Source organism: Paraburkholderia sp. 22098, assembly GCF_052045935.1.
Lineage (GTDB): Bacteria > Pseudomonadota > Gammaproteobacteria > Burkholderiales > Burkholderiaceae > Paraburkholderia > Paraburkholderia caledonica.
In genome coordinates, this window is the sequence record NZ_JBQEPV010000002.1 from 170538 (window position 1) to 285880 (window position 115343).

General features: G+C 63.6%; 88 protein-coding genes (2 of these 88 cut by a window edge). 71 read left to right on the forward strand and 17 right to left on the reverse strand.

Features of this window, described 5'->3' with window-relative positions:
* From ACTJLB_RS04270 to fhuB, 4 genes are all read left to right on the forward strand, one after another.
* On the forward strand, nucleotides 1-1035 hold the end of the coding sequence (locus ACTJLB_RS04270; RefSeq protein ID WP_440782586.1) for an amino acid adenylation domain-containing protein. Its footprint begins 4677 nt before the window's first position; the window shows 1035 of its 5712 coding nt (coding positions 4678-5712); the start codon falls outside the window, past its left edge; it ends in the stop codon at nucleotides 1033-1035.
* Nucleotides 1036-1243: 208 nt separating this feature from the next.
* A complete protein-coding gene (locus tag ACTJLB_RS04275) occupies nucleotides 1244-3436 on the forward strand; it encodes a TonB-dependent siderophore receptor (RefSeq protein WP_204521098.1) in 2193 nt (730 codons plus the stop codon).
* A 46-nt stretch (nucleotides 3437-3482) separates the two neighbouring features.
* The gene (locus ACTJLB_RS04280) at nucleotides 3483-4442 is read left to right on the forward strand and encodes an ABC transporter substrate-binding protein (protein ID WP_440782587.1); all 960 of its coding nucleotides are present in this window, start codon (nucleotides 3483-3485) and stop codon (nucleotides 4440-4442) included.
* On the forward strand, nucleotides 4439-6430 hold the full coding sequence (gene fhuB / locus ACTJLB_RS04285; protein WP_440782588.1) for a Fe(3+)-hydroxamate ABC transporter permease FhuB: 1992 nt from the start codon (nucleotides 4439-4441) through the stop codon (nucleotides 6428-6430). The genes ACTJLB_RS04280 and fhuB overlap by 4 nt, the downstream gene beginning before the upstream one ends.
* Before the next feature lie 128 nt (nucleotides 6431-6558).
* Here the strand turns inward: fhuB and ACTJLB_RS04290 are convergent, their stop codons facing one another.
* Nucleotides 6559-8619 (reverse strand): TonB-dependent siderophore receptor, encoded by a 2061-nt coding sequence (locus ACTJLB_RS04290; protein WP_440782832.1) that lies wholly within the window; start codon nucleotides 8617-8619, stop codon nucleotides 6559-6561.
* A gap of 374 nt (nucleotides 8620-8993) precedes the next feature.
* Here ACTJLB_RS04290 and ACTJLB_RS04295 point away from each other — a divergent pair, with 374 nt between their 5' ends.
* From ACTJLB_RS04295 to ACTJLB_RS04320, 6 genes are all read left to right on the forward strand, one after another.
* Nucleotides 8994-10274: an MFS transporter gene (locus ACTJLB_RS04295; RefSeq protein ID WP_088175089.1), complete on the forward strand. Its 1281-nt coding sequence runs from the start codon at nucleotides 8994-8996 to the stop codon at nucleotides 10272-10274.
* A gap of 120 nt (nucleotides 10275-10394) precedes the next feature.
* Nucleotides 10395-11039: a pyridoxamine 5'-phosphate oxidase family protein gene (locus ACTJLB_RS04300; protein ID WP_408199652.1), complete on the forward strand. Its 645-nt coding sequence runs from the start codon at nucleotides 10395-10397 to the stop codon at nucleotides 11037-11039.
* 77 nt (nucleotides 11040-11116) lie between these two features.
* Complete coding sequence (locus ACTJLB_RS04305) at nucleotides 11117-12034, forward strand: LysR substrate-binding domain-containing protein (RefSeq protein ID WP_020069930.1); 918 nt, start codon at nucleotides 11117-11119, stop codon at nucleotides 12032-12034.
* A 163-nt stretch (nucleotides 12035-12197) separates the two neighbouring features.
* The gene (locus ACTJLB_RS04310) at nucleotides 12198-13499 is read left to right on the forward strand and encodes an MFS transporter (RefSeq protein ID WP_425181972.1); all 1302 of its coding nucleotides are present in this window, start codon (nucleotides 12198-12200) and stop codon (nucleotides 13497-13499) included.
* A 79-nt stretch (nucleotides 13500-13578) separates the two neighbouring features.
* Complete coding sequence (locus tag ACTJLB_RS04315; RefSeq protein WP_087753175.1) at nucleotides 13579-14826, forward strand: metal-dependent hydrolase family protein; 1248 nt, start codon at nucleotides 13579-13581, stop codon at nucleotides 14824-14826.
* Nucleotides 14827-14948: 122 nt separating this feature from the next.
* The gene (locus ACTJLB_RS04320; protein WP_440782589.1) at nucleotides 14949-16073 is read left to right on the forward strand and encodes an asparaginase; all 1125 of its coding nucleotides are present in this window, start codon (nucleotides 14949-14951) and stop codon (nucleotides 16071-16073) included.
* Nucleotides 16074-16112: 39 nt separating this feature from the next.
* Here ACTJLB_RS04320 and ACTJLB_RS04325 read toward each other — a convergent pair whose 3' ends face one another.
* Nucleotides 16113-17087, reverse strand: coding sequence for a chemotaxis protein CheV (locus ACTJLB_RS04325; RefSeq protein ID WP_020069926.1), 975 nt, complete (start codon nucleotides 17085-17087; stop codon nucleotides 16113-16115).
* Between the two features lie 314 nt (nucleotides 17088-17401).
* Here ACTJLB_RS04325 and ACTJLB_RS04330 point away from each other — a divergent pair, with 314 nt between their 5' ends.
* The 3 genes from ACTJLB_RS04330 (at nucleotide 17402) to ACTJLB_RS04340 (ending at nucleotide 20820) form a co-directional block, all read left to right on the forward strand.
* Nucleotides 17402-17962 (forward strand): DUF4142 domain-containing protein, encoded by a 561-nt coding sequence (locus ACTJLB_RS04330; protein WP_440782590.1) that lies wholly within the window; start codon nucleotides 17402-17404, stop codon nucleotides 17960-17962.
* A gap of 67 nt (nucleotides 17963-18029) precedes the next feature.
* A complete protein-coding gene (locus ACTJLB_RS04335; RefSeq protein ID WP_440782591.1) occupies nucleotides 18030-19754 on the forward strand; it encodes a tetratricopeptide repeat protein in 1725 nt (574 codons plus the stop codon).
* Between the two features lie 40 nt (nucleotides 19755-19794).
* The gene (locus ACTJLB_RS04340; RefSeq protein WP_204521088.1) at nucleotides 19795-20820 is read left to right on the forward strand and encodes an aldo/keto reductase; all 1026 of its coding nucleotides are present in this window, start codon (nucleotides 19795-19797) and stop codon (nucleotides 20818-20820) included.
* A gap of 135 nt (nucleotides 20821-20955) precedes the next feature.
* Here the strand turns inward: ACTJLB_RS04340 and ACTJLB_RS04345 are convergent, their stop codons facing one another.
* Nucleotides 20956-21699 carry an SDR family oxidoreductase gene (locus ACTJLB_RS04345; RefSeq protein ID WP_204521087.1) on the reverse strand — a complete coding sequence of 248 codons (744 nt, stop codon included), beginning with the start codon at nucleotides 21697-21699 and terminating at the stop codon, nucleotides 20956-20958.
* A 115-nt stretch (nucleotides 21700-21814) separates the two neighbouring features.
* Here ACTJLB_RS04345 and ACTJLB_RS04350 point away from each other — a divergent pair, with 115 nt between their 5' ends.
* From ACTJLB_RS04350 to rfbC, 15 genes are all read left to right on the forward strand, one after another.
* A complete protein-coding gene (locus tag ACTJLB_RS04350) occupies nucleotides 21815-22711 on the forward strand; it encodes a LysR family transcriptional regulator (protein ID WP_088175096.1) in 897 nt (298 codons plus the stop codon).
* A 76-nt stretch (nucleotides 22712-22787) separates the two neighbouring features.
* Nucleotides 22788-23105 (forward strand): single-stranded DNA-binding protein, encoded by a 318-nt coding sequence (locus tag ACTJLB_RS04355; protein WP_020069920.1) that lies wholly within the window; start codon nucleotides 22788-22790, stop codon nucleotides 23103-23105.
* Between the two features lie 226 nt (nucleotides 23106-23331).
* Nucleotides 23332-29247: an excinuclease ABC subunit UvrA gene (gene uvrA, locus ACTJLB_RS04360; RefSeq protein ID WP_440782833.1), complete on the forward strand. Its 5916-nt coding sequence runs from the start codon at nucleotides 23332-23334 to the stop codon at nucleotides 29245-29247.
* Between the two features lie 1055 nt (nucleotides 29248-30302).
* Nucleotides 30303-33005, forward strand: coding sequence for a TonB-dependent receptor plug domain-containing protein (locus ACTJLB_RS04365; RefSeq protein WP_088175097.1), 2703 nt, complete (start codon nucleotides 30303-30305; stop codon nucleotides 33003-33005).
* Between the two features lie 112 nt (nucleotides 33006-33117).
* Nucleotides 33118-33729, forward strand: a complete 612-nt coding sequence (locus ACTJLB_RS04370; protein ID WP_020069917.1) for a MotA/TolQ/ExbB proton channel family protein — start codon at nucleotides 33118-33120, stop codon at nucleotides 33727-33729.
* 25 nt (nucleotides 33730-33754) lie between these two features.
* Nucleotides 33755-34174, forward strand: coding sequence for an ExbD/TolR family protein (locus tag ACTJLB_RS04375; RefSeq protein WP_006051605.1), 420 nt, complete (start codon nucleotides 33755-33757; stop codon nucleotides 34172-34174).
* Nucleotides 34171-34944: an energy transducer TonB gene (locus ACTJLB_RS04380; protein ID WP_408486958.1), complete on the forward strand. Its 774-nt coding sequence runs from the start codon at nucleotides 34171-34173 to the stop codon at nucleotides 34942-34944. The genes ACTJLB_RS04375 and ACTJLB_RS04380 overlap by 4 nt, the downstream gene beginning before the upstream one ends.
* A 116-nt stretch (nucleotides 34945-35060) precedes the next feature.
* Nucleotides 35061-36962 carry an extracellular solute-binding protein gene (locus tag ACTJLB_RS04385; protein ID WP_440782592.1) on the forward strand — a complete coding sequence of 634 codons (1902 nt, stop codon included), beginning with the start codon at nucleotides 35061-35063 and terminating at the stop codon, nucleotides 36960-36962.
* A 17-nt stretch (nucleotides 36963-36979) separates the two neighbouring features.
* Nucleotides 36980-38032 carry a microcin C ABC transporter permease YejB gene (locus ACTJLB_RS04390; protein ID WP_440782593.1) on the forward strand — a complete coding sequence of 351 codons (1053 nt, stop codon included), beginning with the start codon at nucleotides 36980-36982 and terminating at the stop codon, nucleotides 38030-38032.
* A complete protein-coding gene (locus ACTJLB_RS04395; RefSeq protein ID WP_027804933.1) occupies nucleotides 37986-39101 on the forward strand; it encodes an ABC transporter permease in 1116 nt (371 codons plus the stop codon). Before ACTJLB_RS04390 ends, ACTJLB_RS04395 begins: the two co-directional genes overlap by 47 nt.
* Nucleotides 39098-40756, forward strand: coding sequence for an ABC transporter ATP-binding protein (locus ACTJLB_RS04400; RefSeq protein WP_440782594.1), 1659 nt, complete (start codon nucleotides 39098-39100; stop codon nucleotides 40754-40756). Before ACTJLB_RS04395 ends, ACTJLB_RS04400 begins: the two co-directional genes overlap by 4 nt.
* Entirely contained in the window at nucleotides 40749-42185 is a 1437-nt protein-coding gene (locus ACTJLB_RS04405; RefSeq protein ID WP_408410937.1) for a TldD/PmbA family protein, read from the forward strand. The genes ACTJLB_RS04400 and ACTJLB_RS04405 overlap by 8 nt, the downstream gene beginning before the upstream one ends.
* Entirely contained in the window at nucleotides 42185-43546 is a 1362-nt protein-coding gene (locus ACTJLB_RS04410; RefSeq protein ID WP_088175103.1) for a metallopeptidase TldD-related protein, read from the forward strand. The genes ACTJLB_RS04405 and ACTJLB_RS04410 overlap by 1 nt, the downstream gene beginning before the upstream one ends.
* 709 nt (nucleotides 43547-44255) lie before the next feature.
* Nucleotides 44256-45251 (forward strand): GlxA family transcriptional regulator, encoded by a 996-nt coding sequence (locus ACTJLB_RS04415; RefSeq protein WP_027804932.1) that lies wholly within the window; start codon nucleotides 44256-44258, stop codon nucleotides 45249-45251.
* Nucleotides 45252-45353: 102 nt separating this feature from the next.
* The gene (gene rfbC / locus ACTJLB_RS04420; RefSeq protein ID WP_020069906.1) at nucleotides 45354-45905 is read left to right on the forward strand and encodes a dTDP-4-dehydrorhamnose 3,5-epimerase; all 552 of its coding nucleotides are present in this window, start codon (nucleotides 45354-45356) and stop codon (nucleotides 45903-45905) included.
* Nucleotides 45906-45979: 74 nt separating this feature from the next.
* On the opposite strand, the gene ACTJLB_RS04425 is transcribed toward rfbC, so the two are convergent.
* Nucleotides 45980-46870: an EamA family transporter gene (locus ACTJLB_RS04425; RefSeq protein ID WP_020069905.1), complete on the reverse strand. Its 891-nt coding sequence runs from the start codon at nucleotides 46868-46870 to the stop codon at nucleotides 45980-45982.
* 77 nt (nucleotides 46871-46947) lie between these two features.
* On the opposite strand from ACTJLB_RS04425, the gene ACTJLB_RS04430 reads away from it, so the two are divergent.
* Entirely contained in the window at nucleotides 46948-47871 is a 924-nt protein-coding gene (locus ACTJLB_RS04430) for a LysR substrate-binding domain-containing protein (protein WP_020069904.1), read from the forward strand.
* 204 nt (nucleotides 47872-48075) lie between these two features.
* Here the strand turns inward: ACTJLB_RS04430 and ACTJLB_RS04435 are convergent, their stop codons facing one another.
* Nucleotides 48076-48237, reverse strand: coding sequence for a DUF1328 domain-containing protein (locus ACTJLB_RS04435; protein ID WP_006051149.1), 162 nt, complete (start codon nucleotides 48235-48237; stop codon nucleotides 48076-48078).
* A 1230-nt stretch (nucleotides 48238-49467) separates the two neighbouring features.
* On the opposite strand from ACTJLB_RS04435, the gene ACTJLB_RS04440 reads away from it, so the two are divergent.
* The 8 genes from ACTJLB_RS04440 to ACTJLB_RS04475 all read left to right on the forward strand — a co-directional run bounded on the left by ACTJLB_RS04440 (nucleotide 49468) and on the right by ACTJLB_RS04475 (nucleotide 63314).
* Complete coding sequence (locus ACTJLB_RS04440; protein WP_440782834.1) at nucleotides 49468-52326, forward strand: sugar ABC transporter; 2859 nt, start codon at nucleotides 49468-49470, stop codon at nucleotides 52324-52326.
* Between the two features lie 37 nt (nucleotides 52327-52363).
* Nucleotides 52364-56257, forward strand: a complete 3894-nt coding sequence (locus tag ACTJLB_RS04445) for a tetratricopeptide repeat protein (protein WP_440782835.1) — start codon at nucleotides 52364-52366, stop codon at nucleotides 56255-56257.
* Between the two features lie 76 nt (nucleotides 56258-56333).
* On the forward strand, nucleotides 56334-56885 hold the full coding sequence (locus tag ACTJLB_RS04450) for a penicillin-binding protein activator LpoB (RefSeq protein WP_214878887.1): 552 nt from the start codon (nucleotides 56334-56336) through the stop codon (nucleotides 56883-56885).
* 59 nt (nucleotides 56886-56944) lie between these two features.
* Nucleotides 56945-58348 carry a PelD GGDEF domain-containing protein gene (locus ACTJLB_RS04455; protein WP_440782595.1) on the forward strand — a complete coding sequence of 468 codons (1404 nt, stop codon included), beginning with the start codon at nucleotides 56945-56947 and terminating at the stop codon, nucleotides 58346-58348.
* Nucleotides 58341-59390 (forward strand): tetratricopeptide repeat protein, encoded by a 1050-nt coding sequence (locus ACTJLB_RS04460; RefSeq protein ID WP_440782596.1) that lies wholly within the window; start codon nucleotides 58341-58343, stop codon nucleotides 59388-59390. Before ACTJLB_RS04455 ends, ACTJLB_RS04460 begins: the two co-directional genes overlap by 8 nt.
* Nucleotides 59387-61024 carry a GT4 family glycosyltransferase PelF gene (gene pelF, locus ACTJLB_RS04465; RefSeq protein ID WP_214878892.1) on the forward strand — a complete coding sequence of 546 codons (1638 nt, stop codon included), beginning with the start codon at nucleotides 59387-59389 and terminating at the stop codon, nucleotides 61022-61024. The genes ACTJLB_RS04460 and pelF overlap by 4 nt, the downstream gene beginning before the upstream one ends.
* The gene (gene pelG / locus ACTJLB_RS04470) at nucleotides 61024-62397 is read left to right on the forward strand and encodes an exopolysaccharide Pel transporter PelG (protein WP_087753155.1); all 1374 of its coding nucleotides are present in this window, start codon (nucleotides 61024-61026) and stop codon (nucleotides 62395-62397) included. Before pelF ends, pelG begins: the two co-directional genes overlap by 1 nt.
* 14 nt (nucleotides 62398-62411) lie before the next feature.
* The gene (locus tag ACTJLB_RS04475) at nucleotides 62412-63314 is read left to right on the forward strand and encodes an endo alpha-1,4 polygalactosaminidase (protein ID WP_440782597.1); all 903 of its coding nucleotides are present in this window, start codon (nucleotides 62412-62414) and stop codon (nucleotides 63312-63314) included.
* A gap of 37 nt (nucleotides 63315-63351) precedes the next feature.
* On the opposite strand, the gene ACTJLB_RS04480 is transcribed toward ACTJLB_RS04475, so the two are convergent.
* Nucleotides 63352-63972: a LysE/ArgO family amino acid transporter gene (locus tag ACTJLB_RS04480; RefSeq protein WP_088175111.1), complete on the reverse strand. Its 621-nt coding sequence runs from the start codon at nucleotides 63970-63972 to the stop codon at nucleotides 63352-63354.
* 97 nt (nucleotides 63973-64069) lie between these two features.
* Between ACTJLB_RS04480 and ACTJLB_RS04485 the strand changes: the two genes are divergently transcribed.
* The gene (locus tag ACTJLB_RS04485; RefSeq protein WP_440782598.1) at nucleotides 64070-64963 is read left to right on the forward strand and encodes a LysR family transcriptional regulator ArgP; all 894 of its coding nucleotides are present in this window, start codon (nucleotides 64070-64072) and stop codon (nucleotides 64961-64963) included.
* A 110-nt stretch (nucleotides 64964-65073) separates the two neighbouring features.
* Here the strand turns inward: ACTJLB_RS04485 and ACTJLB_RS04490 are convergent, their stop codons facing one another.
* Nucleotides 65074-66330 (reverse strand): MFS transporter, encoded by a 1257-nt coding sequence (locus ACTJLB_RS04490; protein WP_020069893.1) that lies wholly within the window; start codon nucleotides 66328-66330, stop codon nucleotides 65074-65076.
* Nucleotides 66327-67310 carry a PRC-barrel domain-containing protein gene (locus tag ACTJLB_RS04495; protein WP_087753151.1) on the reverse strand — a complete coding sequence of 328 codons (984 nt, stop codon included), beginning with the start codon at nucleotides 67308-67310 and terminating at the stop codon, nucleotides 66327-66329. Before ACTJLB_RS04495 ends, ACTJLB_RS04490 begins: the two co-directional genes overlap by 4 nt.
* A gap of 464 nt (nucleotides 67311-67774) precedes the next feature.
* Between ACTJLB_RS04495 and ACTJLB_RS04500 the strand changes: the two genes are divergently transcribed.
* The 3 genes from ACTJLB_RS04500 (at nucleotide 67775) to ACTJLB_RS04510 (ending at nucleotide 70699) form a co-directional block, all read left to right on the forward strand.
* Entirely contained in the window at nucleotides 67775-69157 is a 1383-nt protein-coding gene (locus tag ACTJLB_RS04500; protein WP_204521072.1) for an NCS2 family permease, read from the forward strand.
* A gap of 251 nt (nucleotides 69158-69408) precedes the next feature.
* Nucleotides 69409-69834: an ArsR/SmtB family transcription factor gene (locus ACTJLB_RS04505; protein WP_020069890.1), complete on the forward strand. Its 426-nt coding sequence runs from the start codon at nucleotides 69409-69411 to the stop codon at nucleotides 69832-69834.
* A 91-nt stretch (nucleotides 69835-69925) separates the two neighbouring features.
* Nucleotides 69926-70699 (forward strand): DUF899 domain-containing protein, encoded by a 774-nt coding sequence (locus tag ACTJLB_RS04510; RefSeq protein ID WP_440782599.1) that lies wholly within the window; start codon nucleotides 69926-69928, stop codon nucleotides 70697-70699.
* Between the two features lie 34 nt (nucleotides 70700-70733).
* Here the strand turns inward: ACTJLB_RS04510 and ACTJLB_RS04515 are convergent, their stop codons facing one another.
* Together ACTJLB_RS04515 and ACTJLB_RS04520 are read right to left on the reverse strand one after the other, a co-directional pair.
* Nucleotides 70734-70916: a hypothetical protein gene (locus tag ACTJLB_RS04515; protein WP_020069888.1), complete on the reverse strand. Its 183-nt coding sequence runs from the start codon at nucleotides 70914-70916 to the stop codon at nucleotides 70734-70736.
* 129 nt (nucleotides 70917-71045) lie between these two features.
* Nucleotides 71046-71957, reverse strand: a complete 912-nt coding sequence (locus ACTJLB_RS04520; RefSeq protein WP_440782600.1) for an NAD-dependent epimerase/dehydratase family protein — start codon at nucleotides 71955-71957, stop codon at nucleotides 71046-71048.
* A 117-nt stretch (nucleotides 71958-72074) separates the two neighbouring features.
* Between ACTJLB_RS04520 and ACTJLB_RS04525 the strand changes: the two genes are divergently transcribed.
* The 10 genes from ACTJLB_RS04525 (at nucleotide 72075) to ACTJLB_RS04570 (ending at nucleotide 85095) form a co-directional block, all read left to right on the forward strand.
* Nucleotides 72075-72995, forward strand: coding sequence for a LysR family transcriptional regulator (locus tag ACTJLB_RS04525; protein ID WP_088175116.1), 921 nt, complete (start codon nucleotides 72075-72077; stop codon nucleotides 72993-72995).
* A 343-nt stretch (nucleotides 72996-73338) separates the two neighbouring features.
* Nucleotides 73339-74862: a histidine ammonia-lyase gene (hutH, locus tag ACTJLB_RS04530; RefSeq protein ID WP_020069885.1), complete on the forward strand. Its 1524-nt coding sequence runs from the start codon at nucleotides 73339-73341 to the stop codon at nucleotides 74860-74862.
* Nucleotides 74863-74965: 103 nt separating this feature from the next.
* Entirely contained in the window at nucleotides 74966-75661 is a 696-nt protein-coding gene (hutC, locus tag ACTJLB_RS04535; protein ID WP_087753145.1) for a histidine utilization repressor, read from the forward strand.
* Nucleotides 75662-75725: 64 nt separating this feature from the next.
* Nucleotides 75726-77414 carry a urocanate hydratase gene (gene hutU / locus ACTJLB_RS04540; RefSeq protein WP_087753144.1) on the forward strand — a complete coding sequence of 563 codons (1689 nt, stop codon included), beginning with the start codon at nucleotides 75726-75728 and terminating at the stop codon, nucleotides 77412-77414.
* Between the two features lie 2 nt (nucleotides 77415-77416).
* On the forward strand, nucleotides 77417-78097 hold the full coding sequence (locus tag ACTJLB_RS04545) for a HutD/Ves family protein (RefSeq protein ID WP_440782601.1): 681 nt from the start codon (nucleotides 77417-77419) through the stop codon (nucleotides 78095-78097).
* Nucleotides 78098-78181: 84 nt separating this feature from the next.
* Nucleotides 78182-79411 carry an imidazolonepropionase gene (gene hutI / locus ACTJLB_RS04550; RefSeq protein ID WP_440782602.1) on the forward strand — a complete coding sequence of 410 codons (1230 nt, stop codon included), beginning with the start codon at nucleotides 78182-78184 and terminating at the stop codon, nucleotides 79409-79411.
* Between the two features lie 15 nt (nucleotides 79412-79426).
* The gene (locus ACTJLB_RS04555; RefSeq protein WP_440782603.1) at nucleotides 79427-80824 is read left to right on the forward strand and encodes a formimidoylglutamate deiminase; all 1398 of its coding nucleotides are present in this window, start codon (nucleotides 79427-79429) and stop codon (nucleotides 80822-80824) included.
* A 66-nt stretch (nucleotides 80825-80890) separates the two neighbouring features.
* Nucleotides 80891-81703: an N-formylglutamate deformylase gene (gene hutG, locus ACTJLB_RS04560; protein ID WP_440782604.1), complete on the forward strand. Its 813-nt coding sequence runs from the start codon at nucleotides 80891-80893 to the stop codon at nucleotides 81701-81703.
* Nucleotides 81704-82478: 775 nt separating this feature from the next.
* A complete protein-coding gene (locus ACTJLB_RS04565) occupies nucleotides 82479-83144 on the forward strand; it encodes a hypothetical protein (protein ID WP_020069878.1) in 666 nt (221 codons plus the stop codon).
* A 31-nt stretch (nucleotides 83145-83175) separates the two neighbouring features.
* Nucleotides 83176-85095, forward strand: a complete 1920-nt coding sequence (locus ACTJLB_RS04570) for a DUF3857 domain-containing transglutaminase family protein (protein WP_440782605.1) — start codon at nucleotides 83176-83178, stop codon at nucleotides 85093-85095.
* Between the two features lie 8 nt (nucleotides 85096-85103).
* Here ACTJLB_RS04570 and ACTJLB_RS04575 read toward each other — a convergent pair whose 3' ends face one another.
* The 5 genes from ACTJLB_RS04575 to glgC all read right to left on the reverse strand — a co-directional run bounded on the left by ACTJLB_RS04575 (nucleotide 85104) and on the right by glgC (nucleotide 91245).
* Nucleotides 85104-86255: a branched-chain amino acid ABC transporter substrate-binding protein gene (locus tag ACTJLB_RS04575; protein ID WP_408416987.1), complete on the reverse strand. Its 1152-nt coding sequence runs from the start codon at nucleotides 86253-86255 to the stop codon at nucleotides 85104-85106.
* A gap of 412 nt (nucleotides 86256-86667) precedes the next feature.
* Complete coding sequence (locus ACTJLB_RS04580) at nucleotides 86668-87129, reverse strand: hypothetical protein (RefSeq protein WP_020069875.1); 462 nt, start codon at nucleotides 87127-87129, stop codon at nucleotides 86668-86670.
* Between the two features lie 157 nt (nucleotides 87130-87286).
* Nucleotides 87287-88153: a pyridoxal kinase PdxY gene (gene pdxY, locus ACTJLB_RS04585; protein WP_020069874.1), complete on the reverse strand. Its 867-nt coding sequence runs from the start codon at nucleotides 88151-88153 to the stop codon at nucleotides 87287-87289.
* A 262-nt stretch (nucleotides 88154-88415) separates the two neighbouring features.
* Nucleotides 88416-89876 carry a glycogen synthase GlgA gene (gene glgA / locus ACTJLB_RS04590; protein WP_288827578.1) on the reverse strand — a complete coding sequence of 487 codons (1461 nt, stop codon included), beginning with the start codon at nucleotides 89874-89876 and terminating at the stop codon, nucleotides 88416-88418.
* A 103-nt stretch (nucleotides 89877-89979) separates the two neighbouring features.
* Entirely contained in the window at nucleotides 89980-91245 is a 1266-nt protein-coding gene (gene glgC, locus ACTJLB_RS04595) for a glucose-1-phosphate adenylyltransferase (RefSeq protein ID WP_020069872.1), read from the reverse strand.
* A 641-nt stretch (nucleotides 91246-91886) separates the two neighbouring features.
* Here glgC and ACTJLB_RS04600 point away from each other — a divergent pair.
* Entirely contained in the window at nucleotides 91887-93023 is a 1137-nt protein-coding gene (locus tag ACTJLB_RS04600; protein ID WP_440782606.1) for an alpha/beta fold hydrolase, read from the forward strand.
* Between the two features lie 100 nt (nucleotides 93024-93123).
* Here ACTJLB_RS04600 and ACTJLB_RS04605 read toward each other — a convergent pair whose 3' ends face one another.
* On the reverse strand, nucleotides 93124-94119 hold the full coding sequence (locus ACTJLB_RS04605; protein ID WP_027805161.1) for an LLM class flavin-dependent oxidoreductase: 996 nt from the start codon (nucleotides 94117-94119) through the stop codon (nucleotides 93124-93126).
* Nucleotides 94120-94408: 289 nt separating this feature from the next.
* Here ACTJLB_RS04605 and ACTJLB_RS04610 point away from each other — a divergent pair, with 289 nt between their 5' ends.
* The 18 genes from ACTJLB_RS04610 to ACTJLB_RS04695 all read left to right on the forward strand — a co-directional run bounded on the left by ACTJLB_RS04610 (nucleotide 94409) and on the right by ACTJLB_RS04695 (nucleotide 114550).
* The gene (locus ACTJLB_RS04610; protein ID WP_087750346.1) at nucleotides 94409-95524 is read left to right on the forward strand and encodes an LLM class flavin-dependent oxidoreductase; all 1116 of its coding nucleotides are present in this window, start codon (nucleotides 94409-94411) and stop codon (nucleotides 95522-95524) included.
* 11 nt (nucleotides 95525-95535) lie between these two features.
* Complete coding sequence (locus tag ACTJLB_RS04615; protein WP_088175127.1) at nucleotides 95536-96381, forward strand: class II aldolase/adducin family protein; 846 nt, start codon at nucleotides 95536-95538, stop codon at nucleotides 96379-96381.
* 259 nt (nucleotides 96382-96640) lie between these two features.
* Nucleotides 96641-97249 (forward strand): cysteine dioxygenase, encoded by a 609-nt coding sequence (locus ACTJLB_RS04620; RefSeq protein WP_087750353.1) that lies wholly within the window; start codon nucleotides 96641-96643, stop codon nucleotides 97247-97249.
* The gene (locus ACTJLB_RS04625) at nucleotides 97246-98847 is read left to right on the forward strand and encodes a rhodanese-related sulfurtransferase (RefSeq protein ID WP_440782607.1); all 1602 of its coding nucleotides are present in this window, start codon (nucleotides 97246-97248) and stop codon (nucleotides 98845-98847) included. The genes ACTJLB_RS04620 and ACTJLB_RS04625 overlap by 4 nt, the downstream gene beginning before the upstream one ends.
* A gap of 372 nt (nucleotides 98848-99219) precedes the next feature.
* Nucleotides 99220-100206, forward strand: a complete 987-nt coding sequence (locus ACTJLB_RS04630; RefSeq protein WP_440782608.1) for an ABC transporter substrate-binding protein — start codon at nucleotides 99220-99222, stop codon at nucleotides 100204-100206.
* A gap of 586 nt (nucleotides 100207-100792) precedes the next feature.
* Nucleotides 100793-101344, forward strand: coding sequence for an outer membrane protein assembly factor BamE domain-containing protein (gene bamE, locus ACTJLB_RS04635; protein WP_020071449.1), 552 nt, complete (start codon nucleotides 100793-100795; stop codon nucleotides 101342-101344).
* A gap of 38 nt (nucleotides 101345-101382) precedes the next feature.
* On the forward strand, nucleotides 101383-102336 hold the full coding sequence (locus tag ACTJLB_RS04640) for a patatin-like phospholipase family protein (RefSeq protein WP_440782609.1): 954 nt from the start codon (nucleotides 101383-101385) through the stop codon (nucleotides 102334-102336).
* A 332-nt stretch (nucleotides 102337-102668) separates the two neighbouring features.
* Nucleotides 102669-103358, forward strand: a complete 690-nt coding sequence (locus ACTJLB_RS04645; RefSeq protein ID WP_027805164.1) for an ABC transporter permease — start codon at nucleotides 102669-102671, stop codon at nucleotides 103356-103358.
* Nucleotides 103359-103362: 4 nt separating this feature from the next.
* Nucleotides 103363-104076 carry an ABC transporter permease gene (locus tag ACTJLB_RS04650; protein ID WP_020071452.1) on the forward strand — a complete coding sequence of 238 codons (714 nt, stop codon included), beginning with the start codon at nucleotides 103363-103365 and terminating at the stop codon, nucleotides 104074-104076.
* Nucleotides 104077-104153: 77 nt separating this feature from the next.
* Nucleotides 104154-104945, forward strand: coding sequence for an ABC transporter ATP-binding protein (locus ACTJLB_RS04655; protein ID WP_131321428.1), 792 nt, complete (start codon nucleotides 104154-104156; stop codon nucleotides 104943-104945).
* A 24-nt stretch (nucleotides 104946-104969) separates the two neighbouring features.
* On the forward strand, nucleotides 104970-106019 hold the full coding sequence (locus tag ACTJLB_RS04660) for a GlxA family transcriptional regulator (RefSeq protein ID WP_440782610.1): 1050 nt from the start codon (nucleotides 104970-104972) through the stop codon (nucleotides 106017-106019).
* Nucleotides 106020-106216: 197 nt separating this feature from the next.
* Complete coding sequence (locus tag ACTJLB_RS04665; RefSeq protein WP_027777327.1) at nucleotides 106217-107452, forward strand: aspartate aminotransferase family protein; 1236 nt, start codon at nucleotides 106217-106219, stop codon at nucleotides 107450-107452.
* A gap of 73 nt (nucleotides 107453-107525) precedes the next feature.
* A complete protein-coding gene (gene aruF, locus ACTJLB_RS04670; protein WP_020071456.1) occupies nucleotides 107526-108584 on the forward strand; it encodes an arginine/ornithine succinyltransferase subunit alpha in 1059 nt (352 codons plus the stop codon).
* Complete coding sequence (gene astA, locus ACTJLB_RS04675) at nucleotides 108581-109618, forward strand: arginine N-succinyltransferase (RefSeq protein WP_440782611.1); 1038 nt, start codon at nucleotides 108581-108583, stop codon at nucleotides 109616-109618. Before aruF ends, astA begins: the two co-directional genes overlap by 4 nt.
* A gap of 2 nt (nucleotides 109619-109620) precedes the next feature.
* On the forward strand, nucleotides 109621-111084 hold the full coding sequence (gene astD / locus ACTJLB_RS04680) for a succinylglutamate-semialdehyde dehydrogenase (protein WP_204521054.1): 1464 nt from the start codon (nucleotides 109621-109623) through the stop codon (nucleotides 111082-111084).
* 9 nt (nucleotides 111085-111093) lie between these two features.
* Nucleotides 111094-112434 (forward strand): N-succinylarginine dihydrolase, encoded by a 1341-nt coding sequence (gene astB, locus ACTJLB_RS04685; protein ID WP_020071459.1) that lies wholly within the window; start codon nucleotides 111094-111096, stop codon nucleotides 112432-112434.
* Entirely contained in the window at nucleotides 112418-113470 is a 1053-nt protein-coding gene (gene astE, locus ACTJLB_RS04690) for a succinylglutamate desuccinylase (protein ID WP_440782612.1), read from the forward strand. Before astB ends, astE begins: the two co-directional genes overlap by 17 nt.
* Nucleotides 113471-113749: 279 nt before the next feature.
* Nucleotides 113750-114550: an ABC transporter substrate-binding protein gene (locus ACTJLB_RS04695; protein WP_088175212.1), complete on the forward strand. Its 801-nt coding sequence runs from the start codon at nucleotides 113750-113752 to the stop codon at nucleotides 114548-114550.
* A gap of 51 nt (nucleotides 114551-114601) precedes the next feature.
* On the opposite strand, the gene ACTJLB_RS04700 is transcribed toward ACTJLB_RS04695, so the two are convergent.
* Nucleotides 114602-114907, reverse strand: coding sequence for a hypothetical protein (locus tag ACTJLB_RS04700; protein ID WP_440782613.1), 306 nt, complete (start codon nucleotides 114905-114907; stop codon nucleotides 114602-114604).
* Between ACTJLB_RS04700 and ACTJLB_RS04705 the strand changes: the two genes are divergently transcribed.
* Nucleotides 114875-115343 carry the start of an EAL and HDOD domain-containing protein gene (locus ACTJLB_RS04705; protein WP_440782614.1) on the forward strand. It continues 917 nt past the right edge of the window, so the window shows 469 of its 1386 coding nt (coding positions 1-469); it begins with the start codon at nucleotides 114875-114877; its stop codon lies off the right edge, out of view. The two genes, ACTJLB_RS04700 and ACTJLB_RS04705, sit on opposite strands and share 33 nt — an antisense overlap.

Here is a 115343-nt window from a genome sequence, read left to right on the forward strand (position 1 = left end):
AACTGGGGCTACGCGCCGCAGTTCTTGTCCGATGAGCTTGCGGAGAAACTCTTCGCGTCGTTCGAGTCCGCTCTCGGCGAACTGCTGGCTCATTTACGCACGGCCACGTCGCAGCCGCAGATGTCCGCTTCCCTAAAAGCAGTTCCGGAGTCGATCGAGGCGCTTGCAAGGCGCGACGCCGTCGCTGCAAGCTGGGCTGCGCGTGCGGTCTATGAGGCCAGTCTGCCGGTGCCGTCCGACGACGCGCTCGCTGGCTGGTTCGCGCGACGTCGGCCGCAAGACGCGAATGCGCGGGCGCGCGCCGTGTCATCGCCGGCCGTGCCGTTGAACGCGCTCGGTGCGCCCGCCACGCTGTTCTGTCTGCATCCGGGCTACGGCATGGTCGGCGAATATCGCACGCTTGCGCAAGCGCTCAATGGCCGCGTGACCCTGATCGCGATGCAGGCGCCGGCGCTGCGTGGCGAGCCATGGGAAGGCGACACCTTCGAAGCCCTCGCCGCGCACTACGCACAGCGCATCGAAACGCTGCAGCCGCACGGCGACTACGCGTTGCTCGGATGGTCGTTCGGCGGGCGGCTTGCGATCGCCATTGCGGATCATTTCGAGCGGCGCGGCGCGCGCGCGTCGTTCGTCGGTATCGTCGATACGGCGACGCATCGCGTAGACGGCACTGCTCCCATAGTCGACGAAGGCTCCGCGGCTGCGCCCGAACTCGCGTTGCTCGACGGGGCGGAGCCGTCGCTGCTCGGCAAAGCGCTTGCCGTCGATTCCACGCACGCGGACTTGATGTCCCGGCATGAACTGCCGCGCGTCGCTTGCGATCTGCACGTGTGGCGCGCTCGGCGCGTAGCCGACCCGCGACGCCGGATGGCATGGGCGGACCGCACGCGCGGCCGGCTGCACGAGTTCGACATTGACGCGACTCATTCCAGCATTGTCCACCATCCGCTTCTCGCGGCGCAGCTTGCGCAGTGGTTCGGACAGCCGCTTCCACGAAACGACCACCCATCAGCGTCCTTACACGGCGGCTCCTGAGCAGTCCGCGTTTCTGCAAGGTCCGCCGCACGACCTGCAGGACTCTCCGACGAGCGCCGTTGTCGCTTCGCCGCGACGATTTATTCGCATTGAATGCGAACGATTATTGTTTACATTAACATCTTGTCTTGAGAGAATCGTCAGGCACCAGGAGCGGCGCGGGACGCCGCCCCTGACTCGGGGATACAAGAATGGGGAAACAAGAAGAATGAAGGTAGAGCAGGCAGGGAAAAGCGGTTCTAAACGGGAGCGCGGCTTGCCGCACCTGCGACCGATATACGTCGCGCTGATGCTGGGCGTTGCCGGGTTCGGCGCGCACGCGCAAGGGTCGCCGGCCGCGGCCTCGGGCACGGAGGCCTCGAAGGAATTGCCCGCGGTTCAGGTGCGCAGTTCTGCTGAGGATCCGCTTGGGCCAGGCGTCGGCTACGTGGCCAAACGTTCCATGACAGGGACCAAGACGGATTCGGCGTTGCTCACGAATCCGCAGAGCGTGTCGGTCGTAACGCGTCAGCAGATGGACGATCAGGGCGCGCAGACCGTCGATCAGGCGTTGCGCTATACACCGGGCGTGTATTCGCAGGACGGCACCGACATTCGTGCCGATCAGCTTTACGGCCGGGGTTTTGCGCTCGACTCGTATCTGGACGGCTTGCATCTGTACCAGTCGCCGCGCTTCGCGACGCCGCGCATCGACCCATATTTCATGGAGCGCATCGACGTGCTCCATGGTCCGGCCTCAGTGCTCTATGGGCAGGGCAGCCCGGGCGGTCTCGTCAACTACGTGAGCAAGTTGCCGACGGAGCAGCCGTATCACGAACTCATGATGCAGATCGGCAACCACAACAACTATCAGTTGGGTTTCGATTTTAGCGGTCCCGTCGACAAGAATGGCACCGTGCTGTACCGGCTGACAGGCGTCGCCCGCACCGCCGAGACGCAAGTCAGCGCGATCAAGGACCAGCGGCTTGCCATCGCGCCGTCGGTCACGATCCGCCCGAACCGCGACACCACGTTCACGCTGCAGGGCAGTTTTCAGCGCGACCCGAACGGTGGACTGTTCAATCCGGTTCCGGCAGGCGCGACATTGTTCAGTAATCCAAACGGTCAACTTGGACCGGACAAATATTTCGGCGATCCGGATCGCGACGGCATGCACCGCACGCAGTACTGGTTCGGTTATCAGTTCGACCATGCGATCAACGACAAGCTCAGCGTGTCGCAGAATCTGCGCTATCTGCACATCGACCAGCATTATTACCAGACGTCGGTGACGAGCGCGCTCGGAAGCAATCAGCGTACGGTGTCGATGTGGGGCAACGTCGATAACGAGCACTACACGCAGTTCGAGGTCGACACGCACGCGCAGGCCAAGGTGACGACGGGCGCCGTCCAGCACACGTTGCTGTTCGGTCTCGACTATCAGCGCTCGATGCTGGGCGACACCGAGGGTAATTCCGTCCTCGGCACGGTCGATCTGTATAACCCGAACTTCTCGTCGCTGCCGACACAGCAAGCGAATACGCGCCTCGACTATTCGTTGAGCACGGTCGGCGTCTATGCGCAGGACGAGGCGCGCTGGCGCAACTGGGTACTGACGTTCGGCGTTCGTGAGGACTGGACAGGAGGCAACCAGCAGACCACGTTGCTCACCACCGGAACCGGCACGACCTACCACACGAACGATCACGCGTTCACCTGGCGCGCCGGTCTCGCGTACGAGTTCGAAAACGGCATTGCGCCGTACATCAGCTATTCGCGTTCGTTCCAGCCGGTGCTCGGCGCGACCTACTCGGGCGCGCCGTTCGCGCCGACCAAGGGCCGGCAGGTCGAAGCCGGCGTGCGTTATCAGCCGAAGTGGTTCGACGGCTATTTCTCGGTCGCCGCGTTCACTCTCACGCAGGACAACGTGTCGGTAAGCGATCCGAACCATCTGGGCAGCGCGATACAGACCGGTCAGATCCGCTCGCGCGGCGTCGAACTGGAAGCGCACGCGAACGTCACCGCAGACGTGAAGGTGATCGCGTCGTACACGTACCTGAATCAGGAAGTGACGAATACCACGACGGCTAGCAGCCTGAACAAGCGCCCGACGATCGCGCCTCGTAACACCGCTTCGCTGTGGGCGGATTACACGTTCCACCGTGGACCGCTGCGCAACTTCGGCCTCGGCTCGGGCGTGCGCTATATGAGCAGTTCGGCGGGCGACGCAGCCAACACGTTCACGGTGCCGGGGCGCGTACTCGTCGACCTGGGTGCGCATTACGACATCCAGAACTGGCGTCTGTCGCTGAACCTGAACAACGTGTTCGACCGCGAGTACATCTCGTACTGCACGACCGCGTCGGTTTGCTACTGGGGCGCGAGCCGTACCGTGCTCGGAACGGCGCGCTATCAATGGTGATCGCCATGACGAAGGGTGGCGCCGACGGCTCACTGCATGCGTTGTCATGACGGAACGTCTGCGCTTTAGCGGCAGGCGGCGCCTCGCGCTCGCGGGTTTGGGCGCGGCGGCGCTCGCGGCATCGGGCGCTCCGTTCGCCCGCGAGGCGGCCGCGCGTCCGGATGCGAGTTCAGGTGCGCGAGCGGTCGCAGGTGCCGCTGTCGCTTCGAGCCCGCGCGTCGTGGTGCTCGACTGGCCGCTGACGGAAGTCGTGCTCTCGCTCGGCGTGGTGCCGGCCGGCGTTTCGCGTCCCACGTGGTATGCAAAGCTCGACGGCGTTCCACCGTTGCCGTCTTCCGTCGTCGACACGGGCTTGCTGTATCAGCCCAATTTCGAGGTGCTGGAGTCGCTGAAACCGGAGCATATCGTCATCACGCCATGGCATGCGCCGCTGCGTGCGTTGCTCGAACGGATCGCGCCGACGTTGACGGCGCAATTGTTCGGACCCGGCATCGACGTGTATCCGGCGGTTCATGCCGCGACCCGCAAGCTGGCCGGCGCGCTAGGACGCGAGGCCGCGGCCAATGCGCTGTTCGCACGCGCCGACGCCGCGCTTGCCGACGCGTCCGCGCGTCTCGCGGCCTTCCGCGCGACCGGACGCCCGCTCTATCTACTACGCCCAATTGACGACCGGCATATCACCGTGTTCGGCAAGAACAGTCTGTTCGGCGGTGTGCTCGGCGCGCTCGGAATCGACAATGCGTGGCAGGGCATGGCCGATCCGCAAGGCATGACCGAAGCGGACCTCGGCGCGCTTGCGACGCGCACCGATGCGCAAGTCGTCACGATCGGCGTGCCGCCCGGCGTCGCCGCGCAGCTTGCGCGAAGCCCGCTATGGGGCGCGTTGCCGTTCGTGAGGCAAAACCGCGTGCGGCACATTGGACCGTTGCCCGCGCTCGGCGGCGTCGTTGCATCGATGCGTTTTGCCGATAGCCTCGCAAACGCGCTGCAAGGAGTCACTACATGAATCGCCCGACGGCGACCGTCGCCTTCGCCGCCCCTCGCGCATGGCGGCTGCCTGCGTTGCTGCTGATGCTGGCCGCGTGGCTCGTTTATCACACGCTATCGGCGCGGCTGCCGGTCGCGCAATGGCCAGGCGTCGTGCTGTCCGGCGCCGACGCAACGCTGCCGCAACTCGTCGTGCGTTATGGCTGGTTGCCGCGCGTCGCCATTGCGTTGATCGCCGGTGCGGCGTTGTCGCTCGCCGGTGTGGTGTTCCAGCAGGTATTGCGCAATCCGCTTGCCGAACCGCTTACGCTCGGCGTGTCGGCGGGCGCCTATCTCGCCTTGACGATCGCCGCGGTTGTCGCGCCCGCGCTCGTCGCCGACATGCGTTTCACGGTTGCGCTGACCGGCGCCGCACTCGCAATGCTGGCAACCATGGCGATGACCTGGCGCAAAGGCTTCGCCGCCGTGTCGATCGTGCTGGCCGGAATGATCGTGAACCTGTATTGCGGTGCGCTATCCGTCCTCCTAACTATCGTGTTCGAGCGTTCGCTCACATCCGTTTTCATCTGGGGCGGCGGCTCGCTCGTGCAGAACGGCTGGGCGGGTGTCGTCTGGCTACTGCCGCGCGTGCTCGCCTGCGGTGCGGCTGCGGCGCTACTGGTGCGGCCGCTCACGCTGTTTTCTCTCGACGACGGCAGCGCGAGCCAGCTCGGTATGTCGCTCGCATGGACGCGGCCCGTCGCGCTCGCCATCGCGGTGATCCTGAGCGCGTTCGTCGCGAGCGCGGTCGGCGTGATCGGCTTCATTGGGCTCGGCGGTCCGGTGCTCGCGCGACTGATGGGCGCGCGCCGGCTGCGCGACCAGTTGCTGTGGGCGCCGCTCGTGGGCGCGCTGTTGCTCGCAATTGCCGACCAGGCCGTGCAGAGCTTGCCAGGCGTGCTTGGCGAATTGCTGCCGACTGGCGCCGCGGTGGCCCTCTGCGGCGGCCCGCTGCTGCTGTGGATGCTGCGGCGTCTGCACGTCGAGGCGCCGCGTCCAGCATCGGCGGAACGCGCAGCCCCGCGCCGCGCGTTGCGTGTGCCCGTGCTGCTGCTTGGCGGGCTGCTCGTTGCCACCGTTGTCATCTCGCTGTGTTTTTCGGTGACGCTGCACGGCTGGCAGTGGACGGACGCGCAACATTGGAGCGATGTCTGGTTCTGGCGCGTGCCGCGGCTGACCGCTTCGCTCGGGGCCGGCGTGATGGTCGCACTCGCGGGCACGATCCTGCAGCGCGTAACCGGCAATCCTATGGCGAGCCCCGACTTGCTCGGCGTCAGCGGTGGCGCGATGCTCGGCATGCTGGTGGCCGCGGTCGTCGCGACGGAGCCGTCGACGCCCGTGCTGCTCGCGGGATCGGCGGCCGGTGCACTTATTTGCCTGCTGACGATCGTCACGCTTGGGCGCCGCAGCGGTTTCGCGCCCGAGCACGTGTTACTCGCGGGCATCGCGATCAGCGCGTTCGCGCAAGCAGTCATCATGCTCGCGACGGCGAGCGGCGGCGCTTATGCGAACCTGCTGCGTCCGCTGCAGTACGGTTCGACCTATCTCATCGTGCCCGCGACGGCCATCGCCGTTGGCGTGTGTACGGTCGCCGCCGTACTCGTCGCGTATCTCGGCGCGCGTTGGCTGGAAATCCTGCCGCTCGGCGCCAATGTGGCTGATGCACTGGGCGTCGGCGCACAGCGTGCGCGGCTGCTGCTGCTCGCGGTCGCCGCGATCCTCACGGCGGGAGCAACGGTCGTGATCGGCCCGATGTCGTTCGTCGGCCTGATGGCGCCGCATCTCGCGCGGCTGCTCGGCTTTCCGCGCGCGCGTTCGCAAATGCTCGTCGCGGCGCTCATTGGCGGCTTGCTGATGGTGCTGTCGGACTGGCTCGGGCGCAACATGATCTTCCCGCAACAGATGCCGGCGGGCGTGATTGCGACGCTTCTGGGCGGTCCTTATCTGATGTGGCTGTTGCGACGTTGAAGCATTGATCCAGTTAGGCCGATCCTGCTGCAAGCGGGGACGAAGTCAGGGAGCCGATGGCTCCCTGACTTTTTGTGCGACGTCCGCGCGCGATCTGCGCGACCTCGCGAATCGCGTCGAATGCCGCCTTAGAACGAAAACGTCGTATTGAGCATCACCAGCCGCGACTCGCCGACGGCGATGATCAGATTGCTGTTGCTCGACGGATAGTACGTTTTGTCGAACACGTTCTTCACGTTCAGTTGCACATGCGTGGGAATCTTGCCGATCTTCGTGTCGTACGCGGCGAACAGGTCGGCGACCACATAGCCCGGCAGCGTGAAGCTATTTGCCGTATCGCCCGGCCGCTTGCTTACGAGCCGCGCACCGCCGCCAAAGCGCCATTGTCCCGGCAGGTAGGGCAGCATCGTGTCGTAGACGGCGAAGAGACTGCCCGTATGACGCGCCGCGTTCACGAGACGCGTGCCGTCGTCGCGGTCCGTCGCGTTCGTATATGCATAGCTGCCGATCACGCTGACGTGCTGCGTGAGCCGTCCGGCAACGTCCAGTTCGACACCGCGCGACCTCGCGCTGCCCACTGTCTCGGTCGTATCGCCGACGGTTACCGCGACGTTCTGCTTGTCGATCTGATACACCGCGAGCGTGCCGGTGATACCGTGCGAGTCGAACTTCAGCCCGGTTTCGAACACGCGTCCATGCTCCGGCGCGAGCGGCTCGTTCACTTGTGTGGCGACGTTCGGCACGAACGACTTGCTGAAGTTCGCATACGCGGAAAGTGCCGGCGTCAGCCGGTACACGAGGCCGAATTGCGGCAGCCAAACCTGTCCATGCGAGTGATCGGCGATCACGAACGGACGGCCCACGCCCGATAGTTGCTGCCAGTTCTCCCAGCGCACGCCGCCTACAGCGATCAGCCTGTCGGTCAGATGAACGGTGTCCTGCGTGACGACCGAGTAGGTGTGCACTTTCGACAGGCTATCGCTTTGCGCCGCGCTCGGCGTGCCGCCCGCAGCGAGCATTCCATAGACAGGCTCGTACAGATCGAAGCCGGACACTGCCTTGCCGCGAATCGTGTCGCCGCGAAAGCTGCGCTGCCGTTCGTATTCGCCGCCCACATAGACCTCGTGACGCATGCCAGCGAGATTCAGATTGCCGATCGCGCCCACGGTGGCGATCTCGTCAGAGTCGTTGCGCTGCAGATTCGCATCCGACGTGCGGCTCATGATGCCGGTCCTGCTGTTGAACGCCGTCGCGCGGGTGATGTACTGGTCGTAGCGGTCGCGGCTCCATCCGTAAGTCGCGCGCACGCGCCATTCGTCCGAGAAGCGATGTTCGATCTTCGCCCGCAGCGTTTCCTGCTCGCCCGAGCTTTGCGCCCAGGGTTCCTCGTAGCGCGTATAGCGCAGTGCATCGTCGAGATGGCCGTTGACGAGCACCGTGCCCCGGTCGAAGGGCGTCGTGTAATCGACGTACTGGTAGCTCACGTCGATCGATGTATTGGCGTCGTGCCATGACAGCGACGGTGCGATCAACGAATCGCGCTGACGTCCGAAGCTGCGCCAGTAGCGCGCCGTGTTGTATTCGCCGGTCAGGCGAAAGGCGAGCGTGCCGCCCGCGACCTGTCCCGGCTGGCCGATGGGCCCGGTCAGGTCGAAGCCCGTACCGCTGCCGCGATGGCTCGTGTAATTCGCCGAGACGGAGCCGTGGAAGGTGTCCTCCGGTTTGCGCGTGATCAGGTTGATGACGCCGCCCGGCTCCTGAATGCCGTAGAGCAGCGAGGCGGGGCCTTTGAGAACTTCGACACGGTCGATCGTCGCCAGATAGTTGTGCAAGCTCGGCGAGCGGATGCCGTCGACGAGGATCGAGCCGTCGTCGTTCGAACCGAAGCCGCGTTTGATGAACGCGTCGCGCGTGCCGCCAAGCGTGTTGGTCTGCGTGATCCCGCTTACGTTACTCAGTACGTCGTCGAGTGTGCGCGCCTGCTGGTCCTGCATCACGCTCGAACTCACTACCGCGACGGATTGCGGAATGTCGCTGATCTTCGTCGCGACGCCGCTCGCCGTTTCGCTCGTGCGCGGACGATAGCCGACGGTCGGGTCGGCGAGCGCTGTGCCTTGCACGGCGACCGCCGGCAATTCCGTCGAAGCGGCGGGCTGAGCGCTCGCGGCGTCGGAGGAAGCGGCGGCCATCGCGGCTGGCGCGGTCACCATGTACATCATCATCGAAAGCGGCAAGCCGATGCCGGACCGGCGATAGCGGCCGGGTACTGCAGAAGTTTTTACGAAGCGCATGGATGGTTCGGACGACGCGGCACGCCCGCACCAAAGCGGTCGGGAGTGTCCGGCGGCGTCAGTTTTTATTAATGATGCGAGAGAATAATGTAAATGAGAATTGTTATCAAATGAAAACATTGAAAATCTTAGGTAGGCGGAGAGCGGTGAGGCGGCCGCATTGGCTCGGCCTCGCTAGCGTTGCGCCGGTAACCGCCGCGTCAGCAGAACCCGCATGCTTGCTCTAAACTAGCTGCCGCCCGCGCCCAGCCCAACCAAACACGACCACCTCGATGCCTCCCGTTCCCGCCGATTCCAACGATCGCAACGACTCCACCGATACCTCGAGTGTCAGCCTGCCGAAGCAACCGGCGTTTCAACGCTTCTGGTGCACGCGGATTCTTTCGTCGCTGTCGTTCCAGATGCTCGCGGTCGCGATGGGGTGGCACATCTATGCGCTGACGCACAGCGCGTTCGCGCTCGGCCTCGTCGGTCTCGCGCAATTCCTGCCAATGTTCCTGCTCACGCTCGTGGTCGGCCATTTTGCGGACCGCTACGATCGTCGGCGGATCGCGGCGATTTGTCAGAGTCTCGAAAGCGTCGCCGCATTGCTGTTCGCGTGCGGCACCTTTGGCGGGTGGATCAGCGCGCCGGTCATCTATGCGCTGGCCGCATGCGTGGGCGCGGCGCGCGCGTTCGAGTCGCCGGCGGTCGCTTCGCTGCTGCCGGGCGTCGTGCCGCGCCCGCAGTTGCCGAAAGCGACGGCATGGGCCACTTCGGCGAACCAGACCGCGCAGATCGCCGGTCCCGCGCTCGGCGGTCTGCTTTACGGCATCGGGCCGGGCGCCGCTTATCTCGCGTGCATGCTGTCGTTCGCTGCCGCCGCGACGGCCGTGTGGGGCATTCCGCTACGCGCGAAGCCGGCAAGCCGCGCGCCTGTCACGCTCGAATCGGTGTTCTCCGGTATCGCGTTCATTCGCAAGGAGCCGGTCATATTGGGCGCGCTGTCGCTCGATCTGTTCGCGGTACTGTTCGGCGGTGCCACGGCGTTGCTGCCGGTGTTCGCGCGGGACTTCCTGCATACGGGGCCGCTCGGGCTCGGACTGTTGCGCTCGGGCACGGCCATCGGCGCGCTCGCCGGGACCATCTGGCTTGCACATTTCCCGCTGCGTAACCGGCCCGGCGCGGCCATGTTCGGCGGCGTGGTCGTGTTCGGCATCGCGACACTCGTGTTCGGCCTGTCGCATCAGTTCATTGTTTCGCTGCTTGCGTTGATGGCGCTCGGCGCGTCGGACACCATCAGCGTGGTCGTGCGGCTGTCGCTCGTGCAGCTTCGCACGCCGGATGAAATGCTCGGACGCGTGAGCGCCGTCAACTCGCTTTTCATTGGGACGTCGAATCAATTGGGCGAATTCGAGTCCGGCGTGACGGCCGGCTGGTGGGGCGCACGAACGGCCGTACTGGTAGGCGGCATCGCCACCATCACGGTCGCCTTGCTGTGGATGAAGCTCTTCCCCGAGCTCAGGAACACGCGTTCGCTCGAACGCGAAGAAGAACTGGTGCCGAGCAACTGAGCGGCGCGCTATTCTCAATTGATGGAAACCCGGTTCTCGATCCGGCCGGGTTCTCCAGAAAAGCTTTAACGGTTAAGGTTGACGTGTTACTTGCGGAACGACCCGCAAAGGAGCCGCTTCATGACACGCCTCGACTCGCAACCGAACAGTTATCCGAGCGACATTGCTTTCACGCCCACCGTCAAGGCATTGCAAAGCCGCAACGGATCGCGCGACGCGTATGCCCGGATGGAAGAAGAGCACGGCTGGCAAACCCGGCTGACGCCTGACGTCGCGCGTTTCATCGAGCAGCAGACCAGCGTGTTCTTCGCGACTGCAAGCGCAGAAGGGCAACCTTATATCCAGCATCGCGGCGGCCCTGCGGGTTTCCTGCACGTGCTCGACGACCACACCATTGCGTTCGCCGACTTCGCCGGCAATCGTCAGTACATTACGTCCGGCAATCTGACCGACAACCCGAAAGTGCATCTCTTTCTCGTGGACTATGCGCATCGCCGGCGCATCAAGATATGGGGCGAAGCGCGTGTGATCGACGACGACCCCGCGCTGCTCGCGAAGCTCATGCCGCAAGGTTACAAGGCACGCGGAGAACGCGTGATCGTGATGAGCGTGCATGCGTGGGACGTCAATTGCCCTCAGCACATTCCACAGCGTTTCGAGGCTGCGGACGTCGCCGCCGCATTGCAGGAGCGTGACGAGCGCATCAAGGATCTCGAAGCGCAAGTAGCGGAACTCAAGCGCCTTTCAGCTGCTTCTGGCGCTTGATAGACGGTGCCCGACGCTGATCTGAGCCTGAGCCGCACCCGCTATCATGGTGCGATCGCGACTCGGCTCCTTTCATCATGCGCATTGCTCCCTTACCACCGCTCCAATGTCTGGTCGCGTTCGAATCGGCCGTGCGGCACGCAAGCTTCACCAAGGCCGCCGCGGAGTTGCATCTGACGCAAAGCGCGGTCAGCCGGCAAATCCAGCAACTCGAGGAATTTCTCGGCCGGTCGCTGTTCGTCCGTGAGCATCGCGCATTGCGTCTGACCATCGCCGGCGAGGGTTACGCAAAGCGCGTGCAATGGTTGCTTGCGAACTGTTCCGAAGCGACGCTCGACGTGATGAAGCGTTACGGCGACCAGGAACTGACCATCGCGTGTTCGTCGGGCGTCGCCGTGTTGTGGCTGACGCCGCGGCTCGGTGCGTTTCGTGCCGCTTACCCGAACGTGAAAATCAGAATGATCGTGCGCGACGGACTCGCGTCGATGTCGCCCGCCGAATTCGATGTGGGTCTCTACTACATCCGCCAGCATGCCGAGCCGCATTACACCGCCCGCCGCATTTTCGACGAGGAGGTGTACCCGGTCTGTTCGCCCGCCTATCTCGCAGGCCGCGTGCTCGAGCCCGCCGATCTTGCTCAGGAAACGCTGCTGATTCAGGAAGACGGTCAGCGCCAATGGATGTCGTGGCCGGAATGGTTTCGCATCAACGGCGTGCAAATGCCTGTTGCGCCGCAGGCTGTCATGGTGAATCACTATCCGCAACTCGTGCAAATGGCGATTCTCGGTCAGGGCGTGGTGCTCGGCTGGCGGCACATGATCGACCGATGTCTCGAAGAAGGGCTGCTGGTGCGCGCCACCCACGCATCCGCGAGTCACGGCGGCGGCTACTATGTGGTGTCGCCGAACGACCGCTCACAGAACCAGGCCGCGCGCGTGTTCACGCGGTGGCTCTTCGAGCAGGCCGAAGCGCAGACGGGCAGGGCGGCGGCCTGAACGGCTTCGCATGCGCTGCACGCATGCGTGCATGCGAATCTTTCGTTTCGAAAACAATTCAGGTCTCTCTACGATCGGCGTTATGCATGCAAAAGCGCCGCGACGACGGCGTGGCGCGTTGCCGACACTTTGCCTGACAGGCAGCCAGATGAGGAAAGAGACCATGCAAGGAACGCTTTCATCCAACGTACCGCTCTCGGTGGACACGCTCGCGCGTCAGCGGCGGCACGCCATTATCGCGACCGTGCTCGGCAACGGGCTCGAATGGTTCGACTTCACCGTCTACAGCTTTTTCGCGGTCATTATCGCGAAGCTGTTCTTTCCGACCGGCAATGACCTGACCTCGCTTCTGCTTGCCGTCGCCACGTTCGGCGTGGGCTTTTTCATGCGTCCGGTGGGCGGCATCGTGCTCGGCGTGTATGCGGACAAGGTCGGGCGCAAGGCTGCGCTGTCGCTGACCATTCTGCTGATGGCGGGCGGCACGGCGCTCATCGGCATTGCGCCGACTTATCAGCAGATCGGCGTGTGGGCACCCGTACTGATCGTGATCGCGCGATTGCTGCAAGGGTTTTCGGCGGGCGGCGAGATGGGCAGCGCGACGGCGTTTCTCACCGAGTACGCGCCCGCTAACAAGCGCGCGTACTATTCGAGCTGGATTCAGTCGAGCATCGGCTTTGCGGTGTTGTTGGGCGCAGCGGTCGGCACCTTCGTGACCAGCAGTCTGAGCACCGAAGCGCTTCATTCGTGGGGTTGGAGAATGCCGTTCCTGATCGGCATGCTGATTGGACCCGTCGGCTATTTCATTCGCAGCCGCATGGACGAAACGCCCGCCTTCAGCGCAGTGGCGGAAGAAGCGAAAGACGATTCGCCGCTCGCCGAAGTGTTCCGGCGCTTCCCGCGAGAAACCTTCGCGAGCTTTTCGATGGTGATTCTGTGGACCGTTTGTACTTACGTTCTGCTGTTCTACATGCCGACGTATTCGGTCCGCACGTTGCATCTGCCGCAATCCACGGGATTTCTCGCGGGCATGTTCGGCGGCTCGATGATCATGTGTTTTGCTCCGGTGGTGGGCAAACTCGCTGACCGCTACGGGCGCCGCCGTTTCCTGTCGGGGGCCGCCGTGCTGATTCTCGTGCTGGCCTGGCCGATGTTCGCCTACATCAACCGGGCGCCGGGCCTCGCTTCGCTGATGGTTTTTCAAGGCGTGTTCGGTCTGCTGATCGCTGCATACACCGGACCCATTCTCGCGGCGTTCTCCGAACTGTTTCCGACCAAGGTGCTCTCCACGGGACTGTCGGTCGCCTACAACTTCGCTGTGACGATCTTCGGCGGCTTCGCACCGTTCTTCATTACGTGGCTGATTGCGTCGACAGGCAGCAACATGGCACCCGCGTTCTACGTGATGATCGCCGCCGCGATCAGCCTGACGGGCACGTTCTTCGTGCGCGATCCGCAGCGGCACTGAATCGGGCAGCGCGTGCGGTGCGCTTCCGGCCGCACGGATTCTCATCAAGTCATCAAGTCAGCAAGTCAGGACAATTCCCATGAGCATTACGGTAATCAATGGCGGCAATGTACTCGATCTCAAGCAGGGCATTCTGCTCGAACATCATCATGTCGTGATCGAGAACGGCCATATCGTCGAAGTCACCGATCGTCCCGTCGATCTGCCGAACGCACGCGTGATCGACGCGCGCGGCAAGACGGTGATGCCCGGTCTGATCGATTGTCACGTACATGTGCTCGCTTCGCGTGCGAACCTCGGTGCGAACGCAACGCAGCCCAACATCCTGACGGCGATCCGCGCGCTGCCGATCCTGAAGGCGATGCTCGGCCGCGGCTTCACGACCGTGCGCGATGCGGGCGGCGCGGATTGGGGTTTGACGCAGGCGCTCGAAAACGGCTTGGTTCCGGGGCCGCGCATTTTCCCATCCGGCAAGGCGCTTTCGCAGACGGGCGGCCACGGCGATTTCCGTCCGCGCGGCGATATGCTGGAGCCGTGTTCGTGCTGTTTTCGGGCTGGCGCGATTGCGCGCGTAGTGGACGGCGTGGATGCCGTGCGTCTCGCCGTCCGCGAAGAAATCCAGAAGGGCGCGACGCAGATCAAGATCATGGCATCGGGCGGCGTGGCATCGCCAACCGATCCGATCGGCAACACGCAGTATTCCGAGGACGAAATCCGCGCGATCGTCGCCGAAGCGCAAGCTGCAAACACCTATGTGATGGCACATGCATACACCGGCCGCGCGATTTCGCGCGCGATTCGCTGCGGCGTGCGCACTATCGAGCACGGCAATCTGGTGGACGAAGCCGCCGCGAAACTGATGCGCGAACATGGCGCGTTTGTCGTGCCGACGCTCGTCACCTACGACGCGCTTGCGAAGCACGGCGCCGACTACGGGTTGCCGCCCGATTCGATCGCGAAGGTCGAAACCGTGCGGCAAGCAGGACGCGATTCGCTGCAGATCTACGCGAACGCGGGCGTGCCGATGGGTTTCGGCTCCGACCTGCTCGGCGAAATGCACACGTTCCAGAGCGACGAACTGCGCATTCGCGCAGAAGTGCTCGGCAATCTCGAAGCGCTGCGCTCAGCAACGACGATCGCCGCTGAGATCGTTGCGCAAGAAGGCAAGCTGGGCGCAATCGAAGCGGGCGCGGTGGCGGATGTGCTGGTGGTCGACGGCAATCCGCTCGACGATATCGGCACGCTGACCGGGCAGGGCGAGCGTCTCGCGTATGTGTTTCAGCGCGGCGAAGTCGTGAGCGAGCGCGGCGCGGTCGTCTCGCGCTGAGACAGCGTGTCATGCCGGACTGATCGCGTGCAATTGATGCCCGTGCGCCCGTTACGTAGAATCGTGGCGCACAACGCTTGATTGCCAGCGCAACGATTTGCGCGATCACGAGGAGAACGGGCATGACTTTGCACACGGCCGGGCCGATTGCGGCGACCGTCTATCGCGGCGATTCGGTAGAGAACACGCACCGCGCGCATGTTGCGGTCGTCGATTCGAATGGCCGCCTGCTGTATTCGTTCGGCGACCCGTCGCGCGTGACGTTGGCCCGCTCCGCCGCCAAGCCCGCGCAAGCACTGGCGGTGCTGGAAACGGGCGCGCTCGAGCGCTTCGGTTTCGACGATGCGGACCTCGCGCTGATGTGCGCCTCGCACAGCAGCGAGCCGCGTCATATTGAACGTGCGCGGCAGATGCTCGCCAAAGCGCAGGCGAGCGAAACCGATCTGCGCTGCGGCAGTCATCCGCCGCTGTCGGATGCGGTATATGTCGACTGGATCAAGCGCGATTTCAAACCGGGTGCCGTGTGCAGCAATTGTTCGGGCAAGCATGCGGGCATGCTGGCCGGCGCGCGTTCGATCGGCGCGGCGCTGAACGGTTACGAACAGCCAGAGCATCCGTTGCAGGTCCGCGTGAAGCACACGGTGGCCGACGTTTGCGACTTGCCGGACGACGGCGTGCAATGGGCCACTGACGGTTGCAATCTGCCCACGCCGGCCTTTCCGCTCGATCGTCTCGCACGGCTCTTTGCAAAACTGGCCGCGGCGCAGGACGAGGTTTCGTCGTCCGGTGCAGCGCCCAATACGCGGACAGCGGCGCTCGCGCGCATCTATCGCGCGATGACGGCTTATCCGGAACTGGTGGGGGGCGAGGGCCGCTTCTGCACGATATTGATGAACGCGTTTGGCGGCGCGCTCGTCGGCAAGCTCGGTGCAGACGGCAGTTATGGGATCGGCGTGCGCGCATCGAGTCAGACTGCCGCGCACACGTCGAAAGCGGGCGCACAAGGTGCACAAGGCACACAAGGCACACAAGGCACACAAGGCGCACTCGGCATCGCCGTAAAAATCGAGGACGGCAATGTCGGCGTGCTGTACGCGGTGGTTGCCGAAGTGCTGGCGCAACTCGACATCGGGACTGCCGAACAGCGCGCGAAGCTCGACTCTTTCCATACGCCCAGGATGCTCAACACCATGGGCGTCGCCACTGGCCGGCGGGTCTTCTCGGTTGCGCTCGAAGCGTCCCGATAGGACGTGTGCCGGGCAACGCCCGGCACTCAAGCGATTTCGTCAGGCCGCGGCTTCTGTGGCAGACATCAGTGCACTGCGTATCGCGCTCGCGAGTTCACTGGCCTGAAACTTCGCGACATAGCCGTTCGCGCCGGCGTTCTTCACATGCGCTTCGTTGGCCGCGCCGGTCAACGACGAATGGATGATCACAGGAATGTCGCGGGTGCGCTCGTCGGCCTTGATCTGGCGAGTCAGCATGAAGCCGTCCATCTCGGGCATTTCGAGGTCGGTCAGAACGAGCGCGATGCTGTCCTTGACGCGCGCGCCGTTGCTCTGTGCTTCGTCGGCGACTTGTTGCAAGGTCTGCCACGCCTCTTCGCCGGTCTTGGTCATCACGTATTCGGCGCCAATCGCGGTCAATGCCTGCTCGATCAGCTTGCGGGCGAAGCCGGAGTCGTCGGCGGCAAGAATCTTCGCGCCCGGGCGAATGCCGAGTGCATCGCCCACGGACGTCGGGTCGACGCTCGGGTGCTGCGAGGGGAACACGTCGCGCAACACCTGCTCGACGTCGATCACCTGCGCGAGCCGCGAATCGCCCGTATTGCCGTCGATCCGCGCAATGCTCGTCACCAGGTTGCCGCCCGCCGCGCCTTCCGCGGAGAGCACCTGATTCCACTCGAGTCGCACGATGTCGTCCACTTCCTCGACCGCGAACGCCTGGGTGGAGCGCGCGAATTCCGTGACGAGCAGGATATTCAGGCCGCGCGTGGGCTCGCAGCCCATGAGCCGCGGCAAGTCGATCACGGGAATGATCTGCCCGCGAATGTCGACGGCGCCCATCACGAACGGCGACGAACCGGCGATCGGCGTGACCGGCGGCATCGTCGAAATTTCGCGGACCTTGAACACGTTGATGCCGTAAAGCTCATGCGCGTCACTGCCGGGGACGGAGCCCAGCCGATACAGCAGCAGTTCGAATTTGTTGGAACTCGTCAGGTTGCTGCGTTCGTCGTGCGCGCGGTTATCTGCTGCCATCGAATCTCTCCAGGATTGCGGTGCGTGGCGCGCTTGCATGGATTGATGCCGTCGCGCCTCTTACTTTTTGTTATCGGCGCGCTTGCCGAAAAATTCAGCGCTTTGCCGGATTTCTGCTGGCAATCCCTGGGTGAGCCACCTGATCTCATTCACGAGATGGCGTCATTCGTGTGAAGGTTACCTGCCGTTACACAAGCCACAGCGTCGTATCACACCGCGCCGGGGCGCGCTTCTAGAATCTCCCGCGATGGACGGCGGTGCCGCGCGGCGCCCCGTGCTCCGTTGCCGTTTCGCTTTCAATCCAAGGAGAACGTATGATCCGCTTGCCTCTCGCCACTATCGTCAGCGCCACTATGGCGAGCCTGCTGACCGTCGCCACGGCCGCCAGCGCCCAGACGGCGCCGGCCCCCGTCGCGCCGGACGCGGGCCGTCTGCATGCTGCCGACCAGACGTTCATTGCCGACGGCACCAGGGCCGTCGCCACTCAACGCGATGCCGCGCGCATCGCCAACTCGCGTTCCACGGACCGCGACGTCAAGGCATTCGCCGAGCGCGTCTCGACCGATAACGCTAAGATCTCGGACGCGCTTCGCGCGGCGAGCCCGCGCGGCGTCGACGTGCCGAAGAACGACCCTGACACTGCCGTGCTCGCGAGCATCAACAATCTGCGTGGCGCCGAGTTCGACAAGGCTTATATCGAGCAGGTTGCGCTCGCCGGCGAGCAGAAGGCATTGTCGGCGTTCCAGGCCGAAATCGCTTCGGGCCGCGATCCGCAGTTGAAGGATGCGGCGAAAAAGGCGCTGCCGACCATTCAGGAGCATTACGCGATGGCGCAGGAACTGGCCAAACGCAAGCATCTGACGGCGGCGCAGTAAAGCACTGCACGCGTGCCGCCTCGCTGGGACAAAGCGGCGCGGCGCGCGTTTTTTCCGGATTCATCGCATGAAGAAGCCTGCCAATCTGGCGCAACAGTTGGACCATATGCTTAGGCAAGCGGTCGCGCTTCAACAGAACGGCGCGTTGGCCGAGGCGCAGGAACTTTATCGCGAGATTCTCGAGCTCAAGCCTCGCCATTTCGACGCGCTGCAACTGCTGGGCGCATTGGCGTTGCAAAGCGGCCGCATCGAAGAGGGCGTCGATCTGCTCGCGAGGGCGCTCGCGGTCAACCCGAAACAGGCCGCGGTTCATTCCAACCTGGCGTATGCGTTAAACGCGCTGCATCGTTTCGATCAGGCGTTGGCCAGTGCGAACCGCGCGCTCGCCTTGCAGCCGCAGTTTCCCGACGCGCTCAATAATCGCGGCAACGCGCAGGCGGGCCTCGATCGTCCGCTCGACGCGCTGGCGAGCTTCGACCGGGCGATCGCGCTCGCCCCCGATTTCGCGCAGGCCTGGAACAACCGCGCGTGCGTGCTGCGCGATCTGGGCCGTCCCGCCGACGCATTGGCCAGCTGCGACCGCGCGCTCGCGTTGCAACCGGGTTACGCCGAAGCATGGAGCAATCGCGGCAATGCGCTCTCCGATATGAACGAGCCGCATGAAGCCGAGCGCAGCTACCAGCGCGCGCTCGAACTGGCGCCGGGCTTCGTCGACGCATGGAATAACCTCGGCCTTACGCAGATCGATCAGGGCCGGCATGAGCAGGCGCTTGCCAGCTATAAGCGCGCGCTCGCGCTCAATCCCGAAGCCGCCGAGACCCACTGGAACGAAGCGCTGTGTCTGCTGCAATTGGGGCAGCTCGAAGCGGGCTGGCGGAAGTATGAATGGCGCTGGGAGCGTAGCCGCATCAAGGCGAGCCGGCGCGTCATCGCGCAACCGCTTTGGCTCGGCGACTTCTCGCTCGACGGCAAGACGATTCTGTTGCACGCCGATCAAGGGCTGGGCGACACGCTGCAGTTCTGCCGCTATGCGGCAATGGTGTCGAAGCTCGGCGCGAAGGTCATACTCGAAGTGCAGCCTGAATTGCGGCGGCTGATGTCCACGCTCGACGGCGCAGATCAGATCGTCGAAGCGGGCGAACCGCTGCCGCCGTTCGATTGCCACTGTCCGCTGTTGAGCTTGCCGCTCGCGCTCGGCACGTCGCCCGGCAGCATTCCGTCGTCCACGCCTTATCTTTCTGCCGAGCCCGCTGCGGCGCGCGCATGGGGCGAGCGTATCGACGCCGACGCACGAGGCCGCCTCAAGGTCGGCCTCGTCTGGGCCGGTGGGAACCGTCCGCACGTGGCGGAGCTTCGCAAGAACGACGCGCGCCGTTCGCTCACATTCGCGCGCTTCGCGCCACTTCTCGATGTGCCCAACGTGCAGTTCTTCAGTCTGCAGAAGGGACCGGCGGCGCAACAATTGACTGCCGGCGAATGCGCCGCGCATATCGTTGACCACACCGGCGAACTGCACGATTTCGCCGACACCGCAGCGCTCGTCGGGAACCTGGATCTGGTGATTTCCGTCGACACATCCACCGCGCATCTCGCCGGCGCACTGAACAGGCCGGTGTGGATTCTCAACCGCTTCGACACCTGCTGGCGCTGGATGCTGGAGCGCAGCGACACGCCCTGGTATCCACGCGCAAGGCTCTTCAGGCAACCGTCGCTGGGCGATTGGAACAGCGTGATGGAAACCGTGCGCGCAGCGCTCGCCGACCACGCGCTCGCGTGGACCGGCGTAGACTGAACGTCCGTTTAAATGACGGCTATGCCACGGAGATTCATCAATGGAATACAGACATCTGGGTGCATCCGGTTTCAAGGTGCCGGTGCTGAGTTTCGGCACGGGCACGTTCGGCGGCAAGGGTGATTTTTTTCAGGCGTGGGGCTCGACGGACGTGGATGAAGCACGGCGTCTGATCGACATTTGCCTCGATGCGGGCGTGACGATGTTCGACACCGCAGACATCTATTCGCGCGGCGCTTCGGAGTCGGTGCTCGGCGAAGCGCTGAAGGGCAAGCGCGATAAGGTGATCATCTCGACCAAGGCGACCTTCCGTTTCGACGACGGTCCGAACAACGTCGGCTCATCGCGCTTTCATCTGATTCAGGCAGTAGACGCAGCGCTCAAGCGCTTGCAAACCGATTACATCGACCTTTTTCAGTTGCATGGTTTCGACGCCAGAACGCCGGTCACGGAAGTGCTGTCTACATTGGACGACCTGGTGCGCGCAGGCAAGATCCGCTACACGGGTGTGTCGAACTTTTCCGGCTGGCATCTGATGAAGTCGCTGGACACGGCGGACCGCTACGGCTACCCGCGTTATGTCGCGAACCAGACTTACTACTCGCTCGTCGGGCGCGATTACGAGTGGGAACTGATGCCGCTCGGCGTCGATCAGGGCGTGGGCGCCGTGGTGTGGAGCCCGCTCGGCTGGGGACGTCTGACCGGCAAGATCAAGCGGGGCCAGCCGTTGCCCGATACGAGCCGTTTGCACAAGACCGCCGACATGGGGCCGCCGGTGCCGGACGAGTATTTGTACCGCGTGCTCGATACGATCGACGAGATCGCCGTGGAAACCGGCAAGACCGTGCCGCAGATCGCGCTGAACTGGCTGTTGCAACGTCCGACAGTGTCGACCGTGCTGATCGGCGCACGCAATGAAGAGCAGTTGCGGCAGAACCTGGGCGCGGTCGGCTGGAACCTGACGCCGGAGCAGGTCGCGCGGCTCGATGCGGCAAGCGCCGTGCGGCCGGCTTATCCGTACTGGCATCAGGAAGGATTCGCCGAGCGCAATCCCAAAGCGGTATAGGCGGGCGGTTCGGTGCGAGTTCTAACGCGTGAGTCCGGCGGCTCGTCAGGAGTGCCCGGACTCACGCGCGCTGCAAGTTCGATTAGCCCACTGCGTTGACCCGCTTCAGGTTGCTGGAGCGGCGCCCGACACGCCTCAAGCCAATCCGCCGTTTGCCCGCAGCACTTGGCCGTTGACCCACGCGGCTGCCGGGCTCGCGAGAAACGCCACCACCGACGCAATATCTTCCGGTTGCCCGAGGCGCTCCAGCGGCGGCATCTTTGCAAAGTGTTGAATCTGCTCGTCGGTCTTGCCGTCGAAGAACAGCGCCGTCGCGACCGGGCCCGGCGCCACCGCGTTCACCGTAATGTTGCGCCCGCGCAGTTCCTTCGCGAACACGTGCGTGAACGTTTCCACCGCGGCCTTGGTCGCGCTGTAGATCGCGTAGCCAGGCATGTTCAGCGCGACGGTCGTGCTCGAAAAGTTGATGATGCGTCCGCCGTCGTTCATGCGGCCCGCCGCTTCGCGCAACGTATTGAAGGTGCCGCGCACGTTGATGTCGAATGTGCGGTCGTACAACTCGTCGCTCGTGTCGGCGAGTGGCGTCGGCTTGATCACGCCTGCGTTGTTGATCAGCACGTCAACTTTGCCCAGTTGCTGCTCGGCGGTTTCGAACATGCGGCGCACGTCGGCAGCCTTCGACACATCGGCCTTCACCGCCACCGCCCGGCCACCCGCGCCGTTGAGTTCGGCGACGAGCGCGTCGGCCTCGCTGGAACTGGACGCATAGTTGACGACGACAGCAAAGCCGTCGCTCGAAAGGCGCCGCGCAATGGCGGCGCCGATGCCTCGCGATGCGCCGGTAACGATAGCGACTTGTGCGTTTCTGATCGTGTTCATGGTGCGTTTCCTTTTCGGTATTGAGTTGGTGAGTGAATGATGAACGCTTTGTGCTTCGAGATAATCGGGTTAGACTGGCCATCATCATTCGATCCTCTTTAACAATAGCGCCCATATGGACCGTTTCGAAGAAATGCGTGTGTTCGTGCGGGTCGCCGAGCGGCAAAGCTTCACGCGTGCGTCCGACGACTTGCAGATACCGCGTGCCACGGTCACGAACCTCATCAAACGTCTGGAGGAGCGGCTCGGCGCGCGGCTGCTGGAGCGCACCACGCGAACGGTTCGCCTGACGCCCGACGGGCAGGCGTATTACGGACGCTGCGTGCGGTTGATCGCCGATATGGAAGAGGCGGAGGGCTCGTTCTCTAACCTGGCGCCGAAAGGTTTGTTACGTGTGAATCTGCAAGGCACGCTCGCCCGGCACTTCGTCGTGCCGACGCTGCCGGCGTTCCTCGCACGCTACCCCGATATCGAACTGACAATCGGCGAAGACGACCGTCTGGTCGACCTGGTGCGCGAGGGCATCGACTGCGTGCTGCGGGCCGGCACGCTGCAGGATTCGTCGATGGTCGGGCGCCGCGTCGCGCAACTGCAGCAAGTGACGGTGGCGAGCCCGGCTTATCTGGAGAAATATGGCGAGCCCGCCGATCCGTCGGCGCTCGAATCGCACCGCGCGGTCAACTATGTGTCTAGCGCAACGGGCAAGCCGGTGCCGCTCGAATTCGACATCGAAGGCCGCATTACGCCGATGCTGTTGCCCGGCGCGGTGTCCGTGACGGGCGTCGAGCTCTATACGGGCTCGGCGGTGGCCGGGCTGGGCATGGTCCAGGTGCCGCGCTATCGCGTGTCGGATGAACTGGCAAGCGGGCGCCTTAAGATCATTCTCGCGAATTTTCCGCCGCCGCCGATGCCGGTGTCCGTGCTGTATCCGCAGAATCGGCAACTGTCGTCGCGGGTGCGCGTGTTTGCAACGTGGCTGCGCGATATCTTCGAGGCGGCGGGCACTGCGTAAGCGCCGCCGTGTAAGGTCTCGTGGGATGATGTGCGCCGCACATCGGGTGCGGAACCTGCAACAAGGGAGCAGCAAGATGATCGATGGACTGGTGAGCGGGCGCCTGTATGGCGAGGCGCAGCTTCGCACGGGGCAAAACGGTACGCGCTTCGTGACCTGCAAGGTGCGCGCGGTCACCAATGACGGCGACACGATTTTCGTCAACGTGATTGCGTTCGATAACGGCGTGCAAACCGCGCTGCTTGCGTTGAGCGACGCGGACAGCGTTGCGCTGAGCGGGGCAATCACGCCCAAGGTGTGGACCGACAAGAACGGCCTGGTCAAACCGGCCGTCGACATGGTCGCTCACAAGCTCCTGACAGCCTACGAAGGGCGCAAGGACGGCGACGCGTGACGGCTGACACTGCGCGCGGCATGACGCCGGCCGTGTAGCGGGGCGTTATGACACGAAGTGCGCCAAACTTGGCCGGTGCGCGTCGTGGAAAACTGTATAAATATACAGTATAGTGTTCAACTGCAAGCGGGGCGCGGCTTCAGCGCCTCGGCGCCCGTTTGCACTGAACTTGCGCGGTCGCGAGGCGTCCGTGAGAGGTGGCCCACTCATTCAGACGGTCGAAAAATTGTCATCCAACGGCATCATCAAGATTCGCGGCGCGCGCCAGCACAACCTCAAAAACGTCGATCTCGACGTGAAAACCGGCGAAATGACGGTCGTTACCGGGCCGTCCGGGTCCGGCAAGTCGAGCCTCGTGTTCGACACGCTTTACGCGGAAGGGCAGCGGCGCTACGTCGAAACGTTTAGCGCGTACGCGCGGCAGTTCCTTGATCGCATGGACCGGCCGCAAGTCGACCGGGTCGACGGCGTGCCGCCCGCCATCGCGATCGACCAGACCAATCCGGTGCGTAGTTCGCGCTCCACCGTCGGCACCATGACGGAGCTCAACGACCACCTGAAGCTGCTCTACGCGCGCGCGGCCGAACTGTTCGACCGCAAGACGGCGCATCAGGTGCGTCACGACACGCCTGAAACGATCTACGCCGAGCTGCTCGAACGCACGGAAAAGGACGACCCGCGACTGGTCGTCACATTCCCGGTCGAGTTGCCGGAGTCGGCGTCCGAGCAGGAAGTGGAGCAATGGCTGTCGGCGAGCGGCTACACGCGCGTGCAGGCGCAGCGCGAGGTCGAGTCGCCTACCGGCAGACGCAAACTGCTGGACGTCGTCGCCGACCGCTTCCGCCTGCGCCAGGCGGACAAGCAGCGCGTTGTCGAGGCGATCGAAGCGTCGCTCAAGCGCGGCGGCGGGCGCGTGAATATCTACGTGCTGCCGCCGGCTTCCGAGGTCCAGCAGCCGCCTGAGGCACAGCAAGCCGAGCCGCAAATCTGGCGTTTCTCCACAGGACTGCACAGCCCGGAGAGCGATCTGCGCTACGCCGATCCGCAACCGGCGCTGTTCTCGTTCAACTCGGCCTACGGCGCGTGCGAGGTCTGTCGCGGGTTCGGCCGCGTGATCGGCGTCGACCTGGGTCTCGTGATTCCAGACGCGCGCAAGACGCTGCGCGACGGCGCGATCAAGCCCATGCAAACGCCGGCGTGGAAGGAGTGTCAGGACGATCTGATGCGCTACGCGGCGAAGGCCGACATACGCCGCGGCACGCCGTGGGGCGAACTCACGGACGCCGAGCGCGACTGGGTGATCAACGGCTCGCCTGACTGGAATGGCAAGTGGCAAAGCCATTGGTACGGCGTCAAACGCTTCTTCGAATATCTCGAATCGAAAGCGTACAAGATGCATATCCGCGTGCTGCTGTCGAAATACCGCAGCTACACGCCATGCGAAACCTGCGGCGGCGCGCGCCTGAAAACGGAATCGCTGCTTTGGCGCCTCGGCAGCAAGAAGAACGCCGACGACGTGCTGACGCCCGCACAGCGCTTCATGCCGCGCGGCGTCGAATGGAACCGCGCTCAACTCGAAGCGTTGCCTGGTCTCACCGTGCACGACCTGATGCTGATGCCGATCGAGCGCATCCGCCGCTTCTTCGACGAAATCAGTTTGCCGAGCGCTTTGCTCGACGACGCGCTCAAGCTGCTGCTCGCGGAAGTGCGCACACGCCTCAAATACCTGTGCGACGTCGGGCTCGGCTATCTGACGCTTGACCGCCAAAGCCGCACGCTGTCGGGCGGCGAAGTGCAGCGGATCAATCTCACCACGGCGCTCGGCACGTCGCTCACTAAAACGCTGTTCGTGCTCGACGAACCAAGTATCGGCCTGCATCCGCGCGATCTGAACCGTATCGTCGAAGCCATGCATCGCCTGCGTGACGCGGGCAATACGCTGGTGGTGGTCGAACACGATCCGTCGGTCATGCTGGCGGCCGATCGCCTGATCGACATGGGTCCGGGGCCGGGCGAGCGGGGCGGCTCGATCATTTACGACGGCGTGCCCGAGGCCATCCGCTCGTCGGGCACGCTCACCGGCGAATATCTCGGCGGCCGCCGGCACGTGGCGGACGCGGCGCACTGGTCGCAGCGCCCGGTCGACGCGAGCACGCCTCGCATCGTGCTCGAAGGCGCGACCGAACATAATTTGCGCGACGTGACGGTGGAGATTCCGCTGCAGCGGCTCGTCTGCGTAACAGGTGTGTCGGGCTCCGGCAAATCCACGTTGCTGCAAGACGTGCTGTACCCAGCCATGGCGCGGCACTTCGGTCTCGCCACCGAGTCACCCGGTGCATTTCGCAGCCTGACCGGCGCGGATCAGGTCACCGACGTCGTGTTCGTCGACCAGTCGCCGATCGGCAAGACCGCGCGCTCCAACCCGGCGAGCTATGTCGGCGCGTTCGACGAAATCCGCAAGCTGTTCGCGAAGGCGCCGCTTGCGCAACAACGCGGCTATGGCCCAGGCATGTTCAGCTTCAATTCCGGCGACGGGCGCTGCCCGACATGCGGCGGTTCGGGCTTCGAACATATCGAAATGCAGTTCTTGAGCGACGTGTATTTGCGCTGTCCGGACTGCGACGGCCGCCGTTATCGCGCCGAACTGCTCGAAGTGAAGATCGAGCGCGGCGAACCCGCGCGTGCGTTGAGCATCGCAGACGTGCTCGAACTGACCGTCAGCGAAGCCGCCGCCTATTTTTCGAAGGATGCCGAAGTATTACGCGTGCTGCAGCCTATCGTCGACGTGGGTCTCGAATACGTGAAGCTCGGTCAGCCGGTGCCCACGTTGTCGGGCGGCGAGGCGCAGCGGCTCAAACTCGCGGGCTTTCTCGCTGAATCCGCGCAGGCGCGCACCGCGCGCGGCGCGAAGCAGGCAGTCGCCAAACGCCTTTTCATGTTCGACGAGCCGACCACCGGCCTGCATTTCGACGATATTGCCAAGCTGATGCAGGCGTTCGGCAAGCTGCTGGCAAGCGGCCATTCGCTGATCGTGATCGAGCACAATCTCGACGTGATTCGCGCGGCAGACTGGATCATCGACCTCGGTCCCGAGGGCGGCGACGGCGGTGGCCGCGTGCTGTGCGCCGGCACGCCGGAAGACGTCAAGGGCTGCCCCGAATCGCATACCGGCGAAGCGCTGTTGCACTACGACCGCGCAATGAGCGCGGCTGCGCAGCCTGCTGGGGAGGCATCGCAAGGCATTCCGTTGCAGAAGGCGCTGAGCGCGGCGCGCGCGCGCCGTGCAATCGAAGGCGAAGACGTGGTACGCATCGTCAACGCGCGCGAGCACAATCTGAAAGCGCTGGACGTCGACATCCCGCATGGCAAGTTCAATGTCATCACCGGTGTGTCGGGGTCGGGCAAGTCGACGCTCGCGTTCGACATACTTTTCCACGAAGGGCAACGCCGCTACCTCGAATCGCTCAATGCGTACGCGCGTTCCATCGTGCAGCCCGCCGGCCGGCCTGAGGTCGACGCCGTGTACGGCATCCCGCCGACGGTCGCGATCGAACAGCGTCTGTCGCGCGGCGGCCGCAAGAGTACGGTGGCGACCACATCCGAGGTGTGGCATTTCCTGCGCCTGCTGTATGTGAAGCTCGGTTTGCAGCATTGCATTCATGACGGCACGCCGGTTACGTCGCAAAGCGTCGAGTCCATCGCCGCGCAATTGCTGCGTGACCATAAGGGGCAGCACGTCGGCTTCCTCGCTCCGCTCGTGGTCAACCGCAAAGGCGTGTACACCGATCTCGCGAAGTGGGCAAAAGCGCGGGGCAATACGCATCTGCGGGTGGACGGCGAATTCGTGCCGGTGGACCCGTGGCCGAAGCTCGACCGCTTCCGTGAGCACACTATCGAACTGCCGGTCGCCGACCTGATCGTGTCGGCGGACAACGAAGCGGAACTGCGGCACGCGCTCGATCAAACGCTGGAAGTCGGCAAGGGTGTGATGCATCTGCTCGCGCCGCTCGACGGTCTGCATGACGCAATAAACGGCGGGCAGCCCACCGCGAAGCTCGGCGCGGTCAAGGTGCTCTCCACCAAGCGGGCGTGTCCGGTTTGCGGCACGAGCTACCCCGAGCTCGATCCGCGCATGTTCTCGTATAACAGCAAGCACGGCTGGTGCACGACCTGTGTGGGCACGGGGCTCGCGCTTACACGCGAGCAACGCGCCGCGTACGACGACACGATCGTCGTAGACGACAATCGTGGCCGCGAACAAAGTTTGCCGTCGGAAGAGCAGGAACCTGAGGGTCTCGTCGACGAACCGTGTCCGGATTGCGTGGGCACGCGCTTGAATCCCACGGCGCGCGCCGTCACGTTCGACGCGCAAGCCATTACCAACGTCGCGCAATGGACCGTGTCGGACACGCGCGCATGGATCGACGGTTTGCACATGACAGGCCGCGACGCTGAGATTGCGCGCGACGTAGTCAGCGAGATCGGCAGCCGTTTGCAGTTTCTCGAAGAGGTCGGGCTCGGTTACCTGAGCCTCGACCGGGCAGCGCCGAGCCTGTCGGGCGGCGAGGCGCAACGCATTCGCCTCGCCGCGCAACTGGGCAGCAATCTGCAGGGCGTCTGCTATGTGCTGGACGAGCCGACCATCGGCCTGCATCCACGCGACAATCAGATCCTGCTGAACGCGCTGCGCAAGCTCGGCGACAAGGGCAATACGCTCGTGGTCGTCGAGCACGACGAAGACACGATCCGGCGGGCCGATCACATCATCGACATCGGGCCGGGCGCCGGCAAGCGCGGCGGCACGCTGATCGCGCAGGGCAGCGTGGCGGATCTGTCCGCGCAGCCCGAATCGCTGACGGGGCAGTTTCTCGCAACGCCCATCGTGCATCCGCTGCAGCCGCGTCGCAAAGTCGTCGCGCCAGGCAAGCGCGCGGCGGCGGTGCCCGAGAACTGGCTGACCGTGCACGGCGGCAAACTGCACAATCTGCGCAACGTTACCGTGGGCATTCCGCTGTCGCGGCTCGTCGCGGTGACGGGCGTCAGCGGCTCGGGCAAGTCCACGCTTGCGCGTGACGTGCTCATGGCGAATCTGCTCGACGCAGTTGGGCGCTCGGTGTTGTCGTCGCCGGCTACGCGTCGGGCGCGAGCGGCGGCAGAAGAGAAGCCCGCCGCGAACCGCCGTTCGAGCGTGCTCGCGCGCACCGCGCCGCGTGCTCCGCTGAACGTCACGCATGCGTGGCAGGGCTGCGACTCGATTACGGGTTGGGAAAGCATCGACCGCGTGCTGGAAGTCGATCAGACGCCAATCGGCAAGACGCCGCGCTCGTGTCCCGCAACGTATATCGGCGTGTGGGACGCAATTCGCAAGCTGTTTGCCGGCACGCTCGAAGCTCGCGCGCGGGGCTACACGGCATCGCGCTTCTCATTCAACACAGGCGAGGGCCGCTGCCCAGCTTGTGAAGGGCAAGGCGTGCGCACCATCGGCATGAGCTTCCTGCCGGACGTAAAGGTGCCGTGCGATGTCTGCCATGGGCAGCGCTTCAACCCGGAAACGCTCGCAGTGACATGGCGGGGCAAGAATATCGGCGACGTGCTCACCATGGAAATCGACGAGGCTGTCGAGTTCTTTGCGCCGATCTCGAACATTGCCCATCCTCTGCAGTTGATGAAAGACGTGGGGCTCGGTTACCTCACGCTCGGTCAGCCATCGCCTACCTTGTCGGGCGGCGAGGCGCAGCGCATCAAACTCGTCACCGAGTTGAGCAAGGTGCGCGACGACATTACGCGGCGCGGTCAAAAACCGCCGCATACGTTGTATGTGCTCGACGAGCCGACGGTTGGCCTGCATATGGCCGACGTCGCCAAGTTGATTCGCGTGCTGCATCGTCTCGCTGACGGCGGCCATAGCGTCGTGGTGATCGAGCATGACCTCGATGTGATTGCCGAGGCAGACTGGATCATCGACCTCGGTCCCGAAGGCGGTGTGGGTGGCGGGACAGTCGTCGCTGCTACGGACCCCGAAGGAATCGTGCAGGTTCGCGCGAGCCACACCGGCGCAGCGTTGAAGCCTGTGCTCGACCGTACTGCACATGGCGGCGCTCGCGCTGCCCAAGTGGAAGCGGGCGAAGGCACCAACGGGTAGCGGAAACTTCGAGTCGCGTAGCAAAAGAGAGGGCCCGCATTGCCGACCAGGCGATGCGGGCCCTTTCCATTCCCCTAGAGCATGTTTAGTTCGAGACAATGTTTTGTTTAGTGCACTGTCACATCGTCGTATTCGCAAACCGGGTTGGCACACGGGCAAATTCGGAAAACTTTAGAACGTCCCGTCTAAAAGGCCGGCAGTGCCAGATTGAAACAATGCCATCAAAAAAAGTTTGACGACCGATTTTGATTTGTTATTGTCCCTGTCCATTGAGTGTTTCATAACGCTTGGTGCGTTGGCGGGACACGCGCACCGGGCTCTTCTTCACGCTTTTCCAGCCTGTTTGAAAGCCACGCGTCCGTAATTCGGCCGCCGCTTCCGCTCGCGCTGGAAATTCGTAATCGCTTGCCACGGCCGTCTGAGGCGTGGTCCAGCTTTGCGACATAGCGGCCGGACGAGCAGTGGGTGTGGTGCGCGAAACAATATTTGCTTATATCAAACAAATTTTGACTACGTGATTCTGACTTGCTATGTTTCTGCCACCGCATGACATGCAGCGCAATTTGAGCTGAGCCTTGCGCGCAGGCGGTTCTGTCGCAATAGTGTTCCCCAGTCAGTGAATCTTTCAACTCACTGACAGATCAGCCGGGCAGAAGCAAGCTCGCACCGGAAGTGCCCTCGGCAGAACGCTGGCGGGTTGATGAAAAGTTAGGCATCCAAAGTGTTTGTGTCTCGGTGAATGTGCCGAGTCGCGCCGAAAGTGGCGCGCCGCGAAAGCGGGCTGGTTCACCTCGACATGAACATTGCACGAAATAGAAAAGCTTTCATTTCTGTTAGTAAATTAGTAGTCCAATTCAATCGATTGAATTGGATTCGTATCGCCTTTCGCAAAGTGATTGGATTAAACGCAATTTAATCGTTTTGGACTTATTTGCACTAATGCTGGGCATATTCGGTAAAGCGTGGTGCGCCGTCGTCGTAAAAAGGGCAGGGAAGTTCATAAGGCTTTTCTTTGCACAACAGGTGTGGTCTTACTGACAAGTGAGAAGGGGAAAATGAAACAAAGGGCATTGGCGTTGGCCATTAAAAGGATGCTTTGGGCAGAACTCGCCTTGTCGGCGGCTATGGCCGCACCGGCGTTTGCACAAAGCCAGCCGGCGACGACCGGCAATACCGCGGCCACTACGACGTCGGAAGCCACTCCGACAGCGACGGACTCGGGCAACGTAACGAAGATGCAGCGCGTGGAAGTTACCGGCTCGCTGATCCGCACGTCGGATAAGGTCGGCAATACCGAGGTGCAAACCATCACGCCGAAGGAAATCGAGCAAAGCGGTTACACGACCGTGGCTGATTTTCTGCGCGGCACGTCCGCCAACTCGGGCAGCAGTTGGGGCCAAACGACCATGAACAGCTCGGCGCAAGGCGGTGGCGGCATCGCGTTGCGCGGCCTGAGCGAAAAGTACACGCTGGTTCTGGTGGACGGACAGCGCGTCGCCAATTACGGCAAGGCGGTGAACTTCACCGACACGTTCTTCGACGTCAACTCGATCCCGCTCAATATGGTGGATCACATCGACATCGTGAAGACGGGCGCCGTGTCGGTGTACGGCTCGGACGCGATTGCCGGCGTGGTCAACATCATCACGAAGAAGAACTTCCAGGGCTTGCAGTTCGACGGCCAACTGGGCAAGGCGCAGCATCCGGGCGACGCGCAGGGCAACTTCGGCGTGCTCGGCGGCTTCGGCGATCTGAATTCGGACCGCTTCAACGTAACGGCTGCGGCGAGCTATTACCGCGACACCGGTTCCTCGCTCGCCGATCGTTCGATGACGGCCAACCAGGACTTCAGCCAGTTCCCCGGTGGCCTTGCAGGGCCGCTGGGGCCGAACCAGCAGTCGTACTGGACGGCTCCTGACGGCACCAAGACCGCGCTCAACCCATGCCCTCCCGGCAGCGTGTCGGCGGACGGCGGCGCGGAGTGTAAATCGAATCCCGCGAGCACGACCTCGCTGGTTCCGTCTACAACGCGTTTGAACGCGAAGGTGCGCGGCACCTTCAAGATCAATGACGACGTACAGGCCTACGCGGACCTATGGGTGAGCCGCAACGAAACCGTGCAGAACGAAGGCCCCGCGGCACTTTCAAGCATAACCAACGCCTACAATCCGGCCACCGGTTCCGCGCTGCCGCTGTCGCGCACCGTTCCGGGGACCAATCCGTACAACCCGTTCGGCGCACCGGCGCAGATCAACTACACGTTCCCCAACACTATTTCAGCGGATACGGTCTCCACCTTCTGGCGCGCGATGACCGGCGTGAAGGGCTCGTTCACCACGCAGAAGTTCGGCGACTGGGACTGGTCTGCGGACTACGGTCATTCGCAAAGCACCGTGGACACGACCTACAGAAACATGTTGAACGTGGCGGGTGTCGAGAACATCTTGCAGAACGGCGTGTATGACTTCGCGAATCCGTCGGCCACGCCTAACGGGCTGAACGGCGTGTTCCAGAACGACTATGAACAGGCTATCTCGAAGCTCGACAGCGTGACGGCGAAAACCTCGACCGGCAATCTGTTCAACCTGCCGGGCGGCCCGGTCGGCGTGGGCTTCGGTACGGAATTCCGCCACGAGAGTTCGCTGATCAATTCGCGCACGTACACTGTGCAGGGCATCACCGCGCCGGCCAACGTGCAGACGGTCGACGGCGAGCGCAACGTGGCCGCTGTCTACTACCAGGTCGACATTCCGATCATCCGCAATCTGACGTTCACGCAGGCGGGCCGTTACGACCACTACAGCGACTTCGGCGGCGCGTTCTCACCGAGCTTTGCGCTGCGCTTCCAGCCGGTGCAGGCGCTCACGGCATTTGCGTCGTATAGCCGCGGTTTCCGTGCGCCTACGCTCGTGGAAAACTCGCAGGCAACCTATCTTGCGCACCAGAACCTGGTCGATCCGAACGATCCGAGCGGTTCGTCGACCAAGCGCTTTACGACTGAACAGGTCAATGGCAATCCGAACCTGCAGCCCGAGCATACGAAGAACTACAACATCGGCTTCCAGCTCTCGCCGGATTCGTCGACCGATATTGGCGCCGCGTTCTACAAGATTCACATCGACGGCGTGATCGGCACCAACGATCCGAATGCGGTGATGAACGCGAACGACCCGTCGACGGTGATTCGCAATGCGGACGGCACGGTCGCCTACATCAAGGAACAGTTCGTCAATCTCGGCTCGCTCGACACCGACGGCTTCGACATGAACTTCCGCAAGTCGGTCGGCACGAAGTACGGCACGTTCACGCTCGCCGGCGACTGGGCCTATGTGTGGCACTTCAAGCTGAACAGCCCCGGCGCACCGACGCAGGACTTCGCGGGTAACAACCTTGCGCTGCTGCAACCGTTCGGCGCGAGCAACCCGCGCTGGAAGGGCAACACGAGCCTGAGCTGGGACTATCGCAAGTTCACGACCACGCTCACGTGGCAGTACACGGGCCCTTACACGAATGCGGTGGCGTCCGAATTCGGCGACGGCGGCACGTTGTCGGTGGCGTCCTACAGCCAGTTCAACCTGATGGCCACATATCGCGGCTTCAAGCACTGGACCATCTACGGCGGCATCAACAACATCTTCGATCGCAAGCCGCCGTTCGACGTCGAGTGGCAGGCCACACCGGATATCACCGGCTACGACCAGTCGCTTTACACCAACATCGGCCGCTTCTTCCAGGTCGGCGCGACGTACCGCTTCTAAGTCCTCGATGTCTGTTTTTGAAAAGCAGTCTGTTTAGTCGGTCGGCTGCTTCGGCTCCCGTCTTCGGGACCGAAGCGGCCCAACTTTGTTAGAGACGCAACTGGAGTTCCCCGTGCTCAATACCCTTATCAACTATTCAGTTCAATCGATGGGCCTGATTCCCGTTCTGGCCTTCATCTTCCTGCTGGGCATCTCGATCATCGTCGAGCGCTTCATGTTCTTCTCGCGAGCGGTCAAGGCGGGCAAGACGCTCGAACATGATCTGAAGATGGTCGAGCCGGCCAATCTGTCCGACGCACAGAAAGTCGCCGAGCACTACAAAGCAACCGTGCAGGGCGAACTGGTCAAAAGTGCGCTGAAGGTGCAAGGCAAACCCGAAGCGGTGGTGGAGCGCGAACTGGAGGAAACCATCATGTTCCAGATGCCGCGCCTCGACCGCAATCTGTGGATTCTCGACACGGCGGTGACGCTCGGGCCGCTGCTCGGCCTGCTCGGCACGATCATCGGCATGGTCGAGTCGTTCAACGTGCTCGGCACGAGCGGCACCGCGAATCCGAACGGCGTGACGGGCGGCATCGGCCACGCGCTCACGGCTACTGCGTGCGGCCTGACGATCGCCATTATCTGCGTGATCTTCCTGAACTACTTCAACAAGCGTATCCGGATGACGGTCAATCAGTTCGATCTGATCAAGTCGCTGCTCGTGTCGCGGTTCGCCGCCTGAACATCCGCTTCCAAGGAGAAGGATCATGCGTAACCATCGCAGCCATTACCTGGGCGCGGAAGAGAAGGCGCGCATCGAGATCATTCCGATGATCGACATCATGATGTTCCTGCTCGTGTTCTTCATGCTTGCCACGCTGAAGATGATTCAGGGCGCGGGCATCAAGCTCGATCTGCCGCAATCGAGCACGGCCGAGCAGTTGCAGCAGACGGTCAAGGTGTCGATCGGCGTCACGAAGACCGACGAGATTTATCTCGACGCGAAGCCGGTCACACCCACGGAGTTGACCGCGCATCTGCAAGGGCTCGTGCATGATTCGAAGAAGGTCGACGTGGCGATTGCGGGCGACGAAGGCACGAGCTACAAGAACATCGTCAAGGTGATGGACCTCGTGCGCGCGGCGGGCATCAGCTCGGTTGCACTCGCCACCAATCCGACGACATGAGCTCTCCGGTACTCGACATGAAAGACCCGCAAAGCCGCCTGAGCGGCGCGCTCTGGGCGTCGTCCAATCCGGCGCATCATGGCCGCATGTCCATGAAGACTGCGCTCGCTGCCGCGCTCGTCGTCGAATTGCTGATCGTCGCGGGGCTCTCGCAGGTGAGCTTCAGGCAGGAGCCGCCCGCGCCGCGCAAGATCATGGAAGTGACGATGGCGCCGCCGCCACCGCCGCCGCCGCCCGAGGTGAAAAAGCTCGAGCCGCCGCCCGCGCCGACGCCGGTAAAACCGCCGCCTAAACAGCAGCAACCCAGGCCGCAGCCGACGCCGAAGCCGCCGCCGGCGATGCCGTCGGCGACGCCCAAACCCGCGAACATCGCGCCCGCCGCAAATCCGAGCGCGAATGCGCCCGCGCTCGCCACGGCGAATGCGACGCCGGGTCCAGCCACGGCGCCTGCCGCTCCGCCCGCGCCGGTGGCGCCGCCGGCGTTACACGGCGTGGTCGACGGACGCGGTCACTGCCAGGCCGTGCAGCCGCAGATTCCGCGCCGCGCGTTGCAAGAGGGACTGTCGGCGACGGTGATTGCACATCTGTCGATTAGTCCCGACGGCAGCGTCAGCGACGTAAAAATCGTGCGCGTGACACCGCCGACCTCGGTCTTCAACGACGCGGTCATCACGGCGGCCAGGTCGTACCGTTGCGAGAAGAATGCCGAGCCGTACGTTGGCGAGGTTGCGTTCTCGTTCAAGACCGCACCGAGCGACGACGACCAGTAAGGCCGCAACCGCAGTGGAGAAGGGAGCGCGGGCGATGGCCAGAACCATCCTCGCGCGATTCGACGTACCGCGCGCCGGCTCGCAGCCGGCGCGCGACCTTTTAGCCTTTGGAAGAAATGAGACCTGTGAAGTTTCGCTGGCCGCGCGCGTTGCGCATGCTCGCATATCTGCTGCGGCCAGGCTCGAGCGTGGCCTCGCTGTGGGCGCACGCCGTCGTGCTCGGCCTCGGTCTCACATTGGGCATGACATCCGCGCACGCGAGGCCATCGATATCGCAATACGACGAGCCCCGATATCCGGCGAACTTCACGCACTTCGACTACGCCGATCCCACCGCGCCCGCGGACGGCACGCTCAGCTTCCATAACTACAACGAGTTGCAGACCTACGATTCGATGAATCCGTTCCTCGTGCGTGGCGCACCCGCGCCGGACGTGCTGCACCTGATGTTCGACACGCTCATGCAGCGAAGCTGGGACGAGCTTGCGTCGGAGTATCCGTTGATTGCGGACGACGTGGAAGTCGCGCCCGATCTGTCGTCGGCGACGTTTCACATCAACCCGGCCGCGCGCTTCTCGAACGGCGATCCGATTACCGCAGCCGACGTCAAATATTCGTTCGACACGTTGACGAGCCCGCAGGCGTCGCCGATGTTCAATGCCCAATTTGCGGTGATCAGGCGCGCGGTCGTGGTCGATCGGGCCACTGTGCGCTTTGAATTCAGGCATGCCGAGCGCGGCGCGCCGCTGATTGCGGGCGATCTGCCGGTGTTCTCGCCGAAATGGGGGATGCGTGCCGACGGCACGCGCGCGCCGTTCGACCAGATCGCGAACGAGGTGCCGGTTTCGAGCGGCCCGTATCTCGTCGAATCGCGCAAGAACGACAAGGAGATCACGTACAGGCGCAATCCGGCGTATTGGGCGGCGGACCTGCCGTCGAGGCGCGGCATGTACCGCTTTGCGCATATCACGTTCAAGCTGTATCGCGACCACTACACGCAACTCGAAGCCTTCAAGGCCGGCGACGCCGATGCGATCGTCGAATACAGCGCGACGCAATGGGCGCGCAAGTACGTGGGCAAGAACTTCGACAACGGTGTGTTGAAGAAAGGCAATTTCGCAGACGGCCCCGCGCAGATGCAAGGCATGCTGATCAATCTGCGCAAGCCGATGTTCCGGGACGTGCGGGTGCGCCATGCGTTGACCATGGCGTTCGATTACGACTGGATGAACCGGATGATGTTCTACGGCCAGTACCGGCGCACCGGCAGCTATTTCGCTGCGAGCCCGTTCGGTGCGAGCGGCATGCCGGGCGCGAAGGAACTCGCGCTGCTCGAACCGTACCGCGCGAGTCTGCCGCCTGAAGTGTTCGGCCCGATGGTGAAGCCGCCCGACACGCTGCCGCCGAATTCGCTGCGCGGCAATCTGCGCGTGGCGCGCGATCTGCTCGCGCAAGCCGGCTGGCACTATCGCGACGGCGCGTTGCGCGACGTCAACGGCACGCCGATGAAGATCGAGATCATCGACGATCAGCCCGGCATGGACCGGCTGATTCTGCCGTATATGCAGGCGCTGGCGAACCTCGGAATAGAGGCGCATCTGCGCGAGATCGACAGTGCGTTGTATCAGAAGCGGATCGACAACTTCGAGTTCGACATGACCACGTATATCTATCCGCCGGTCACCATTCCCGGTGTGGAACTCGCACGCCGCTTCGGCAGCGCGGCGGCCTCGCAGGTGGGCTCGGAGAATTACCCGGGGATCCGCTCGCCCGCAGTCGACTCGCTGATCCATGCCGCGCTCGCCGCGACCACGCTCGACGATCTGCAGGCGGCAACCCGCGCACTCGACCGCGTGCTGATCAACTCCTATTACCTCGTGCCCGAGTATTACGCGCCGGGCGCGCGCATTGGCTACAAGACCACGCTCGGTTTTCCGGAAATCGTGCCGGCCTCGTACCAGTACGAGGATTGGGTTATCGACTACTGGTTCGCCAAACGGCCGGCCGCGTCACATTGAGTTCATCGGAAAGCGACATGTTTGCGTACATTTTCAGACGATTGCTGTTGATGGTGCCGACCTTGCTCGGTGTCGTCACGCTGACTTTCATCGTCACGCAGTTCGTGCCGGGTGGGCCGGTCGAGCAGGTGATGACGCAACTCCGCCACGGCACTGGCCGTGGCGGAGACGCGGGGGCGGGCGGCGGCGGTTATCACGGCAGCCAGGGTGTCGATCCGCAGCAGATCGAGCAGATCAAGAAACAGTTCGGCTTCGACAAGCCGCCGCTCGAGCGCTATGTGCTGATGCTCGAACACTACGCGAGCTTCGACCTCGGACAGTCGTACTATCAGCACGCAAGAGTATGGGATGTGATCCGCTCGAAGCTTCCGGTGTCGATCACGCTCGGGCTCTGGACGGTGCTGCTCACCTATCTGGTTTCGGTGCCGCTCGGCATCGCCAAGGCGGTGCGCAACGGCTCGCGTTTCGACACCGTGACGAGCGTGCTCGTGCTCGCGGGCTACGCGATTCCCGGCTTCGTGCTGGGCGTTTTGCTGCTGATGCTGTTCGGCGGCGGCACCTTCTGGCAGGTATTCCCCATGCGCGGTCTCACGTCGGATAACTTCGGTGAGCTGAGCACATTCGGCAAGCTGCTCGATTATCTGTGGCACATCGTGCTGCCAGTCACGGCCTCGGTGGTCGGCAATTTTGCGGTCGTCACGATCCTCACCAAGAACACGTTTCTCGAAGAGATCGGCCGTCAGTATGTGCTGACCGCGCGTGCAAAGGGCGCAACCCAGCGCGACGTGTTGTGGAAACACGTGCTGCGCAACGCGGCGATTCCGCTGCTGACCGGATTGCCGGCGGCGTTCGTCGGCGCGTTCCTGAACGGCAATCTGCTGATCGAGACTTTGTTTTCACTCGACGGCATGGGCCAGCTCTCATACGACTCCGTGATTCGCCGCGATTATCCGGTCGTGCTGGGTTCGCTTTTTCTCTTCACGTTGATCGCCCTTGTAACCAAACTCATTGCTGACGTCTGCTATGTCCTCGTCGACCCGCGTATCCAGTTCAACCGGCTTGACCGATGACGCGTCCGCCGCGCCACGCGGCTTAGTGCCGTCTCCGTGGCGGCGCACGTGGCTGCGCTTCCGGCGGCAGCGTCTGGGCTACTGGAGCCTCATGATCCTCGCTTCGCTGTTCGTTCTCAGCCTGCTCGGCGAGGTGCTGTCGAATGACCGGCCGCTCGTTGTCCGCTATGACGGGCATTACTATTTCCCGATCGTAAAGGACTATCCGGAGACGCTTTTCGGCGGCGATTTTCCGGCGCGCGCGAATTACCTCGATCCGTATATTCGCTCGCGGCTGGAGGCGAACGGCAACTTCGCGGTCTATCCGCCGAACCACTTTCACTACGACACGATCGACTATTTCGCCGCGCATCCGTATCCGGCGCCGCCCACGTCGTCGAACTGGCTCGGCACCGATCAATACGGGCGGGACGTGCTCGCGCGGCTTCTTTACGGATTCAGGCTGTCGGTGTCGATGGCGCTCGCGCTCACGGTCTCCGGCGTGCTGATTGGCGTAGCGGCGGGCGCGGTACAGGGCTTTTACGGCGGGCGCACCGATCTGATCGGCCAGCGTCTGATCGAGATATGGAGTTCGATGCCGGACCTGTATCTGCTCATCATCTTCGCGTCGATCTTCGAGCCGACGCTGTGGCTGCTGTTCATTCTTCTGTCGATGTTCGGCTGGCTCGTGCTGTCGGACTACGTTCGCGCGGAGTTCCTGCGCAACCGTTCGCTCGACTATGTCAAAGCCGCACGCACGATGGGCCTGTCGAACGGGCAGATCATCTGGCGTCATGTGTTGCCGAACAGCCTTACGCCGGTTATCACGTTCCTGCCTTTCCGGATGAGCGCGGCGATCCTGTCGCTGACCAGCCTCGATTTCCTTGGGCTCGGTGTGCCGCCGCCGACGCCGAGCCTCGGCGAGTTATTGCAGGAGGGTAAAAACAATCTGGACGCCTGGTGGATTTCGGTGTCGGCGTTTGCCGCGCTCGTGGTCACGTTGCTGCTGCTGACTTTTATCGGCGACGCGCTGCGCAATGCGCTCGACACGCGTTCGCGCGGTTCAGCCTTCGGGGGGGCGCCGCGATGAGCGTCACGTCGAACGACCGGCCGCTGCTCGAAATCGAGCGCTTTTCCGCACGTTTCGGCGACAAGCTCGCGGTGCGCGATCTTAATCTTTCCATCGCGTGTGGCGAGCGTGTTGCGCTCGTCGGCGAATCGGGCTCGGGCAAGAGCGTCACCGCGTTGTCCATTCTGCGGCTCGTCGACCATGCGCATTTGAGCGGACGCATCCTGCTCGACGGTGAAGACCTGTTGAGCAAGACCGAGCAGCAAATGCGCGGGCTGCGCGGCGCGGACGTGGCCATGGTGTTTCAGGAACCCATGACCGCGCTCAATCCGCTTTTTACCATCGGCAAGCAGATCGCGGAAAGCGTGCGCCTGCACGAGGGCTTGCGGCCGAATGCGGCACGCTCGCGCGGCATCGAGTTGCTCAGGCGCACGGGCATTCCGGAGCCGGAGCGCCGCATCGACAGTTTTCCGCATCAGTTGTCAGGCGGCCAGCGCCAGCGCGCGATGATTGCGATGGCGCTCGCGTGCCGTCCTCGCCTGCTGCTCGCCGACGAGCCCACTACCGCGCTCGACGTGACCGTGCGCCAGCAGATCGTCGACCTGTTGATCGAACTCCAGGAACAGGAAGCCGCCGAGCGCGGCATGGCGGTATTGCTGATCACGCACGATCTGAATCTCGTCAGGCGTTTCGCGCAGCGCGTCGCGGTGATGGAGAAGGGCGTGCTGGTCGAAACGAATACGACGCAAGCGTTGTTCGAGGATCCGCGGCATCCGTACACGCAGCGTTTGCTCGACAGCGAGCCGCGCCGCTCCATAGCGCCGCTCGAAAAAGGCGCGCGCCGTCTGCTCGAAGTGCAGGGGCTTTCCGTCGACTACAGCACGCCCGCCAAAGGTTGGCGATCGCTGTTCGGCCGCTCCACGTTTCGCGCGGTGCATGACGTCGATTTGAGCGTGCGGCGCGGCGAAACCCTCGGCATTGCAGGCGAGTCGGGATCGGGAAAATCGACGCTCGCGGCAACCGTGCTCGGTTTGAACAGGGCTGCTGCGGGCCATGTGCATATCGACGGCATGCCGTTGTCGGTGTTGAAGACCGCTGCTTCGCGGCGGGCGTTGTACTCGCGCATGCAGGTGGTGTTCCAGGATCCGTTCGGCTCGCTGTCGCCGCGCATGACGGTGGAGCAGATCGTCGGTGAAGGTCTTGCCGTGCATCGGCCCGAGATCGACGCAAAGGCGAGGCGTGTACGCGTTGCCAGTCTGCTGGAGGAGGTGGGGCTGCCCGCCGACGCGATGCCGCGTTATCCGCACGAGTTTTCCGGCGGGCAGCGTCAACGGATTGCGATTGCACGAGCGCTTGCAGTGGAGCCGGAACTGCTGGTGCTCGATGAACCGACGAGCGCGCTCGACGTGTCGATCCAGCAGCAGGTGCTCGCTCTGCTGGTACATTTACAGAAGACGCGCAAGCTAAGCTACCTTCTCATCACGCACGATCTCGCGGTGATGCGGGCCATGGCGCACCGTGTGATCGTCATGAAGTCCGGGCGGGTCGTCGAGGCCGGTGATACGCTCGAAGTTTTGCATGCGCCGTCGCATCCCTATACACGATCGCTTCTGGCCTCGTCGCTGCTGATGGCGCGGCCGGATTCCGCGCAAACTCCAAGGAGTGTGAATGATTGACGAACGCTGGGCGCAGGCCGCCCGGTCGCTTAAGAGCCGCGCGGAGTTCTGGTCGCTGCGCATTGTCGACGAACGGATCGACGATCACGAGGTTCGCAACGATATCGCGCAACCGCTGCGCACGGTGCGCGATCGTGGCGCGATGCTCATCGCGTGGGTCGGCGCGGGCGCCGGCTACGCGGCGACGGCGAACCTGTCGGCGGCGGGCTTGCAACAGGCGCTCGATCTCGCCACCGCACGCGCCGAGGCGAGCGCGGCATTATCGTTGATCGATCATCGCGAAGTCGCGCGTCCGTCGGCGAGTGGCGAGTACGTGTCGCCGAATGCGCAGCACACGCTGCCGGGCCGCGCCGAATGGATCGACCGGCTCGGCGCCGAATGCGCGGCGGCGAAGCTGGATGCTCGCATCGTCGAGCGCGTGGCCGCGATGCAGATCATTCACACCGATCAGCTTTATATGACCGGCGACGGCGTGCGTATCGATCAGCGGTTCCGCTTCGTGATGCCGCAGTTGAGCGTGGCCGCGCATGCGAATGGCGACACGCAAGTGCGCACACTCGGCGGCAACTACGGCACGCTCGGGCAGGGCGGTATGGACGTGCTGGCGCGCTTCGGTTTCGACGGCTGCGGCCCGCGCGTCGCCGCCGAGGCGCTGCAATTGCTCGCCGCGCCAAATTGCCCGTCGGGCAAGCGCGACCTTCTGCTGATGCCCGATCAGATGATGCTGCAGATTCACGAGTCGATTGGCCATCCGCTGGAACTCGACCGGATTCTCGGCGACGAGCGCAATTTCGCCGGCTGGAGCTTCGTGAAGCCCGACATGTTCGGCTCTTACCGTTACGGCTCTGAACTGCTGAACGTGACTTTCGACCCGGAGTTGCGCGAAGAAGCCGCAGCCTACGCATTCGACGACGACGGCTCCGAAGCGCACAAGGAATATCTGATTCGCAACGGCGTGCTGGAGCGGCCGCTTGGCGGCGCGCTCTCGCAGCAACGCGCGGGCATGCCGGGCGTGGCGAATTCGCGTGCGTCGAACTGGAACCGGCCGCCCATCGACCGCATGGCGAACCTGAATATCGAGCCGGGCGACAGTTCGCTCGACGAGATGATCGGCAACATCGAACACGGCATTCTGATGCGCACCAACACGTCCTGGTCGATTGACGATCATCGCAACAAATTTCAGTTCGGCTGCGAATTCGGGCAACTGATCGAGAACGGCAAGCTCACGCAGATCGTCAAGCAGCCGAACTATCGCGGCATTTCCGCGAATTTCTGGCGCAGCTTGAGCGCGGTCGGCAACGCCGACACGCGCGAAGTGTATGGCACGTCGATGTGCGGCAAGGGAGAACCGGCGCAGATCATTCGCGTGGGCCACGCGTCGCCCGCTTGCGTGTTCAGCAATGTCGACGTGTTCGGAGGCGCGTGATGAGCGACTTCATGTCACCGCGCGCCGCGCATGCCGTGGACTGGCAGCGGCACTTCACGTCGCTCGCCGATGCGATCGAGCGTCTCCAGCAACGCGGCGAAACCACGCTCAGTTCGTTTGCCGGCGAGCAGTCCGACTTCATTCGCTTCAACGCGGGTAAGGTGCGGCAAAGCGGCACCGTCTCGCAAGGCAAGCTGACCTTGCGTCTGATTGACGGCGCGCGGCAGGCGTATTCAACGTTGACGGTGTGCGGCGAGCTGGAGCAGGACGTCGACGAAGTGCGCGCCGCGCTGGCCACGTTGCGCGAGGGTCTGCGCGATGCCGCCGACGATCCGCACCTGCTGTTCGATACATCCGCATGGCAGCGCACCACGCGGCGTTCGGGCAGATTGCCGGATCCGCACGGCTTGTTGCGCGTCGTCGCCGAATGCGCGCGCGGCCTCGATTTCGTGGGCTTTTATGCGGGCGGCACCATCGTGCGCGGCTTTGCGTCGACGCGTGGCAGCCGCGGCTGGTACGAAGTCGACAACTTCAATTTCAGCTGGTCGCTCTATGACCCGAGCGGTCGGGCAATCAAGACCACATATGCCGGCGACGACTGGAGCGATGCGGTCTTCGCCGGCAAAGTGGAACAGGCTGCCACGCGTCTCGCGGTGCTCGCTCGCGCGCCTCGTGCGCTCGCGCCTGGACGCTATCGCGCATGGCTCGCTCCAGCCGCACTTGCGGAGCTATTGGGCGTAACGGCGTGGCGCGGTTTTTCGGCGCGCGCGCAGGCCAGTTCGCGCAGCGAGTTGTACAAGCTGCACGTGGGCGACATCGCGCTGGATCGTCGCGTCACGCTCAGCGAAGACCTCGGCCTAGGCATCACACCGGGCTTCAACGACGACGGCTACTTGCGCGACAGCGTTGCGCTGATCACAGCGGGCCGCAGTGCCGGGCAACTGACCAATGCACGCAGCGCAAGGGAATACGGCTTGACGCCCAACGGCGCGCTCGCCGAAGAATCGCCAGCGTCGCTCGCCATGCAGCCTGGCGACATGATGGACGAGGACGTGCTTGCGCAACTGGGCACCGGGCTTTACATCGGCAACTTGTGGTACGTGAACTTTTCGGACCGGATGAATTGCCGGCTCACCGGCATGACGCGCTTCGCGACCTTCTGGGTGGAGAACGGAGAGATCGCCGCGCCGCTCGAAGCCATGCGGTTCGACGACAGCCTGTATCGCCTGCTTGGCAGCGAACTCGAACAGATCGGCGCGCACGCCGAATTGCTTCTGAGCGATGGGACGTGGGGCGAGCGGGCGACGGGCGGCATGCAATTGCCGGGCATCCTCGCAAAGTCATTCGAGCTGACCCTTTAAGCATTGCGACGCGGCTCGCCGTTCGAGGCGAGCCGCGCCGGCTTCCCCGCGTACGCGAACGGGAAGCTTCTCACGACCCCCAATCTTCTGAAGAATTAGCGTTTCACGCAAGGAACCACTCTACAGTGGCGCTGATTAATCTGAAGAATAAACAGATCATGTTTCATAAATGAAACATTTTTTGCGATTTTAAAACGTTCGCATAAACGAATAATCGCTGGATTAGAATCGTTGCGGGCTAATTACCACGGCTGACAAGGCACATTCCGAATGTGCGAATAACAAATCCAATTAAAAGGGCCATTGCGGTGCGCCGGTGTGTTCAGCTTTGAAACGTTTTGATAGCTCTCCAATGCCGCACACGCCGCCGGGCGTATGCACACGGCATTCCAGGGGCAAAGCGAGGCGGGCTGCGGTCCCGCTCAGCCGCGGCTCACAGGGCTCGGCGGCGGCGCGCGGTAGGTTTTTCCGCTCCGGATTCACGCGTCGGCTAATTATTACTTGCATCAAATGAGAATAATTTTCGTCAGACGTTAAATGCCTGGCTAATTCCGTTGTTTTCAAATTTACTAACGGGATTCATTCGGCTAACATCGCTGATAATGCGTGAAGCGGCGTTCACCGATGTTGAATAGCGATTATCAGTTGATCCATATCGTCGGAGTAACGCGCGTCCTCGTCCAACCACGTAGACATTTTGAGGAAGACCATGTCCCACATCCACGTCGATTCCGCGAGGGTTACCTGGTTACACACGCCCGCTGTCAATGTGCGCACAGCGGCGCGGCGAATTGGTGTGCTGTTGTTCGACGGCTTCTGGTTGCTTGGCCCCGGTACGGTCGTCGAAATGTTCCAGACCGCGAACGAACTCTCCGGTACGCGCCCAGGCGAAGAGCCGCCCTATGAAGTGCAGTTCCTGTCGCTCGACGGCGGCAGTGTGCCGAGTTCGTCGGCCGCGCGCATCTGGACCGATCGTATCGACACACGCTATGGAACGGGCTTCGACGTCCTTTTCATTGCCGGCGGTCACGGCGCGCATGAGGCGGCCCGCGACCAGCGCCTGCTCGGCTGGCTGCGCTCGGTGCAGGCACGCACTCGTGCGATCGAAACCATCGGCGAAGGGCGGCTCGTGCTGGAGGCGGCCAATCCGGGCGACCCCGAGGCGCTGCAAATTGGTCGCTATGGCCGCGGCGGGGCGGACGCTATCCTCAGCGCGTCCAACGATCGCAATGACTGCGCCCGCAGCGCGCTCATGTTCATCAAGCGCGATCTAGGCGCGGAACTCGCGCGCAGCGTCGCCGAACGCGTGATGCCTGGCATGGCTGCAACATGGGTTCCGCTGCCCGCCGAGGGCGGCACGCTGAGCGTGGCGGAAAAAATCCGCGCGGCCGCGCGCTGGATGGAAGCGAACTGCGACCGTCCGGTGTCGGTTGCCGACGCAGCCCAGGTCGCCGCGATGAGCGAGCGCAATTTCCTGCGTCGTTTCAAGCATGAGATGCACGTCACGCCGTCCGACTACCTGTTGCAGGTGCGTCTGCGCATTGCTTGCAACTTCCTCACTGAAACCGAACTGCCGGTCGACAAGATCGCGCGGCGCAGCGGCACCGGCAACGGCGACCGCCTTGCAAAGATCTTCCGCAAGCGCATGGCGCTATCGCCAACCGAATATCGCGCCCGCAGCCGGCTTGCCTCCTCGGAGCTCTGACAGTAGAGCGCGTCTGTAGGGCAGGCGCGTTTCAAGGCCGCCGCGCGGACGCGCGGCGGTGTCCTCGTTCTTTGTCGAGCAGTTTCTTACGGGCACAGTGGCATGGGCAACCAGGTGTTGGCAACGGCACTGCCGGAAGTGAAACTCATCGAGCCCGAGGTGTTTGGCGACCCATTCGGTTTCTGTTATGAGAGCTTTGCCGCGGACGAGTTTACCGCCGACGTCGCACGCGGTTTCGACTTCGTGCAAGACCGGCATCTGCGCGCGGTGCATGGCGTGCTGCGCGGATTGCACTACCAGGTCCAGCGTCCGCAAGGCCGGCTCATGCAGGTCGTGGCAGGCGAAATTTTCGACGTCGCCGTGGACGTGCGGCTCAATTCACCGAACTTCGGCAAGTGGTGCGGCACGCACCTGAGCGCGGAAAACCATCGGCAGATCTGGGTGCCGCCGGGCTTCGCGCATGGCTTCGTCGTGCTTTCCGACGTCGCCGAGTGTCTGTGGAAAACAACCGAGTACTGGTTTCCCGAACTGGAGCGCTGCATCTTGTGGAGCGATCCGGACATCGGCATTGAATGGCCGATCGATTTCGAGCCGATTGTCGGCGCGAAGGACGCCGCCGGGCGGCGTCTATACGAAGCCGAGAACATGGCTTAGCAGCCGCCCATGCGCTTCCGCAGTTGAGTGGTCCTTACTGCACGACGCGCTCGACGGATCGCAACGCGCCATCGCTACCGCGCGGCCACCACCGCGCCGACACTCGCGGCCACCACGAACAACGTGCCCGCGACCTGCAGAATACCCATCGGCTGATGCAATACGACAAAGCCTGCCACTGCGCCGATGGCTGGCTCTACACTCATCAGGATACCGAACGAACCTGCGGGCATATGACGCAACGCCACCATTTCCAGCGCATAGGGCAAAAGAGGAACGAGTATCGCAAGGCCGGCGGTCGCCGCGAGTTGGCCCGCGGCCACGTGTATGCCGCTTTGTGCGAGACCGAAAGGCGTGGCCACGAGCGCCGCTGCGATCAGCGAGACCGACAGGCCTTCCAGACCCGCGAACAGCTTGCCGGTCTTTTTCATCAACACGATGTAGCTGCCCCAGCCGCAAGCGGCGGCAAGCGCAAGGAATACGCCGAGCGGTTCACCCACCCAGCCGCCGCGATCGCGCGAAAGCAGCACGACGCCCGCAATCGCCAGCGCGGGCCATAGAAGCGCACGTGCACGGCGGACGGCCAGGGTTGCGACCGTTAGCGGCCCGAGAAAGTCGATCGCCACCGCGAGGCCGAGTGGAATACGTTGAAGCGCCGCGAAAAAACACAATGTCATGCCGGCCATCGCGGCGCCGAGCGCGCCCGCGGCGAACCAGTGCGCGCGCGAGTAGCTGCGAACGCGCGGCCTTACCAGCACTGCGAGCACGAGGGCGGCCCAGCAGAGCCGCAGCCAGGTGGTGCTGAGCGAGCCGTAGACCGACATGGTCGGTTCGGAAAGCGCGGCGCCGAACTGGACGCTCGACATGGACAGCACGCACAGCAACGCTGCACCGGCCGCGGCGCGCGCAGGTTTGACGTCGGCCGGGTCGGGCGCGGCTGCGCACTTGATTGTCGTGTCCTGCATGGTTTTTTCGCGTCGCTGTGTGAATGTTCACGCTATCTTATCGGCTCCCGCGCTACTAAGATAAGTTGATATTTCTTATGCCGACTTCAACAATCGTGATGACCCGTGACCTCGACAGCAGTCTGCTTCGCACATTCGTCACCGTCGCGGAGACGGGCGCGGTGGGCGTGGCCGCAATTCGTCTCGCACGCACCCAGGCCGCGGTGAGCATGCAGTTGCGCCGTCTTGAAGAAGACCTTGGTCAGCGGCTGCTCGACCGTTCGCCACGCGGCGTGCAACTCACCGAAGCCGGCCATCTGCTGCTGCCGTACGCGCACGCGATTCTCGGCGCGGGTGCCGATGCGCGGCGTGCGCTGAGCGCGGGGCAGGTGTCGGGCACGGTACGGCTCGGCATGCTCGAGGACATCGCTGTCGGTCGTTTGCCGCGTGCGTTGCGGCGTTTTTCGATTGCCTATCCGCGGGTCGCGCTCGAAATCGTCGTGGACAGCAGCGCCGCTTTATCCAGGCGGCTCGTAGACGGCGGCCTCGATGTGGTCGTTGCCGATCCCGCGCTGGTGAACGGCACGCCTTTGCTCACATGGACTCAACCGTTGTTCTGGGTCGGCGCGCGCGGCTATTCGCGCGACGCCGAAGCGCTCTTACCGCTGGTCGCTTTCGGCGACACATGTCTGTGGCAACAGAATGTGTTGACGGCGCTGCGCCGCGCGGGCATCGGCTGGCGCATTGTGTGTACGAGCACGAGCTTGCCGGCGGTGCAGTCGGCGGTCGAAGCGGGGCTCGGTGTGTCGGTATTGCTCGAAGGCAATATTCGTTCGGAGTCCATGAGAATTCTGGGTCGTGCCGATGGCTTGCCCGATGCGCCCGCTGCGGATTTTGGGCTGTTCACGCGCGAGGTCGCGGGCGCGCAGGAGGCAGCCGTGCAGACGTTGCAAGGTTTTCTATGCGAGGAGTTGCATCTGGGCATGCGGGAGAGCGACTCGCGCGTGCTGTCGGAGGAATGAAGCAGATACAGACGAGGGAATGCTGGAGTGGCGGGTGGAACACGCTGAAGACTGGCGGCACACGTATAGCGCGATGCGCGTGCTGCGTTGCGGAGAAGCCCGGCGTGAGCGGCAACTATTGCAATACACCGTGGCAGGTATTGCAAGAGGTTGTTCGCACGCGCCGGGGCGGGTATTCCTCCGCTTATACAGCCGATGCGGTGATCAGCGCCGCATCACGCCCATCAGCAAGGTGACGAGGAAAATCACCACGAAGATGAAGAACAGCACCTTGGCGATCTCCGTCGCGCCGGCGGCGATGCCGCCAAAGCCGAATACCGCGGCGATGATAGCGATGACGAAGAAGATTGCAGCGTATCGAAGCATGAGGCCTCCCACCGATGAATACTGGATTGAAAGTAGAACGGCGGCTCGCCTCGGGTTAGGTCCCGCAACGAGCGATCTGCCGGCGAGCGATGTTGAGCAATGGCTGTGCCTGGGTGCCCACCAACCGTCAGCGGCGACCTTGCCGTTGCCTCACTGCAACGACACGCTAAGCGCCGCGGAGCGCCTCATGCCGTGAAAAGCGATATCCACCGACGATAACGTTTGCGCGAGTCAATAAGCATGCCGCCGAGTGGATCGATGTGTCAGTTGATTTGCGCTGCATAAAAACAGGCGTGTCAAATGAAAAATAGTTAATCCGCATTTAATAAGGGTGAAGCAGCGGGGGTGTCATGGCGGCAGAAACAACAAGATGTCGTGCGGCTGCCGTTGAGTCGCTCAACAAAATCCGTCCCAAGCATGACCGTATTAACGCCACTCACCACCGCAAATCAGCGGTATCAAACCGTCGCGCACTGGCACAAATCGGGTTTTAACGATTTCCAGGGGAAGTCCACCGAACGGTTTCCGGCTAAAGCGGTTTATCGAAAATCACTTCACCAAACGGCCAACGGCGGAACCCCGGCGGTCCTTCTGTCGCGCCGGATTGCGCGCCAATAACAACGTGCGGCGGCGACGATTCCGGCAGCACGGCACCTGACACAACACTGGCGCTCCGAGCCCCATCTTGCCCGCTCAAGCCTGCTCGAAAGATTCCCGCTGAAAACGATTAAGTCATTCGTGGATTGTTAATTGTTGTCAGACCGAACCATTTTGGACCCGACGGGTGGTGAAGAGGTGAAACGTTTGCGCCGTCATATAGGATTGGGTAGCACAGTAGTTCGTTGATGTTCCGGGCGTTTTTGGCGATTGTTGGTAAAAAACCCGAGCGCCAGAATACTCGTGCAATTTGAAAAAGCAGCTATTAGAATGCGCAACCTGGACGCGGGGCGGCTATTAACGCCAGAGGGGCCGTGGCGGTGTTTTATTACGCCGTTGTAAAGGTCGGCGCAGCGCGCGTCAAAAAAGAGGGGCAGTCAATCGAGTGGGCTGCAGTAAAGCCCAAAAAAAGCCGCGTTCAATGCGGGCCGGTAAAAGAGCATAAACCGAAGAAGAAATCACATGCCATTGGGGATTCAAACGATCGGGGGTGCGCGCCGGGCGCTTCGCAGCGGGCCGGGCGGCGAGGCGACGCCGGCGCGTCTCGAGCGAGGACGTGCCCAGCCGCGCCTCATGCGTGTGTCCGAGTGCGCTGTCCTTGCGGCGCTCGCGATCGTCTACGGCAGCGCGAACGCTCAGTCGACGGCGCCGCAATCCCTATCCTCTACATTACCCGCGGCACCGCTAGCTCAGGCAGAAGCGCGCACTGCGCAAGCGGGTCCTTTTGCGTCAGTCAATCTCGCGTTTTTCGACGGCGCCAATGTGCCGGTCGACTTGTTGCACGCGTTCGATGCCGTCGTCGTCGATCCGTCGCATGGTTTCGATCCGTCGGCGAATCCGTTGCGCCATACGGTATGGCTCGCGCGCACCGGTGCGGACGCCGCTGCCAGCACGCCCAGTGCATTCGTCGCGAGCGTAATCGAGCCGCTGTGGCAACGCGGTTATCGTGGCTTCCTGCTCGACACGCCGCAAGCACTTGCATCGATCGACGCGATTCGCGCGGCGCATCCCGACGCGCGAATCGTGATTGGCGGCGACGACGCGCTTAAGCTCGCCGCGCCGCATGCCAAAGCGCTGTATGCGGTTGTGGGTCCGTCGCTCGTCAGCGGTGCGAGCGCGAGCGGTGCCGGGCAGATCGTCGTTTCCGCAGACGACCGTGCGGCGCGCGTCGCCGCGGCGCAAGCGTTCATGCGGCAGACGGGCGTGCCCGTCGTGTCGATCGAATACTGCGCCGCCGATGACCGCGCGTGCGCGCGCAGGACGGCGGCGCAGGTCGTGGCGACGGGCGTAACGCCCTATGTGACCGACGTGGCGCGCGACGTGGTCGGCATCGGCGCAATCGAAGTGCTGCCGCGCAAGGTGCTCGTCGTGCAGGACACGGGCGAAGATTTGCTGCTCGACGAAACCCCCGCCGTGCGCGACCTGGCCATGCCGCTGAACTATCTCGGCTATGACGTCGAGTACGCGAACGTCAACGACACGCTTCCCGATGACATCACGCCCGACCGCTACGCGGGCGTCGTTGCGTGGCTGCAGGGCAGCGGCACGCAGGACAGCGCCGTGTGGCGCAGATGGGTCGATGCGCGCATCGCCGCGCACGTTCCCGTTGCGTTTCTTGGCCAGTTCGGTTTCGACGCGGCCGAGGACGAAGGGCGCGCGCTCGATCTGCAGGCAGTGCCGGGTCCCTTCAGCGACAAGGTAGACGTCGTCTCGCGCGATCCGATGATCGGCTTCGAGATCGATCCCAAGCTCGGCCCGCGCGACCTGACGGGCGTTCAGGTCGGCGCAGCCAGCCGGCCGCTGCTGCGCGTGAAGAGCGGTCAGGCGACGCTGGACCCGGTCGCGATCACGCCATGGGGCGGCTTCGCGATGAGCCCGTACACGGTCGTGTCGCTCAACGGCATCGACCAGGAGCGCTGGGCGATTCAACCGATTTCGTTCCTCACCGCCGCATTGCGTCTGCAACAGATGCCGTCGCCGAGCGTGACCACCGAGAACGGGCGGCGCCTTTTCATGTCGCACGTCGACGGTGACGGTTTCGCGTCGCGCGCGGAGTTTCCCGGCGCAGACTATTCGGGCGAAGCGCTGTATCAGCAGATTTTTACCCGCTACAAGGTGCCGATGACGCTGTCCGTCATCGAGGGTGAAGTGGGGCCCACGGGTCTTTACCCGAAAATTTCGCCGCGCCTGGAGGAGATTGCCCGCAAGATGTTCGCGCTGCCGTATGTGGCAATCGGCACGCATACCTACTCGCATCCGTTCGACTGGGGCAGCGTGGACGCGAAGACGGGCGAACGTGTGGATCGCGGCGGCGGCGATACTGCGTTCTCGCTGAACATTCCGAACTACACGTTCGACATCGACCGGGAGGTAACCGGCTCGATCGATTACATCAATACGCGCCTTGCGCCTCCCGGCAAGAAGACGACCATTCTGCAATGGCCCGGCAACTGCAAGCCGCCCGCGGTGGTGGTGCGCAAGGTCTACGCGGCGGGCGTCGCGAACGTGAACGGCGGCGACACCGTCATCACGAAGAGCGCGAGCAGCTGGACCAACATCGCGCCGATCGGCGTCGACAAAGGGCCGGGCGCGTATCAGGTGTACGCGCCGAATCAGGACGAGAACGTCTATACGAACGACTGGCTGGGTCCGTTCTACGGTTTCACGCGCGTGCTCGAAACCTTCGACATGACGGACAAGCCGTTGCGTTTCAAGCCGATCGACCTGTACTACCACATGTACAGCGGCACCAAGGTCGCTTCGCTGCGCGCGCTCGACCAGATTTTCACGGCGGTGCTCAAGCAAGCCGTGCTGCCCGTGCAGATGACCGACTACACGCAAAAGGTGCTCGACTGGCGTTCGTTCGCTGTCGCACGCGCGGTGCGCGGCGACGTCGACGCGGATGCAGGTGCAGGTGCAGGTGCAGGTGCAGGTGCAGGTGCAGGTGCCAATGGCGGCAAACGTGCCGACGGCGACTGGATCGTGCGTGGCAACGGGGACGTGCGGGAGTTGCACTGGCCGCTGTCGACGGCGCCGGATCTGCGCGCATCGGCCGGCGTCACCGGCTATTCGGCCGGCCCCGACGGCACTTATATCCACATCGCCGACGGCGCCGCTCGCGTGTCGTTCAACGGTGCCGATGCTCGCGATAGCTCGGCGGGAGCGCTTTTGAAAGCAGGCGCATTGCCCTACATCGCCGAAGCGAACGGCTTCGTTCGCAACTTCAGGCGCGGCGCAAACGGCATGTCGTTCGAATTCGGGGGCTACTACCAGTCGTTCGTCAGGCTTGCCCACGCGGGCAGTTGCAGTGTGAATGTCGCTGGACGTCCCGTCGCCGTCCACCGCGACGCCGCAGGCTTGCGCTTCGACACCCCGGCCTCCGCCGGTCTGGAGGTGAACTATCAGCCCGTCGAGATTTCCTGTGAGCGCTAAACGTCCCCGTATCGCACCGACCTGGCTCGTCTGTCTGATGGCGGGCGTCGTACTGCTGACGATATACGGCGTGTCGCCTCGCGGCGGCTTGCGCCAGCGCGTGGCGTCGGTCGGGGCGCCCAGCGACCTGAGCGTCGCGTATCTGGAAGCATGGTCGAAGGTGCGGCCGGATAATGAGGAGTTTCTCTCGTTGCTCGGCGCCCAGTATTCGTATCTGGGCCGTACCGCCGACACCGAGCGGATCGCCGCACGCATGGATGCGCTCGGCACCGACGACATGCATCGCACCGCGACGATGCTGCGTCTTTCGGTGGCGGAGCAGCGCACCTTTGCGATTCCCGAAGACGATCCGCGCCGTGCCCGCGAACTGAGCGATCTGCGCGTGCATTTGCAGGAAGCGGCAAAGCTGCAGTGGGCGCCGAAGGACCTCGAATGGCTCGCACAACGCGCGGCTGCAGTCGGCCTGCCCGATCTCGCAATGCAGCTTTACGCGCGGCTCTCGGCTAACGATCCCGATGGCCGCAACAAGTGGGACACGCAGATCACGCGCTACGCGCTGCAAGTGGGCGACTATCGCGCGGCCGCGAATGCCTGGTTCCGTCAGCAGGCTGCGGCTCGCACGCGCGACGAACAGCGCCGTTGCTTCGTGGCGGGCCTGCGCGCGTTGCAGTCGGGCAATCTGCTCGACGACGCGCTTGCCGCGGCGGATGCACATGGCAGCGCGCTCGCCGACGATCCGGCAACGCTTGTCGTGCTGCTGAATCTCGCGCGTGCCGCGAACCGGCCGCAAGCGGTCGATCGCTACGCGAAGATGCTGGCGCGCTATACGTCGAACGAATTGCGTGAGATGCCGCCGCAAGGGCTGCCTTCGCCCCGCGCGCAATACGCGTATATGGACGGACCCGTCGCGCGGCCCGGCGGCTTCGTGCTCGCGAGTCTGCGCGAGGCGATGCACGGCGAGGCGCAACATCCGCGCACGGTTCACGTCGTTCGCATTGCGACTGCAGCGACCCCGGCAAGCCCAGCGACACCGGCAAGCGCAGCCACCGCTGCACCCCAGACTAACCCGGACCCCGGCATCGCAAACACCGTATTCCAGGCGTTCGTCGAATCCGGCGATCTGCCCAACGCGCAGAAAATCGCCGCGCAGCAGGTGCAGCGCGATCCGCGCTCCGCAGTGTGGGTCAAGCGACTCGCCGAAGTGGCGGAATGGAATCGCGACCCCTCGCTCGCGCTGAAGTCGTGGCTCGAATATGCGCAGGTGTCGAACGATCCCGTTGGCTGGCAAAACGTGCTGCGTATCGCACCAATGCTCAACGACGACGAAGCGTATCTCGTCGCGCTGGTTCACCAGGCGCGCGCGAAGCCCGGCGACATGAAACTCGTCGACAGCGTCACCGCCACCTATGAACGTCTTGGCCGGCCCGACGACGGCTTGGCGTTCCTGCGTTCGCTGCCGCGCGGCGCGAATGGCGATGCGATCGATCAGCGTATAGGCGCGCTTGCCGAGCGGGCAGGGCACGACGAAGAGGCGCTCGCTACCTACCGCGCGGTGCAGGCACGTCATACGAACGACGCAACGGCCGCGCTGCGCACGGCGAGTGTGCTGTACCGCAAGGGCGACTATCGCGCCTCGCTCGCCGCGTTGTCCGCCGCGCGAGCAGGCGCAAAAGACGGCGACGAAGTTTTCTGGCGCAACTACGCCGAACTCGCGCGACTGCAGCAACGCGACGACGACGCCAACGAGGCGTATCGCCATCTGCTCGCGAACGGCATGGCGACGCGGGAAGATCTCGGCGAAATGACGGATTTCTACGATCCGTATCCGATCGACGCAGGCCGCATCGCCGAGTTGCGCTTTCATCGCGAACACACGGCGCGTGCGTTGCGCGACGCGATCTACTACTACCTCGACGCGCAGGCATTGGACCGGATCGCGACGCTGCTCGCGAATCTCACGCCGGACGAGCGCAGGACCGCCGACGCGTCGCCCGTATTGCTCGGCGTACGCGCCGAATACTATCGCCTGATGGGTGAGCCGCAAAACGCACTTGCCGATCTGAAGCGGGCAGTGGACCTGCCCGGCGCAGGCTCCGACGTGAGCGCCGCGTATCTGTGGACCCTCGTCGACTACGGCAGCGACGCGGATCTGCGCGCCGCGCTCAAGCGCTGGCGCGCCAATGCCGCTCAAAGCTCGGCGTTGTGGGGCCCGTTCGCCGCCGCTGAAATGCGGCTGAACCGGCCCGTCGCCGCGCTCGACTATCTGCGCCGGCAGGCAGGCATGATGTCGCGCGATCCGCTGTGGCTCCTCACCTATGCCGACGCACAGGAACAGTCGGGGCACGCGGGGCTGGCCTGGACCATCCGCAAGAAGGTGTGGCTGCAACTGCACGAACAGGCGAAGCTCGCGAAACTCCACGGCGCGCAGCGCGCGTCGATGCGTGGCCGCGCCGCGCAGGACGCCGAAACGGCCGCCGATCTGCGCGGCCGCCGTGTGACGTTATCGACGGAGTTTGCAACGGGTGACGTCTCCGCCGCATTGCTCGACGACCTCATGTCCACGCACGCAACGCCGGCCGACATCGCGCAACTGCGCCGCACCCTGATCGGCAACGCGAAGGGCTTGCCCGGCGGTGCGCCGATGCAAGGCGCCGATCTGCCGCAAAACGCGCAGGTGCGCGGCGCGGTCGCGAAGGACGTCGCGGTTGCATGGGCGCTGTCGCACGAAAGCAATCCGCTTGCGAAGCGCTGGCTCGCGCAGCAGTATGCCGAACGCCTGTCGCGTCCCGCCGACGCGCGGCTCACCATCGCGCTCGCCGAGAACAACGTGGGCGAGATGGAGCGGCTGCTCGACCTGGAACGCTCGCGCTTGCCGGTCTACGACCGCATCGACGCGACCATCGCCGTCGATCATCCTGATCGCGCGCAACAGCTTGCGTTCGACGCCCTTGGCGGCGCGCCGGAAGACACCGAACTGCACACACGGGTCACGGAGACGACGCTCGACTGGCCGCAATCGATCGACGCGAATGTCACCAACTACGTCGAGCATCCGCTCGATTACGTCGAGGCAACGCTTGCCGGCAGCCGCAAGATCGCCGAGCGTTATCTCGTTGGCGTGACTGCGGTCCAGCATTTTCAGCATTCGACCGACATCACCCAACTCGTCAACGTGCCCTCGGTGGATCGTTGGCTCAACATCTACGGCGAGCGGCGCACGCGCGACACGTCGTTCACGATCACGGGCGGCAGGCGCGTTGCGTCCGCCTCGTTCTACACGCTCGATCTGGCGGGAGAGGTGGGCCGCAATTCGGCCCTGACACTCGGACTCCGCGCCGGCCGTAATCAGGTCGCGGACGAAACCCAGACGCTGCTGGTCGGCGGCATGAAAGACAACGTGATCGGCGATTTCACGTATCGCATGACGCAGCACATCACGCTCACGGGCAGCGTGGAGGCGGACCGTTTCTACAGCCAGGCGCGCACCTATATGGGCAGCGGCGTGCTGTCGACGGGCGAGGTGAGTTACCGGATTCGCACGCAGTACCCAGATTACACGCTGCGCGCGCTCATCACGCACGGCGGCTATGGCGCAAGCGGCCAGGCCGATGGCCTGATCTCGCGTCTGTTGCCGGTCGCGCTGCAACCGGCCACGCCGCGCGACTTCATGCCCGACACCTATACGCAATACGGCTTCTTCTTCGGTGCGGGCAACGATCTGCTCGAGCAGTACACGCACCGCTGGCGGCCTTTCTTCGACGTCGGCCTGCTGCACGATTCGATACAGGGCTGGGGGCCGCAAATGAGCGTGGGTATCGCGGGCACCGTGTTCGGCGGCGATCATGTCGCGGTGTTCCTGCAACACCAGCGCGTGTCGAAGATCGGCACGCCTGTCACGGTGCTGGGCGCGCGCTACAGCTGGTACTACTGATTACCGATTCTGTTCGACTGACAATGCGGGCGTATCGCGCCTGCGACGAATAACGACGTTACTGAGGAGTGGTTCGATGAACAACATGAAAAGATGGTCCGGCCTCATCAAATGGTCCGTGGCGGTGACGGCGACGGCACTCGTGCTCGGCGCGTGCGGTTCCATCCGCCAAACGGGCTCGCCGGCGCTCGGCGCCAAGGACTCGGTTGCAATCGTGTCGATGGCGAACTTCACCGAAACGCCGGCGGCGGGCAGCAGCGCGGCTGCGATCGCGGCCAACACGCTGCGCGCGAACGGCCTGACGGATGTGCGGATCGCTCCCGCCGATGCATCGGCGAACGCGATGTTCGATACCGCGCAGCGCGATCTCGGCGAGAAGAAACTCGCATGGGCGCGTGAGCAGCATGTGAAATACGTGCTGACCGGCGCAGTGGAAGAGTGGCGCTACAAGGTGGGCGTGGACGGCGAGCCGGTAGCGGGCGTCACCTTCGAACTGATCGACGTCGCATCGGGTCAGGTGGTCTGGAGCGCCACGGGTTCGAAGAGCGGATGGACGCGCTCCAGTCTTGCAAGCGTTGCTTCGTCGTTGATCGGCAGTCTGTTGTCGCCGCTGCGCTCGCGCGGTTGATCCACGCGCCGCGCAGGCACGCTGTCATTCGTATCTCGAGATGTCATGAGGAGTCGGCTGTGAATACCGTCACCGCGCAATCCGCCGCCAGTGCGGCGAAGCCGCGCCATTCGAATCCGCTCGGCAACCTGAGCGCGTTGCGGCGCATCGTTGCGCCCGCGGTGGCTCGGCCGTTTTCAATTGTCGAGACGATCGTGTTCGTTGCGGCGGCCGGTGCGTTGAGCTGGGCGCTCGACCGCAACGACCCGTTCCTGCTGCATACTGGTTTTCCGTGGCTATGGTTCGCGCCGCTGATCGTCGCGCTGCGCTACGGCACGCTGCTCGGCTTGCTCGCCTGCGCGATGCTGATCGGCGCCTGGCAGGTGCTGATGCGCGGCAGCCCCGACGCATGGCCGACGCTGTTCTTCACCGGCGGTCTGTTGCAGACCATCGTTGCCGGTCACTTCGGCGATACGTGGGGCAACCGGGCGCAACGCGCGAACGCGTTGAACGACTACCTGAACGACCGGCTCGTCGCGATTACGAACAGCCATTACCTGATGCGCCTGTCGCACGAGCGGCTCGAAAAAGATCTGTTGTCGAAGCCGACCACGTTGCGCGATTCGATTACCGAACTGCGCCGTCTGTCGGTCGCGCATGGGCTCGATAGTGCGAAGGACGTGCCGTCGCACGATCTGCCGGGCGCGCACGCGCTGCTGGAATTCGTCGCGCAGGCATGTCAGATCGAAGTGGCCGCGCTGTACCCCGTGCACGGCGGCAAGCTCGGGCGTGAAACGCTCGCCCGGATCGGCGATGCGTTCGAGCTCGACCCGCGCGACGAACTCGTCGCACGGGCGCTCGAAACCCAGACCGTCGCGCATCTGAAGAGCGGCGAGCATCCTGTCACGAACACGGGCCTGCTCGTGTGTGCGCCGATGATCTCGGCGGACGGGCGGCTCATCGCCGTGCTGGCGATCAAACGCATGCCGTTCCTGTCGCTGAACTTCGACAACCTGCAATTGCTGCTGGTGCTGCTCGGCTATTACGCCGACGGCGTCGAACACTCGCAGCAGGTACGCACGATTCTCGATGCATTGCCCGACTGCCCATACGAGTTCGCGCTCGACGTGAGCCGCCTCACGCGCCTCGAACACGCGGCGGGCATTACGTCGTCGCTCGTCGCGCTGGTGTTCCCGCACGACGACGAGGGCGACTCGTTCTTCGAACACGTGATGCGTCGCCGCCGTGCTCTCGATCTGATGTGGCCGGTCAAGGCCGCGGGGCAGTCGGTGCTGATCAATCTGATGCCGGCGACCGATGCGACCGGCGTGGACGGTTATCTCGCGCGGATCGAAGCAAGCCTGCGCGCGCAGTTCAATCTCGATCTCGAAGGCGCGCGCATCGGCGTGCATACGCTGCATCTCGGCGGCGAGCCCGGTCCGGCGTTGAAGCGTCTTCTCGTGCGCAGTGGCGTCGATGTCTGAAACCGTGCGCCCTCACTCCATAGGCCGCGCGTCGCGCGTACTTCGCGCTTTCGTCGCTTTCGCCGGCATCGTGCTCGTCGTGCTGGTGCAATGTGCGTTGGTCTGGCGCGTCGCGAACGGGCAGGTGGCGTTCGACCCGCTGCTGCCCGTCGTCGCGATCAATCTGATCGGCGGTGCATTGCAGGCGCTCCTGGTTCGAGCGCTGTTACCGCAGCACTATCGCGAGCCGCGCGGCTGGAGCTTGCTGCTGCTGTGGCTCGGGTGCGCATTCGTGCCGCTGTTCGGGGGCCTCGTCGTACTCGTGAGTTGTGCGTGGGCCGCCTGCTATCCGCGTTCACACAGCGGCGAGGAACTGGACGACGTGCCGGCGCCCGAATTCGTTACGCACCTGATGTCGCGCGTATCGCATGGCGGCGGCGCGCGCTTGCAGGCGCGCATCGTCAATACGCAGGTGAATGCGTCGGATCGCCTTTCGGCGCTCGTCGCGATCCAGAGCATGCCGACGCGCACCACGGGCACGCTGCTGCGCGAACTGCTTGCGGACCCGGTTGAAGACGTGCGCCTGATTGCTTACGGCACGCTGGACCAGGCGGAAAACGAAGTGACGCAGCGCATTTTCCAGACCGGGCAAAGCCTCGAGATGGCGAGCACCGACGATCAGCGTCACGCGATCAATCGTCAGCTTGCGGAGTTGTACTTCGAGCTGATCTATCAGAACCTGGTGCAAGGCGCGGTCTACCGGCACACGCTCGAACAGGCCGATCACCACGCACGCGCGGCGCTCGAGATCGACGACGGCGACGCCGCGCTATGGATGATTCGCGGCCGCCTCGCTCTTGCGAACGGCGCCGCAGACGAAGCGGCCGACTACATGGCGCGTGCCCAGGCGCTGGGCTTCCCACGCGAACGCCTGGTGCCGTGGCTTGCCGAAGTCGAATTCCTGCGCGGGAATTTTGTGCGCGTATCTGAACTGTTGGCGTCGCTCGGCAATGCCGCGACGCTGCCGATGCTCAAACCTGTTGCGCGTTACTGGTCAACATGAAACCCTCACTGATGCGCCGCGCCGCGGACGCCGATGTCTGCCTGCTGCTCGAAGGCACGTTCCCCTATGTGCGCGGCGGCGTATCGAGCTGGGTCAACGGCATGATCCGCTCGTATCCGGAGCTGCGCTTTTCGATCGTGTTCGTCGGCAGCCGCGAAGAAGACTACGAAGGCGCGGCGTATGCGCTGCCAGATAACGTGGTCCATTTCGAAGCCCACTATCTGTACGAAGCGGCCCATGCCGATAAAGACGCGTCGCGTGAAATTCCCGGCGACGCGCAGGCATTCGCGCGCTCGGCCGCGTTGCACGACGCATGGCGCAACCGCGGCAATTCCGACGCGGCGTCGGACCCCGGCGCGCTGATGGCCGACATGGTGCAAATGATCGGCGACAACGGGCCGCTGAACGAGGAGCAGTTCCTGTCGAGCCGCGCCGCGTGGGACTTCATCGTCGACCAGTACGATCGGTATTGCACGGACCCGTCGTTTACCGACTACTTCTGGACCGTGCGCATCATGCACAAACCGCTGTGGCAGCTCGCGCGCGTCGCGGAGCAAGTGCCGCCGGCGAAGGTGTATCACACGGTGTCGACGGGCTATGCGGGTTTTCTCGGCGCGCTGCTGCATTACCGGAGCGGTCGGCCGCTGCTCGTGTCGGAACACGGCATCTATACGAAAGAGCGCAAGATCGATCTGCTGCAAAGCCAGTGGATACGCGACAACCGCGGTGCATTCGAGCGCGACATCTCGAAGATCAGTTACTTCCGCGAACTGTGGGTGCGTTTCTTCGAAGCGCTCGGCAAGCTCGCCTACGACGCCGCCGACGACATCGTCGCGCTGTACGAGACCAATCGGCAACGGCAGATCGCGGACGGCGCACTCGCTTCGCGCACGCGCAACATTCCGAACGGCGTGGACGTCGACGCACTGGCGCCGCTCGTCGAACAACGCGTCGCACGGCCGCGCAACGTAGTCGCGCTGATTGGCCGCGTGGTGCCGATCAAGGACATCAAGACCTTTATTCGCGCGCTCTTTATCGCGTCGCGGACCATGCCGGATATTGAAGGATGGATCGTCGGACCGGAGGAAGAAGATGCGGCCTACGCGCTCGAGTGCCGCGCGCTGGTGCAAAGTCTCGGGCTCGCGAAGAACGTGAAATTCCTCGGCTTCCAGCGTATCGACGAAATCTTGCCGCAAGTCGACGTCATCGCGCTGACGTCGATCAGCGAGGCGTTGCCGCTCGTGGTGCTGGAAGGCTTCGCGGCGGGCGTGCCTTCCATCACGACGGATGTTGGCTCGTGCCGTCAGCTGATCGACGGTTACGGTGACGAAGACCGCGCGCTGGGCTCGGCGGGCAGCGTCGTGCCCATCGCGAATCCGGCAGCGTTCGCGCAGGCCGTGCTCGATCTGCTCGGCGACGAACCGCGCTGGCTCGCGGCGCAGCAGGCGGGCCTTGCGCGGGTGCGGCGTTTTTACACGAAGAAGCAGATGATCGATCAATACCGCGTGCTGTACGAACGCCTGACGGCCGCGCCCACACGTGACGGACGCGAGAGCGGCAATGCGGCCGCTGCGCGCGGCGGCTGCCCGATGCATCACGGCAACGCGCAAACCCAACCGCGAGAGGTGCGCTGATGGCCGGCATCGGTTTCGAGCTCCGCAAGATACTCAAGCACCAGACGCTCTTCGGCGTCGCGCGCGCCTATGCGTACGCGGGGCTGATCAGCTCCGGGCCGCTCATTCTGTCGATCTTCGGTATCCTGATTATTGGTGTGCTGAGCCTCGCGTTCGTGATTCCGAAGTACGCGATCGTGCAGTTCCAGGTGTCGGTGACTTACCTCGTCGCGTGCAGCCTGATTCTGACCGGGCCGCTGCAACTGTCGTTCACGCGCTTTATCTCCGACCGCCTGTTCGAAAAGCGCGACGACCTGGTACTGTCGAACTATAACGGCGTCGTGCTGATTTCAACGGCAGCCTCGGGCGTGCTCGGCGTGATCGCGGTCGCATTCGGCTTTCGGGGCGAGCCGCTGATTTACCGGCTGCTGATGGTGGCGGGGTTCGTGGTCGTCAGCAATATCTGGATCGCGGTGATTTTCCTGTCGAGCGTCAAGCAGTATCGGCAAATTCTCTATGTGTTCGCGCTTGGCTACGGCTGCACCGTTGCATTCGCGTTGATGCTCAACCGTCATGGACTGCCCGGGCTGCTCGGCGGCTTCGTGGCGGGTCACGTCGTGCTGCTCGCCGGGCTGTCCGGGCTGATCTATCGCAACTACCGCAGCGAGCGCTTCATCTCGTTCGAGGTGCTGCAAAAACGCTTTGCGTATCCGAGTCTTGCGCTCGTCGGACTGCTGTTCAACCTTGGCGTGTGGATCGACAAATTCATGTTCTGGTACGCGCCGGACACCGGCGCGCGCGTGATCGGACCGTTGCATGCGTCGGTGATCTACGATATTCCCGTGTTCATTGCATACGTGTGCGTGATGCCCGGCATGGCAACCTTTCTCGTGCGGATCGAAGCGGATTTCGTCGAGTACTACGACCGCTTCTACGACGCTGTGCGCAGCGGCGCCACGCTGCGCCATATCAACGACATGCGCGACATGATGGTCGGCAGCGTGCGGGCAGGGTTGTACGAGATCGTGAAGGTGCAGACGGTCGTGCTGCTGTTGATCCTCGCGTTCGGGCACCTCGTGCTGGAAGCATTGGGAATTTCAACGCTGTATTTGCCGCTGCTCATCGTGGATGTGATCTCGGCCAGTCTGCAAGTGCTGCTGCTCGGCTTGCTCAATGTGTTCTTTTATCTCGACGCACGCCGTGCCGTGCTCAAACTCACGGCGGCGTTCGTCGTGCTGAACGCACTGTTCACGGGCATCACGCTCTGGCTCGGGCCTGACTTGTACGGCTACGGTTTCGCGCTCGCGCTGCTGCTCGTCGTGATGGCGGCCGTGACGCTGCTCGACCGCAAGTTCGCGTCGCTGGAGTACGAGACTTACATGTTGCGCAACTAGGCGGGGATTCGCGGATGAGTATCGGAAAACGTCAGCGCCACGACATGTGCGCGTTTTATCGGCGCGTGGTATGCGCGGCGCGTCTGGTGCTGGTGGGCTTGCTGTCTTCGATCGCACACGAACGCGCGTGGGCCGACGCGGGAGCGGGGCCCTCGATTGCGCTCTTTTATGGCACGCAGCCGCCGGTCAGCCAGTTGCGCAACTTCGACGTCGCGGTGGTCGAACCCGACAGCGGCTTCGAGCCGCTGAAGCACAAGAATCCGGACACCGCGTGGTTCGCTTATGTGAGCGTGGGGGAGGTGGAGCCGCAGCGTCCGTATTACGCTGCCATTCCGAAGGCTTGGCAACTAGGCGACAACACGGTGTGGGGCGCGAAGGTGATCGATCAGGACGCGGCGGACTGGCCGGCGTTCTACGTGGAGAATGTGATCGCTCCGCTATGGAAGAAAGGCTATCGCGGCTTTTTCCTCGACACTCTGGATTCTTACCAGATCGTCGCAAAGACGGACGCGGCGAGGGCGCGGCAGGAGCGTGGTCTCGTTGCCGTGGTCCGCGCGATCAAGGCGCGCTATCCGCGTGCACGGCTGATTTTCAATCGCGGGTTCGAAATATTGCCGCAGGTTCACTCGCTCGTATATGCGGTCGCATTCGAATCGCTGTACCGAGGCTGGGACCAGGCGGCGAAGCGCTACACCGAGATCACGCAGGCCGATCGCGAGTGGCTGCTCGCGCAGGCGAAAACGATTCGCGAGCAATACCGGCTGCCGGTCCTCGCAATCGACTATTGCGCGCCGGCCGACAGCGTCTGCGCCGCCGACACCGTCAACAGGATCAGCGCTGCGGGCCTTGTTCCATATGTCACGGACGGCGGCCTGCAGACGGTCGGCGTCGGGCCGGCTCGCGCAATGAGACAGTGAGGCAGTGAGGCAGTGAGCGGGCGAAGGTTAGTTTGCTTCAACGCAACTGCGTGACGGCCAGCAACAACACCATGCTGCCGATCGCGCCATCTAGCACACGCCATGCGCTTGCCCGGCGAAACAGCGGCGCAAGCGCTCGTGCGCCGTATCCAAGCGCTATAAACCAGACGCAGCTCACCGCCATCGCACCGACGGCGAACGCGACGCGTGCGCCGTCCGGTTCGCGTGCCCCGGCAGTACCCACCAGTAGAAAAGTGTCGAGATAAACGTGCGGGTTGAGCCACGTGAAGGCGAGCGTCATAAGCACGATCGGCATCGCGCGTTGCGCGGGCTGTGCGCCTCGGTTCGCGTCGGCGTCCATTACCGCATGCCCGGGCCGCACTGCGCGGCGCAATGCATTGATGCCGAACCACGCGAGATAGGCGAGGCCCACGTACAGCATGACATGCACGAACACCGGATAACGCTCGATCAGCACCGACGCGCCGCCGACACCCGCGCTAATCAGAATGCAGTCCGACACCGCGCATAGCGCGACGATCTTGCCCACATGCGAGCGCATGATGCCTTGCCGCAGTACGAAGGCGTTCTGCGCGCCGATGGTCACGATCAGCGACGCACATAACGCAGCGCCGTGAGAAAAAGACAGCCAGTTCATAGCGGATCCAGTAGACGGGAGAAGCGAACATGGCTAGTCTGCGGTTCTGTGCTTCATAAGAGAAGCTAATTTAGCTAACGCTGATTAAGGAACGCTAATGCTCGACTATGCGTTGCTCGACGCGCTCGCGGCCGTCGTGCGTCATGGTTCTTTCGACCGCGCAGCGAGTGAACTGAACGTCACGCCTTCGGCGGTATCGCAGCGGGTGAAGCTGCTCGAGGAGCGAGTGGGCAGTGTGCTCGTCAAGCGCGGTCAGCCGTGTGTCGCGACAACTTCTGGCGCGTTGCTGTGCCGTCATACCGAACGCGTGCAACTGCTGGAAGCGGAATTGACCGGTCGCGTGCCCGCGCTGCCGGGCGGTCTGGTCGAAGCATGGCCGACGCTGCGCGTGGCGGTGAACGACGACAGCGTCGGCACCTGGTTCATCGACGCAGTTGCGCCGTTTTGCGCCGAGCGTCAAATGCTGCTCGATCTGGTGATTGACGATCAGGATCACACCGCGCAGCGGATTCGGGACGGCAGCGTGCAGGGCGCGGTGACCACTCAGGCGGAGCCGGTGCAAGGGTGCCGCTCGACGCGTCTTGGGCGCATGCGCTATCTCGCGGTCTGCTCGCCGACATTTCTAGCGCGTCATTTCGCGGACGGCGTCACGCGCGACAGTTTGCGGCGCACGCCGTGCGTGGACTTCAATCCGAAAGACCAGTTGCAAAAACGCTTCATGCGCCGCATCACGCGAGCGGAGGTCGATCCGCCATTGCACTGGATTCCGCATGTCGCCGGCTTTCTGCGCGCGTGCGTGACGGGTCTCGGCTGGGGCATGTGTCCCGAGCGCATGATCGCGTCGCTCTTGGCGAGCGGTGAACTCGTGGACATGGCGCCAGGCAAGCATATCGACGTCGATCTCTACTGGCAGAGCTGGCGCCTGTCGATTGGCTGGCTGGACGACTTCAGCGCGGTGTTGCGCATGCGCGCGGCTGAGTTTCTGGATTGAGCGGCGTCGCCGCAACGGCCCGGCATGCGTCGCGCGGCGCACGGGCCGACTGAATCGGGAGTCCGGTTCAGCCTGCGGTGCAACAGCGCCGCAGGCTGAACCATCGCGACTTACCTGACCGCCGACCCGCCGCCGTCCGCCACTGGCGCGCTGTCTTCTGCCGCTGCCGCATCGCGCGTCTCCGGCATCGCCGCCCACACCAGCAAGACTGCCAGCGCACCCGCGGCGGCGAGTCCAAAAAACGCGACCGCATTGCCGAAGTGATCGGCGATGAATCCGGCCGCGGTCGTACTCAACGTCGCGCCGATACCCGCAGCGAGCCCGAACAGGCCAATGCAGAGGTTGTAGCGGCCCTTGCCGCCGGCCACATCGGCGGCGATCAGAGGCAGCATCACACCGAACACGGCCGCGCTCAAACCGTCGAGCATCTGCACGGGCACGAGGAGGTATGGGCTGCTGATTCCGGCGAACAGCAGCGCGCGGATCGGCAACGCCGAAAAGCCCAGCAGCAGGATAGGCCGGCGTCCCCAACGCTCGGCGGATCGGCCGACCCACGGGGACATCATTGCGACGATCGCCTGCGGCACGATGATGCACGCGGCGATCACGAGTTGCACGTTGTCGCCCATGCCGGCTGTCACTTCGCCGGCGGCGAGATTGAGCATCGCGGCATTGGACAGATGGAACAACACAATGCAGGCAGCGAACAGCAGCATGCGCCGGTCGCGCAGCAACTCGCGCAGGCTTTCGCGGCGCTCGGTCTCTTGCGGCGTCGGCGCGGCTTTCGGCAACTGGATCGTGTCCGTGCGCTGGATCATCGCCAATGCGAACAGCGCGGGCACTGCGAGCCCCGCAGTCAGCCAGAACACCGCGCGCGGCGAATAGTATTCGCCGAATACGCCCATGAGGCCGGCCGCAACCGCGCTGCCGATCGACGCCCAGCGCGCATTGCGCCCGAGCCGGTCGCCGAGATTCGCACGTCCGACGAGCGCAAACGAAATCGCCGCCAGTGCCGGCGTCAGCATGCAGCTGGCGAAGCCGTGAAAGACCTCGGCGGCGATCACCGGCAGCACAGTCGGACTGGTTGCCAGCAACACCGCGCTCAGGATGATCGCGAAGATCGCCCAGGCGGCCGCGCCTTTCTTGTTGCGCAACGCGTCGACGGCGGCGCCGCCTGGCACCTGACTCACCATTGCGCTGATCGTGCCGACCGACAACGCCATGCCGATCTCGCCCTGCGTCCACTTGTGCGACGCGAGATAGGACGCGATGAACGGTCCAAAACCCGTCTGCACATTGGCGACGAAGAAGTTCAGCCAATCGAGCGCGCGCAGACTTCGCGCAGTAACCAGAGTGCGGCCTGTCATCGGACCGCCCGTGCGTTGGAAGCGGCCGTGGCGGTCGGCCCGGACGCGGGCGCGGCAGCGGCAGCGGGCGCCGGCTGGGCGGGCGGCGCGGGCGGCGCGGGTGATACCGCGCGGATCGGCTTGTCGTTCGCGTAGGGCGGCGTCGCGTTGATCTGCGCATCGCTCAAATCGATTTGCGGATGCAGTTCCTTGTCTTTCGCGACGAATCGCAGCGCCGACCAGTTCGCCGCAATCGTGCGCCGCTCAGTGCTGACCATGCCGTTGACGTCCAGCACGACTGCCTGCGGCTGCGCATTGGCGTCGATCAGCACGTCGATCACGCGGCCCACTTTCGCGCCGTTCGAGCGTTCGACGGTCGCGTCGATCACCGGCAACTGCATCGCGGCATTCGCTTTCGCCGGATTCACCGGAGTCGCCGACGGATTCAGCGTGATCGGCGCGGCTTTCGCGGTCGGCGTGAAGCGGAATGCGTTCCACGCGAAATTGACCTTCCGATCGCCGACCCCGAGGAAACCTTGCAGATTCACCACGACTTCGCGCGGCTTGCCGCTCGCGTCCGCAATCATGTCGATTGCTCGCCCGACCACCTTGCCGTCCGGTTTCTGCACCTCGCTGTCGAGCAACGTATGCGCGTCGTTGCGCTCGATCGTGCGCAGCACGATCAGCGGCGGGGGCGGCGGCGGTGGAGGCGGCGCAGCGACGACGGGCGGCGGCGGCTCGACTTTGTGCGGCTTGACGACCGGCTTCTTCGGCTTCTTCGGCTGCTCGGGTTCGGCGGCTTCGGTCTCGACCGGCTCGGGCGCGGAAGCGGCCACCGGCGCGCTTGCGGCTTCGACCGGCATGACCGTGGCTTCGACGATCGGCGCCTGCTGCGTTCCCCACAGCAGGCTGCTGCAGCCGGACAGTGCAAGAAGCGCCAGCAGCGCGAACGCCGCGAGGATCGTATGACGCCAGGCAGGAAGCGAAAAGCCGCCACTCATCAGGAAGAACTCCATGGACCGGGTGCGGCTGTAGAGCGCCGCGATTAAACAGTACGGCCCAGAGTTTAACCCGCGACGTCGAGCGGTCCGCTTTTGAGGGCCATGTGAGGGGATGCCGCAAGCACGCTTCATGCCGCGCCGCATATGACCGTCACGCGCAGCGGGCATCTCGCAGCGTCCATCAAGCTCTCAAAACGCTTTCATATGTGGACGAGATAGCGTGACGAGCCGTAGGTGTTAACGCGCGGATCGCACATGCGCTTTGCCGTCGCTTGGACGATATAACTGTCGCGACATGCCCGGCATGCCATTCATGCGATGGGCGATATATTTGGGTTGGCCTACATTTCGAGACAGAAACGGGACACGAAGCGCCCGAAGCACATTAAACAACGCAAAGAGACGAACCTGATGACGGCCACTTCGACGGCCGTTTCAGCATGCTGATAAAGGAGGCACTCATCATGATGGAACCCCACGCCCAGCCGCTTTCCGAAGCCGGCGCCGAGTCATTCGACACCAAGGGCTTTCTCGACCGCTACTTCGAAATCTCCTCGCGCGGCAGTTCGCAGCGCCAGGAGATCGTCGCGGGCATCACGACCTTCCTCGCGATGGTCTATTCCGTGTTCGTCGTGCCGGGCATGTTCGGCAAAGCGGGCTTCGACACGAGCGCGGTGTTCGTGGCCGTGTGTCTCACGACCGCGTTCGGCTCGTTGCTGATGGGTGTGTGGGCGCGCCTGCCGATCGCGATCGGCTGCGCCATTTCGCTGACCGCGTTCACGGCGTTCGGCCTCGTGCTCGGCAAGGGCTTGCATCCGACAGTCGCGCTCGGCGCGGTATTTCTGATGGGTGTCGTGTTCACCGCGATCTCGGTGACGGGCGTGCGTTCGTGGATTCTGCGCAATCTGCCCACGGGCATCGCGCATGGCACGGGCATCGGCATCGGGCTGTTCCTGTTGCTGATCGCCGCCAACGACGTCGGGCTCGTCGTGAAGAATCCGGGCGCCGGTTTGCCGGTCTCGCTCGGCAATATCACCGCACTGCCTGCGCTGATGTCGGTCGCGGGGCTCGCCGCGATCTTCGGGCTCGTGCGCCGCCGCGTGCCCGGCTCGATCCTGATCGTGATCATTGGCATTTCGGCCATTGCGCTGCTCGTCGATCCGGCCGTGTCGTTTCATGGCATTTTCGCCGTGCCGTCGCTGAGCGCGCCGGGGCACGAGTCGCTGATCGGTGCGATGGACATTAAGGGCGCGCTGTCGATGGCAGTGTTGCCCAGCGTGCTCGCTCTCGTGATGACCGCTGTGTTCGACGCCACCGGGACGATCCGCGCGGTCGCGGGCCAGGCGGGCCAGCTCGATGAAAACGGCCGCATCATCAACGGTGGCCGTGCGCTCACGGCCGACTCGGTCAGTTCGATTTTCTCCGGCCTGCTCGGCGGCGCGCCAGCCGCGGCATACATTGAATCGACGGTCGGCGTGGCGGCCGGCGCGAAGACCGGCATGGCGGCAGCAGTGGTCGGCCTGCTGTTTCTCGGTGTGATGTTCTTCTCGCCGCTCGCGAGCCTCGTGCCGTCATACGCGACAGCGCCCGCGCTGATGTATGTCGGGCTGCTGATGCTGTCCAACGTCAGCAAGCTGCATATGGACGACATGGTCGACGCGATGTCGGGTCTCATGTGCGCGGTATTTATCGTGCTGACCGCGAATATCGTGACCGGCATCATGCTCGGTTTCGCAACGCTCGTGATCGGCCGCGTGGTGAGCGGCGAATACCGCAAGCTGAACGTGGGCACGGTGGCGATTGCGATTGTGCTGGTCGGCTTCTATCTCGGCGGATGGGCGATCTGATTCGCTCGGGACGTCGCGGCGCAGCCGCGGCACGCTGAATTATTTGCTGTAACGCGAGCACGGCGGAGTATCCCGGCGTGCCGCGGTCTGGACCGTAGTCGGTTGTTCTCCCTGACGCGGCACGTCGCAATGTTCGATCTGCGACGTGCCGCGTTTCTTTTTGCTCTGTGCGGGCGCTCGTTTTCTGCGTACTCCGGAGAAACTGCGTACCTGTTCTTGACATTCGCGAGTTCGTTTCTAAACTTAACCTCATGGTTAAGTTTAATGAGGCATTGCTCGATCGCACCTTTGCGGCGTTGTCGGACCCCACGCGGCGTGCGCTGCTCGCGCGTTTGTCCGAAACCGAACTGTCGGTGAGTGAGCTTGCCGAGCCGTTCGCCATGTCCTTGCCGGCGGTGATGAAGCACCTCGACGTTCTCGCGGGGGCCGGCCTCATCACACGTAGCAAGAACGGCCGCACGGTCGCGTGCCGGCTTTGCGCCGGACCGATGGAAGAAGCCATGGCGTGGCTCGGCCGCTACGAGCGCTTCTGGGCGAAATCGCTCGATCGTCTGGCCGCTTTCGTCGAAGAAGACGAAGCGCCGCGCGCGTCGAAGCCAGCCCGCCGTGTCGCTGCACTGTCTACACCGGGGCCGCGCAGATCTTCGCCGTCGCGTGGAAAGCGGCGCGGCTCGTGACGCGCAGACCGGTCTGCCGTGCGCGAGTCGTCGATGAGTTGCACATGCCGCGTATTTACATGCCGTGTACGTCATTGTGAAGGAGCCGCAGATGGAACCGATGCAAACACCAAAGCAATCGCAGCAAGACCCGCAGCACCGGGTCGGCTCGCGGCAGGAATGGCTGGAGGCGAGCAGGGCGCTGCTGGTGGAAGAAAAAGCGCACATGCGCGCCGGTGACGAACTCGCCCGCAAGCGCCGCGAACTACCGTGGGTGAAGGTGGATAAAACGTATGTGTTCGATACGCCGCAGGGACGCAAGACACTTGCCGATCTCTTCGACGGGCGCAGTCAGTTGATCGTTTATCACTTCATGCTTGGCCCGGATTGGGAGGAGGGTTGTGTTGGCTGTTCGTTCCTGTCGGATCACATGACCGGGATCGTCACGCATCTGGAACATCATGATGTTTCGTACGTGACCATCTCGCATGCGCCGCTCGCCAGGATCGAAGCGTTTAGAAAACGCATGGGCTGGACGTTCCCGTGGGTGTCGTCCGACGGAAGCGATTTCAATTTCGACTATCACGTGTCGTTCACGCCCGAACAACTGGCGAGCAAGAAGGCCTTCTATAACTTCGTCGAGCAGGACGTCGGCATCGACGAACTACACGGCCATAGCGTCTTCTATAAAGACGTGAACGGCGACGTTTATCACACGTATTCCTGCTATGGCCGCGGCGACGAGCGGTTCATCAACACATACGCGCATCTGGACGTCACGCCGAAAGGGCGCAATGAAAAGAGCAGTCTTATCGATTGGGTCAAGCACCACGACCGCTATGAAGAGAAAGAGGCGCACGGCGGCGGTTGTGCCGCTTGTGGTTAGTGAATTGCAAGAGGAGGAATGGAGCGCCGCGTGCCTACAGCGCCATGTCGAACGCGGGCTTGAGAAACAGTTCGATCGCCATTACGGCGAGACCCATTAAAGCTGCTGACAGCGTCAATGTGCCGTATTCGTCGTAGCGTGCATCGTAAAGGCACGCCACGACGAACAGGATCGCCAGCAGGTTGGTCAGCCAGTCGAAATTCAACGCCAAGGTCATCGATCAAATCCGGGCTCGTGTGCGGCTCGAGCATCGAGCCGCGCGGGTCAGATGAGCAGGATTCTATCGAGCCGAGCTTACGGATTCGCAACGCCGGCGCTTACACAAATTACGACGAAAACCGCGGACCTACGCCGCCGGGCCGGACATCATGTCGTGCTCGATCCAGTCGATCACCGACGTGCGTTTAGGCTGCCAGCCCAACAGCTTGCGTGCGCGCTCGCCGCGTACGCGGCTATTCGAGCCGAGCCCGTACGAAGCCATTTCGTAGCCCCATTCCTTTTGCGCTTCTTCGAGCGGCCAGTCTTGCGGCTCGCCGAGCTTCATCGCGCGCGCGATGGCCGCGCTCATTTCGCGGAACGACGCTTCGCCGCTTTCGACGAAGTAGAACGTGCCGGCCGGGCTCTTTTCCAGCGCGAGACGATAAAGCTCGGCGACGTCGTCGATATGCACGTTCGACCATGTATTGCCGCCGCTGCCGACGTGTCGCACGACGCCGCTCTTTTGAGCCTGTCGCACGAGGCGCGGCAACTGCACGCTTGCGCTGCCCGCTACCGCACCGTGGCCATAGATCAGCGTATTGCACAGCACCGCCGAGCGGATGTTCTGTTGCGCGGCTTCGAAGACCCGGCGGTCGATCGCGACGCGCGCGGCCTTGTCGGCGGTCGGCTCCGGCAGAGCGTCTTCGTGATAGATGCGCGCTTCGGCCGCTTCGCCGCCCGATGCGTCGCCGACGATGCTTGAACCGCTCGTGTGCAGGAACGGTTTGCCGGAGCCCGAGAGTCCTTCGATCAGCGCGCTCACCGCGCCTTCGTGATCGCTGCTGGCGGCGTTGATGACAGCGTCGGCGGCTTGCGCCTCGGCAATCAGCAACGCGCGGTCGTCGAGCGTGCCGATAACCGGCTCGATGCCGAGCCGTTTCAGTTCGTCGCGATGTTCGGGTTTGCGAATCAGACCGCGCACATGATGACCGGCGCGCACGAGATGCGCCGCAATGGAACCGCCGATAAAACCGCCCGCGCCTGTAATGAATATCTTCAAGACCTTCTCCTGAGTGGAAATCTGAGTGGAAATCTGATGACAGGCAAGCAGTATCCGCCGTCTTCATTCGCGCAAAAAGCGTGTTAGTCTCAAATCAATCTTGACTGTGAATCAACAATGAAAACATCCACCGACGAGTTGCTGGTGTTCGTCAGCGTGATCGACAGCGGCTCGATCACGGCGGCTGCGGAAAAGCTCGGGCAGACCGTGTCAGGCGCGAGTCGCGCCCTCACTCGCCTCGAAAAGAAGCTGGACACGGCGCTGGTGAGGCGCACGACACGCCGTCTGCAATTGACCGAAGAGGGCGAAGGCTTCCTGCAGCGCGCCCGCGCGATTCTCGACGCGATGGAAGAAGCCGAGGAGTCCGTCACGCGCAAGCGCCGCAGGCCTTCGGGGCGCTTGCGCGTCGACGCGGCGTCGCCGTTCATGCTTCACTGCATTGCGCCGCATATGACGGCGTTTTCCGAGCTGTATCCCGAGATCCGCCTGGAGTTGACCAGCAACGAGCGGATCGTCGATCTGCTGGAGCAGAAGGTGGATATCGCCATCCGGATCGGCGCGTTGCAGGACTCCACGCTGCATGCTCGCGCACTCGGCAGCAGCAAACTGCGCGTGGTCGCGAGTCCCGCGTATCTGGCCGAGCACGGCGAGCCCAGATCGGTCGATGCTTTGGCCGAGCATCGGTTGATCGGATTTACGGCGCCGGAGCATCTGAACCGCTGGCCGTTGCGCGAGCGAAGCACAGGCAAGGGGAAGGGGAACCGCAACGCCAACGCAGAGCCGTTCAGAATCGAGCCGTCGATCACCGCATCGAGCGGCGAGACCTTACGGCAACTCGCGCTGTCGGGCTGGGGTATCGCGTGCCTCGCTGAATTCATGATAGCCGCCGATATCCGCGACGCCCGCCTCGTGCCCATTCTCGGCAATGTGCTACTCGACGAGCGCCAGCCAGTCAGCGCGGTGTATTACCAGAGCGCGTCGCTCGCGGGGCGCGTGCAATGTTTCCTGGATTTCATGGCGGCACGCGTGCAGTTGTAGCGCTGCATCCGGAGTCACCCGTTGTCGAAGGAAGCCCGCGGCTCGCATGAGTTGGCGGGCTTCCTTGCGTTATGGGGTGGTTTTTCCAGCGCTGCTCATCGATGTCGGGAAGGTTTTTGTCCGTGTGGCGGTCAGTATATTGGACGTGTATATACAAGTTGGCCGTTGGTGAAGGCAGCGGCTTCGGTCCGCGCTGGCGGCGCGAGCCCATCAAGGAACGCCTTACGTTGCGGTGCAGACGGCCTTAGTGGAAAGCCCTGGTCCCGAAAGCATTAAAAACAAGTTGTATATACAAGACGGCGCGGCTAGACTTCTCTCAAATTGTATAGACAGGACAACAACCATGATGACTCTGAAGCCCGGCCACCTGACTCTCCCGCAACTGCGCCAGATCGCGCGGGAACATGTGCCGCTGCGACTCGATCCCGCAAGCCACGCGGCTATCGACGCATGTGCGAAAGCGGTAGCGGACATCGCCGCGAAGGGCGAACCCGCCTATGGCATCAACACGGGCTTTGGGCGTCTCGCGAGCACGCATATCCCGCATGACCAGCTCGAACTGCTGCAACGCAATCTCGTGTTGTCGCACGCGGTCGGGGTAGGCGAGCCGATGTCGCGCCCGGTCGTGCGTCTGTTGATTGCGTTGAAGTTGTCGAGCCTCGGGCGCGGCCATTCCGGCATCCGCCGCGAAGTCATGGAAGCGCTGATCACGCTGTATAACGCCGACGTGCTGCCAGTGATTCCGGTGAAGGGTTCCGTGGGCGCATCGGGCGACCTCGCGCCGCTCGCGCATATGTCGGCGGTTCTGCTCGGCGTAGGCGAGGTCTTCGCGAAAGGCGAACGTCTGCCGGCCACCGAAGGTCTCTCGCTCGTCGGTCTGAAGCCGCTCACCTTGCAAGCGAAGGAAGGCCTCGCGCTGCTGAACGGCACGCAGGCGTCGACTGCGCTCGCGCTTTACAACATGTTCGCGATCGAGGACCTGTATCGCACCGCGCTGGTAGCGGGCGCGTTGTCGGTCGATGCGGCGGCCGGTTCGGTCAAGCCGTTCGACGCGCGCATTCACGAGTTGCGCGGACATCAAGGCCAGATCGACGCGGCATCGGCATATCGCTCACTGCTGCAAGGTTCGGGCATCAACGTGTCGCACGCCGATTGCGACAAGGTTCAGGACCCGTACAGCCTGCGCTGCCAGCCGCAAGTCATGGGCGCGTGTCTCGACCAGATGCGTCACGCCGCCGACGTGCTGCTGCTCGAAGCCAATGCCGTGTCCGACAATCCGCTGATTTTCCCGGATACCGGCGAAGTGCTGTCTGGCGGCAACTTCCACGCGGAGCCGGTTGCGTTCGCCGCGGATAACCTCGCGCTCGCCGCCGCGGAAATCGGCGCATTGGCCGAACGCCGCATCGCGTTGCTGATCGACGCGACGCTGTCGGGCCTGCCGCCGTTCCTCGTACGCGATGGCGGCGTGAACTCGGGCTTCATGATCGCCCACGTGACGGCTGCCGCGTTGGCATCGGAAAACAAGACGCTCGCGCATCCTGCTTCCGTCGATTCGCTACCCACCTCCGCGAACCAGGAAGATCACGTTTCGATGGCCACCTTCGCTGCGCGCAAGCTCGGCGACATCGCCGAAAACACGGCCAATATTCTGTCGATCGAATTGCTTGCCGCCGCGCAAGGTGTGGATCTGCGCGCGCCGCACAAGACGAGCCCGAGTTTGCAGAAAGTGATGGACGTGGTGCGCAAGGACGTCGCGCATTACGAACTGGATCACTACTTCGCGCCGGACATCGCGGCCGTTACGCGTCTCGTGCAGAACGGCACGATCGCGAAGCTGAGCCCGTTTTCCTTCGTGTCCGAACAGTAAGCGAATTCGTGTGGGGTGACGCGCAATGAGGCGCCGCTCAGCATTCCTGAGCGGCACTCAGCGCCCCTAGGCGCCCCGACCGGACCATGAGACACAGCAGCCAATGAACGCACCCGCATATCAGGGCATCAAGGACTTCATCCTCGCGCGCATTCACGCGGGCGAATGGGGCGAAGGCGATCAGGTGCCCTCCGAAAACGAGCTTGCACGCGAATTCAACGTCGCTCGCATGACGGTGAACCGCGCGCTGCGCGAGTTGACCTCGGAGCAGGTGCTGACGCGTGTGCAAGGCTCGGGCACGTTTGTGGCCCGTCCCAAGTACGAATCGACGCTGGTGGCGATCCGCAGTATTTCCGACGAAATCGTCGCGCGCGGTCATCGTTATCAGGCGAAGGTGCTGCACATTGGCGCGAGCATCGCCGACGCGGCGCTCGCCGAAGAAATGCAGGTAAGCGCGGGTAGTCCGATATTTTATTCGCGCGTGCTTCATTTCGAAAATGACGAGCCGGTGCAGCTTGAAGAGCGCTGGGTCAATCCGGCTGTCGCGCCCGAATACGCGTTGCAGGATTTCACGAACACCACGCCGAACCAGTATCTCGTGCGGGTCGCGCCGTTGCAGCGCGTCGAATATCGCATCGAGGCATTGGCGGCGGACGGCGATACCCGCGAGCTGTTGACCATGGACGAACTGGAGCCTTGCCTCGTGCTGCATCGGCGAACGTGGTCGCAAAGCCAGGTCGCTTCGATCGCGAATCTGTGGCATCCGGGCAGCCGTTACCGTTTCACCGGACATTTCTGATTTTCGCTTTCCCTGATTCTTCCCTGACATATCCCGATCATCTTCAGGCATTCCGAGGGCCACCATGAACAACCCGAAACACATCGACCCGCGTCTCGACCCCACCCGCACGATCCGTGCGCCGCGCGGTGCTGAGAAGACCTGCAAGACCTGGATCGCGGAAGCCGCGTACCGGATGATCCAGAATAACCTGGATCCCGAAGTAGCCGAGCATCCTCACGCGCTCGTGGTGTATGGCGGCATCGGCCGTGCGGCGCGCAACTGGGATTGCTTCGACCAGATCCTTACTTCGCTCAAGGACCTGAACGAAGACGAGACGCTGCTGATTCAATCGGGCAAGCCGGTCGGCGTTTTCCGCACCCATGCAGACGCGCCGCGCGTGCTGCTCGCGAATTCGAATCTGGTCCCGCACTGGGCGACATGGGAGCATTTCCACGAGCTCGATCGCAAGGGCCTGATGATGTACGGCCAGATGACGGCGGGCAGCTGGATCTACATCGGTAGCCAGGGCATCGTGCAGGGCACGTACGAAACGTTCTTCTCGGTGGCCAACCAGCATTTCAACGGCGATCCGGCGGGCCGCTGGATCCTGACGGGCGGTCTGGGCGGCATGGGCGGCGCGCAGCCGCTCGCCGCGACCATGGCCGGCTTTTCGATGATCGCAGTGGAATGCGACGAGACGCGCATCGACTTCCGTTTGAAGACGCGTTACGTGGACAAGAAAGCGAAGACACTCGACGAAGCACTCGCCATGCTCGAAGAAGCGAAGCAGGCGGGCAAGGCAGTGTCTATCGGTTTGCTCGGCAACGCCGCCGACGTGTTTGCCGAGTGCGTGACGCGCGGCATCACACCGGACTGCGTGACGGATCAGACGAGCGCGCACGATCCGATTCACGGCTACCTTCCTCAAGGCTGGAAGGTCGAAGACTGGCGCGAGCGTCAGAAGACCGCGCCGGATTCAATCGTCGTGCCGGCGAAAGAGTCTATGGCCAGGCAGGTGCAAGCCATGCTGACGCTACAGGAACGCGGTGCCGCCACGCTCGATTACGGCAACAACATTCGTCAGATGGCGCTCGAAATGGGCGTGAAGAACGCCTTCGATTTCCCGGGCTTCGTGCCGGCGTACATCCGCCCGCTCTTTTGCGAAGGCAAGGGACCGTTCCGCTGGGTCGCACTGTCGGGCGATCCCGAGGACATCTACAAGACGGACGCTAAGGTCAAGGAACTCATTCCCGACGATCCGCACCTGCACAACTGGCTCGACATGGCGCGCGAGCGCATCGCGTTCCAGGGATTGCCGGCGCGTATCTGCTGGGTCGGCGTGAAGGATCGTTACCGTCTCGGCCAGGCGTTCAACGAAATGGTGAAGAACGGCGAACTGAAGGCGCCGATCGTGATTGGCCGCGATCACCTCGATACCGGTTCGGTGGCGAGCCCGAATCGCGAAACGGAATCGATGAAAGACGGCTCGGACGCAGTCAGCGACTGGCCGTTGCTCAACGCGTTGCTGAATACGGCAGGCGGCGCGTCGTGGGTGTCGCTGCATCATGGCGGCGGTGTCGGCATGGGCTTCAGCCAGCATTCGGGCGTCGTGATCGTCGCGGACGGCACGGACGCCGCGAAAGAACGTTTGGGCCGCGTGTTGTTCAACGACCCGGCGACGGGCGTGATGCGTCACGCGGACGCGGGCTATGAACTCGCGCAGCAAACCGCGCGCGAGGCGGGCCTCAATCTGCCGATGCTGGGCCGCTGAGCATGACGTTTGCGGGCAGCACAGGCGCTGTGGAAAGCGGCTCCGCGCGCGGCGTTACATTGATCCGCGGTGCGGAGCTCGTAGCCGTACCGTGGAAAAACGGCGGCGGGCTCACACGCGAAGTAGCGGCGTTTCCTGCGGATGCGGGGCTCGACACGTTCGTGTGGCGCGTGAGCGTGGCGGATGTCGCGCAAGCGGGGCCGTTCTCACGATTCGCGGGCATCGATCGCACGCTCGTGTTGTTGTCTGGCGCGGGCATGTTGCTCGATGAGACCCAACCGGACGACACGGTGAAGACTCACGCGTTGACCCGGCCGCTCGATATCGCGCGCTTCAGTGGCGAGACGGCGATCGACGCGCGGCTTGTCGACGGTGCGACGCGCGACTTCAATCTGATGGTGCGTCGCGATTCGGCGCAGGGCGAACTAGAAGTGTGGCGCGCGGCCCCGCACGAGGCGCAGCCCGAACGAAGTTTGTCCGCCGACGTCGTGCTGCTTTACTGCGCGAATGGGCCGCTCGCCGTCACATTGGGCAATGCACACGATGATGCAAACCGTAATGCGCCCCCGCAGTGGCTGCAAACTGGCGACGCGTTGCGCATCGACACGCCGAGCGAGTTGCCATGCAACCTGGAAGGCACGGGTGCGCTGCTCGCAATCAGCATCCGCTACACGCAACGATGACCATGGTTCGCGCGTGCGTGACGTAGCACGGCAGCGCATGCGCGGGGACCTCCTTACACACGCAACGAGCTGCAAGAGCACGCGATGAAGCAAACCGTCTGGCATCAACTGAACTTGTGCCCTCAGGGCGATCCCGAACACACGCTGCGCGATGCCGCGATCGCGGTTGAGAACGGCAACATCGTGTGGCTCGGCGCGGCCGCCGGTTTGCCCGCGGAATACGCAGATTGGCCGCGCGAAAATCTGCATGGCGCGTGGGTGACGCCGGGGCTCGTCGATTGCCACACGCATCTCGTGTACGGCGGGCAGCGTGCCGATGAATTCGCGCAACGCCTCGCGGGCGTCAGCTATGAAGAGATCGCGCGGCAGGGCGGCGGCATCGTGTCCACGGTGCGCGCGACGCGTGCCGCGACCGAAGACGAGTTGTTCCGGCAATCGGCCGCGCGACTCGAACCGTTGCTGGCCGAAGGCGTGACGGCGGTCGAAATCAAATCCGGTTACGGACTGGATCTGGACAGCGAACGCAAGATGTTACGCGTCGCGCGCCAGCTGGGCGAACGTTATCCGGTGACGGTCTACACCACGTTCCTCGGCGCGCACGCATTGCCGCCCGAATTCGCAGGCCGTGCCGACGCGTATATCGGCGAAGTCTGCAACACCATGCTTCCCGCGCTCGCAGACGAAGGTCTGGTCGACGCGGTCGATGTGTTTTGCGAGCGCATCGGCTTTTCGCTCGAACAGAGCGAGCGCGTGTTCAATGCCGCCGCGCGCTACAAACTGCCGGTGAAAATGCACGCGGAGCAGTTGTCCAACGGCGGCGGCACGGCCCTCGCGGCGCGTCATCGGGCGCTGTCCGCGGATCACCTGGAGTTTCTCGACGAAGCCGGCGTCGCGGCAATGAAAGAAGCCGGCACGGTGGCCGTGTTGCTGCCGGGCGCGTACTACTTCATTCGCGAGACGCAGCTGCCGCCGCTCGATCTGCTCCGGCGTTACGAGGTGCCGATTGCAATTTCCACCGACAGCAATCCCGGCACTTCACCCACCACCTCGTTGCTGCTGATGATGAACATGGCGAGCACGCTGTTCCGCATGACCGTGCCTGAAGTACTGAAGGGCGTGACGTCGCATGCGGCGCGCGCGCTCGGCAAGGCGGACCGGCACGGCTCGCTCGAAGTGGGCCGCGCGGCCGACTTCGCGGTATGGTCGGTCGATTCACTCGCGGAATTGGCTTACTGGATAGGGCGTCCGTTGTGCGCGCGGGTCGTGCGCGCGGGCGAGACTGTTTATCGTCCTTTTACACGCGATGCGAACTGAGCCGGGACCTGAGAGATGACACAAGCAAAACAATCGCTATTCGCGGAGCACGCGTACCTGCCGGGCGGCTGGCGCCGGGACGTACTGCTGGAATGGGACGTCGACGGAAACCTGACGACGGTCGAGCCCGACACACGCGACGTGCCTGCGTCAGTGGCCAGAGCGGCGGGTCCGGTAATGCCTGGCATGCCGAATCTTCATTCGCATGCGTTCCAGCGCGCAATGGCCGGCCTGACCGAATATCGTGGCTCATCGGCTACAGGCGCCACCGACAACTTCTGGAGCTGGCGCGATCTGATGTATCGCTTTGCGGCGCGTATCTCACCCGAGGGGCTGGCCAGCGTCGCACAATGGCTCTACATCGAAATGCTGAAGGCGGGCTACACGTCGGTGTGCGAGTTCCATTACGTGCATCACACACCGGACGGCGGCCGGTATGGCAACCCGGCGGAACTCGCGCAACGCGTGGTGGATGCAGCATCGGCGAGCGGCATAGGCATGACGATGTTGCCGGTGCTGTATCAATACAGCGGCTTTGGCGCGCGCGCGCCGCGCGACGACCAGCGGCGCTTCATCAATACGCCCGGCAGCCTGCTCGAACTGCTCGGCGCATTGCGCGCCGCGCGGCCTGAAAATGCGGCACTGCGCTACGGTGTAGCGCCGCACTCGTTGCGCGCCGTCTCCGAGCAATCGTTGCGCGAACTGCTCGGCGGGCTGGACGGCAGTGCGCCGGTTCACATCCATATCGCCGAACAGACTGCCGAAGTCGACGCGTGCGTGGAAACCGAGGGCGCGCGTCCGGTCCAATGGCTGCTGGACCGTTTCGACGTCGACAGCCGGTGGTGCCTCGTGCACGCCACGCATGTCGATGCCAACGAGACGCTTGCGCTCGCGAGGAGCGGCGCGGTGGCCGGTTTGTGCCTGACCACCGAAGCGAATCTCGGCGACGGCCTTTTCCCCGCGCAAGAATATCTCGACGCGAAAGGGCGCATCGGCGTCGGCTCGGACAGTCATATCGGCGTGGACTGGCGCGCGGAATTGCGTCTGCTCGAATACGGACAGCGTTTGACGCGCCGGCAGCGCAACGTGCTCGCGTCCGCGCAAACGCCGTATGTGGCAGACCGTCTTTTCGATGCGGCGCTCGAAGGCGGCGCGCAGGCAACGGGCCGCGCGACAGGCGCATTGCAAGTGGGTCATCGCGCGGACTGGCTGGTGCTCGACCCGAATCATGCGAGCATTGCCGAGCATGCGCCGAGCGCGTGGCTCTCGGGCGTTGTATTCTGCGAGCACGGCGAGACGCCCATCCGCGATGTGTACGCAGGCGGCGACAAGGTGGTCGACAATCGCCGGCATCGCGACGAAGAGGGCGCTTCCGCGCGCTATCGCGTGGCGCTCGCCGACCTGCTGAAATGACGTAAAGCAGCGCATCGTGCATTACGTGGCTGCGTCACTGCAAAGATCCTGCGAAAGAGAACTGACATGACTGCTTCGAATACTCCGCCGGTTTTCACGCTGCATCAAGGAAGCCTGCCGTTGCTGATCTCGATCCCGCATGTAGGCACCGAAATCCCCGCCGGCATCGCCGCGACGATGACGCCCGTAGCGTTTCGCACCGACGATTGCGACTGGCATCTCGACCGGCTCTATGCGTTCGCGAAACGCATGGGCGCGTCGATTCTCATGCCCACTTACGCGCGCTATGTGATCGACCTGAACCGTCCGCCCGACGGAGCGAACCTCTATCCGGGCCAGGACACAACGGGACTCCTGCCCGTCGATACCTTCGACAAGGAGCCGTTGTACCTGGAAGGCCATCTGCCGGACGAGGCCGAAGTGGCCCGCCGTCGCGACGCTTACTGGGTGCCGTATCACGACGCCCTGGCGGGCGAACTTGCCGCGCTCAAAGCTCGCCATGGCAAGGTGCTGCTATGGGAGGCGCATTCGATCCGCTCGCATGTACCGCGCTTCTTTGACGGACGCTTGCCGGACTTCAATTTCGGCACCTCGAACGGTGCAAGCGCGGTGGCGGGTTTGGGCGAGGAACTGGCGGCTGTCGTCGAGCGACATGGCGGCTACTCGGCTGTCGCTAATGGGCGCTTCAAGGGCGGCTTCATCACGCGGCATTACGGCCAGCCTTCGCAAGGGGTGCACGCGGTGCAGTTGGAGTTGTCCCAGATCACCTATATGCAGGAACAGCCGCCGTACGCGTACGACGAAGCGCTTGCAGCGAAGGTCGAGCCGCTGCTCGAGCAACTGGTCGCAACGGCATCGGAGCGCGTCAAGGCGGGTTGACCGCGGCGTCTCACTTGCAGGCCTGCTGTTTTACCCTACTTCATCCATCATTTCCACGCGGTTCGCGGAGTTGCGCTTAAGCCTCGCGCAGCTTCCCCGCGTCGGCCCAGACCGCGAAGGTGTAACAGCGTGTGTCCGCGATTGCGCGCCGCGCCTTTCGCGCACAACGTATGGCGTTATGGCGTCCGCATCTGACGAATCACTTTACGCCGCGCGAATCCGTCGATAAAAAAAGCCCCGCAAGTAGCGGGGCTTTGCGATGCGCGCGACGCGTGCGATGCGAGGCGTTCGCGGCGGCCGTCGTGTCCCTCGATGTGAGGGCAACGATTAGCGGCAGTGGCGTTCCCAGTGATGATGCACGCGCACCTTATGGCACACCTGGTGGTGGTGATGCTCATAAGCTTGTGCGGGAGCGATTGCGCTGAGAGCAGCGGCGGCTGCGGCAATGGCCAGAACAATTTTCTTCATTACAAAACCCTTAATCAATGTTGGGAAACTCGCGGTGCAGCACGACCTATGCCGCACGGTTTGCAAGCATGCCACATCGGCGCGCGCGGAGCAGGAACGTCGTCCCGATGCAACGTGTCGAACAGCGCGGCGAAGGTAAAACGGCTACGTGCATTGACATTGAGCGATGCAAGCCGGGTCGATTCACGGCTCGTGTGCGATCGCGTGCGCCGCTTGCCAGTGAGGCCGTGCAACGGCTACCCTTTCAAAACGATGACGCTCGCAATGGCGTCGTCTTTACATCGGGCAAAAGATGGAAGACCCAGCGATGGAAGATTCCGACGAATTGCTGCTCCCGGTCTGGCGCGCGAATCTCGTGCTGTTGACGCGCGAGGTCGGCGCGGCCAGTCGTCTCGCACGCATGATGACTTTCTCCGCGAGCTACCTGAAGTTGATGTTGTCCGGCCAGCGCGAATTCAGCGAGGAGTTCGTACGTGGCATAGAAGCGGTGACGGGTCTGCCGAATGGCTGGATGAACACGCCGCATACCGAAGCCGAGATCCCGCCCAACGCGCGCGAGGCGATCGACAATGAACAGCCCCTCGCGCGGTTTCGCGGCACCGCGCATCCCGTGCGGAAGAAGACGGTGCTGCGTCCGCCTGAACCGATTTTCGGCCAGGCGTCGCCTGCCAGACGCATCGAAGACGAAAGCATCGACGCCGAAGCGCATCGACGCCAGGCGTATTTTCGCAAGGTCCGTGAACTCGCGGTGCAGGAGGTTCGGCGTTTCGAGCGGCACATCGTGCATGCGCCGGTTGAACTCGCGTCGTTGCGATCGAGAGTGGAAGACGTGATCGCCGCCGCGGATGCGGACGATCCGATCCAGGCCGATCTTGCGGGGCGGCTCGAGCAGATCGAGAAACATCGGCATCTGCTGCTCAGGCATGTCGAGAGATTGCAGGCTCTGCTCGGCCAACTCGGTGAAGGCGATTGATGATTGATTGGCGGCGCGGGGAACATTGTTGATGATGCGCTACCGGGCGTGCCTGCACATCGCCGCCGCGCTTGCCTTGTGCGCGGCGGCCGCTACCGCTTTTGCCGCAGACACGCGATCGGACCCATCCGGCGACGACCGTGCGCCTTACACGACTGAGCGCGACGTCCATCTCTTCACGATCCAGAAAGACGGTTCTATCGAGGAACACGACGACAGCGTGCTGCGCGCGAACACGACGAGCGGCGTGGACGACATCGCACAACGCTATGTGTGGTTCAACAAGGACATCGAGCAGGTGCAACTGCTCGCGGCCGAGACGATCGACGCCGACGGCGCGACGCACGCGGTTGGTCCAGAAGCGATCCGCGATATTCAGGAGCCGCGCTCGGCGGGCGCGCCGAGCTTTCAGGACGGCGTGTTGCGCACGGTGATTTTTCCCGGCGTCGAGCCCGGTTCGCGCGTGCATCTCACGTTTCGCAAGACGCGCGCGAAGCCGTTGCAGGCGGGTACCTTCGCCTACCTCGTAGAGCCGACGAGCGAACCCGTCGAGGAACAGCGCCTGATCTTCGATCTTCCCGCCGACGTGCCGCTCTACGCCGACGCGCGTGGCTATACCGCGTTGCCGCCGGTCACGGCGAACGGCCGCACACGCTACGAATTCGACTACCGGCACGGACCGTATGCGCGGCTCGAAGCGGGCGCCGTCGGCTACGCGAATTGGGGCGATCGTCTGATGGTGTCGACCGTGCCCGACTTCGCGAGCTTCGCCGCACGTTACCGCGGACCCGCGGCCGACGCCACCTTCAACGATCCGTCCATCGTGCAGCTTGCACAGTCGCTCACCGCGCGTACCGCCGATCCCCGCGAGAAGGCGCACATCCTTTACGACTGGGTACGCATGAATATCCGCTACGTCGCACTTTTTCTGGGCGAGACGGCGGCGATTCCGCACAAGGCGGCTGACATCCTGCGTAACCGTTATGGCGACTGCAAGGATCACGTCGCGCTTTACAGCGCGTTGCTGGCCGCCGTCGGCATCCGCAGCGAGGCCGTCCTGCTCAATCTCGGGCCGTACTACAGCTTGCCGGACGTGCCGGGCTATGGCGCGAGCGCGATCAATCATGCGATCGTCTGGATTCCTGATCTTTCGCTGTACGCGGACACGACGGCGGGCGGCGTGGGCTTCGGTTATCTGCCGGCGGCGGCGATGGACAGACCGGTGCTGCTGGTCGGCGAGGGCGTGCTATCGCGCACGCCGGCCACTCAGGTGCGCGAGCGGCGCGCGCGCGTGCAGATCGACGTCGACGAAAACGGCACTGCCGACTACGCGTACCGGGTCGAAGACGCGGGCTTTACTGCGGAGATCGAACGCAATGTCTTTCGACGCGCTTCGCGTCAGCGCACGCAACAGATTGCCGCCAACCGTCTGTTGCAGACCGGCCTGCATGGCACCGCGCAGTTACGTACCGGCGAAGTTGCGGTGACCGACGGGCCGTTCGCGACGTGGGTGCAGGGCAAGGTCGAGCATTTCGTATGGACCGACGGCACCACGGCCATGCCGACGCTCACGAGCTTCTCAGGCGGCATGGGCTCGCAGGTGCAGGCGTGGCTCGCGGAGCCGGTGCGCACGCAGCCGTGGGCATGCATCGGCGGAGACTTCGACGAGACACTGGAAATCACGCTGCCGCGCTTCGCCAACGTGACCGATATGCCCGCCGACACCGACGTGCAGAACCGGCTTCTGACTTTTTCGTCGCGCTATGTGTTCGACCGCGAGGCACGCGTGCTGCAGATCAGGCGCCAACTGCACGCCGCCTTCGGACACCAGATGTGCTCCCCCGCGGAGTTTGCCCAGATCAAAGACGATCTTGTGCGGATCGAGCGCGACCTTGACGCGCAAATCGTCGTCAAGGCCGCGAAGCTTGCGGGGGCCGCAAACGCGAAGTAGCGCCGCGCTCAGGAGCCGCTCTTGGTCACGATCGGAACCCACGTGCCGTTCTTGACCTGATAGAGCGTCGATGCGCCGCTTTTCAGCGCGCCGGTGTTGTCGAACGAGATCTTGCCGGTCACGCCTTCGAAGTCGATTGCCTTGAGAACCGGCCGGTAGTCGGCGGGCGAGGTCGATTTGGCCTGCTGCATGGCCTTGATCGCGGCCCACGCTCCGTCGTAGCCGAACGGCGCATACGACAGGATCTCGCCGCCAAAGCGCTTCTTGAACTTCGCGGAGAAGTCCTTGCCGCCCGGCAGTTGCGCGAGCGGACGGCCGTATTCCCAGGCCATCACGCCTTCGGCTGCGTCGCCGGCAAGCTTGATGAACTCCGGATCCTCGACGCCGCCGCCGCCCACCAGTTGCGCCGTCACGCCGAGTTGCTTCATGCGCCTCGCGAAGCCCGCGGCCTGCGTGTCGAGTCCGCCGAAGAAGATCAGGTCCGCGTTCGCCGCCTTGATCTTGGTGATCTGCGTGCTGAAGTCGACTGCGTGATTGTCGGTGTATTCGCGCGCGACGATGTTGCCGCCATGTGCCTTGACTGCCTTCTCGAACTCGTCGGCTTCGCCCTGGCCAAATGCGGTGCGGTCGTCGATGATCGCAATGCGTTTCGCCTTCGACACCTCGACCGCGTAGACGCCTGCGTTGCCGGCATTTTGCGCGTCCGTGGAAATCACCATGAAGGTGTTTGCAAAGCCCCGGCCGGTAATGATCGGGTTCGTCGCGGCGGGGTCGATGACCGGGATGCCGGCCTGCTCATAAACCTGCGAGGCGGGAATCGTCGTGCCCGAGTTGAAGTGGCCGACCACCACCGAAACCCCCGCATCCACCAGCTTCTGCGCGACCTGCACGCCGATGCGCGGGTCCGCCTGGTCGTCCTGCGAGACGATCTGGAACTGCGCGACCTTGTCGCCGATCTTGATCTTCTGCGCGTTGGCTTCCTCGATAGCAAGCCGGACTCCGTTCTCGAGATCCTTGCCGTAGCCGGCATTGGCCCCGGTCATCGGCGCGGCGAAACCGATCTTCACCGGCAGGTCGTCGGCGAAACTGGCGAGCGGCGCGCCTGCGATCATGGCGCCAACGAACAGAGCAAGCGGTTTGAGCGTGTTGTTAAAACTCATGGTCTCTCCTTACTTCGACAGTTCCAGGTTATGAAAGCGGCAAGGCTGTGATGTGTGTCCGGCTTGCAACGAGAGACTAAAGAGGATGGCTCGCGATACACAATGCTGGAATACGCGCACTCGGGTTTGCACGCCGGTCATGTGGCGCGAATATAGAAAGCCAATATGCCGCCGTCTTGGCAGTTCGCTGCGCTTTGGATGAGAATTTCGGCATAAGCCGCGCGCGTGCAGGCGGGGCGCGTAACGCGCGGCAGGGCGGGGATGCGGATTACCGCACATGCTTAAGAGACGTAGGGGAAACGTTTAGGGCATGTGCGGGCGTGGTGCCGCGTCTGGGCGGCATGCAGCGGCGGTGAGTAAAGACAGACTCGACGCAATGCAACGCTTGTTGCGTCGAGCGGTGCGCCCGGCTCTAGCGCTCGCCTTGCTGGCGCAGCACTTCTTCGCGCAGACGCAGCAGGGGCGCCTTGGTTTCGTCGTCAGCCCATGTGTCGAGATCGTCGATCGCGCGCTGGCAGCCGTCGAGCACAAGGTCGAGATCCACTGGCACGCCGTTGTTCAGCGCGAACTCGATGGTCTCGGCAAACTGCTCGCACTCGTCTTCGCCATAGGAGATGTCGAGGTTGTCGGCGATCACTTCGGCGATGTTGCTGCGCGCCTTGTCGTCGGGCGTCACCATGTCGATGATGCCGCGCGCCACGGCTGGCGAGTAGTAAAGCGCGATGTCGAGCCACTGCGTGGGATCGAAGTCGGCCTGGTCGAACTGGTTCTCGAAGAACTCGATGGCTTCCTGTTCGTGCACCTCGTCCGCGTCGACGCTGATACACAACTGCTCGAAATACTCTTCCCGCTCGCTGCGGATATAACCGTCCATCGATGCCTCGTCTGCTGAAATGCCGGTGCCTGAAAAAGTTGCTGCGCGCGTGAGGCGTTGCTTCGCGCACGCGGCACGCATTATAGGACGACCGGCAGGCCGCCAAGGTTCCGTGCGGCGCAAAGCATCGCGTTGCCGCCTGCGGCGAGCGCAGCGCCTATGCGGTCTCCGCCACCCATGCGTCGAACCATTCGCGGGGCTGCGCTATTTCGTTTTGCGCGGCCACCAGTTCGAGCTCGTAGCGCCCGGCTTGCCAGGTCAGCTTGACGACGGCGTTGACTGCCGCGAGCGTGTGCTCGAACGCCGCGCGAATCGTATCGCCCAGCAGCGTGCGAGCGACGAACACCGCGCTCGTCAGATCGCCGACGCCTACCGGTTGCCGCGCGAACGGATAGAGCGGGCGCTGGCACATCCACGCCTCGCGCTCGGTCACCACCAGCATGTTGAAACGATCGGCGGGACTGTTGCGATCGAGCAGATGTTTGACCAGCACGAGCTTCGGCCCGCGCGCGATGATCTCGCGGCACGCGGTGACGGCTTCTTCGAGCGTCTCGATCTCGCGGCCAACGAGCCGCTGCAACTCGGTATGGTTCGGCGCCATGGCGTCGGCCATCTCCGGCATGGTGTTCACGAGGAATTCCTGGATGCCCGGCTCGACCTTGCAGCCGCTCGCCGCACCCATCACCGGATCGCAGAAGTACCACGCGCGGGGATTCGCGGCCTTTACGGCCTTGACGATTTCCAGTACCGATTGTGCCTGTTCCGGCGTGCCGAGGTAGCCCGAGAGCACGGCGTCGCAACGCGGCAGCATGCCAATGGCGCCGATGCCCTCGGCGAGTTCTTCCATCTGCGCGGCATTGATCGCCGTGCCGGTCCAATGGCCGTACTGCGTGTGGTTCGAGAACTGCACGGTGTTCAGCGGCCACACGTTCACGCCAAGCCTACGCATCGGGAAGACGGCGGCGCTGTTGCCCGCGTGCCCGAAAACGACATGTGACTGAATGCTCAGAACGTTCTTCGTCATGGTATGGCTCGCGCAGTCGTTCGTGCGCGATCGGTGAAAACGGGAGGGATGCGCGGCGACGGTGCCTCGGCATGAGCCGAATGCCGCGCGCGCAGGACTGCTTCAGACGCTGCAAGAATAATGCACGGTCTGCATCGTCAGGAAACAATACATGAGTTTGACGCGGGGCAGTTGATCCGTCCCCGTGCTGTTGCGCCGAACCATCACCAAAGATGTGCGGCGCCGCGCTGTTTGCGGCCCGGCCATTCAGGCAGGCACCGCCTCAGCAAAGCTCGCGATACAGCGCCAGGTAACGGTCTGCGGAAGCGCCCCAGCCGAAGTCCTGGCGCATCGCGCGCCGCTGCGCCGCTTTCCATTCGGTGCGCCGGCCATAGAGCGCGAACGCCCGGCGAATCGCGGCGGTGAGCCCGCGCGGCTGGAAGTGCTCGAAGACAAAACCGGTGGCGAGATCTTCGGCGAGATTTTCGAGCGATGCGTCCACCACGGTGTCCGCGAGACCGCCAACGCAATGCACGAGCGGCAGCGAACCGTAGGCGAGCGCGTAAAGCTGTGTCAGCCCGCAGGGCTCGAAACGCGATGGCACGGCGACCACGTCGCTGCCCGCGATGATCGTATGCGCGAGCTTTTCGTCGAAGCCAAGCTCCACCGCGACCGAATCGGGATGCGTCTGCGCGACACGTTTCAGGCCGTTCTCGAGCGCCGGGTCGCCGGTGCCGAATACGACCAGCTGGCCGCCGCGTTTGACAATTTCCGGCACGGTTTCGAGCAGCAGGTCGAGGCCTTTTTGCTCTGTGAGGCGGCTCACTACGCCGAACAGCAGCGCGTCGGATTTCTGCGCGAGACCGAAGCGTTTTTGCAACGCCTCCTTGCAAGCCAGTTTCCCGGCGAGCCGCGTGGAGGTGTAGCGATTCTCGAGGAGCGCGTCGCTCGCCGGGTTCCACACCGTATAGTCGACGCCGTTCAGAATGCCGGACAGGTCGTGCGAGCGGTTGCGTAAAAGAGCGTCGAGCCCGCCGCCTTGAGCCAGCGTCTGAATTTCGCGGGCGTACGTGGGGCTTACGGTCGTGATGCGGTCGCTGTAGTAAAGCCCCGCCTTCAGAAACGACAGCTGCCCATAGAATTCGACGCCATACATGCTGAAAAAATCGTCGGGCAGGCCGAGCTGGCCGAACTGATGCGCGGGGAAAACGCCTTGATACGCGAGGTTGTGCACCGTAAAGACGCTGCGCGCGAGCGCCCGGCCATGCTGCCTTTCGGCGGCTTTCAGATAGGCGGCGGCGAGTCCCGCATGCCAGTCGTGCGCGTGGACGATCTGCGGCGACCAGGCCGGATCGAGCTGTTGCGCGAGTTGCGCGGCGACCCAGCCGAGCAGTGCGAAACGCTGCGCGTTGTCGCCGTATGGCACGTGCTCGTCGTTCAGATAGGGATTGCCGGGCCGGTCATACAGCGAGGCCGCACGGATCGTGTAGACGATCAGTCCGTTCGACGGCAGCGTTCCCTGTTCGAGGGTGACGCCCGGCGCACCGAAACGGGTGCCTAGCTGGGCGACCGGCCGCACGTCGTGCAAGCCGGCAACCACCGACGGGAAGCCGGGCAGCAGCACGCGGACATCGGCGCCGCGCTCGACCAGCGCGGACGGCAACGCGCCCGCGACGTCGGCGAGACCGCCTGTTTTCAGGAGGGGATACAGCTCGCTTGCGACGTGCAGGGCGCGAATCGTCATAGGCTAAATTGGATTCCTTGATTGATGGTCGGGGAATGCTCGCAATACTGGCCGCGCGCCGCGCCGGGTGAAGCTACGGCAAGCGGCACGCAGCCGGTCGGACTCAGGTCGCTTCCTGCCGCAGCGATTCGGGCGTGACGAGCACGACGCCGTCGTCGGTGCGATAAAAACGCTCGGCGTCGGCCACCGGATCTTCGCCGATCACCGTGCCGTCCGGGATCGCGCAGCCGCGGTCCACCACCACTTTCTGCAAGCGGCAACTCGCGCCGACCGTGACCTGCGGCAACAAGACTGCCTCATTGATGTTACAGAACGAACTCACTTTCACATTCGACGACAACACCGAGCGCGAAATCTGCGAACCCGAGATCACACAGCCGCCGCATGCGAGAAGATTGTTGCCGGAACCTTGCAGACCCTTCAGATCCCGCACGAACTTGGCGGGCGGCAGCTGTTCCTGATACGTCCAGATCGGCCAGCTGCGGTCATAGAGGTCGAGCGTCGGAATCGTGGACGCGAGATCGAGGTTGGCGGCCCAATAGGCGTCGATGGTGCCGACGTCGCGCCAGTACGGCTCCACGTTCGGGTCCGACGATACGCACGACATGCCGAACGGATGCGCGATCGCCGTGCCTTGCGTGACGACGCGCGGCAGGATGTCCTTGCCGAAGTCGTGATCCGTATCGACGGTCGAGATGTTTTCCTCCAGCAGCGAGTACAGGTAGTCCGCGTTGAACACGTAAATGCCCATGCTCGCCAATGCGGTGTCCGGGCGGCCAGGTATTGCGGGCGGGTCGGCGGGTTTTTCCACGAAGCCGACCACGCGACGGTTTTCGTCGACGGCCATGACGCCGAAGGCCACCGCGTCCATGCGCGGCACCTCGATGCAGCCGACCGTGCAATCCGCGCCGCTATCGGCGTGATCCGCGATCATGCGCGTGTAGTCCATCTTGTAGATGTGGTCGCCCGCCAGCACGACCACGTACTTGGGGCGGATGGAGCGGATGATGTCGAGGTTCTGGAACACGGCGTCGGCGGTGCCGCGATACCAGTGCGCGCCTTCCACGCGCTGCTGCGCGGGCCACAGGTCGATGAATTCGCCGAACTCGCCGCGCAGAAAGCTCCAGCCGCGCTGCAGGTGGCGCAATAGCGAGTGGGCTTTGTACTGTGTGACGACGGCGATACGCCGGATGCCTGAGTTCAGACAGTTCGACAGTGCGAAGTCGATGATCCTGTACTTACCGCCGAAGTGCACGGCGGGCTTGACGCGTTTGTTGGTGAGCGGTCCGAGCCGCGTGCCTCGTCCGCCGGCGAGGACGATGGCGAGGGTAGTGCGTTGAAGGTCGTTCAGCCGTGCCGGAGTATCCATGTCCGTCTCCTTTGTCGACCGGACTTGGCGCTTTAGCGCTTAGTCCGGTCCCATGCAGTTTTATCGCGGTCGACCGGACTTGGCGCTTTAGCGCTTAGTCCGGTCCCATGCAGTTTTATCGCGGTCGACCGGACTTGGCGCTTTAGCGCTTAGTCCGGTCCAAGCGCTTTCCCCACGATGGACCAAACTTCGCGCTTCCGCGTACTCCGGTCACATGCCCGTCCTCTTTACGGCGCGATGCAATCCGTTACTTGCTACTTGTTACCGTTCCCCGCTGATGCCGGTTGCCCGGCTCTGCATATCCAGTCCCACTGCCGGGTCGCTGCACTGGCGAGCCCGTCCCGTAGTTCTAGCACCGATTCGCCTCGCGCGGGCGACGTTTGTCGTGCGCGAGGCGCCGCGCGCCCAACTGCGAACGATCGACCGTTGGGCGCCCGCGCTCCGTACGCCACGCCACATAGCCTGCGAGGTTCGCCGCGCAATATGCGTGCCACTTGGCGGCGCGCTGTGGCGCGGCTGGCGCTGCGTGCGCCGCTGCGCCGCTGCGCGGCTGACGGAGCCGTCGTAGAATCTTCGGCGGCCGGCGAGCAAGCCTGTGGGTGCTTGCGGCGGCCCGTGAACGTAAAACCAACCATGCAAAAATGTCGATGACCTTTCACCGCCTTTCCCTGCTTGCCGCATTGAGCGCCGCCACGTTCTGCGTTGCACCGGTCGCGGTACGCGCTGCTTCCGACGCATCCCCGAACAACGCGTCGACGGCCCCGTCCGTTATGTCGCAACTCGCACCGGCCAGCGTTGCGAGCGAGTCCGCTCAGCCGGTCGGCAACGACGGCCCGGCCTATGGGCCCGAGTTGGAAGGCTTCGACTATCCTGCGCCGGTCCAGCAATACGCGTTCACTTCGCAAGGCGTTGCATTGCACATGGCGTATATGGACGTTAAACCGGCGCACGCGAACGGCCGCACAGCAGTACTTCTGCACGGCAAGAACTTTTGCGCGGCGACGTGGGCCACGACGATTCATCGTCTGAGCGACGCCGGCTATCGCGTGATCGCGCCGGACCAGATCGGCTTTTGCAAGTCGAGCAAGCCCGAGCATTACCAGTACAGTTTTCAGCAACTGGCGCGCAACACGCACGCGCTGCTCGAATCGCTGGGCGTGAAGGACGCGACCATCATTGGTCATTCGACCGGCGGCATGCTTGCCGTGCGTTACGCGCTCATGTATCCGCAGGAGACGCAGCAACTGGTGCTTGCCAATCCGATCGGTCTCGAAGACTGGAAGGCGAAGGGTGTGCCGTCGCTGTCGGTGGACCAGTGGTACCAGCGCGAGTTGAAGACCACCGCCGACGGCATTCGCCGGTACGAACAGTCGACCTATTACGCAGGCCAGTGGCGCGCGGACTACGAGCCGTGGGTGCAGATGCTGGCGGGCATGTACCGAGGACAGGGTAAGCAGATCGTCGCGTGGAATTCGGCGTTGTTGTACGACATGATCTACACGCAGCCTGTTGTTTATGAATTCGGCCAGTTGCAGATGCCGACGCTGCTGCTGATCGGCCAGAAGGACACGACGGCCATTGGGAAGGACGCGGCGTCACCCGAGGTGCGTGCGAAGATCGGCCACTATCCCGAGTTGGGTAAAGCCGCGGCCAAAGCGATCCCTCATGCGACGCTGGTTGAATTCGCCGACCTGGGCCATGCACCGCAGATGCAGGACCCGCAGGCTTTTCATAAGGCGCTGCTCGACGGAATGGCGGCGCTAAAGGTGAACCGTTGAGCCGGTAAAGGTTGAAGCAGACCCGACGGGTCACAAGAAAAGTGCAATAAAGAAAAAGGGCGGTCGCGTATGCGCCGCCCTTTGTTCATCCAGTTGCGGTTTACTTTCCGCCGGCGAGTTCCTCATGAATTTCCGCGCCGATCTCGAACGACCGCAGTCGCGCCTTGTGATCGTAGATTTGCGCGGTGAGCATCAGTTCGTCGGCACCGGTTTGATCGATGATCGACTTCAGCCCCTCGCGCACCGCATCGCGATCGCCGATCGCCGTGCATGCGAGCGAATGCGCGACCGAGTTCAATTCCATCTCCGAAGCCGCTAGCCGCTCCACCGGCGGCTGCAATTGCCCCGGCGTGCCGCGCCGCAAGTTGATGAACTGCTGCTGAAGCGACGTGAAAAGACGCTGCGCTTCGTCATTGGTATCCGCTGCGAAGAGGTTCACGCCGACCATCGCGTAGGGCTTGTCGAGCGTCTCCGATGGCCGGAACTGCGAGCGATAAACCTGCAGCGCTGTCAGCAGGTAATCCGGTGCAAAGTGCGACGCGAACGCAAAAGGCAAGCCGAGCGCTGCGGCGAGTTGCGCGCTGAAGAGCGACGACCCCAGCAGCCACAGCGGCACATGCAACCCCGCGCCGGGCACCGCGCGAATCCGTTGGCCTGAGACCGGGTCCGCGAAATAGCGCTGCAATTCGGCGACGTCGTCGGGGAAAGAGTCCGCGCTGTTCTGCAAATCGCGGCGCAGCGCGCGTGCCGTGGATTGGTCCGTGCCCGGCGCGCGGCCAAGGCCGAGATCGATCCGGCCGGGATACAACGACTCGAGCGTGCCGAACTGTTCCGCGATCACGAGCGGCGCGTGATTCGGCAGCATGACGCCGCCGGAGCCGACGCGAATCGTCTTCGTGCCGCCAGCCACATAACCGATCACGACCGAGGTCGCCGCACTCGCAATGCCGGTCATGTTGTGATGCTCCGCGAGCCAGAAGCGGCGGTAGTTCCACCGTTCCGCATGCTGCGCGAGATCAAGGGTGTTCTTGAAGGCATCTGCGGGCGTTGCGCCCGCGATGACCGGCGAGAGGTCGAGGACCGAAAAAGGGATCATTGTCTGTTCGCTTGCTGTTTCTGGCGCTTTCACGCGATGGGACATTCTCCCAAAGCTTTCGGCTTTCTGCTGATGGCGGCGCGATGCCCACGTTCGCGAAAGGGTTTGTCTGTGCAAAGCGGACCGAGGCGACGGCGCCGCCGTTACATGCAAAGTCGATATAGATATGGACGATCGATATTTAACAAGCGCATGACGCGCTGCTACCTTGAACGCCTCCAGAGAGCACGGCATTTTGCGTGCGATGCCGCTGCCCCGCCGGGCAGCAACCATTCACGGAGGCACTCGCGTGTCCATCGAATTCATCGGCATGATCCAGACCCGGAAAGTATCGGAAACGCATGCGCCGCAAGGGCCCGCTGTCGACGTCGGCTATGTCGCGCAGTTCGCCCGCGCGCATGAGGCGGCGGGCTTCGACCGCATTCTCGTGCCGCACCATTCCACGAGCCCCGATGCGCTGCTTACCGTCGCGCATGCCGCGAGTGTGACGAGCAGGGTGCATTTCATGCTCGCCCATCGCCCGGGCTTTGTCGCGCCGACTCTCGCCGCGCGCCAACTGGCGACGCTCGACCAGTATTCGGGCGGCCGGCTCGCCGTGCACATCATTTCGGGCGGCGACGACGCGGAACAGCGTCGCGACGGCGACTTCCTCTCGCACGACGAACGCTATGCGCGCACCGACGAGTATCTGAACATCGTGCGTCGCATCTGGACCGACGCGAAGCCATTCGATCACCACGGGCAGTACTATCGTTTCGAACAGGGCTTTTCCGAAGTGAAGCCGGTGCAGCAGCCGCACATTCCGGTGTATTTCGGCGGCGCGTCGGCGCCTGCGCTCGAAATTGCCGGACGTCATGCGGATGTCTACGCACTGTGGGGCGAATCGAAGGCGCAAGTGCGCGAGCAGGTCACGCGCGTGCGCGCCGAAGCCGCGAAGCACGGTCGCACAGTGCGCTTCTCGGTGTCGTTCCGGCCGATTCTCGCCGCGACAGAAGCTGCCGCGTGGGAGCGCGCCGATCACATCCTCGCTGAAACGAGACGGCTGCGCGCGGCGCAAGGACTCGGGGTAGGCGGGCCCGCGCAAAGCGAAGGCGCGCGGCGTTTGCTGGCGGCATCCGGCGATTCGGATCGTGCCGACGAACGCTTGTGGACCGGCATCGCGAAGGAAATTGGCGGACGGTCGAATTCGACCGCGCTGGTCGGCACGCCGCAACAGGTCGCCGACACGCTCGCCGAGTACTACGCGCTGGGCGTCTCCACCTTTCTCGTGCGTGGCTTCGATCCGCTCGAAGACGCGATCGACTATGGGCGCGAGCTGATTCCCGCGACGCGCGAACGCATTGCGCGCTTGCGTAGCGCCGAGGGAGCCCAGGGCGCCGCGACGACCGAGACCTTGGCCGCATGACCGGAGTTGCGATGACCGATCTTTCTCACGCACGTCCGACCGCCGAACGCTCGGCGGTCGACGGCGAATCATCGACGTTCAGGCGCCACGCGCCGCTGCGTAAATTCTGGTTCGACGACGTGCCGCCGCGCGAAGGCGTCGCCGAAGAGCGGCGTTACCGTCAGGAGCGGCTCGCGGTCGCGTTTCGGCTCTTCGCACGCTACGGCTTCGATCAGGGGCTCGCCGGTCACATCACCGCGCGCGATCCGGAATGGCCCGATCACTTCTGGGTCAATCCGTTCGGCAAGCACTTTGGGCGCATCCGCGTATCCGATCTGTTGCTCGTCAATTCGCAAGGCGAGATCGTGGTCGGCGAGGGGCCCGTGAATCAGGCCGCTTTTGCGATTCATGCGGCGATTCACGAGGCACGTCCCGAGGTGGTCGCGGCCGCGCATACGCATTCGTTGTACGGCAAGGCGTGGTCCACGCTCGGCCGCAAGCTCGATCCGCTGACGCAGGATTCCTGCGCGTTCTACCAGGACCACGCATTGTTCGACGATTTCCGCGGCGTCGTGCTCGATACCGAAGAGGGCGCGCGCATCGCTGCGGCGCTCGGAGGCAACAAAGCGGTGATTCTGAAAAATCACGGCATCCTGACGGCGGGTCCGAGCGTCGAAGCGGCGGCCTGGTGGTACATCGCGCTCGACAACGCCTGCCACGCGCAATTGCTCGCCGAAGCGGCCGGCGCGCCGCAAGCCATTCCTCACGAGATGGCGGCGCTGACGCACGAGCAGGTCGGCCGCGCGAACGGCGCTTTGTTCGCCTTTCAGAGCCTGTTCGAAGGCCTCGTGGAAGCGGAGCCCGACGTGCTGACCTGAGCGCTTTTGCCGGAATTTCGCGGGAATCTCGCGGTTGATCGCAGCGCTGCTGCGGCGCCGCCGCGATGTCGCGGATAAATGGCACAAAGGCGGGCTAAGGTACGCAACGCCGGGCGACGGGCGGGCAACCACAGTCGAGCGGCGTGCTGAACTCGCACCGCTTTGGACCCCAATCTTCAACGCGGCGCTCGCTGCAGGTGCGCGAAGCGACCAGTGCCGCCCGCGCGCCGAACTTCCACATTATTCTGTCAAGCTATCCATGACCCAGACTCTGAGGCATGACCGGCTGCGCGCGTTCGTCGGCCGGATTGCGTCGCTCGTCGACGACGAAACGCCCGAAGCCGCGCTGCTCGAAGCGGGCGCTGTTGCGCTACGCGAACTGATTGCGCACGACGACTGGCTGCCCGATGCTTTCGCGCGGCCCGACCCCGAGCGCTACCAGCAGTTTCTATTGCATGCGGACTCGCGGCAGCGTTTTTCGATCGTCAGTTTTGTCTGGGGGCCGGGGCAATCGACGCCCGTGCACGATCATACGGTTTGGGGGTTGATCGGCGTGCTGCGTGGCGCGGAAATTGCGCAGCATTACCGTGCCGCGCCGCATGGCGATCTGGTCGAAGAGGGCGCACCGCAGCGCCTCGATACCGGTGCCGTGGCTGCGGTGTCGCCGCGCATCGGCGATATCCATCGCGTGCGCAATGCTTTTGGTGACCGTACGTCGATCAGCATTCACGTGTACGGTGGAAATATCGGAGCGGTAAGCCGCTCCGTTTATCCGTGCGGCGGTGGCCGCAAAAATTTTGTGTCCGGCTACTCGAACGACGTGTTGCCGAACATCTGGAATGTGTCAAAGGAGTCTCCGATCTCATGACATTCGAAAAAGATTTACGTACCCGATCTTATTCAGACGTGCGCCGCGCACTGCTCGAACGCGAGGAAATCGCGCTCGTCGATGTGCGCGAGGAAGATCCGCACGCGCGCAGTCATCCGTTATTCGCCGCGGACCTGCCGCTGTCGCGGCTCGAACTCGATGCACCGGTGCGCCTGCCGCGCCGCGACGTGCCCATTGTCGTGCTCGACGACGGCGAAGGGCTCGCCACTCGTGCGGCGGAGCGCCTGGCAGGCCTCGGCTACACCAGGGTCGCGCTGCTCGAAGGCGGTTTGCAAGGCTGGCGCAAGGCCGGCGGTGAGCTGTTCCAGGACGTCAACGTGCCGAGCAAAGCGTTCGGCGAACTGGTGGAAAGCGTGCGCCACACGCCGTCGCTGCCGGCGCAGCAAGTGCAGGCGCTGCTCGATCGCGAAGAAAACGTGGTCGTTCTCGACGCGCGCCGTTTCGACGAATATCAGACGATGAATATTCCCGGCAGCATCAGCGTGCCGGGTGCCGAACTGGTGCTGCGCGCGCGTGAACTCGCACCGGACCCCACGACGCGGATCATCGTCAATTGTGCGGGGCGTACGCGCAGCATCATCGGCGCGCAGTCGCTCATCAACGCGGGCGTGCCGAACCCGGTCGCAGCGCTGCGCAACGGCACCATCGGCTGGACCCTCGCCGGGCAGCCGCTTGCGCACGGCAGTTCGCGCCGGCCGCATCCGGTCGTCGACGATACGCTGCGCCTCGTCGCCGCCGACGGCGCGCGGGCGGTCGCCGATCGCGCGAAGGTAGGGCGCACGTCACGCGACGAAGCGCGCCGCTGGGCCGACGAGGCGGTACGCACCGTGTACCGCTTCGACGTGCGCACGCAAGAGGAATATGAAGCGGGCCATGTGCCGGGCTTTCGCCACGCGCCCGGCGGCCAGCTCGTGCAGGAAACCGAGATGTTCGCGCCGGTGCGCGGTGCGCGCGTGATCCTCGCGGACAGCGACGGCGTGCGTGCGAACATGACGGCGTCGTGGCTCGCGCAGATGAACATCGAGGTGTACGTGGTGGACGGTCTGACCGCCGCCGACTTCGCCGAAAAGGGTCAGGCGCCTGCCGCGCGCCTCGCGCCCCAGCCACCCGCCGCCGACGAAATCGCGCCGGCGGAACTCGCCGCGCTCCTGCAGTCGCCGGGCACGGTCGTACTCGATGTCACGAGCAGCGCGAACTATGTAAAGCGTCATATTCCAGGCGCGTGGTTCGCCATTCGCAGTGATCTGGAGAGGGCGGTGCACAAGCTGCCGGACGCCCAGCGTTATGTGCTCACATGCGGCAGCAGTCTGCTCGCGCGCTTCGCGGCGCCCGAGTTGGCGGCGTTGACCGGCAAGCCGGTGCAGGTGCTCACGGGCGGCACGGCGGCGTGGATCGAAGCGGGTCTGCCCGTGGAGAGCGGCGAGACGCGGCTGGCGTCGCCGCGCATCGATCGATATCGGCGTCCATATGAAGGCACCGATAACGCGCGAGAAGCAATGAACGCCTATCTCGAGTGGGAGTATGGGCTCGTCGCGCAACTGGCTCGCGACGGCACGCATGGATTTCATGTGATCTGACGTTGGCGTTCAAGCCCGCGCTGCGGCTGCCGTAGCGCGGGCTAAACCACCAACTGGCGACGTACCAGCGGCCACAGTGAGAACCTGGACGCGCCGCGCGCCCCAAGACGCGCGTTGCGTGCGCGCACTCCTTGAAGTGCCGTTCGATCGCCGCGCCGAACCTCTCGACCGATTGCTGCGATTCATCAAGCAGACGCGGGTGTCTTCATGACGATCCGCGAGGTGCTTCGTGCGTCTGACAACGCGCGCGTGGCCATTCTTTCAAACCTCGCACGCAATAAAAATTCGCATATTTGCATAGCAGAATAAGGCGTTTGTCTTAAATGAGCCGCTCGCTTATCGTCGCTGGAATCTCATTTGCAGGCCTTCCACATGACGCTACCCGGTTCTCTTTTTGCGACGTTCTCTGCGCTGCAACGCGCGCTTGTCAAAGCGCTCACAGCCGCTGTGCTGGCGATTCTCGCTTTGCTATTCGCAAGCGCATCGAATGCCGCCGATCTGCCCGTGCTTAAGGTCGGCGATCAATCGCTGCAAACGCGCGGCATTCTTGAGGCCTCGGGCCAGTTGAAAGACCTGCCGTACAAGATCGAATGGTTCAACTTTCCGGCAGCGCAACCGCTTGGCGAAGCGTTGAATGCGGGTGCCGTGGATGTCGGCGGACTCGGAGACGCGCCGCTCGTGTTTGCGCTCGCTGCCGGCGCGCGCGTGCGGGCCGTCGCCGCGACGCGGTCCAATCCACTCGATCTCGCGATCGTGGTCGGTCCGCAATCGCCGCTCACCGAGGTCGCAAACCTCAAGGGAAAGCGCCTTGCCACGACGCGCGGCTCCATCGGTCATTACCTCGCGCTCGCGGCACTGAAGAAGGCGAATCTGTCCGCGAGCGACGTCACGTTTGTGTTCCTCGCGCCGGCCGACGCCAAGGCCGCGCTTGCTTCGGGCAGCGTCGATGCGTGGTCGGTCTGGGACCCGTACACGGCGCTTGGCGAGTCGCGCGATCACGACCGCATCATCGCGAACGGCGTGGGTCTGTCGGAAGGGCTCAGCTATCAGGTCGCCACCGAGGCCGCGATTGCGGCCAAGCGGGCACAGTTAGCCGACTTTCTGCGGCGCGTGGCGACGGGGCAGCGTTGGGCGCTCACGCATCCCGATGAAGTCGCGGCGATGCAGTCGCGCGTCACCGGCTTGCCGACCGACGTGTTGAAGACGGTCTATCAGCGCGGTCAGGTGCATCCGGTCGCCATCGACGATAGCGTCGTGGCCGCGCAGCAGCGCACCGCCGACACCTACGAAGCAGCCAGCGTGATTCGCGCGCATCTGGATGTGCGTGCGAGTTTCGATCGCAGTTTTCCTCTACCCTGAGCACTCGCCTGCAACGAAATCCTCTGCAAATTCGGTGTAAACGCGCTCTCGTCTAAACCGTCCGATCCCGTTAGATTAACGTCACCTGAAGGCTTATCGAGGGACCAGGACGGCCATACAAGCAGCGGTTCGTCACTTCCGGCGATGGCGCAAGGTGAGCGGCCAAGGTCGTTCATCGCCGCGCTGGAACCGGACCGCTGCGCGTCGTCCACGCGCTCATCCCGGTCTTTCGCATCTTCCGTAGTCTCTTTTTTCTACGCGTCACCTCCGGTATCGGTCGCGAGCACCTCATTGCCGCCACGAGACACGCCGACGCTTTCCCACGGCGTCGCCTGTTTTCTTTCTGTTGCGTCTGTTGCTGTTTGCAATAAACCTCGCTTAGACAGCCTGATCCTCCAGAAAACGCCTGACGTCCCACGTTTTTCGCATGCGAGCACCGGCATCGCCCGGTCTCGGCGCGCCGGCGCGCGCTCGCGGTTTTTGCCGCACGCGGTTATCCTGTAGCGCGTTCCAAAGGATTCCCTTTGGTGAATCACTACACGAGCGGTGCGCACAGTCGCGCTCGCATCGATACAGGAATTTCGCTGTGAGCCTGAAATTGCCTATTGCCGCCATGCTGGCCGCGTGCATCGCGCTCACTGCGTGCGACGACCAACAGAGCGAGCGCGCCGTGCAAAAAATCAAGGAACTGTTCAACGCGGTGAAGCCCGACGCGCTGCTGCTGAAGAACATGACGCCGGGCGTCACGACCGAAGCGCAGATCCGCGAGCAGATGGGTAAGCCCGAAACCGAGCGCACCTATACGGACGGCTCGAAACGCTTCGAGTATCCACGTGGTCCGCAAGGTTTGAATACGTACATGGTGGACATCGACCGTGACGGTAAGCTTCAAGCAATCACGCAGGTACTGACCGCTGCGAACTTCGGCAAGATCCGCATCGGCATGAGCGAGGACGAAGTGCGACGCCTGCTCGGCAAACCGGGCGAAATTGCGGTGTTCCCGCTCAAGCCGGAGACGGTGTGGAGCTGGAAGTGGCGCGAGGGCGGTGTGACGGAAGAAGGCATTTTCAACGTGCACTTCGACCAGAACAGGAAGGTGTACACGACATCGCGCTCGGACGTGATGCGCGGGCGCTAGAAGCAACGACAAGACAGACGAATGGAAGGCGGGGAATCATGATACGTCGACGTCGATACAGCCGTATCGGGCTGGTGTTGGGGGGCGGCGCGGCTCGTGGCTGGGCGCATATCGGTGCGATTCGCGCGTTGCACGATGCGGGCATCAAGCCCGACGTGGTGTGCGGCACGTCGATCGGCGCGCTGGTCGGCGCCGTTTATGCGAACGGCGACCTTGACTGGCTAGAGGAGTGGGTGTCGCGCCTCACGTGGCAGACGGTCGTGCGACTGCTCGACTTGCGCCTTTCGGGCGGGCTGCTCGGCGGGCGCAAGGTCATCCAGCTTTTCGCCGACAAGTTCGACGGCCGCTCGATCGCGCAACTGAACATGCCGTTCGCGGCGGTCGCCACCGAACTCGATTCGGGCCGCGAGAGCTGGCTGCAGGACGGCAGTGTGGTCGACGCGGTGCGCGCGTCGATTGCGATTCCCGGCATCTTCACGCCCGTTTGGCACAACGGCGTATGGCTCGTGGACGGCGGGCTCAGCAATCCGGTGCCGGTGTCGGTCGCGCGCGGCATGCGGGCGGACTGTGTGATCGCCGTCGATCTGAACAACGACATTCTCAACGGCCGCGATTTCGGCGGCGCGGTGGTGGACACCCCGGCTATCGATCCCACCGCATCGCCGCCCGTGTCGCTGCGCCGTAACGGCAAGCCCTGGCCGCGCTGGCTCGCGCCCGCCGAAGAGCGCGTCACCGACGACGTTCGCGTGCCGCCCGCCCCGAGCGCACGTGTGCCTTCCATGCTGAGTTCGATCGCGCAAAGCATCGACATCATGCAGGTTCGGATTACCCGAAGCCGTCTCGCCGGCGAGCCTGCGGACATTCTGATCCAGCCGCGTCTCGGCGGCATGGGCATTTTCGACTTTCACCGCGCGGCGCCGGCCATCGAGGAAGGGCGCGCGGCAGTCGAATATATGCTGCCGGCGATTCGCGCGCGGCTCGGAATCGAATAGAGCCGCCTCGCGGTACGCCTTCGCGCTACGTAAAGTGCGACCCTGCGCCCCGCGCGAAGCCCGCGCCCGTCTATCGAAAAAGCGACCTCAAACTTGCGAAATCGCAGCGGCCACGGTTGCCCGCGTGGCGGCCTGTATCGCCCGACGCGCCCCCGTACCAAGCGCCGTCAGCCATACCGCGCTGTCGTTGCCCGTTTGTTGCGTCGCAGCAAATGTCGCCCCGGCCTTTGAGAATTTAATTTTCGCTTGCGAGACTCCGCGCCATGCAGGATGAGTCGGGACGTTAGCCGGCGACATCCCTAGGGATTCAACGAACCTGGATGGAGACACGCGTGGTGCTATACGGCTTTGGTCCGGTATTACTGGCCGGCACGATCCAGACAGTCGAACTGTCGGTCCTTTCACTCGCGGCCGCTGTGGTGCTCGGCCTCGCGGGCGCGGCGGCGAAACTCTCGTTCAACCGGCCGTTGCGCGCGCTCGCCACCGGCTACACGACATTGATCCGCTCGGTGCCGGACCTCGTGCTGATGTTGCTGCTCTTCTATAGCATCCAGATCGCGGTCAACAATCTGACCGACGCGCTCAATCTGCCGCAGTTCGACATCGACCCGTTCGTCGCGGGCGTGCTGACGCTCGGTTTCATTTACGGCGCGTACTTCACCGAGACCTTTCGCGGCGCCTTTCTCGCGGTGCCGCGCGGGCAGCTGGAAGCGGGCAGCGCTTATGGCATGAGCGGCGTCCGCGTGTTCGCACGCATCCTGTTTCCGCAGATGATGCGTTTCGCGCTGCCGGGCATCGGCAACAACTGGCAGGTGCTCGTGAAAGCGACGGCGCTGGTGTCGATCATCGGTCTCGCCGATGTCGTGAAGGCTGCGCAGGACGCGGGCAAAAGCACGTTCAACATGTTCTTCTTCATTCTGATCGCCGCGCTGATCTATCTGGCGCTGACGACTGTCTCGAACCTCGCGCTGATCTGGCTGGAACGCCGCTATTCGATCGGCGTGCGGCACGCGGAGCTTTAAGACCATGATCGACATTCTCAATCAGTTCTGGCGTGCGTTTCTCTACTGGGACGGTCAGCGCATATCCGGCCTTGCGGTCACGTTGTGGCTGCTGGTGGCATCCGTCGGTATCGGCTTCTGTCTCGCGATTCCGCTGGCGGTGGCCCGCGTGTCCAAGAAGCGCTGGCTTTCCACACCAGTGCGTCTTTACACTTACGTGTTTCGGGGCACGCCGCTGTACGTGCAATTGCTGCTGATCTATACCGGCATGTACAGCCTCGAATTCGTGCGCTCGCATCAACTGCTCGATGCGTTCTTTCGCAGCGGTTTTCACTGCGCGATTCTGGCGTTCGCGTTGAATACCTGCGCATACACCACGGAGATTTTTGCCGGCGCGATCCGCTCGACATCGCACGGTGAAGTGGAAGCGGCCCGCGCCTACGGTATGAGCTGGTTCACGATGTATCGCCGCATTGTGATACCGTCCGCGCTGCGCCGCGCTTTACCGTTGTACAGTAACGAAGTGATCCTGATGCTGCATGCCACGACGGTCGCGTTCACGGCCACCGTGCCGGACATCCTGAAGGTCGCGCGCGACGCGAACTCGGCCACTTATCAATCGTTCGACGCGTTCGGTCTGGCCGCGCTGATTTATCTCGTGGTGTCGTTCGCCCTCGTTGCGTTGTTCCGCCGCGCCGAGCGTCACTGGCTCGGTTACCTGGCGGTGCGCACGCATTGAGCGCGCCTTGTTTGCAGCAGCGGTGCGATCAAAGCGCGCCGTCGACGTTCGATCCGTATCTTCACAGGGAGAGCATCTTGCTCCACACCACGCAAACCGAAGCTTGCAAGCTCGCCGTGCAGGACATCCATAAGCGCTATGGCGACAACGAAGTGCTCAAGGGCGTATCGCTCAATGCGAACAAGGGCGACGTGATCAGCATCATCGGCGCGAGCGGCTCGGGCAAGAGCACCTTCCTGCGCTGCATTAATTTTCTCGAGCGGCCGAACGCCGGGCAGATCGTCGTCGACGGCGAAACGGTCAAGACGAAGGCCGACCGCGCCGGCAATCTGGAAGTGGCCGATCACAAGCAATTGCAGCGCATCCGCACGAAGCTCGCGATGGTGTTTCAGCACTTCAACCTGTGGGCGCACATGAACGTGATCGAGAACATCGTCGAGGCGCCTATTCATGTGCTCGGTTTGCCGCGTCGCGAAGCCGAGGAGCGCGCGCGCGAATATCTCGAGAAAGTGGGCCTCGCGCCGCGTCTGGAAAAACAATATCCTTCGCATCTGTCAGGCGGTCAGCAGCAGCGCGTGGCGATCGCGCGTGCACTTGCAATGAACCCTGACGTCATGCTGTTCGACGAGCCGACTTCCGCGCTCGACCCCGAACTGGTCGGCGAGGTGTTGAAAGTCATGCAGAAGCTCGCCGAAGAAGGGCGCACGATGATCGTCGTCACGCACGAAATGGGTTTTGCGCGCAACGTGTCGAACCATGTGATGTTCCTTCACCAGGGCCGTACGGAAGAAGAAGGTCTGCCCGCCGAGGTGCTGAGTTCGCCGCGCAGCGAGCGGCTCAAGCAGTTCCTCTCCGGCAGCCTCAAGTAACGCTCGCCGTCTTCTACCTGATCGATGGCTCGCACGTCCAGCCCCGCACGCACCATGCAGGTTGCAATCGTGGCATTGCCGCCTGTGTCGATGTCGGGCGTCGGGCCGATTGTCGACGCGCTCAATCTCGCCAATGAAATCGACGGCCGCGCGCTGTACCGCGTGCAGGTGTGCTCGTGGGACGGCCGCGCTGTGCCGCTTGCGGGCGGCGCGCAATGGCCGGCCGACGTGGCCTTCGGCGACGCGGTGGTCTGCGACTGGCTGATCGTGGTCAGCGAACGGTTTCAGCAATTCGCCGACTACCGGCTGTTTCTCGCAAGTTTGTCGCGCGTCGGGCAACGCACGCCGCTTGTCACCGGCATTCATCACGGCGTGTGGTGGCTCGCAATGGCGGGCCAGTTGTCGGGCTATCGCGTCAGCGTGAACTGGGAAACGTATCAGCAGTTCTCCGAGCAGTTCGAGCGCTCCATCATCACCCAGCAGATTTTCGAAATCGACCGCGATCGCGCCACTTGCGCGGGCGGTCAGGCGACCGTCGACTTCATGCTCGCGATGATCGGCCGCGAGCACGGCCCGGAGCTCGCGGATCGCATCGCGGATACGCTTGGCGTCGGCGTGTTGCGCGCGGGCGAAGAGCGTCAGCGCATACCGTTCGTGACGGCGCCCGGCGAGCGTCATCCGCGCCTGAACGATGCGTTGTTGCTGATGGAAGCGAACATTGAAGATCCGCTCACCACCGACGAAATCGCGGGGCTCGTCGGCGTTTCGCGACGCCAGCTTGAGCGCCTGTTTCGCCAGTATCTCGGCTCGATGCCGTCCAAATACTATCTCGGCTTGCGCCTTTCGAAGGCGCGCACGCAATTGCAGCGCACCAGCAAGTCTGTCGTGCAGATCAGTCTCGCTTGCGGGTTTTCGTCGGCGGCGCACTTTTCGAATGCATATCGCGAACGCTTCGGCGTGACGCCGCGCGAGGACCGCCGCAACTGGATCGACAAACAGACCGGCGCAAGCGGCGCCGCAGCCAGCGAGCCGCGCGCGGGTGCGCTGATCGAGCCGCCGGATAGGGGCGACTGAAGGGCAACTGAAGTGCGGCAAGCAGGCGGCAAGCAGGCTACCAGTGTCGGCGTCGGTTGGCGATGCAACGGGTCAGCATGCGTGAGGCCCCGCATGCCGCGCGGAAGCTCATAGAAAGCGTCGCGTATGCGCAAGACGTAACGCGTGCGGTTTCCTACACTATCTGTACTACCTCTCACCTGTAACGAGGATTTGCCATGAACGACCTGACTGTGACACGCAAGACCTTCGACGAAGTCATGGTGCCGGTATTCGCACCCGCCGCCTTCGTGCCGGATCGCGGTCTCGGCTCACGCGTCTGGGATACGCAAGGCCGCGACTATATCGACTTCGCCGGCGGTATCGCCGTCACCGCGCTCGGTCATGCGCATCCCGAACTGCTGAAAGTCCTGCACGAGCAGGGTAGCAAGCTCTGGCACATCGGTAACGGCTACACCAACGAGCCGGTGCTGCGTCTCGCCAGGCGTCTCGAAGAACTGACGTTCGCCGACCGCGCATTCTTCGCGAACTCGGGCGCGGAAGCGAACGAAGCCGCGTTGAAACTCGCGCGCCGCGTCGCATTCGAGCGTCATGGCGCCGACAAGTACGAAATCATCTCGTTCACGCAGTCGTTCCATGGCCGAACGTTCTTCACCGTCAGCGTGGGCGGTCAGCCGAAGTATTCGGAAGGCTTCGGGCCGGTGCCGCAAGGCATCGTTCACCTGCCGTACAACGACATTCAGGCTGCGCAAAAGGCGATCGGCGCGAAGACCTGCGCGGTTATCGTCGAACCGATTCAAGGCGAAGGCGGTGTAATCCCCGCCGATCCGGCGTTCCTCAAAGCGCTGCGCGAAGCCTGCGACCAGCACGGCGCGCTGCTGATTTTTGATGAGGTACAAACAGGTGTGGGTCGCAGCGGCTACTTCTACGCGTATCAGGACACGGGCGTTACGCCCGACATCCTCACCACCGCGAAGGCGCTCGGCAACGGCTTTCCGATCGGCGCGATGCTGACCACGAACGAACTCGCCGCGCACTTCAAGGTCGGCGTGCATGGCACGACTTACGGCGGCAATCCGCTGGGTTCCGCCATCGCGGAAAAAGTGGTGGAACTGGTCAGCGATCCGAAGCTGCTCGAAGGCGTGCGCACCCGCAGTGAAGTGCTGAAGGGCCATCTCGCCAAGCTCAACGAGCGCTTCGGCCTTTTCGACGAGGTGCGCGGCAAGGGCCTGTTGATCGGCGCGCAACTGACCGACGCGTACAAGGGTCGCGCGAAAGACTTCGTCACGGCGGCCGGCCAGCATGGCGTCATCATGCTGATGGCAGGACCGGACGTGCTGCGCTTCGTGCCGTCGCTGATCATGCCGCTCGACGACATGAACGAAGGCTTCGAGCGTCTCGCCAAAGCTATTGCGGACGTGGTCGGCGTGAAGGCCGAAGCTGCGTCCAGGTGAACGGCGGTTCTAGCGGTTCCAACGGTTCCAGCGCTCCGCATTCGCTCACGCGTCACATTGAACAGGAACGATGATGCTCTTCGTACGCCCCGGCCGCCTCGCCGATCTCGATGCGCTCGAACATATGGCGCGCACCGCGCAACCGGTGCTGCATTCGCTACCGCACGACCGGCGCGCGCTCGAAGCACGCGTCGCGTTGTCAGAAGACTCGTTTCGCGCGGAGGTCGATTTCCCGGGGGAGGAGTTCTATCTGTTCGTGCTTGAAGATTCGGAGAGCGGCAAGCTGATGGGCACGGCGAGCATCGTTGCCGCCGCGGGGTACTCCGATCCGTTTTATGCGTTTCGCAACGACGCGCTGATCCATGCATCGCGTGAACTGCACGTGAACCGCAAGATTCACGCGCTCACCATGTCGCACGAGCTGACCGGCAAGAGCCGGCTCGCGGGCTACTACATCGACCCGTCGCTGCGCGGCGACGCCGCCGCGCATCTCATGTCGCGCGCACGAATGATGTATATCGCGGCCAATCGCAAGCGCTTCACGCCCGAGGTGTTCTCGCTGCTGCTAGGCGTCACCGACGAGAACGGCGTGTCGCCGTTCTGGGAAGCGGTAGGGCGCAAGTTTTTCGGCCGCAATTTTGCCGACATCGAAATCGAGTCCGGCGGGCGTAGTCGGACGTTCATCGCCGAAGTCATGCCGACGTACCCGATCTATGTGCCGTTGCTGCCGGAAGCGGCGCAGCGTGTGCTGGGCGAGCCGGATTCGAAGGCTCTGCTCGCGTATGAAATACATCTTGAAGAAGGGTTCGAAACGGATCGCTTCATCGACATCTTCGACGCGGGGCCGGTGCTCACCGCGCAAGTGGACCGAAGTGCCTGCGTGACGCTCAATGAAACGCGGGTGGCGCACGAGGCGGCGGCCGGGGCGAACGGCTCGACATATCTGATCGCCCACAACGGCGCGGACGGTCAATTCCGCTGCGTGCTCGGCGAGTTGCCTACGGCGAGGAACGAAGGCGCGCCGCTTGCCCAGCCGGCGCGTGCGGCGCTCGGCGTGCAGGACGGCGATACGGTGCGCTGCGTGCCGTTGCATCGACCGGAAACGAATGAACAATCGGGAGACGCGCAATGATCGTCGTTCGCGTGGTGCAACGAGGCGATGTCGACGCGTTGATGCGGCTCGCGCAGGAAACCGGTCCGGGGCTCACCACCTTCAAGCCGGATCGCGACGCGCTTGCGGCGCGAGTCGAACGCGCGCGCCGCACGATGGAAGACAAGGCCGAGCCGCATGAAGCGGGCTACTTCTTCGTGATGGAAGACACCGCAACCGGCGACGTGGCCGGCGTGTGCGGAATCGAAACGGCGGTCGGTCTGCAACAGCCGTTCTACAACTATCGCGTGAGCACCGTAGTACACGCGAGCCAGGACCTGGGCATCTGGACGCGCATGCGTGCGCTGAACATCTCGCACGACCTGACCGGTTATGCCGAAGTATGTTCGCTGTTTTTGAGCCCGCGATATCGCACGAGCGGTGTGGGCGGCTTGCTGTCGCGCTCGCGCTTCATGTTTCTCGCGCAGTTTCGTGAGCGTTTTCCGCAGCGCCTATGCGCGGAATTGCGCGGGCATTTCGATGCGGAAGGCACGTCGCCGTTCTGGCGCACGGTCGGCTCGCACTTCTATCAGATCGATTTCAATGCGGCGGACTATCTAAGCTCGCACGGACGCAAAGCGTTCCTTGCCGAACTGATGCCGCGCTATCCGGTGTATGTCGAGTTGTTGCCGCAAGAGGCGCAGGAATGCGTCGGCCTCACGCACAACGACACGATTCCGGCGCGCCGCATGCTCGAAGCGGAAGGGCTGCGCTACGAAAACCATGTCGATATTTTCGATGCCGGTCCGGTGCTCGAATGCCACATCTCCGACTTGCGCACGGTGCGCGAAAGCGTGCTGGTGCCGGTCGAGATTGCCGACGTACCGGAGGGCGCGGCGCAGGACGCACCGCGCTCGATGGTATCGAACACGTCGCTCGGCGATTTTCGCGTAGGCGTGGCGGCGGGCGTGCCGCAAGACGGCGTGTTCCGCATGAATGCGACAGAAGCTGCGGCGCTGGGCGTCAAAGCAGGCGACCCGGTTCGGGTGCTGGCGCTGAAACACAAACAAGGATGATCATGAGCGAGCTTTTCATCGACGGCGAATGGGCCGCCGGCACAGGACCCGCATTCGCGTCGCGCAATCCGGGCACGGGCGCGACGGTGTGGGAAGGCAATAGCGCCTCGGCAGACGACGTGGACCGCGCGGTGCGCAGCGCGCGCCGCGCGTTCGCAGCATGGTCTGCATCGAGCCTCGACGAGCGGTGCGCGGTAGTGCGCCGCTTCGCCGCGCTCGTCACCGAACGCAAAGAGGCGCTCGCCGAAGCGATTGGCCGCGAAACCGGCAAGCCCCTGTGGGAAGCACGCACCGAAGCGGCTTCGATGGCCGCGAAAGTCGAAATTTCGATTCAGTCATACAACGAGCGCACGGGCGAAAAGCGTTCGGCAATGGCGGACGGCACCGCGGTTTTGCGGCATCGTCCGCACGGCGTGGTGGCGGTGTTCGGGCCGTATAACTTCCCCGGCCACTTGCCGAACGGGCATATCGTGCCGGCGCTGATCGCGGGCAACGCCGTTGTCTTCAAACCGTCGGAACTCGCGCCGGGCGTGGCGGCGCTCACCGTGCAGACGTGGCGCGACGCGGGCCTGCCCGCCGGCGTGCTCAATCTCGTGCAGGGTGAGAAGGACACGGGCATTGCGCTCGCGAACCACCGGCAGATCGATGGTCTGTTCTTCACAGGTAGTTCGGATACCGGAACATTGTTGCACAAGCAGTTCGGCGGACGTCCGGAGATCGTGCTGGCGCTGGAAATGGGCGGCAACAATCCGCTCGTGATCGGGCCGGTGGCGGACCTCGATGCCGCCGTGCATCACACCATCCAGTCGGCGTTTTTGTCAGCGGGACAGCGTTGCACCTGCGCGCGCCGTATCTTTGTGCCGAACGACGCGTTCGGCGAGCGCTTCCTGGCGCGCCTCGTCGAAGTGACGTCGCGCATCAGCGTGGGCGAATACAACGCCGAACCGCAGCCTTTCATGGGCGCGGTGATTTCGGCGCGCGCGGCTTCGCGGCTCGTCGCCGCGCAGGAGCGTTTGCTTGCCGACGGCGCGCACGCGTTGTTGAAGATGGAGCAACGCGATCCGAAACTCGGTTTCGTCACGCCGGCCATTCTCGACGTGAGCGCTGTGAAGAATCTGCCCGACGAGGAGCATTTCGGACCGCTCGCGCAGATCATCCGTTACGACAGCTTTGACGAAGCGCTCGACAAAGCCAACGACACCGAGTTTGGCCTGTCCGCGGGACTGCTCGCCGACGACGAATCGCTATGGACGCACTTCCAGCGCACCATCCGCGCGGGCATCGTCAACTGGAACCGGCCGACGAATGGGGCTTCGTCGGGTGCGCCGTTCGGCGGGCCGGGCCGTTCGGGCAATCACCGGCCAAGCGCCTATTACGCGGCCGACTACTGCGCGTACCCGATGGCTTCCGTCGAAAGCGCGCAACTGCAAATGCCCGCGAGCGTCTCGCCGGGCCTCCAATTCTAAGGATCGACGATGCAAGCCACTGAAGCCAATTTCGACGGTCTGGTCGGCCCGACGCACAACTACGCGGGGCTGTCGTTCGGCAACGTCGCGTCGCAGAACAACGAAAAGTCGGTTGCGAATCCGAAGGCGGCCGCGAAGCAGGGCCTGCGCAAGATGAAGCAGTTGGCCGATCTCGGCTTTCATCAGGGCGTGTTGCCGCCGCAGGAACGCCCGTCGATGCGTCTGTTGCGCGAGCTGGGATTTTCCGGCGACGACGCGACGGTGATCGCGCGCGTGGCGAAAAACGCGCCTGAGTTGCTGGCCGCCGCAAGTTCGGCGTCGGCGATGTGGACCGCGAATGCCGCGACGGTGAGTCCGTCCGCCGATACGCACGACGGCCGCGTGCATTTCACGCCGGCCAATCTCTGCAGCAAGCTGCATCGCGCGATCGAGCACGAATCGACGCGCCGCACGTTGCGCGCCATTTTCAGCGACGCCGATCGCTTCGCGGTGCACGAAGCGCTGCCCGGCACGCCTGCGCTCGGCGACGAAGGCGCGGCGAATCACACGCGCTTCTGTTCCGAATATGGCACCCGTGGTGTCGAATTCTTCGTGTATGGCCGCAGCGAGTATCGTCGTGGGCCGGAGCCGAAGCGCTTTCCCGCGCGCCAAACGTTCGAGGCGAGCCGCGCGGTTGCGCACCGTCACGGCTTGCTGGACGAGGCCACGGTGTACGCACAGCAGAACCCGGAGGTGATCGACGCGGGCGTGTTTCATAACGACGTGATCGCGGTCGGCAATCGCAATACGTTGTTCTGTCATGAGCTTGCGTTCGTCGAGCAGAACGCGGTGTATGACGAATTGCGCGCGAAGCTCGCCGGTCTGAAGGCTCAGTTCAATGTGATCGAAGTGCCCGACGCGCAAGTGAGCGTGGCAGACGCGGTCTCGTCGTATCTGTTCAACAGCCAGTTGCTGACGCGGCCCGACGGCAAGCAGGTTCTGGTGGTGCCGCAGGAGTGCCGCGAGAACCCGCGCGTGGCTGCTTACCTGGACGATCTGACATCGCATACGGGTCCTATCGACGACGTGCTCGTGTTCGACCTGCGCGAAAGCATGAAGAACGGTGGCGGTCCTGCCTGCCTGCGCCTGCGTGTCGTGCTGAGCGACGCAGAGCGCGCGGCGGTCACACAAGGCGTGTGGATCGACGACACGTTGTTCGGCCGGCTCGATTCGTGGATCGAAAAGCATTATCGCGACCGTCTCGCCCCGGCTGATCTGACCGATCCGCAACTGCTCGTCGAATCGCGCAGCGCACTCGACGAACTGACGCAGATTCTCGGACTCGGGTCGCTCTATGACTTCCAGCGCTGAGCGCCACGCGCAGCACACGATGCTGGACGATTTCCTCGCGTACACGCTCGCGGGCACGCGGCCTTCCACGAACGAAACACACGGCACGTGTGGCGGCGGCGTGCGCTGGTCGTGGCTCGACGACGGCGTTCTGTTGATGGAGCCTGCGGCAATTGCGGCGGACACGCGCAGCGTGCTGGCGTCGGCGGGCGTGCATGGCGACGAGACCGCGCCAATCGAACTGCTGTCTCACCTCGTGCGCGACATAGCGCGCGGCGAGGCTGCGCTGACGTGCCGGTTGCTGGTGATTCTCGGCAATGTCGATGCAATGCGCGACGCATGCCGTTATCGCGACGATGATCTCAACCGCCTCTTCAGCGGCCGGCATCTGCAGTTGCCGCACAGCTACGAAGCGCCGCGCGCGGCCGCGCTCGAACAGGCGGCCACGCAGTTCTTCGCCACCGCATCGCGGCAGCCTGGAGCACGGTGGCACATCGACATGCACACGGCAATCCGCGCGTCCGCGTTCGAGCGCTTCGCGTTGCTGCCGCATACCGGCAGGCCGTTTTCGCGCGCGATGTTCGAGTGGCTTGCAGAGGCGCGCATCAGCGCCGTGCTTTTGCACACCACGAAGGGCAATACGTATTCGCATTTCACCGCGCAAGCGTGCGAAGCCGAAGCATGCACACTCGAACTGGGCAAAGTGCGCCCGTTCGGCCAGAACGACCTGACGCGCTTTGCCGGCGCGGACGAGGCCTTGCGTCATCTGCTCGCGGGTACGAGTGGCCGCGAGCAGGCGGAACTGCCTCGCGCCTTCACGGTGATCGATCAGATCACAAAGCCGAGCGAAGCGTTCGAATTGCTGGTCGCTCCCGATGTCCCCAACTTCACGCCGTTCGGCAAGGGCACGTTGCTCGCGCGTGATGGCGACTATCGGTACGTCGTGCAACACGACGAGGAGCGGCTCGTGTTTCCGAACGCGACGGTCAAGCCCGGCTTGCGTGCCGGGTTGATGGTGATAGAGACCACGCACGACACGTTGGCCAAGCTCGTCTAACGGCGCGATCCGCATGAACGGCGGCTGCATCGGTGCAGATGTTTTTGCGTGCACGCGACATCAAGTTGCAGGTTTGAATGTGCGCCTGACTCTGCGTTCCGCCCGGAGTCTTGGCTCAGTTGTCCGCGGGCGCGGCGAGCGCGCCTGTACAATCCCCGCCTCGCGGCTGCTGCGCTGCACCACATCGGCCGCACGAGTTTGAATCGCAATTTTGGCGCGGCAATCATGCCTGTCCGGATTCGGCTCCGTCTTGTTCAATACCGTAGAGGAACACCCGCAATGAAGATGAATTGGCGAAACACGGCCGCGCTCGCACTGTTTGCGACCGCAACGGCGACAGTAACGGCAGGCTCCGCAGTGGCGGCGGACATCAAGGAAGTGCGCTTCGGTGTAGAGGCGTCGTATGCGCCGTTCGAATCGAAGTCGCCGTCGGGCGAGTTACAGGGTTTCGACATCGACGTGGGCAATGCTGTCTGCGCGAAGCTGAAGGCCAAATGCGTGTGGGTCGAGAATTCGTTCGACGGTCTGATCCCCGCGTTGCAGGCGCGCAAATTCAACGCGATCAACTCGGACATGACGATCACGGACCAGCGCCGTCAGGCAGTGGATTTCACGGACCCGATCTACACGATCCCGAATCAAATGATCGCGAAGAAGGGCAGTGGCCTGCTGCCGACGCCTGCATCGTTGAAGGGTAAGCATGTCGGCGTGCTCCAGGGCACGATCCAGGAAACCTACGCGAAGGCGCGCTGGGCGCCGGCGGGTGTCGACGTCGTGCCGTATCAGACGCAAGACCAGATTTATGCGGATCTTGCGTCCGGTCGGCTCGACGCATCGTTCCAGGACGCTGAGGCGGCGTCGAAGGGCTTCCTGAAGAAACCGCAAGGCGCGGGCTTCGAATTCGCCGGTCCCGCTGTCAGCGACGAGAAGCTGCTCGGCGCGGGCGTCGGCTTCGGCATCCGCAAGGGCGATGCAGCGCTGAAGGACGCCTTGAACCAGGCGCTGAAGGAACTGAAGGCAGACGGCACGATCGACCGTTTTGCAGCGAAGTACTTCGACGTGAAAGTAGTGCTCAAGTAACGCGTCGCCGCGCAACACCTGAGAGGAACGGCCGCGAGTTGCGGCCGTTTTTTATTTCGGGTTAGAAAACCAGTTCTTCGCTTCTACGAAATTTTTGCGGATATTGTTTTTCTCGACATGCCCGTGCAAGACTGCCTGCGCTAGAATCGCCAGGCGTGCTGCCGTCGCAAACGATAAATCAGTCGCAATCTGTACGGTGGCGACGCAGGACAGCGACAAGACGGGCATAAAGCGGCAGCAACAATAAGCAGCAACATAAGCAGCAGCAATAAGACAGCCAAAAACAGCAACGAGCGCCGGGGCGGCGCGTCGCGGGGGACCAGAATGAGCACCATCGCAGTCGAAAATCCGGGCCATGCGGGCGCCACGGACGATGAGCAGTTGAACGCCAGCTTCGCACGGCAACCCATCCTCAATAGGGACGGCATGCTGTGCGGTTACGAGCTCAAGATACGCGCGCCGGAATTGCCGCCGGAACCGCTGCCCGACCTCGATCACGACCTCGACGCCGACGCTGAAAGCAACCCGGACAACGCAGGCGCCAGGGCAGGCCGCGCGCCCACGCCGGCGCAACGCGTCGCGCGAGCGATCATCCGCGGCCTCACGCAAAGCAACGTGCGCGGCGCACTGACCGGGCATCCGGCGTACATCGACATGAGCCGGGACATGCTGTTCGACGACGCGATCGAGCGGTTGCCCGCCGAGCGCTTCCTGTTCGAGCTGCCGCCCAATATGGAAGTCGACGACGAACTGATTGCGCGCATCGTGCTCCTGCATGGCCGTCGCTACCGTT

Bases quoted from the DNA above. Each gene is read 5' to 3' on its own strand.
- ACTJLB_RS04275 (WP_204521098.1), top strand. From the start codon at position 1,244: ATGAAGGTAGAGCAGGCAGGGAAAAGCGGTTCTAAACGGGAGCGCGGC.
- ACTJLB_RS04280 (WP_440782587.1), top strand. From the start codon at position 3,483: ATGACGGAACGTCTGCGCTTTAGCGGCAGGCGGCGCCTCGCGCTCGCG.
- fhuB (WP_440782588.1), top strand. From the start codon at position 4,439: ATGAATCGCCCGACGGCGACCGTCGCCTTCGCCGCCCCTCGCGCATGG.
- ACTJLB_RS04290 (WP_440782832.1), bottom strand. From the start codon at position 8,619: ATGGCCGCCGCTTCCTCCGACGCCGCGAGCGCTCAGCCCGCCGCTTCG.
- ACTJLB_RS04295 (WP_088175089.1), top strand. From the start codon at position 8,994: ATGCCTCCCGTTCCCGCCGATTCCAACGATCGCAACGACTCCACCGAT.
- ACTJLB_RS04300 (WP_408199652.1), top strand. From the start codon at position 10,395: ATGACACGCCTCGACTCGCAACCGAACAGTTATCCGAGCGACATTGCT.
- ACTJLB_RS04305 (WP_020069930.1), top strand. From the start codon at position 11,117: ATGCGCATTGCTCCCTTACCACCGCTCCAATGTCTGGTCGCGTTCGAA.
- ACTJLB_RS04310 (WP_425181972.1), top strand. From the start codon at position 12,198: ATGCAAGGAACGCTTTCATCCAACGTACCGCTCTCGGTGGACACGCTC.
- ACTJLB_RS04315 (WP_087753175.1), top strand. From the start codon at position 13,579: ATGAGCATTACGGTAATCAATGGCGGCAATGTACTCGATCTCAAGCAG.
- ACTJLB_RS04320 (WP_440782589.1), top strand. From the start codon at position 14,949: ATGACTTTGCACACGGCCGGGCCGATTGCGGCGACCGTCTATCGCGGC.
- ACTJLB_RS04325 (WP_020069926.1), bottom strand. From the start codon at position 17,087: ATGGCAGCAGATAACCGCGCGCACGACGAACGCAGCAACCTGACGAGT.
- ACTJLB_RS04330 (WP_440782590.1), top strand. From the start codon at position 17,402: ATGATCCGCTTGCCTCTCGCCACTATCGTCAGCGCCACTATGGCGAGC.
- ACTJLB_RS04335 (WP_440782591.1), top strand. From the start codon at position 18,030: ATGAAGAAGCCTGCCAATCTGGCGCAACAGTTGGACCATATGCTTAGG.
- ACTJLB_RS04340 (WP_204521088.1), top strand. From the start codon at position 19,795: ATGGAATACAGACATCTGGGTGCATCCGGTTTCAAGGTGCCGGTGCTG.
- ACTJLB_RS04345 (WP_204521087.1), bottom strand. From the start codon at position 21,699: ATGAACACGATCAGAAACGCACAAGTCGCTATCGTTACCGGCGCATCG.
- ACTJLB_RS04350 (WP_088175096.1), top strand. From the start codon at position 21,815: ATGGACCGTTTCGAAGAAATGCGTGTGTTCGTGCGGGTCGCCGAGCGG.
- ACTJLB_RS04355 (WP_020069920.1), top strand. From the start codon at position 22,788: ATGATCGATGGACTGGTGAGCGGGCGCCTGTATGGCGAGGCGCAGCTT.
- ACTJLB_RS04365 (WP_088175097.1), top strand. From the start codon at position 30,303: ATGAAACAAAGGGCATTGGCGTTGGCCATTAAAAGGATGCTTTGGGCA.
- ACTJLB_RS04375 (WP_006051605.1), top strand. From the start codon at position 33,755: ATGCGTAACCATCGCAGCCATTACCTGGGCGCGGAAGAGAAGGCGCGC.
- ACTJLB_RS04380 (WP_408486958.1), top strand. From the start codon at position 34,171: ATGAGCTCTCCGGTACTCGACATGAAAGACCCGCAAAGCCGCCTGAGC.
- ACTJLB_RS04385 (WP_440782592.1), top strand. From the start codon at position 35,061: ATGAGACCTGTGAAGTTTCGCTGGCCGCGCGCGTTGCGCATGCTCGCA.
- ACTJLB_RS04390 (WP_440782593.1), top strand. From the start codon at position 36,980: ATGTTTGCGTACATTTTCAGACGATTGCTGTTGATGGTGCCGACCTTG.
- ACTJLB_RS04395 (WP_027804933.1), top strand. From the start codon at position 37,986: ATGTCCTCGTCGACCCGCGTATCCAGTTCAACCGGCTTGACCGATGAC.
- ACTJLB_RS04400 (WP_440782594.1), top strand. From the start codon at position 39,098: ATGAGCGTCACGTCGAACGACCGGCCGCTGCTCGAAATCGAGCGCTTT.
- ACTJLB_RS04405 (WP_408410937.1), top strand. From the start codon at position 40,749: ATGATTGACGAACGCTGGGCGCAGGCCGCCCGGTCGCTTAAGAGCCGC.
- ACTJLB_RS04410 (WP_088175103.1), top strand. From the start codon at position 42,185: ATGAGCGACTTCATGTCACCGCGCGCCGCGCATGCCGTGGACTGGCAG.
- ACTJLB_RS04415 (WP_027804932.1), top strand. From the start codon at position 44,256: ATGTCCCACATCCACGTCGATTCCGCGAGGGTTACCTGGTTACACACG.
- rfbC (WP_020069906.1), top strand. From the start codon at position 45,354: ATGGGCAACCAGGTGTTGGCAACGGCACTGCCGGAAGTGAAACTCATC.
- ACTJLB_RS04425 (WP_020069905.1), bottom strand. From the start codon at position 46,870: ATGCAGGACACGACAATCAAGTGCGCAGCCGCGCCCGACCCGGCCGAC.
- ACTJLB_RS04430 (WP_020069904.1), top strand. From the start codon at position 46,948: ATGCCGACTTCAACAATCGTGATGACCCGTGACCTCGACAGCAGTCTG.
- ACTJLB_RS04435 (WP_006051149.1), bottom strand. From the start codon at position 48,237: ATGCTTCGATACGCTGCAATCTTCTTCGTCATCGCTATCATCGCCGCG.
- ACTJLB_RS04440 (WP_440782834.1), top strand. From the start codon at position 49,468: ATGCGTGTGTCCGAGTGCGCTGTCCTTGCGGCGCTCGCGATCGTCTAC.
- ACTJLB_RS04445 (WP_440782835.1), top strand. From the start codon at position 52,364: ATGGCGGGCGTCGTACTGCTGACGATATACGGCGTGTCGCCTCGCGGC.
- ACTJLB_RS04450 (WP_214878887.1), top strand. From the start codon at position 56,334: ATGAACAACATGAAAAGATGGTCCGGCCTCATCAAATGGTCCGTGGCG.
- ACTJLB_RS04460 (WP_440782596.1), top strand. From the start codon at position 58,341: ATGTCTGAAACCGTGCGCCCTCACTCCATAGGCCGCGCGTCGCGCGTA.
- pelF (WP_214878892.1), top strand. From the start codon at position 59,387: ATGAAACCCTCACTGATGCGCCGCGCCGCGGACGCCGATGTCTGCCTG.
- pelG (WP_087753155.1), top strand. From the start codon at position 61,024: ATGGCCGGCATCGGTTTCGAGCTCCGCAAGATACTCAAGCACCAGACG.
- ACTJLB_RS04475 (WP_440782597.1), top strand. From the start codon at position 62,412: ATGAGTATCGGAAAACGTCAGCGCCACGACATGTGCGCGTTTTATCGG.
- ACTJLB_RS04480 (WP_088175111.1), bottom strand. From the start codon at position 63,972: ATGAACTGGCTGTCTTTTTCTCACGGCGCTGCGTTATGTGCGTCGCTG.
- ACTJLB_RS04485 (WP_440782598.1), top strand. From the start codon at position 64,070: ATGCTCGACTATGCGTTGCTCGACGCGCTCGCGGCCGTCGTGCGTCAT.
- ACTJLB_RS04490 (WP_020069893.1), bottom strand. From the start codon at position 66,330: ATGACAGGCCGCACTCTGGTTACTGCGCGAAGTCTGCGCGCGCTCGAT.
- ACTJLB_RS04495 (WP_087753151.1), bottom strand. From the start codon at position 67,310: ATGAGTGGCGGCTTTTCGCTTCCTGCCTGGCGTCATACGATCCTCGCG.
- ACTJLB_RS04500 (WP_204521072.1), top strand. From the start codon at position 67,775: ATGATGGAACCCCACGCCCAGCCGCTTTCCGAAGCCGGCGCCGAGTCA.
- ACTJLB_RS04505 (WP_020069890.1), top strand. From the start codon at position 69,409: ATGGTTAAGTTTAATGAGGCATTGCTCGATCGCACCTTTGCGGCGTTG.
- ACTJLB_RS04510 (WP_440782599.1), top strand. From the start codon at position 69,926: ATGGAACCGATGCAAACACCAAAGCAATCGCAGCAAGACCCGCAGCAC.
- ACTJLB_RS04515 (WP_020069888.1), bottom strand. From the start codon at position 70,916: ATGACCTTGGCGTTGAATTTCGACTGGCTGACCAACCTGCTGGCGATC.
- ACTJLB_RS04525 (WP_088175116.1), top strand. From the start codon at position 72,075: ATGAAAACATCCACCGACGAGTTGCTGGTGTTCGTCAGCGTGATCGAC.
- hutH (WP_020069885.1), top strand. From the start codon at position 73,339: ATGATGACTCTGAAGCCCGGCCACCTGACTCTCCCGCAACTGCGCCAG.
- hutC (WP_087753145.1), top strand. From the start codon at position 74,966: ATGAACGCACCCGCATATCAGGGCATCAAGGACTTCATCCTCGCGCGC.
- hutU (WP_087753144.1), top strand. From the start codon at position 75,726: ATGAACAACCCGAAACACATCGACCCGCGTCTCGACCCCACCCGCACG.
- ACTJLB_RS04545 (WP_440782601.1), top strand. From the start codon at position 77,417: ATGACGTTTGCGGGCAGCACAGGCGCTGTGGAAAGCGGCTCCGCGCGC.
- hutI (WP_440782602.1), top strand. From the start codon at position 78,182: ATGAAGCAAACCGTCTGGCATCAACTGAACTTGTGCCCTCAGGGCGAT.
- ACTJLB_RS04555 (WP_440782603.1), top strand. From the start codon at position 79,427: ATGACACAAGCAAAACAATCGCTATTCGCGGAGCACGCGTACCTGCCG.
- hutG (WP_440782604.1), top strand. From the start codon at position 80,891: ATGACTGCTTCGAATACTCCGCCGGTTTTCACGCTGCATCAAGGAAGC.
- ACTJLB_RS04565 (WP_020069878.1), top strand. From the start codon at position 82,479: ATGGAAGATTCCGACGAATTGCTGCTCCCGGTCTGGCGCGCGAATCTC.
- ACTJLB_RS04570 (WP_440782605.1), top strand. From the start codon at position 83,176: ATGATGCGCTACCGGGCGTGCCTGCACATCGCCGCCGCGCTTGCCTTG.
- ACTJLB_RS04575 (WP_408416987.1), bottom strand. From the start codon at position 86,255: ATGAGTTTTAACAACACGCTCAAACCGCTTGCTCTGTTCGTTGGCGCC.
- ACTJLB_RS04580 (WP_020069875.1), bottom strand. From the start codon at position 87,129: ATGGACGGTTATATCCGCAGCGAGCGGGAAGAGTATTTCGAGCAGTTG.
- pdxY (WP_020069874.1), bottom strand. From the start codon at position 88,153: ATGACGAAGAACGTTCTGAGCATTCAGTCACATGTCGTTTTCGGGCAC.
- glgA (WP_288827578.1), bottom strand. From the start codon at position 89,876: ATGACGATTCGCGCCCTGCACGTCGCAAGCGAGCTGTATCCCCTCCTG.
- glgC (WP_020069872.1), bottom strand. From the start codon at position 91,245: ATGGATACTCCGGCACGGCTGAACGACCTTCAACGCACTACCCTCGCC.
- ACTJLB_RS04600 (WP_440782606.1), top strand. From the start codon at position 91,887: ATGTCGATGACCTTTCACCGCCTTTCCCTGCTTGCCGCATTGAGCGCC.
- ACTJLB_RS04605 (WP_027805161.1), bottom strand. From the start codon at position 94,119: ATGATCCCTTTTTCGGTCCTCGACCTCTCGCCGGTCATCGCGGGCGCA.
- ACTJLB_RS04615 (WP_088175127.1), top strand. From the start codon at position 95,536: ATGACCGATCTTTCTCACGCACGTCCGACCGCCGAACGCTCGGCGGTC.
- ACTJLB_RS04620 (WP_087750353.1), top strand. From the start codon at position 96,641: ATGACCCAGACTCTGAGGCATGACCGGCTGCGCGCGTTCGTCGGCCGG.
- ACTJLB_RS04625 (WP_440782607.1), top strand. From the start codon at position 97,246: ATGACATTCGAAAAAGATTTACGTACCCGATCTTATTCAGACGTGCGC.
- ACTJLB_RS04630 (WP_440782608.1), top strand. From the start codon at position 99,220: ATGACGCTACCCGGTTCTCTTTTTGCGACGTTCTCTGCGCTGCAACGC.
- ACTJLB_RS04640 (WP_440782609.1), top strand. From the start codon at position 101,383: ATGATACGTCGACGTCGATACAGCCGTATCGGGCTGGTGTTGGGGGGC.
- ACTJLB_RS04650 (WP_020071452.1), top strand. From the start codon at position 103,363: ATGATCGACATTCTCAATCAGTTCTGGCGTGCGTTTCTCTACTGGGAC.
- ACTJLB_RS04660 (WP_440782610.1), top strand. From the start codon at position 104,970: ATGGCTCGCACGTCCAGCCCCGCACGCACCATGCAGGTTGCAATCGTG.
- ACTJLB_RS04665 (WP_027777327.1), top strand. From the start codon at position 106,217: ATGAACGACCTGACTGTGACACGCAAGACCTTCGACGAAGTCATGGTG.
- aruF (WP_020071456.1), top strand. From the start codon at position 107,526: ATGCTCTTCGTACGCCCCGGCCGCCTCGCCGATCTCGATGCGCTCGAA.
- astA (WP_440782611.1), top strand. From the start codon at position 108,581: ATGATCGTCGTTCGCGTGGTGCAACGAGGCGATGTCGACGCGTTGATG.
- astD (WP_204521054.1), top strand. From the start codon at position 109,621: ATGAGCGAGCTTTTCATCGACGGCGAATGGGCCGCCGGCACAGGACCC.
- astB (WP_020071459.1), top strand. From the start codon at position 111,094: ATGCAAGCCACTGAAGCCAATTTCGACGGTCTGGTCGGCCCGACGCAC.
- astE (WP_440782612.1), top strand. From the start codon at position 112,418: ATGACTTCCAGCGCTGAGCGCCACGCGCAGCACACGATGCTGGACGAT.
- ACTJLB_RS04695 (WP_088175212.1), top strand. From the start codon at position 113,750: ATGAAGATGAATTGGCGAAACACGGCCGCGCTCGCACTGTTTGCGACC.
- ACTJLB_RS04700 (WP_440782613.1), bottom strand. From the start codon at position 114,907: ATGGCCCGGATTTTCGACTGCGATGGTGCTCATTCTGGTCCCCCGCGA.